The sequence below is a fragment of the Pseudomonas sp. NY15364 genome (assembly GCF_048068235.1).
GTDB lineage: Bacteria > Pseudomonadota > Gammaproteobacteria > Pseudomonadales > Pseudomonadaceae > Aquipseudomonas > Aquipseudomonas mendocina_D.
Window position 1 is genome coordinate 56177 of sequence record NZ_JBLUPX010000003.1, and the last position, 112758, is coordinate 168934.

At 61.8% G+C, this 112758-nt stretch carries 97 protein-coding genes, 1 tRNA gene and 11 pseudogenes (2 of these 109 only partly in view); 52 read left to right on the forward strand and 57 right to left on the reverse strand.

What is annotated here, in order from left to right; genetic code table 11:
- Nucleotides 1–1953 carry the 3' portion of a glucosylglycerol-phosphate synthase gene (gene ggpS, locus ACNFCJ_RS03805; protein WP_416769869.1) on the forward strand. The gene continues 306 nt to the left of window position 1, outside the view, so only the last 1953 of its 2259 coding nucleotides appear in the window; the start codon falls outside the window, past its left edge; the stop codon is at nucleotides 1951–1953.
- A gap of 139 nt (nucleotides 1954–2092) precedes the next feature.
- Here the strand turns inward: ggpS and ACNFCJ_RS03810 are convergent.
- The 9 genes and pseudogenes from ACNFCJ_RS03810 to malE (ACNFCJ_RS03850) all read right to left on the reverse strand — a co-directional run.
- Nucleotides 2093–2338: pseudogene (locus ACNFCJ_RS03810) on the reverse strand (VOC family protein); the annotation flags it as partial.
- A 27-nt stretch (nucleotides 2339–2365) separates the two neighbouring features.
- A pseudogene (locus ACNFCJ_RS03815) lies at nucleotides 2366–2530 on the reverse strand (alpha/beta fold hydrolase); the annotation flags it as partial.
- Nucleotides 2467–2823: a hypothetical protein gene (locus ACNFCJ_RS03820; RefSeq protein WP_416769871.1), complete on the reverse strand. Its 357-nt coding sequence runs from the start codon at nucleotides 2821–2823 to the stop codon at nucleotides 2467–2469. The gene ACNFCJ_RS03820 and the pseudogene ACNFCJ_RS03815, both read right to left, overlap by 64 nt.
- 125 nt (nucleotides 2824–2948) lie before the next feature.
- On the reverse strand, nucleotides 2949–4064 hold the full coding sequence (malK, locus tag ACNFCJ_RS03825) for a maltose/maltodextrin ABC transporter ATP-binding protein MalK (RefSeq protein ID WP_416769873.1): 1116 nt from the start codon (nucleotides 4062–4064) through the stop codon (nucleotides 2949–2951).
- Nucleotides 4065–4422: 358 nt separating this feature from the next.
- Nucleotides 4423–6051, reverse strand: a complete 1629-nt coding sequence (locus tag ACNFCJ_RS03830) for an alpha-glucosidase (RefSeq protein WP_416769875.1) — start codon at nucleotides 6049–6051, stop codon at nucleotides 4423–4425.
- A 262-nt stretch (nucleotides 6052–6313) separates the two neighbouring features.
- On the reverse strand, nucleotides 6314–9058 hold the full coding sequence (malT, locus tag ACNFCJ_RS03835; RefSeq protein ID WP_416769876.1) for an HTH-type transcriptional regulator MalT: 2745 nt from the start codon (nucleotides 9056–9058) through the stop codon (nucleotides 6314–6316).
- A 144-nt stretch (nucleotides 9059–9202) separates the two neighbouring features.
- The gene (malG, locus tag ACNFCJ_RS03840; RefSeq protein ID WP_416769878.1) at nucleotides 9203–10093 is read right to left on the reverse strand and encodes a maltose ABC transporter permease MalG; all 891 of its coding nucleotides are present in this window, start codon (nucleotides 10091–10093) and stop codon (nucleotides 9203–9205) included.
- A gap of 10 nt (nucleotides 10094–10103) precedes the next feature.
- Nucleotides 10104–11636: pseudogene (malF, locus tag ACNFCJ_RS03845) on the reverse strand (maltose ABC transporter permease MalF).
- Nucleotides 11637–11737: 101 nt separating this feature from the next.
- Nucleotides 11738–12925, reverse strand: a complete 1188-nt coding sequence (malE, locus tag ACNFCJ_RS03850) for a maltose/maltodextrin ABC transporter substrate-binding protein MalE (protein WP_125881655.1) — start codon at nucleotides 12923–12925, stop codon at nucleotides 11738–11740.
- A 254-nt stretch (nucleotides 12926–13179) separates the two neighbouring features.
- Between malE (ACNFCJ_RS03850) and ACNFCJ_RS03855 the strand changes: the two genes are divergently transcribed.
- Entirely contained in the window at nucleotides 13180–15243 is a 2064-nt protein-coding gene (locus tag ACNFCJ_RS03855; protein WP_416769880.1) for an alpha-amylase, read from the forward strand.
- 56 nt (nucleotides 15244–15299) lie between these two features.
- Nucleotides 15300–16379 carry a hypothetical protein gene (locus ACNFCJ_RS03860; RefSeq protein WP_416769881.1) on the forward strand — a complete coding sequence of 360 codons (1080 nt, stop codon included), beginning with the start codon at nucleotides 15300–15302 and terminating at the stop codon, nucleotides 16377–16379.
- A gap of 514 nt (nucleotides 16380–16893) precedes the next feature.
- Here the strand turns inward: ACNFCJ_RS03860 and ACNFCJ_RS03865 are convergent.
- From ACNFCJ_RS03865 to ACNFCJ_RS03875, 3 genes and pseudogenes are all read right to left on the reverse strand, one after another.
- Nucleotides 16894–17598 (reverse strand): methyl-accepting chemotaxis protein, encoded by a 705-nt coding sequence (locus ACNFCJ_RS03865; RefSeq protein ID WP_375709500.1) that lies wholly within the window; start codon nucleotides 17596–17598, stop codon nucleotides 16894–16896.
- A 150-nt stretch (nucleotides 17599–17748) separates the two neighbouring features.
- Nucleotides 17749–18933: pseudogene (locus ACNFCJ_RS03870) on the reverse strand (HAMP domain-containing protein); the annotation flags it as partial.
- 58 nt (nucleotides 18934–18991) lie between these two features.
- The gene (locus tag ACNFCJ_RS03875) at nucleotides 18992–20659 is read right to left on the reverse strand and encodes a glucan 1,4-alpha-maltotetraohydrolase domain-containing protein (RefSeq protein ID WP_416769883.1); all 1668 of its coding nucleotides are present in this window, start codon (nucleotides 20657–20659) and stop codon (nucleotides 18992–18994) included.
- Nucleotides 20660–21022: 363 nt separating this feature from the next.
- Here ACNFCJ_RS03875 and ACNFCJ_RS03880 point away from each other — a divergent pair, with 363 nt between their 5' ends.
- The 6 genes and pseudogenes from ACNFCJ_RS03880 (at nucleotide 21023) to arsJ (ending at nucleotide 26956) form a co-directional block, all read left to right on the forward strand.
- Complete coding sequence (locus tag ACNFCJ_RS03880) at nucleotides 21023–22297, forward strand: maltoporin (protein WP_416769884.1); 1275 nt, start codon at nucleotides 21023–21025, stop codon at nucleotides 22295–22297.
- A gap of 125 nt (nucleotides 22298–22422) precedes the next feature.
- Entirely contained in the window at nucleotides 22423–23346 is a 924-nt protein-coding gene (locus tag ACNFCJ_RS03885; RefSeq protein WP_416769886.1) for a MalM family protein, read from the forward strand.
- Between the two features lie 169 nt (nucleotides 23347–23515).
- The gene (malE, locus tag ACNFCJ_RS03890) at nucleotides 23516–24760 is read left to right on the forward strand and encodes a maltose/maltodextrin ABC transporter substrate-binding protein MalE (protein ID WP_416769888.1); all 1245 of its coding nucleotides are present in this window, start codon (nucleotides 23516–23518) and stop codon (nucleotides 24758–24760) included.
- A gap of 350 nt (nucleotides 24761–25110) precedes the next feature.
- Entirely contained in the window at nucleotides 25111–25467 is a 357-nt protein-coding gene (locus tag ACNFCJ_RS03895; RefSeq protein ID WP_125881647.1) for a metalloregulator ArsR/SmtB family transcription factor, read from the forward strand.
- 30 nt (nucleotides 25468–25497) lie between these two features.
- Nucleotides 25498–25716, forward strand: a pseudogene (locus ACNFCJ_RS03900) (glyceraldehyde 3-phosphate dehydrogenase NAD-binding domain-containing protein); the annotation flags it as partial.
- A gap of 56 nt (nucleotides 25717–25772) precedes the next feature.
- A pseudogene (arsJ, locus tag ACNFCJ_RS03905) lies at nucleotides 25773–26956 on the forward strand (organoarsenical effux MFS transporter ArsJ).
- A gap of 4 nt (nucleotides 26957–26960) precedes the next feature.
- Here arsJ and ACNFCJ_RS03910 read toward each other — a convergent pair.
- From ACNFCJ_RS03910 to zwf, 4 genes are all read right to left on the reverse strand, one after another.
- Nucleotides 26961–27824 (reverse strand): aldo/keto reductase, encoded by an 864-nt coding sequence (locus ACNFCJ_RS03910; RefSeq protein WP_416769890.1) that lies wholly within the window; start codon nucleotides 27822–27824, stop codon nucleotides 26961–26963.
- Between the two features lie 141 nt (nucleotides 27825–27965).
- Entirely contained in the window at nucleotides 27966–28637 is a 672-nt protein-coding gene (locus tag ACNFCJ_RS03915) for a bifunctional 4-hydroxy-2-oxoglutarate aldolase/2-dehydro-3-deoxy-phosphogluconate aldolase (RefSeq protein ID WP_125881643.1), read from the reverse strand.
- Between the two features lies 1 nt (nucleotide 28638).
- Nucleotides 28639–29352 (reverse strand): 6-phosphogluconolactonase, encoded by a 714-nt coding sequence (pgl, locus tag ACNFCJ_RS03920; RefSeq protein WP_416769892.1) that lies wholly within the window; start codon nucleotides 29350–29352, stop codon nucleotides 28639–28641.
- Nucleotides 29339–30808, reverse strand: a complete 1470-nt coding sequence (zwf, locus tag ACNFCJ_RS03925; RefSeq protein WP_416769893.1) for a glucose-6-phosphate dehydrogenase — start codon at nucleotides 30806–30808, stop codon at nucleotides 29339–29341. Before zwf ends, pgl begins: the two co-directional genes overlap by 14 nt.
- Before the next feature lie 182 nt (nucleotides 30809–30990).
- Here zwf and ACNFCJ_RS03930 point away from each other — a divergent pair, with 182 nt between their 5' ends.
- The 3 genes from ACNFCJ_RS03930 (at nucleotide 30991) to sugE (ending at nucleotide 33442) form a co-directional block, all read left to right on the forward strand.
- Nucleotides 30991–31851 carry a MurR/RpiR family transcriptional regulator gene (locus ACNFCJ_RS03930; RefSeq protein ID WP_416770096.1) on the forward strand — a complete coding sequence of 287 codons (861 nt, stop codon included), beginning with the start codon at nucleotides 30991–30993 and terminating at the stop codon, nucleotides 31849–31851.
- Nucleotides 31852–32037: 186 nt separating this feature from the next.
- Nucleotides 32038–32985, forward strand: coding sequence for a bile acid:sodium symporter family protein (locus ACNFCJ_RS03935; RefSeq protein WP_179574129.1), 948 nt, complete (start codon nucleotides 32038–32040; stop codon nucleotides 32983–32985).
- A gap of 142 nt (nucleotides 32986–33127) precedes the next feature.
- Nucleotides 33128–33442: a quaternary ammonium compound efflux SMR transporter SugE gene (gene sugE / locus ACNFCJ_RS03940; RefSeq protein WP_017362132.1), complete on the forward strand. Its 315-nt coding sequence runs from the start codon at nucleotides 33128–33130 to the stop codon at nucleotides 33440–33442.
- A 113-nt stretch (nucleotides 33443–33555) separates the two neighbouring features.
- Here sugE and ACNFCJ_RS03945 read toward each other — a convergent pair whose 3' ends face one another.
- A complete protein-coding gene (locus ACNFCJ_RS03945) occupies nucleotides 33556–35430 on the reverse strand; it encodes an MFS transporter (RefSeq protein ID WP_416769895.1) in 1875 nt (624 codons plus the stop codon).
- Nucleotides 35431–35876: 446 nt separating this feature from the next.
- Between ACNFCJ_RS03945 and ACNFCJ_RS03950 the strand changes: the two genes are divergently transcribed.
- Nucleotides 35877–36581, forward strand: coding sequence for a 4'-phosphopantetheinyl transferase family protein (locus ACNFCJ_RS03950; RefSeq protein ID WP_041769532.1), 705 nt, complete (start codon nucleotides 35877–35879; stop codon nucleotides 36579–36581).
- A gap of 266 nt (nucleotides 36582–36847) precedes the next feature.
- Here ACNFCJ_RS03950 and ACNFCJ_RS03955 read toward each other — a convergent pair whose 3' ends face one another.
- Nucleotides 36848–38455, reverse strand: a complete 1608-nt coding sequence (locus tag ACNFCJ_RS03955; protein WP_416769896.1) for an ATP-binding protein — start codon at nucleotides 38453–38455, stop codon at nucleotides 36848–36850.
- A gap of 10 nt (nucleotides 38456–38465) precedes the next feature.
- On the reverse strand, nucleotides 38466–39221 hold the full coding sequence (locus ACNFCJ_RS03960; protein ID WP_106735505.1) for a winged helix-turn-helix domain-containing protein: 756 nt from the start codon (nucleotides 39219–39221) through the stop codon (nucleotides 38466–38468).
- A gap of 762 nt (nucleotides 39222–39983) precedes the next feature.
- Here ACNFCJ_RS03960 and ACNFCJ_RS03965 point away from each other — a divergent pair.
- From ACNFCJ_RS03965 to ACNFCJ_RS03980, 4 genes are all read left to right on the forward strand, one after another.
- Entirely contained in the window at nucleotides 39984–42893 is a 2910-nt protein-coding gene (locus ACNFCJ_RS03965) for a ribonucleoside-diphosphate reductase subunit alpha (protein ID WP_416769897.1), read from the forward strand.
- A 430-nt stretch (nucleotides 42894–43323) separates the two neighbouring features.
- The gene (locus ACNFCJ_RS03970) at nucleotides 43324–44574 is read left to right on the forward strand and encodes a ribonucleotide-diphosphate reductase subunit beta (protein ID WP_416769899.1); all 1251 of its coding nucleotides are present in this window, start codon (nucleotides 43324–43326) and stop codon (nucleotides 44572–44574) included.
- Between the two features lie 115 nt (nucleotides 44575–44689).
- On the forward strand, nucleotides 44690–46018 hold the full coding sequence (locus ACNFCJ_RS03975) for a KAP family P-loop NTPase fold protein (RefSeq protein WP_416769901.1): 1329 nt from the start codon (nucleotides 44690–44692) through the stop codon (nucleotides 46016–46018).
- Between the two features lie 844 nt (nucleotides 46019–46862).
- A complete protein-coding gene (locus ACNFCJ_RS03980; RefSeq protein ID WP_416769903.1) occupies nucleotides 46863–47429 on the forward strand; it encodes an isochorismatase family protein in 567 nt (188 codons plus the stop codon).
- A gap of 42 nt (nucleotides 47430–47471) precedes the next feature.
- On the opposite strand, the gene ACNFCJ_RS03985 is transcribed toward ACNFCJ_RS03980, so the two are convergent.
- Complete coding sequence (locus tag ACNFCJ_RS03985) at nucleotides 47472–47663, reverse strand: DUF1289 domain-containing protein (RefSeq protein ID WP_064495220.1); 192 nt, start codon at nucleotides 47661–47663, stop codon at nucleotides 47472–47474.
- Nucleotides 47647–47982 (reverse strand): hypothetical protein, encoded by a 336-nt coding sequence (locus ACNFCJ_RS03990; protein WP_416770097.1) that lies wholly within the window; start codon nucleotides 47980–47982, stop codon nucleotides 47647–47649. The genes ACNFCJ_RS03985 and ACNFCJ_RS03990 overlap by 17 nt, the downstream gene beginning before the upstream one ends.
- Nucleotides 47983–48197: 215 nt before the next feature.
- Here ACNFCJ_RS03990 and ACNFCJ_RS03995 point away from each other — a divergent pair, with 215 nt between their 5' ends.
- The gene (locus ACNFCJ_RS03995) at nucleotides 48198–48893 is read left to right on the forward strand and encodes a GNAT family N-acetyltransferase (RefSeq protein ID WP_416769905.1); all 696 of its coding nucleotides are present in this window, start codon (nucleotides 48198–48200) and stop codon (nucleotides 48891–48893) included.
- A gap of 250 nt (nucleotides 48894–49143) precedes the next feature.
- Here the strand turns inward: ACNFCJ_RS03995 and ACNFCJ_RS04000 are convergent, their stop codons facing one another.
- Nucleotides 49144–49443 (reverse strand): putative quinol monooxygenase, encoded by a 300-nt coding sequence (locus tag ACNFCJ_RS04000; protein ID WP_416769906.1) that lies wholly within the window; start codon nucleotides 49441–49443, stop codon nucleotides 49144–49146.
- Between the two features lie 290 nt (nucleotides 49444–49733).
- On the opposite strand from ACNFCJ_RS04000, the gene ACNFCJ_RS04005 reads away from it, so the two are divergent.
- Entirely contained in the window at nucleotides 49734–51125 is a 1392-nt protein-coding gene (locus ACNFCJ_RS04005) for an FAD-binding oxidoreductase (protein WP_416769907.1), read from the forward strand.
- A 457-nt stretch (nucleotides 51126–51582) separates the two neighbouring features.
- On the opposite strand, the pseudogene ACNFCJ_RS04010 reads toward ACNFCJ_RS04005, so the two are convergent.
- Nucleotides 51583–51798: pseudogene (locus ACNFCJ_RS04010) on the reverse strand (LysR substrate-binding domain-containing protein); the annotation flags it as partial.
- Here ACNFCJ_RS04010 and ACNFCJ_RS04015 point away from each other — a divergent pair.
- Nucleotides 51792–51992 (forward strand): annotated as a pseudogene (locus ACNFCJ_RS04015) (NAD(P)H dehydrogenase); the annotation flags it as partial. The pseudogenes ACNFCJ_RS04010 and ACNFCJ_RS04015 overlap by 7 nt on opposite strands.
- Nucleotides 51993–52027: 35 nt before the next feature.
- Here the strand turns inward: ACNFCJ_RS04015 and ACNFCJ_RS04020 are convergent.
- The gene (locus ACNFCJ_RS04020; protein WP_416769908.1) at nucleotides 52028–52771 is read right to left on the reverse strand and encodes a class I SAM-dependent DNA methyltransferase; all 744 of its coding nucleotides are present in this window, start codon (nucleotides 52769–52771) and stop codon (nucleotides 52028–52030) included.
- 285 nt (nucleotides 52772–53056) lie between these two features.
- Between ACNFCJ_RS04020 and ACNFCJ_RS04025 the strand changes: the two are divergent.
- The 3 genes and pseudogenes from ACNFCJ_RS04025 to ACNFCJ_RS04035 form a co-directional block, all read left to right on the forward strand.
- Nucleotides 53057–53299, forward strand: a pseudogene (locus tag ACNFCJ_RS04025) (hypothetical protein); the annotation flags it as partial.
- A 214-nt stretch (nucleotides 53300–53513) separates the two neighbouring features.
- Complete coding sequence (locus ACNFCJ_RS04030) at nucleotides 53514–53861, forward strand: cupin domain-containing protein (protein ID WP_416769910.1); 348 nt, start codon at nucleotides 53514–53516, stop codon at nucleotides 53859–53861.
- A 385-nt stretch (nucleotides 53862–54246) separates the two neighbouring features.
- Nucleotides 54247–54462: pseudogene (locus ACNFCJ_RS04035) on the forward strand (HDOD domain-containing protein); the annotation flags it as partial.
- Here ACNFCJ_RS04035 and ACNFCJ_RS04040 read toward each other — a convergent pair.
- Complete coding sequence (locus ACNFCJ_RS04040; protein ID WP_416769912.1) at nucleotides 54455–55168, reverse strand: YecA family protein; 714 nt, start codon at nucleotides 55166–55168, stop codon at nucleotides 54455–54457. The pseudogene ACNFCJ_RS04035 and the gene ACNFCJ_RS04040 sit on opposite strands and share 8 nt — an antisense overlap.
- Nucleotides 55169–55245: 77 nt before the next feature.
- Between ACNFCJ_RS04040 and ACNFCJ_RS04045 the strand changes: the two genes are divergently transcribed.
- On the forward strand, nucleotides 55246–57255 hold the full coding sequence (locus ACNFCJ_RS04045; RefSeq protein ID WP_416769913.1) for a peptidase U32 family protein: 2010 nt from the start codon (nucleotides 55246–55248) through the stop codon (nucleotides 57253–57255).
- A 116-nt stretch (nucleotides 57256–57371) separates the two neighbouring features.
- Here the strand turns inward: ACNFCJ_RS04045 and ACNFCJ_RS04050 are convergent, their stop codons facing one another.
- Complete coding sequence (locus ACNFCJ_RS04050) at nucleotides 57372–57680, reverse strand: putative quinol monooxygenase (protein WP_416769915.1); 309 nt, start codon at nucleotides 57678–57680, stop codon at nucleotides 57372–57374.
- Nucleotides 57681–57830: 150 nt separating this feature from the next.
- On the opposite strand from ACNFCJ_RS04050, the gene ACNFCJ_RS04055 reads away from it, so the two are divergent.
- Nucleotides 57831–58418 carry an NAD(P)H-dependent oxidoreductase gene (locus tag ACNFCJ_RS04055; protein WP_416769916.1) on the forward strand — a complete coding sequence of 196 codons (588 nt, stop codon included), beginning with the start codon at nucleotides 57831–57833 and terminating at the stop codon, nucleotides 58416–58418.
- A 9-nt stretch (nucleotides 58419–58427) separates the two neighbouring features.
- On the opposite strand, the gene ACNFCJ_RS04060 is transcribed toward ACNFCJ_RS04055, so the two are convergent.
- On the reverse strand, nucleotides 58428–59276 hold the full coding sequence (locus ACNFCJ_RS04060; RefSeq protein WP_024309013.1) for a CAP domain-containing protein: 849 nt from the start codon (nucleotides 59274–59276) through the stop codon (nucleotides 58428–58430).
- 267 nt (nucleotides 59277–59543) lie between these two features.
- Here ACNFCJ_RS04060 and ACNFCJ_RS04065 point away from each other — a divergent pair, with 267 nt between their 5' ends.
- A complete protein-coding gene (locus ACNFCJ_RS04065) occupies nucleotides 59544–60524 on the forward strand; it encodes a GGDEF domain-containing protein (RefSeq protein ID WP_416769918.1) in 981 nt (326 codons plus the stop codon).
- On the opposite strand, the gene ACNFCJ_RS04070 is transcribed toward ACNFCJ_RS04065, so the two are convergent.
- On the reverse strand, nucleotides 60525–60965 hold the full coding sequence (locus ACNFCJ_RS04070) for a hypothetical protein (protein ID WP_416769919.1): 441 nt from the start codon (nucleotides 60963–60965) through the stop codon (nucleotides 60525–60527). It lies immediately after the preceding gene.
- A 135-nt stretch (nucleotides 60966–61100) separates the two neighbouring features.
- A complete protein-coding gene (locus tag ACNFCJ_RS04075; protein ID WP_416769921.1) occupies nucleotides 61101–61442 on the reverse strand; it encodes a hypothetical protein in 342 nt (113 codons plus the stop codon).
- A 167-nt stretch (nucleotides 61443–61609) separates the two neighbouring features.
- On the opposite strand from ACNFCJ_RS04075, the gene ACNFCJ_RS04080 reads away from it, so the two are divergent.
- The 3 genes from ACNFCJ_RS04080 to ACNFCJ_RS04090 all read left to right on the forward strand — a co-directional run bounded on the left by ACNFCJ_RS04080 (nucleotide 61610) and on the right by ACNFCJ_RS04090 (nucleotide 64102).
- Entirely contained in the window at nucleotides 61610–61891 is a 282-nt protein-coding gene (locus ACNFCJ_RS04080; protein ID WP_024309017.1) for a peptidylprolyl isomerase, read from the forward strand.
- Nucleotides 61892–61972: 81 nt separating this feature from the next.
- Nucleotides 61973–63502 carry a diguanylate cyclase domain-containing protein gene (locus ACNFCJ_RS04085; protein ID WP_416769922.1) on the forward strand — a complete coding sequence of 510 codons (1530 nt, stop codon included), beginning with the start codon at nucleotides 61973–61975 and terminating at the stop codon, nucleotides 63500–63502.
- 60 nt (nucleotides 63503–63562) lie between these two features.
- Nucleotides 63563–64102: a DUF1003 domain-containing protein gene (locus tag ACNFCJ_RS04090; protein ID WP_416769923.1), complete on the forward strand. Its 540-nt coding sequence runs from the start codon at nucleotides 63563–63565 to the stop codon at nucleotides 64100–64102.
- 10 nt (nucleotides 64103–64112) lie between these two features.
- Here the strand turns inward: ACNFCJ_RS04090 and ACNFCJ_RS04095 are convergent, their stop codons facing one another.
- Nucleotides 64113–65006 (reverse strand): EamA family transporter, encoded by an 894-nt coding sequence (locus ACNFCJ_RS04095; RefSeq protein ID WP_416769925.1) that lies wholly within the window; start codon nucleotides 65004–65006, stop codon nucleotides 64113–64115.
- Between the two features lie 139 nt (nucleotides 65007–65145).
- Between ACNFCJ_RS04095 and ACNFCJ_RS04100 the strand changes: the two genes are divergently transcribed.
- The 4 genes from ACNFCJ_RS04100 to ACNFCJ_RS04115 all read left to right on the forward strand — a co-directional run bounded on the left by ACNFCJ_RS04100 (nucleotide 65146) and on the right by ACNFCJ_RS04115 (nucleotide 67622).
- Entirely contained in the window at nucleotides 65146–65880 is a 735-nt protein-coding gene (locus ACNFCJ_RS04100) for a sulfite exporter TauE/SafE family protein (RefSeq protein WP_416769927.1), read from the forward strand.
- 120 nt (nucleotides 65881–66000) lie between these two features.
- Entirely contained in the window at nucleotides 66001–66702 is a 702-nt protein-coding gene (locus ACNFCJ_RS04105; RefSeq protein ID WP_416769929.1) for a YebC/PmpR family DNA-binding transcriptional regulator, read from the forward strand.
- 41 nt (nucleotides 66703–66743) lie between these two features.
- Nucleotides 66744–67151: an NUDIX hydrolase gene (locus tag ACNFCJ_RS04110; RefSeq protein ID WP_106735489.1), complete on the forward strand. Its 408-nt coding sequence runs from the start codon at nucleotides 66744–66746 to the stop codon at nucleotides 67149–67151.
- 141 nt (nucleotides 67152–67292) lie between these two features.
- Nucleotides 67293–67622 carry a DUF2025 family protein gene (locus ACNFCJ_RS04115; RefSeq protein WP_143507836.1) on the forward strand — a complete coding sequence of 110 codons (330 nt, stop codon included), beginning with the start codon at nucleotides 67293–67295 and terminating at the stop codon, nucleotides 67620–67622.
- Nucleotides 67623–67765: 143 nt separating this feature from the next.
- On the opposite strand, the gene ACNFCJ_RS04120 is transcribed toward ACNFCJ_RS04115, so the two are convergent.
- The 3 genes from ACNFCJ_RS04120 to ACNFCJ_RS04130 are packed head-to-tail and all read right to left on the reverse strand — an operon-like array spanning nucleotide 67766 to nucleotide 70967.
- A complete protein-coding gene (locus tag ACNFCJ_RS04120) occupies nucleotides 67766–68662 on the reverse strand; it encodes an FHA domain-containing protein (RefSeq protein WP_416769931.1) in 897 nt (298 codons plus the stop codon).
- Between the two features lie 15 nt (nucleotides 68663–68677).
- Entirely contained in the window at nucleotides 68678–70162 is a 1485-nt protein-coding gene (locus ACNFCJ_RS04125; RefSeq protein ID WP_416769932.1) for a protein kinase domain-containing protein, read from the reverse strand.
- A gap of 16 nt (nucleotides 70163–70178) precedes the next feature.
- Nucleotides 70179–70967, reverse strand: coding sequence for a PP2C family protein-serine/threonine phosphatase (locus tag ACNFCJ_RS04130; protein WP_416769934.1), 789 nt, complete (start codon nucleotides 70965–70967; stop codon nucleotides 70179–70181).
- A 140-nt stretch (nucleotides 70968–71107) separates the two neighbouring features.
- On the opposite strand from ACNFCJ_RS04130, the gene ACNFCJ_RS04135 reads away from it, so the two are divergent.
- The gene (locus ACNFCJ_RS04135) at nucleotides 71108–71518 is read left to right on the forward strand and encodes a GNAT family N-acetyltransferase (protein WP_416769936.1); all 411 of its coding nucleotides are present in this window, start codon (nucleotides 71108–71110) and stop codon (nucleotides 71516–71518) included.
- A 108-nt stretch (nucleotides 71519–71626) separates the two neighbouring features.
- Entirely contained in the window at nucleotides 71627–72673 is a 1047-nt protein-coding gene (locus ACNFCJ_RS04140) for a GGDEF domain-containing protein (protein WP_179574159.1), read from the forward strand.
- Nucleotides 72674–72677: 4 nt separating this feature from the next.
- Here the strand turns inward: ACNFCJ_RS04140 and ACNFCJ_RS04145 are convergent, their stop codons facing one another.
- From ACNFCJ_RS04145 to ACNFCJ_RS04200, 12 genes are all read right to left on the reverse strand, one after another.
- Nucleotides 72678–73004, reverse strand: coding sequence for a hypothetical protein (locus ACNFCJ_RS04145; protein ID WP_099525594.1), 327 nt, complete (start codon nucleotides 73002–73004; stop codon nucleotides 72678–72680).
- Between the two features lie 799 nt (nucleotides 73005–73803).
- Nucleotides 73804–74361, reverse strand: a complete 558-nt coding sequence (locus ACNFCJ_RS04150) for a recombinase family protein (protein WP_416769939.1) — start codon at nucleotides 74359–74361, stop codon at nucleotides 73804–73806.
- A gap of 181 nt (nucleotides 74362–74542) precedes the next feature.
- Entirely contained in the window at nucleotides 74543–77434 is a 2892-nt protein-coding gene (locus ACNFCJ_RS04155; RefSeq protein WP_416769940.1) for a DUF927 domain-containing protein, read from the reverse strand.
- A complete protein-coding gene (locus tag ACNFCJ_RS04160) occupies nucleotides 77418–77708 on the reverse strand; it encodes a DUF3077 domain-containing protein (protein WP_416769942.1) in 291 nt (96 codons plus the stop codon). The genes ACNFCJ_RS04155 and ACNFCJ_RS04160 overlap by 17 nt, the downstream gene beginning before the upstream one ends.
- Nucleotides 77705–77947: a hypothetical protein gene (locus tag ACNFCJ_RS04165; RefSeq protein WP_416769943.1), complete on the reverse strand. Its 243-nt coding sequence runs from the start codon at nucleotides 77945–77947 to the stop codon at nucleotides 77705–77707. The genes ACNFCJ_RS04160 and ACNFCJ_RS04165 overlap by 4 nt, the downstream gene beginning before the upstream one ends.
- On the reverse strand, nucleotides 77944–78213 hold the full coding sequence (locus ACNFCJ_RS04170; protein ID WP_416769945.1) for a hypothetical protein: 270 nt from the start codon (nucleotides 78211–78213) through the stop codon (nucleotides 77944–77946). Before ACNFCJ_RS04170 ends, ACNFCJ_RS04165 begins: the two co-directional genes overlap by 4 nt.
- 384 nt (nucleotides 78214–78597) lie before the next feature.
- Complete coding sequence (locus tag ACNFCJ_RS04175; protein WP_416769946.1) at nucleotides 78598–78936, reverse strand: hypothetical protein; 339 nt, start codon at nucleotides 78934–78936, stop codon at nucleotides 78598–78600.
- Nucleotides 78933–79568, reverse strand: a complete 636-nt coding sequence (locus tag ACNFCJ_RS04180) for a hypothetical protein (RefSeq protein WP_416769948.1) — start codon at nucleotides 79566–79568, stop codon at nucleotides 78933–78935. Before ACNFCJ_RS04180 ends, ACNFCJ_RS04175 begins: the two co-directional genes overlap by 4 nt.
- Nucleotides 79565–79768, reverse strand: a complete 204-nt coding sequence (locus tag ACNFCJ_RS04185) for a helix-turn-helix transcriptional regulator (protein WP_416770098.1) — start codon at nucleotides 79766–79768, stop codon at nucleotides 79565–79567. Before ACNFCJ_RS04185 ends, ACNFCJ_RS04180 begins: the two co-directional genes overlap by 4 nt.
- 125 nt (nucleotides 79769–79893) lie before the next feature.
- Nucleotides 79894–80178 carry a helix-turn-helix domain-containing protein gene (locus tag ACNFCJ_RS04190; protein ID WP_416769949.1) on the reverse strand — a complete coding sequence of 95 codons (285 nt, stop codon included), beginning with the start codon at nucleotides 80176–80178 and terminating at the stop codon, nucleotides 79894–79896.
- Between the two features lie 110 nt (nucleotides 80179–80288).
- Complete coding sequence (locus tag ACNFCJ_RS04195) at nucleotides 80289–81020, reverse strand: hypothetical protein (protein WP_416769951.1); 732 nt, start codon at nucleotides 81018–81020, stop codon at nucleotides 80289–80291.
- Nucleotides 81021–81318: 298 nt separating this feature from the next.
- Complete coding sequence (locus tag ACNFCJ_RS04200; protein ID WP_416769953.1) at nucleotides 81319–82641, reverse strand: tyrosine-type recombinase/integrase; 1323 nt, start codon at nucleotides 82639–82641, stop codon at nucleotides 81319–81321.
- Between the two features lie 809 nt (nucleotides 82642–83450).
- On the opposite strand from ACNFCJ_RS04200, the gene ACNFCJ_RS04205 reads away from it, so the two are divergent.
- Together ACNFCJ_RS04205 and trfA are read left to right on the forward strand one after the other, a co-directional pair.
- Nucleotides 83451–83795 carry a helix-turn-helix domain-containing protein gene (locus ACNFCJ_RS04205; RefSeq protein WP_416769954.1) on the forward strand — a complete coding sequence of 115 codons (345 nt, stop codon included), beginning with the start codon at nucleotides 83451–83453 and terminating at the stop codon, nucleotides 83793–83795.
- Between the two features lie 3 nt (nucleotides 83796–83798).
- Nucleotides 83799–84764 carry a plasmid replication initiator TrfA gene (trfA, locus tag ACNFCJ_RS04210; protein WP_416769955.1) on the forward strand — a complete coding sequence of 322 codons (966 nt, stop codon included), beginning with the start codon at nucleotides 83799–83801 and terminating at the stop codon, nucleotides 84762–84764.
- Between the two features lie 1134 nt (nucleotides 84765–85898).
- Here trfA and ACNFCJ_RS04215 read toward each other — a convergent pair.
- Together ACNFCJ_RS04215 and ACNFCJ_RS04220 are read right to left on the reverse strand one after the other, a co-directional pair.
- Nucleotides 85899–86219, reverse strand: a complete 321-nt coding sequence (locus ACNFCJ_RS04215) for a hypothetical protein (protein WP_416769957.1) — start codon at nucleotides 86217–86219, stop codon at nucleotides 85899–85901.
- A complete protein-coding gene (locus ACNFCJ_RS04220) occupies nucleotides 86220–86498 on the reverse strand; it encodes a hypothetical protein (RefSeq protein ID WP_416769959.1) in 279 nt (92 codons plus the stop codon). It abuts the gene before it with no gap.
- Nucleotides 86499–86903: 405 nt separating this feature from the next.
- On the opposite strand from ACNFCJ_RS04220, the gene ACNFCJ_RS04225 reads away from it, so the two are divergent.
- Nucleotides 86904–87152, forward strand: coding sequence for a HigA family addiction module antitoxin (locus ACNFCJ_RS04225; protein WP_416769961.1), 249 nt, complete (start codon nucleotides 86904–86906; stop codon nucleotides 87150–87152).
- A 144-nt stretch (nucleotides 87153–87296) separates the two neighbouring features.
- On the opposite strand, the gene ACNFCJ_RS04230 is transcribed toward ACNFCJ_RS04225, so the two are convergent.
- Nucleotides 87297–88277, reverse strand: coding sequence for a hypothetical protein (locus ACNFCJ_RS04230; RefSeq protein ID WP_416769963.1), 981 nt, complete (start codon nucleotides 88275–88277; stop codon nucleotides 87297–87299).
- Between the two features lie 141 nt (nucleotides 88278–88418).
- Between ACNFCJ_RS04230 and ACNFCJ_RS04235 the strand changes: the two genes are divergently transcribed.
- The 4 genes from ACNFCJ_RS04235 (at nucleotide 88419) to ACNFCJ_RS04250 (ending at nucleotide 94426) form a co-directional block, all read left to right on the forward strand.
- Nucleotides 88419–89297, forward strand: coding sequence for a competence protein CoiA family protein (locus ACNFCJ_RS04235; protein ID WP_416769965.1), 879 nt, complete (start codon nucleotides 88419–88421; stop codon nucleotides 89295–89297).
- Nucleotides 89298–89408: 111 nt separating this feature from the next.
- A complete protein-coding gene (locus tag ACNFCJ_RS04240) occupies nucleotides 89409–92858 on the forward strand; it encodes a class I SAM-dependent DNA methyltransferase (RefSeq protein ID WP_416770100.1) in 3450 nt (1149 codons plus the stop codon).
- A gap of 18 nt (nucleotides 92859–92876) precedes the next feature.
- On the forward strand, nucleotides 92877–93620 hold the full coding sequence (locus ACNFCJ_RS04245) for a HipA family kinase (protein ID WP_014821698.1): 744 nt from the start codon (nucleotides 92877–92879) through the stop codon (nucleotides 93618–93620).
- A complete protein-coding gene (locus ACNFCJ_RS04250; RefSeq protein WP_416769967.1) occupies nucleotides 93617–94426 on the forward strand; it encodes a DUF3037 domain-containing protein in 810 nt (269 codons plus the stop codon). The genes ACNFCJ_RS04245 and ACNFCJ_RS04250 overlap by 4 nt, the downstream gene beginning before the upstream one ends.
- Nucleotides 94427–94546: 120 nt before the next feature.
- Here the strand turns inward: ACNFCJ_RS04250 and ACNFCJ_RS04255 are convergent, their stop codons facing one another.
- Together ACNFCJ_RS04255 and ACNFCJ_RS04260 are read right to left on the reverse strand one after the other, a co-directional pair.
- Entirely contained in the window at nucleotides 94547–94813 is a 267-nt protein-coding gene (locus tag ACNFCJ_RS04255) for a type II toxin-antitoxin system RelE family toxin (RefSeq protein ID WP_014821700.1), read from the reverse strand.
- Nucleotides 94797–95024: a CopG family transcriptional regulator gene (locus tag ACNFCJ_RS04260; RefSeq protein WP_041754822.1), complete on the reverse strand. Its 228-nt coding sequence runs from the start codon at nucleotides 95022–95024 to the stop codon at nucleotides 94797–94799. Before ACNFCJ_RS04260 ends, ACNFCJ_RS04255 begins: the two co-directional genes overlap by 17 nt.
- Before the next feature lie 205 nt (nucleotides 95025–95229).
- Here ACNFCJ_RS04260 and ACNFCJ_RS04265 point away from each other — a divergent pair, with 205 nt between their 5' ends.
- Nucleotides 95230–95682 (forward strand): helix-turn-helix transcriptional regulator, encoded by a 453-nt coding sequence (locus ACNFCJ_RS04265; RefSeq protein ID WP_244597223.1) that lies wholly within the window; start codon nucleotides 95230–95232, stop codon nucleotides 95680–95682.
- A 66-nt stretch (nucleotides 95683–95748) separates the two neighbouring features.
- On the opposite strand, the gene ACNFCJ_RS04270 is transcribed toward ACNFCJ_RS04265, so the two are convergent.
- Nucleotides 95749–96000, reverse strand: coding sequence for a hypothetical protein (locus ACNFCJ_RS04270; RefSeq protein WP_416769969.1), 252 nt, complete (start codon nucleotides 95998–96000; stop codon nucleotides 95749–95751).
- Nucleotides 96001–96370: 370 nt separating this feature from the next.
- On the opposite strand from ACNFCJ_RS04270, the gene ACNFCJ_RS04275 reads away from it, so the two are divergent.
- The 6 genes from ACNFCJ_RS04275 to ACNFCJ_RS04300 all read left to right on the forward strand — a co-directional run bounded on the left by ACNFCJ_RS04275 (nucleotide 96371) and on the right by ACNFCJ_RS04300 (nucleotide 103294).
- Nucleotides 96371–96592, forward strand: a complete 222-nt coding sequence (locus ACNFCJ_RS04275) for a hypothetical protein (protein WP_416769971.1) — start codon at nucleotides 96371–96373, stop codon at nucleotides 96590–96592.
- 154 nt (nucleotides 96593–96746) lie between these two features.
- On the forward strand, nucleotides 96747–97517 hold the full coding sequence (locus tag ACNFCJ_RS04280; protein ID WP_416769973.1) for an NERD domain-containing protein: 771 nt from the start codon (nucleotides 96747–96749) through the stop codon (nucleotides 97515–97517).
- Nucleotides 97518–97651: 134 nt separating this feature from the next.
- Nucleotides 97652–101107 (forward strand): hypothetical protein, encoded by a 3456-nt coding sequence (locus ACNFCJ_RS04285; RefSeq protein WP_416769975.1) that lies wholly within the window; start codon nucleotides 97652–97654, stop codon nucleotides 101105–101107.
- On the forward strand, nucleotides 101104–101589 hold the full coding sequence (locus ACNFCJ_RS04290) for a response regulator (RefSeq protein WP_416769977.1): 486 nt from the start codon (nucleotides 101104–101106) through the stop codon (nucleotides 101587–101589). The genes ACNFCJ_RS04285 and ACNFCJ_RS04290 overlap by 4 nt, the downstream gene beginning before the upstream one ends.
- Before the next feature lie 5 nt (nucleotides 101590–101594).
- Nucleotides 101595–102839 carry a hypothetical protein gene (locus tag ACNFCJ_RS04295; protein WP_416769979.1) on the forward strand — a complete coding sequence of 415 codons (1245 nt, stop codon included), beginning with the start codon at nucleotides 101595–101597 and terminating at the stop codon, nucleotides 102837–102839.
- A complete protein-coding gene (locus tag ACNFCJ_RS04300) occupies nucleotides 102839–103294 on the forward strand; it encodes a hypothetical protein (protein WP_416769981.1) in 456 nt (151 codons plus the stop codon). Before ACNFCJ_RS04295 ends, ACNFCJ_RS04300 begins: the two co-directional genes overlap by 1 nt.
- Nucleotides 103295–103614: 320 nt before the next feature.
- Here ACNFCJ_RS04300 and ACNFCJ_RS04305 read toward each other — a convergent pair whose 3' ends face one another.
- From ACNFCJ_RS04305 to ACNFCJ_RS04315, 3 genes are all read right to left on the reverse strand, one after another.
- On the reverse strand, nucleotides 103615–104697 hold the full coding sequence (locus ACNFCJ_RS04305) for a site-specific integrase (protein ID WP_416769983.1): 1083 nt from the start codon (nucleotides 104695–104697) through the stop codon (nucleotides 103615–103617).
- A gap of 113 nt (nucleotides 104698–104810) precedes the next feature.
- Nucleotides 104811–104886: transfer RNA gene (locus ACNFCJ_RS04310), tRNA-Thr, on the reverse strand.
- 55 nt (nucleotides 104887–104941) lie between these two features.
- The gene (locus tag ACNFCJ_RS04315) at nucleotides 104942–105784 is read right to left on the reverse strand and encodes a S1 RNA-binding domain-containing protein (RefSeq protein WP_084342003.1); all 843 of its coding nucleotides are present in this window, start codon (nucleotides 105782–105784) and stop codon (nucleotides 104942–104944) included.
- Nucleotides 105785–106024: 240 nt separating this feature from the next.
- On the opposite strand from ACNFCJ_RS04315, the gene ACNFCJ_RS04320 reads away from it, so the two are divergent.
- Entirely contained in the window at nucleotides 106025–106216 is a 192-nt protein-coding gene (locus tag ACNFCJ_RS04320; RefSeq protein WP_003462311.1) for a hypothetical protein, read from the forward strand.
- Nucleotides 106217–106261: 45 nt separating this feature from the next.
- Here the strand turns inward: ACNFCJ_RS04320 and ACNFCJ_RS04325 are convergent, their stop codons facing one another.
- Nucleotides 106262–107407, reverse strand: coding sequence for a PQQ-dependent sugar dehydrogenase (locus ACNFCJ_RS04325; RefSeq protein ID WP_416769986.1), 1146 nt, complete (start codon nucleotides 107405–107407; stop codon nucleotides 106262–106264).
- 83 nt (nucleotides 107408–107490) lie between these two features.
- On the reverse strand, nucleotides 107491–108192 hold the full coding sequence (locus ACNFCJ_RS04330) for a substrate-binding periplasmic protein (protein ID WP_416770102.1): 702 nt from the start codon (nucleotides 108190–108192) through the stop codon (nucleotides 107491–107493).
- A 171-nt stretch (nucleotides 108193–108363) separates the two neighbouring features.
- Here ACNFCJ_RS04330 and ACNFCJ_RS04335 point away from each other — a divergent pair, with 171 nt between their 5' ends.
- Nucleotides 108364–109341 carry a zinc-dependent alcohol dehydrogenase family protein gene (locus ACNFCJ_RS04335; protein ID WP_416769988.1) on the forward strand — a complete coding sequence of 326 codons (978 nt, stop codon included), beginning with the start codon at nucleotides 108364–108366 and terminating at the stop codon, nucleotides 109339–109341.
- Between the two features lie 414 nt (nucleotides 109342–109755).
- Nucleotides 109756–111941 (forward strand): annotated as a pseudogene (locus tag ACNFCJ_RS04340) (putative bifunctional diguanylate cyclase/phosphodiesterase).
- Nucleotides 111942–112096: 155 nt separating this feature from the next.
- Here ACNFCJ_RS04340 and ACNFCJ_RS04345 read toward each other — a convergent pair.
- A protein-coding gene (locus ACNFCJ_RS04345) for a hydroxypyruvate isomerase family protein (RefSeq protein ID WP_416769989.1) crosses the window boundary here: on the reverse strand, nucleotides 112097–112758 show its 3' portion. Its footprint extends 124 nt past the window's final position; the window shows 662 of its 786 coding nt (coding positions 125–786); its start codon lies off the right edge, out of view; the stop codon is at nucleotides 112097–112099.

The following is a 112758-nucleotide window of genomic DNA, read 5'->3' on the forward strand; positions in this document are numbered from 1 at the left end:
CTGGAGCGCCAGGACGTACCACAGGCGCGCCGCTGCTCCTACTTCTGCACGCCTGAGCAGGCAGCCAACCCGGCGCTACGCGAGATCGCCGATGAACTGGGCTGCGACCTGCTCTACTCCGCCGAGCTGTACCTGGACTTTCTGCCCAAAGGGGTGAACAAAGGCAGCAGCCTGCAGGCCCTGGCCGACTGGCTGGAGCTGAGCCACGACCAGGTGCTGGCCGCTGGCGACACGCTCAATGACCTGTCCATGCTCAGCTCCAGCTTCCATGGCGTGTGCGTCGGTGAATCGGAAACCGCATTGCTGGAAGCCACCAACCACCATTCACGCACCCTGCACGCCGAGCGTCCGGGCTGCGGCGGCATCCTCGAAGCCTTTGCCCACTTCGGTTTCCTCGGCGAACACGGTATCGCCGCCGAACGCCGCCAGGCCGCGCAACCTGGCAAGGCCGAGCTGGTGATGGTCTATCACCGCCTGCCCTATGAGGAATACCGCAACGCCGCCGGCAAGCTGCAGCGTCGCCGCCCCACTTCGCCCAACGGCATCATCCCCACCCTGCTCAGCTTCTTCGGCGACGGCCGCCCTGGTTCCTGGGTCGCCTGGGCCGTGCATGAGGATGGCGACGAACCGTTCGACAGCCACACCACCGTGGACGCCGAGCGCTATCCCAAGCTCACCGCCGCGCGGGTCAAGCTGAGCAAGGAAGAAGTCGACATCTTCTACAAGCGCTTCTCCAAGGAAGCCTTCTGGCCGACTCTGCACACCTTCTGGGAACGCGCCACCTTCAACGAGGACGACTGGCAAGTATTCCTCAAGGTCAACCGTGCCTTCGCCGAACGCACCGCGCTGGAGGCAGCCGAAGGCGCAATCGTCTGGCTGCACGACTACAACCTGTGGATGGTGCCGGCCTACCTGCGCGAGCTGCGCCCGGACCTGCGCATCGCCTTCTTCCACCACACCTACTTCCCCTCGGCCGACGTGTTCAACGTGTTGCCGTGGCGCCGGCAGATCGTCGGCAGCCTGTTGCAGTGCGACTACATCGGCTTCCACATTCCACGCCAGGTGGAGAACTTCGTCGACGTCGCTCGTGGCGTGTTCCCGCTGAAAACCCTGGAGCGGCAGAACTGCGCGCCGCGCTTCATCACTTACGGCTGCGCCGTGGGCCTGGAGCGCATGACCACCGAACTGGACACCGGCACCCGTCAGGTCAAGCTCGGCGCACACCCGGTCGGGCTGGACATAGACCGCGTGCGAGGCGCCCTGGAGGCGCCGAAGATCAAGGAACTGATGGGTCAACTGCGTGAGGAAATGAAAGGCGTGAAGCTGATCCTCTCGGTAGAGCGCCTCGACTACACCAAAGGCATTCTGGAAAAGCTCAACGCTTACGAGCGCCTGCTGGCCGATAACCCCGAGCTGATCGGCAAGGTCACCCTGGTCACCGTGTGCGTACCGGCGGCCAAGGAGATGACCGTCTACAACGAGCTGCAAAGCCAGATCGAGCAGGCGGTCGGCCGTATCAACGGCCGCTTCGCACGCATTGGCTGGACGCCGCTGCAGTTTTTCTTCCGCAGCCTGCCCTTCGAGGAAGTCAGCGCCTGGTACGCCATGGCCGACGTCATGTGGATCACCCCGCTACGTGACGGCCTCAACCTGGTGGCCAAGGAGTTCGTCGCAGCGCAAGGCCTGCTCGGCGGACGTGGCGTGCTGGTGCTATCGGAGTTCGCGGGTGCCGCAGCCGAGCTCAAGGGCGCGCTGCTGACCAACCCGCATGATCCGGCCGACCTGGCGCAGACCTGCTACCTGGCGCTGAACCTGCCGAAAAGCGAGGCCCAGGCGCGCCTGCGCGAGCTGTTCGATATCGTCTGCTACAACGACATTCGCCGCTGGGGCGAGGAGTTCCTGGCGGGCGTGCAAGTACAGGAAGAGCCTGAGCCGCTGACGCTGGTGAGCTAGATAGCTCATCGCGGCTGAAGCCGCTCCTACGGACCAATCAGGCCGTAGGAGCGGCTGGGCGGCACTCCGTTTCAGCCGCGAAGGCGCAGTCTCGTTTCCCCGGATTTCATCCGGGCTACGTTTGCCGAGAACCTCGCCGTCAACCGTGCTGGCTATCGACCATGCAGTTGATCATCCACGACACACCGAAGCGGTCGGTGAGCATGGCGAAGCGCGTCGCCCAGAAGGTGGCCTACAGCTCCATCTGCACCGACCCACCTTCCGACAGCGCCTCATACAGACGCTCGGCCTCCGGCACGTTGTCCACCTGCAGGGAAATCGAGCAACCCTTGATGCCCCCGTGGGGCGGCCCGCATTCGGGAGCGGTGTCGGACGCCATCAGCACCAGGCGCTCCACCCGCTGGGGGTGGCGCACGGTCAGGGTCGTGAGGATCTGGCAACCGTAGGAATTGCCGATGAAGGCGGCCTTGTCGATGGCACAGGCGCTGAGCCACAGGTCGAGCAGCTCGACGCTCAGCACACGCCATGGCGTGCCCGTCGCACTCTCGCCGTAGCCCGGCAGGTCCGGCGCCAGCACGCGGTAGCCATATCGGCCAGCGCCCTGGCCAGCGGCTCCATGTAACGACTGGAGATGACCAGCCCGTGCACCAGCACCACCACCGGTGCATCGGCAGCGCCGACACTGCGGGTGAACAGCCGCCAGGGGCCGGCCTGAACATGATGACCGTCGATGCCCAGGGCGCGACTGGTGTCGCTCAGCGCCGGCGCGCTCGCCAGTTGCCGATAGCGACGCGTGGCTTCGAAGGTGCCGAGCGCGACGGCGATACCGACCAGGGCGCAGATCCAGGTGCGTGATGGCAGATGAGGCATAAGGACTCCGATGACGACGAACCTGTCTCTTTCGAGGTCCGGCGTATCGTCGAAGTGCCACCTATTTTGGGCTCGGCAGCGTAGAGGCAGCCGCCAGCGCCGGCTCGGTACGCCACACGCCGTGATCAGCCGTAGATCGCCGGCTCGCGGTAATGCCGCGGGCAGGCCTGGCCGTCGGCGCGGAACAGGTGGCATTTGTTGGCCATCAGCCCGGCGGCGAAGGTCTCGCCCACCGCCACGCGGCGGTCGCCATCCGCGCGCAGGGTGATGATGTCCTCCACCCCTTCCAGGCTCAGGTAGATCAGGTTGTGGTCGCCCAGGCGCTCGGCCACGCTGATCTGCCCGTAGAAGGCGAAGTCGGCCTGCTCGGCGGCGACGAAGTGCTCCGGGCGCACGCCCAGGGTCAACTCCTCGCCGGGCTCGACGCCGGTGCCGTCGACCAGCACTTGCATGCGGTAGCCGCCGGGCATCTCGATCTCCACCGCCTCGCTGCTGGCGCTGAGCGCGCGCACCTGGAGGAAGTTCATCTGCGGCGAGCCGAGGAAGCCGGCGACGAAGCGGTTGCGCGGGTAGTGGTAGAGCTCCAGCGGCGCACCGACCTGGGCGATGCGCCCGGCCTCGAGCACGACGATCTTGTCGGCCATGGTCATGGCTTCGACCTGGTCGTGGGTGACGTAGATCATGGTGGACTTCAGGCGCTGGTGCAGGCGCGAGATCTCGATGCGCATCTGCACGCGCAGGAAGGCATCGAGGTTCGACAGCGGCTCGTCGAACAGGAACACCTTGGGCTCGCGCACCAGGGTACGGCCGATGGCCACACGCTGACGCTGGCCGCCGGAAAGGTCCTTGGGCTTGCGTTCGAGCAGCGCATCGAGTTGCAGGATGCGCGAAACCTCCTCCACCTTGCTGCGGACATGCGCCTTGCCGATCTTCGCCAGCTTGAGGCCGAAGGCCATGTTCTCCGCCACCGTCATGTGCGGGTAGAGGGCGTAGGACTGGAACACCATGCCCACCGAGCGATCCTTGGGCGGCAGGTCGTTGACCCGCTGACCGTCGATCAGCAGCTCGCCGGAGCTGATCTCCTCCAGCCCGGCGATCAGCCGCAACAGGGTGGACTTGCCGCAGCCGGACGGGCCGACGAAAACCACGAATTCGCCGTCCTCGATGTCCAGGTCGATGTTGCGGGTGATGGCGGTGCCGTCGTAGTGCTTGCAGATGTTGCGCAGGGTAACGCTGGCCATGGGATACCTCTCGAACGGGGCCGGGAACCTATGGATTGGGCCCGGCCGGAAAGCTTAAGAACCTGCAGGAGCCGGACAGGCTCCTGCAAACGCAAGGGGCCTAATGTCGCGACAACCATGAGATGTCGATCGCTGTAGGGTGGGTTAGCGGCGCCAACCGCCGAACGCTCGGACACTCCCAGGGTGGCGCGCCGCGTAACCCACCAAGCGATTGACCGCGTTGCGCCAATGGTGGGTTACGCCGCGTCACTTATGCGCTGATGCCGGTTAATGGCGGTATGCGGCTAACCCACCCTACGGGGGATCGCAGTAGCTGGGTAAGACCGCGATCAACCAACACTTCATGCATGTCGCGGCACTAGCCCAGCAGCCGGGCGAAGCCGAACCCATGGGCCGGCAAGTGTACCCAACTGCCGAGGAACTCGGCCGTGCTGGACGGCACGCCCTCCAGCGGCTCGACCATCAGCGGCAGGTCGTAGCGGCGCTCGCGGTCGCCCAGATTGAACAGGCACAGCCAGGCCTGCTCGCCCAGACGCCGTTCGAACACCAGCAGGTCGTCGTCGTGGTAGCGCACCTGGATATCGCCGTCGATCAGCAGCGGCTGCTCCTGGCGCCAGGCGAGGAAGCGCCGGTAGCTGTTGAGCATCGAGGCCGCGTCGGCCTCCTGCACGTCCACCGCCAGGGCGCGGTGGCGTTCGTCCAGCGGCAGCCAGGGCCGCTCACGGGAGAAGCCGGCGTGGGCGCCGTCGCGGCTCCAGGGCATCGGCGTGCGGCAACCGTCGCGGCCCTTGAACTCGGGCCAGAAGCGGATGCCGTAGGGGTCGACCAGATCCTCGTAAGCCAGCTCGGCCTCCGGCAGGCCCAGCTCCTCGCCCTGGTACAGGCACACGCTGCCGCGCAGCGACAGCAGCAGCGCCATCAGCAGGCGACCGCGCGCCGGGCTCTCTTCGCCGGCCAGGGCCCAGCGGCTCATCACCCGCACCACATCGTGGTTGCCCACTGACCAGCAGGGCCAGCCGTCGCTGAGTTCGCGCTCGATGCTCTCGATGGTGTGGCGGATGAACGCCGGGCTGCACTGGGCGGTGAGCAGGTCGAAGGAATAGGCCATGTGCAGGGTATCGCCGCCGCTAGTGTAGGCGGCCATGGTGCGCAGCGAGTCGTCGCAGCCGATCTCCGCCACCGTGGCGGTGCCGGGGTAGCGCTCCAGCAGCGCGCGCAGGCGGCGCAGGAAGTCGAGGTTCTGAGGCTGGGTCTTGTCGTACAGGTGGCGCTGGTAGGCGTAGGGGTTGTCGGCGCGCACGCCGATGCCGCCCTCGCGGATGTCCGGGTTTGGCGGGTTGCTGCGCAGCGCCTGGTCGTGGAAGTAGAAATTGGCGGCGTCGAGGCGGAAGCCGTCGACGCCCAGCTCCAGCCAGAACTCCATGTCGCCGAGCAACTGCTGCTGCACCGCCTCGCAGTGGAAGTTGAGGTCCGGCTGGCTGGCCAGGAAGTTGTGCAGGTAGTACTGCTTGCGCCGGCCCTCCCAGGTCCAGGCCGAACCGCCGAACACCGACAGCCAGTTGTTCGGCGGCGTGCCGTCCGGGTTGGGGTCGGCCCAGACGAACCAGTCGGCCTTGTCGTTGCTGCGGCTCGAACGGCTCTCGGCGAACCAGGGATGCTGGTCGGAGCAGTGGTTGAGCACCTGATCGATGATGATGCGCAGGCCGCGCTCGTGGGCGGCCGCGACCAGCGTGCGGAAATCGTCGAGGGTGCCGAAGATCGGGTCGACGCCGCGGTAGTCGGAAACGTCGTAGCCGAAATCCTTCATCGGCGAGGTGAAGAACGGCGACAGCCAGATGGCGTCGACGTTGAGGCTGGCGATGTAGTCGAGCTTGGCGATTACGCCGGGCAGGTCGCCGACGCCGTCGTCGTTGCTGTCGAGAAAACTGCGTGGGTAGACCTGGTAGATGACGCCGCCGCGCCACCAGTCCTTGCGAATAACAGCCATACAGCAAGCCTTTTGTTGTTCGTGATGACAGCTCCACTCTAGGCAAGAGGGCAAGGCGTCACATCCTCCCCGCCGGGGTTTTCGACGGCGTAGCTGGTGGCGGGCAAGGGGGAGGAGTTTTGGGGGTGGAGATCGTGCGGGCGAAGCCGGGCCGCAGGGTGCGCTGTGCGCACCAACCCGCGCCTATCGAGGCATCAACATATTCGTCAGACACCCGACCCCGCAGCGGTGCGCACGGCGCACCCTACGGTTGGGTATCCCCCTACTCCCCCTGGATCTTGCTCAACAGGCTGCGCGCCAGCTGCACCGCTTCGCTGCGCTGGGTGATGGCGAGCTTCTGGTAGATGCTGCGGATATGCGTCTTGATGGTGGTCGGGGCGACGTTGAGGTGTTCGGAGATCTGCTCGTTGGACAGCCCGGCGTGAATCAGGCTGAGCACCTGCCATTCGCGCCGGGTCAACGGCGAATGGCGGATCAGCTCGGGCACGTCGGGGCGGTTGATGATGTCCTGAATCACCGCCTCGTCCAGGGTGATGCGGATCGCCCGGCTGAAGTCGCGCTGCTGCTGGGCCAGCTGGATCAGGCGCTCGGCGCGCTGGTGTTCCAGCTCGTCGAGGCGACGCTCGTGCTGCAGTGCCTTGAGCATGGCGATCAGCGGCTTGCCCAGGCGCAGGAAGCTGCCGATGGCGCCGGTACCGCTGGCCAGGGTCAGCGCCTGGTGCAGATGGTCGAGGCTGCTCTGGCGTTCCTCGCGCTGCCAGTAGGCCAGCGCCTGGAGGATATGGTTGCGGTTCTGGTCCATCACCAGCTGGTGGCGCTCGGCATCGAGCTGTAGCTGACGCAGGATCGGCAGCGCGCGGTCGCCCTGGTTCAGCGCCAGGTAGGCGCGCACATGGTTGCGCGCATTGCCCTGGGCGAAGTGGTTGGCCCCCGGCTTGAGCGGCGGCGCGGTGGCAAGCCACTGGCGGATGCTGTCCTTGTCCTGGGTCGAGTCCCAGTAGGTGAGCATCACCGCGTGGGCGTTGGCCTGCCAGTCGATGTGGTAGTCGTGGCCGGCCAGCAGCGTCTTGAGCCGGCCGATGTAGTCGGCACACTGGTTCTGCTGGCCGCGCGCATGGGCAACGCGGGCGAGCAGCACGTAGCACTGCAGGAACCAGTGGTCGCCCACCGTATCGAGTATCTCCAGCCCCTGCAGGGCGCACTGCTCGGCGGCATCGAGGTGGTGCCACTCCAGCAGCACCTGGCCGCGCGCGCGGTTGATGAATTCCATGATCGGGGTGACCGGCAGCTTTTCCTGCTCGATGTACTGCAGCGCCCGCTCCTGCAGGTTGTAGGCCTTTTGCAGGTGGCCCTGGGCGACGGCGATCTCCGACAGCTGGCCGAGGCTCCACAGCACCGGGTGCGAGGCGTTGATCTGCTGCGCGCGGCGCACGTTTTCCTCGTGCTGATGCTGGGCCTTGGCCAGATCGCCCTGGACGAAGTGCGACTCGGCCAGCACCGACAGCGCCGCGACGCGGGAGGTGCGCATGGTCAGCGGCTCGAGCGCCAGTGCCTGGCGGGCGAAGGCCATGGCACGCTGCTGGTCGCCCTGGTTGATCGCCACCTGGGCGCGCACCGCATGGTATTCGGCCTCGATGCGCTGCCACTGCTCGGCACTGAACTGCTCGCGCTGCACCGCCTCGCCGGCCTGCAGCCAGCGTTCGACCTGATCGCTCTGGTACTGGTTCTGCGAGGCCCAGGCCTGCAGCAGGGTGAACAGCGGCGACTCGGCCACGCGGCTCTCCGGCAGCACGGCCAGGCAGCGCTGCAGCAGCTCCAGCCGCCCCTGGCGATAGAAGTGACGGCCGTGGGTCTCGAGAATCTGCGCCACTCGCTGCGGATCATGCGCCAGCAGCGCATGGCGGGCGGCCTCCTCGGCCATCTTCTCCTCGAGCAGCGCCTCGGCGGCGCGCAGGTGCAGTTCGCCCATGCGCTGCGGATGATGGGTGGACAGCTCGTTGCGCAGGAAGCTGGCGAACAGCGGGTGGTAGGCGAACCACTGACGCAACGGGTCCACCGCCTGGATAAACAGGCCGCTGCGTTCGAGGTTTTCCAGCATCTCGCGGCCGTTGCAGCTGTCGGTCAGGCGGTCGGCCAGCGGCGCGCTGAAGCGCTCGAGCAGGCATGTGGACTGCAGAAAATCCTGGGTGGCGCCGTCCAGGCCGTAGAGCACCTGCTCACGGAAATAGTCGCGCACGTAGGGATGGCCGAGTTGCAGCGCCTCGAGAAACAGGTCCATGCCGCGCCCGGTCTGCACCTCCTGCAGGGTCAGCTGCAGCGCGCAGGGCCAGCCGCCGATGCGCCGGTTGAGGCGCTCGACCTGCTCGCGGTTGATGGCGATCGGCAAGCCCAGATCCAGTAGCGCCTGCACTTCGTCCAGCTCGAAGGCCAGGTGGCTGGCGTCCAGCGCCAGCAGCTGACGCTTGACCCGCAGCTCGGCCACGCCCAGGTCCGGCAGGCCGCGGCTGCACACCAACAGGGTCAGCCAGGGCGGCGTGTTGCGCAGGAAGAAGCGCAGCGCGGCGATCACCTCGCGGTTGCGCAGCGCCTCGAACTCGTCGAGCACCAGCAACAGCGGCGGGTGCTCGGCCGGCAGTTCGGCGAGCAGGCGGGTGAGCAGACCGTCGAGGCCGTCGTCGCCCTGCTCGGCGCGATTGACGCACTGCGGACAACCGCCCTCGAGCTGGCGATGCAGGGCATTGAGCAGGTAGCGGCCGAACTGCCGCGGGCTGTTGTCGTTGCCGTCGAGATTGAGCCAGGCCACGGCGCCGGCAAAGGCTGCGGCCCACTGGCTGGCCAGCACGGTCTTGCCGAAGCCGCTGGGCGCCTGCAGCACGGCCAGGCGCACCTGGGGCAGGCGCTGCAGCCACTCGTCGAAGCGCGGCCGTGGCAGCAGGCCGGGATGAATGGACGGCGCGGCCAGCTTGGCCGGTATCAAAGGCAGTGGCGGACGGGCCGCTGTGGTCATGATCCTCTCCCGTTATTTATCGTTGTCCGGGTTTTGGCGAATCTTACATCGGTATCGGGTGGCGGGTTTCAACGCCCTGCGGCTGATCACGCCTAACCCGTAGGGTGTCGCGGGGCCGCCTAGGCCGTGCGCACCAAATCGTGGCTACCCCTTAACGCCCCCCGCGGTCAGCCCACCGACTATCCACTTCTGGCAATAGAGGAATACCAGGGTGATCGGCAGACCGGAGAGCACGGCGGCGGCGGCGAAGTCGCCCCACAGGTAGTTCTGCTCGTACAGGTACTGCTGGGCGCCGACCGACAGGGTCAGCTTGTCCACGTCCAGCAGCAGCACCGAGGCCATGGGGTATTCGGTGATGCTGGTGATGAAGGCGAGGATGAACACCACGGCGAGGATCGGCACGCTCATCGGCAGCAGGATGTGCACGAAGGCCTGCCAGGTGGTGGCGCCGTCGACGATGGCGGCCTCCTCCAGCGAGGCGTCGATGCTTTCGAAGTAGCCCTTGATGGTCCAGATATGCAGGGCCATGCCGCCGAGCGAGGCGACGATCACCGCGCCGTGGCTGTTCACCCCGAGCCAGCCGGCGTGCTTGCCGAGCTGGTCGAACAGGGCGTAGATGGCCACCAGCGACAGCACCGGCGGGAACATCTGGAAGATCAGCATGCCCTTGAGGATCGGCCCCTTGCCGGCGAAGCGCATACGGGCGAAGGCATAGGCGCTGGTGGTCGACAGCAGCAGGATCAGCGCCGAGCTGATGAAGGCGATCTTCACCGAGTTCCACAGCCAGGTCAGCACCGGGAACGGCGGCTGGGTCACCGAGCCATCGGCATGCTGGTAGGGAATGCCAAGGGCCAGCGACCAGTGCTCCAGGGTCGGGTTGTCCGGCATCAGGCTGCCGGTGGCGAAGTTGCCTTCGCGGAAGCTGATCGACACCACCATCAGCAGCGGGAAGACGATCAGCGCGATGAAGCCGAGCAGACCTGCATGGGTCAGCCACAGGCGGTATTTCACGGATTTCGGTTGCACCATCGCCATGGCGGGTTCCTCAGACTTTGACTTTCGACAGTTTCAGGTTGAGCCAGGCCAGCGCGCCCACCACCAGGAAGATCAGCGTGGCGATGGCCGCCGCCAGGGCGAAGTTCTGCCCCGAGTCCTGGAAGGCAATGCGGTAGGTGTAGCTCACCAGCAGATCGGTGGTGCCGGCCGGGGTGGTGGCGCCGATGATGTCCGGGCCGCCGCGGGTCAGCAGGGTGATCAGCACGAAGTTGTTGAAGTTGAAGGCGAAGCTGGCGATCAAAAGCGGCGCCAGCGGCTTGATCAGAAGCGGCAGGGTGATCTTCAGCAGGTTGTCCAGGGGCGTGGCGCCATCCATCGCCGAGGCCTCGTAGAGGTCGCGCGGAATGGCCTGCAGCAGGCCCATGCACAGCAGCAGCATGTAGGGGTAACCCAGCCAGGTGTTGACCATCAGGATCATCGAGCGGGCCAGGGTCGGGTCGCTGAACCAGTCCGGGCGGATGCCGAACAGGCCGTTGAGCAACAGGTTGATCTCACCGAAGTTCTGGTTGAACAGGCCGCGGAACACCAGGATGGAGATAAAGGCCGGCACCGCGTAGGGCAGGATCAGCATCAGCCGGTAGAACGCCTTGCCGCGCACCAGATCCCACTGCAGCAGGCTGGCCAGGACCAGGCCGACGGCCAGGGTGAAGAGCACGGTGAGGCCGGCGAAGGCCACGGTCCAGACGAAGATCTCGAGGAAGGGCCCGCGGATGCTCGGGTCGGTCAGTACCCGGGTGAAGTTGCTGGTGCCGGCGAACACGGTGAAGCCCGGCGCCACCTTGTTGCCGTGGCTGTCGAGGTAGAAGCCGGTGGTATGGTCGGGCTCCAGGCGCTCGTTGCTACGCGTGTTGAGCAGGTCGCCGTTTTCCAGCAGGCGGTACAGCGGCTTGACCGCCGCCACCTCGCGCAGGCCGTACAGACGCAGCAGCTCGCCGTCGCTGCCGCGCAGCACCCACTGCTCCAGCTCGGCGCGGCGCTGGATCACCTCGCGCAGCGCCAGTGCCTCGCCCAGCTCGCCGGGTTCGCGTTCGGCCCTGAGCGCCAGCGGCTCGCCGGCCGCGTCGCCGGTCGCATCCCCAACGAGAGGCGGCGAGACGAACGCGCCGCGCTCGCCCTTGTCGACGCGCAAACGCAGCTCGCCGGCCTCATCGCGGTGCAGGCTGAAGGCGTAGCGCTCGCCGGCCAGGTAGGTCTGGCGCAGGTGATAGCGCTGCACCTACTCGAAGCTCAGCAGATTGCTGCCGCTGTAGTTGGTGAAGCCGATGCCCACGGTGTACAGCAGCGGAAAGATGACGAACACCAGCATGCCCGCCAACGCCGGGTAGATGTAGCGATGGGCGTAGGTGCGGCGGCTGATGAACACGTAGCTGGCGATGCCGGTGACCACCAGGCCGAGCAGGGCGAAGGCCAGTTGCTGCTGGGCATAGAGCGCCAGCACCAGGTACAGCGCCAGGACATTGAACAGGCCCCACAGGCTCCAGCGCAGGCCGGCACGTAGCGACGGCAGGGAAAACAGTTTCATGGGCGTACTGGCCACGGCGGCGGAAAGATTGACGACGGACATCAGGTTTATAGCCTCGGAGCGGAGCCGCCGCGACGCCAGGCGTCGACGGCGGCCGGATTTCACTTGGCGATGCGCTTGGCGGCGTCGTCCAGCGCGGCGTCCACGGTCTGCCGACCGGAGGTGATGTTGCTCAGCGCCGGCGCCATGGCCGACCAGAAGGCGCCCATCTCCGGCACGTTGGGCATCGGCTGGCCGAGCTGGGCGTTGTCGAAGGTGGCCTTGATCAACGGGTCACTGGCCAGCTCGGCCATATAGGCCTTGTTCGGCACGGCGCCGAGCGGCACGTCGGCGCTCACGGTCTTGAGCCCCTCGACCTGCAGCAGGTAGTTCTCGAGGAACTCCACGGCCAGCGCCTGGTTGGGGCTGGCGGCGTTCAGCGCGGCAGCCATCACCCCGCTGAAGGGTCGGCTGGGGGCATCGCCCACGGCGGGGATCGGCGCCACGCCGAAATCGATGCCGCTCTTCTTGGCGTTGGCCCAGGCCCAGGGGCCGCTGATGAACATGGCCGACTCGCCCTTGTTGAAGGCTGCCTCGGCGACGCTGTAGTCGGCGCCCTTGGGCATCACCCCGGCGTCGATCAGCGCCTTGAGGGTCTGCGCGCCCTGCTTGGCGCCGGCGTTGTTGACCCCGGTGCGACTGGTGTCGTAGCCGCCCTCGGCGGCGGCGAAGGCATAGCCGCCGTTGGCGGCCAGCAGCGGCCAGGTGAAGTAGGTGTTGTTGTAGTCCCAGAGGATGGCGCGCTTGCCGGACTTGGCCAGCTCGGCGTTGAGCGCCAGCACCTCGTCGAAGCTGGCCGGCGGGGTCGGCACCAGCGCCTTGTTGTAGAGCAGGCCGATGGCCTCGACCGCCATCGGGTAGCCCCACAGCTTGCCGCCGTAGGTCACCGCCTCCCAGGCGAAGTCCTCGATCTCGCCCTGGACCTTGGCGCTGGGGGTGATCGGCGAGATCAGCCCGCTCTGCGCCCATTCGCCAAGGCGGTCGTGGGCCCAGATGAAGATGTCCGGGCCGTTGCCAGTGGCGGCGGCCTGCTGGAACTTGTCGGTGGCACTGTCCGGATGGGCCACCTCGACGGCGATGCCGGTGTCGGCGGTGAAGCGCTCGCCGACCTTGGCCAGACCCTTGTAACCCTTGTCGCCGTTGATCCAGATGACCAGCTTGCCCTCCTCGATGGCGGCCTGGGCCGGCAGGGAATGGCTCAGGGTGGCGGCGAGGCCGATGGCGACTGCGCTGAGCAGCGTCTTGTTCATGTCTTGTTGTCCTCGTGGCTTCTTGTTTTTGATCCACAACCGCGGCGAGCCGGTGAGCGCTCTGCCAGCCCGGTCATCCTCGACCGAAAGGGCAAGCGCCACATCCTCCCCAGTCGCGCTCTCGAGGGCGTAGAAGCGGGGGCGTAGTCTGCCAGCGCCTCCCTGAAAAAAGTATGCACCCCTGCCCCTTCTGCGCCTGTTGCAGGCGGCGTGGTGCGGGTGTACTGGAGGCTCGCCAGTTGCGGGAGAACCCCATGCGCCGCCCTTCGTTGCCTACTTCGCTCACCACCCTGGCCTGCGCCCTGCTCTGCCAGTTTGCCAGCGCCGAGCCGCAGCTGCAGGCCTGGCTGGATCAACGGCCAGTGCCGCTGCAATGGAATAACTCCGCGCCGCAGCGCTACAGCGTCGAGCTGGAACTGAGCGCCGGCCAGTTGCGTCTGCAGGCGCCCAATGCCAGCGGCAGCGCCCAGCCGCTGGCCTTGTACCAGCGTCAGGACTGGCACGCGGGCAGCTCACTCAGCCTGCAGATCGGCGAGCCCGGCCGCTATCGCCTGCTGTTTCAGGAAGACGCCCAGCCCCATCTGCGCCTGCTGCCGCTGCGCGAGCAGGCGCCGCGCAGCACCTGCCGCACCTGGCAGGGCGAGGCGCTGAGCGTCGCGGTCGGCCAGGTATTCGCCGATGGCGAGGTGCTGCGCGATGCCTACAGCGGCCAGTTGGCCACGGTGGAAAACGGCCGTATCGAGCTGACCCCGGCGGCGCATAGCGACGGCCTGCTCCTGCTCGAGCCAACCGAGCCGGCGCCAGCGCCCGCCCACGACTGGCGCAATGCCACGGTGTATTTCGCTATCACCGACCGCTTCGCCAATGGCGATACCGGCAACGACCGCAGCTACGGGCGCCAGCCCGACGGCGAGCAGGAGATCGGTACCTTCCATGGCGGCGACCTGCGCGGCCTGACCGGCAAGCTCGACTACCTGCAGCAGCTGGGGGTCAACGCACTGTGGATCACCGCGCCCTTCGAGCAGATCCATGGCTGGGTCGGCGGCGGTGACAAGGGCGACTTTCGCCATTACGCCTATCACGGTTACTACGCCCTGGACTTCACCCGCCTGGACGCCAACATGGGGACGGAAGACGAGCTGCGCGAGCTGATCGCCCAGGCTCACGCCCGCGGCATCCGCGTGCTGTTCGACGTGGTGCTCAACCACCCCGGCTATTCGACCCTGGCCGACATGCAGGCGCTCGGCTTCGGCGCGCTGCGCGGCGGCATGCAGCAGTACCTGCCGCCGCGCTGGAGCGACTGGCAGCCGGAGAGCTTCGAGAACCTGCACGCCTACCACAACCTGATCGACTACCAGCACGACGCCTGGCGCCAGTGGTGGGGCAAGGACTGGGTACGCGCCGACATCGCCGACTATGACAGCCCGCCCAGCGTGCTGGTCGACCCGCGCCAAGGCTCGCTGGCCTTCCTCCCCGACTTCAAGACCGAGAGTCAGCAGCCGGTGTCCCTGCCGCCCTTCCTGCTGCGCAAGGCCGACACCCGCGCCGTGCCACGCGAGGGCTACCGGGTGCGCGACTATCTGGTGGAATGGCTGAGCTTCTGGGTGCGCGAATTCGGCGTCGACGGCTTTCGTGCCGATACCGTCAAGCACGTCGAACTGGAGAGCTGGGCGGCGCTGCGCCAGGCAGCCGACAAGGCTCGCGCCGAGTGGTCGGCGGCCAACCCCGATGATCCCATGAGCGGCAGCCCGTTCTGGATGGTCGGCGAGGTGTTCGGCCACGGCCCGCAGGCCAGCGTTTACCAGGACCACGGCTTCGACGCGCTGATCAACTTCGACTTCCAGGGCGAGCTGGCCGCCAGGGGCAGCGAGTGCCTGCGCCAGATCGAGGACGGCTACCGCGACTACGCCGAGCTGCTGGCCAACGACGCGCGGCACAACTTCATGAGCTACGCCTCGTCCCACGACACCTCGCTGTTCTTCGCCGACCAGGGCCATCAACTGGCGCGCCAGCGCGGCCTGGCCGGAGCCCTGCTGCTGGCACCCGGCGCGGTGCAGATCTACTACGGCGACGAAAGCGCGCGCCCGCTCGGGCCCACGGGTTCGGACCCGCACCAGGGCACGCGCTCGTCGATGAACTGGGACGCCCAGCAGCAGGCGCCCATCGCCGAACTGCTGGCGCACTGGCGCCTGCTCGGCCAGTTCCGCGCGCGCCACCCGGCCATCGGCGCCGGCCGCCACCAGCAGCTGTCCACCCAGCCCTACGCCTTCGCTCGCACCCTGGGCAAAGACCGGGTGGTGATAGTGCAAGGGCGATAAGCGCATATGCCAACGCCAACCCGTAGGGTGTGCTGTGCTCACCAACAGGAGCCGATATGACACCCGAACAACAACGCCGCCAAAGCCAACTGGCCTTCGCCGCCAGCCGCGCCGAACTGGAGGTGGGCTCGCTCGCCGGTTGCCCGCTGCCCCTCGAACACCTGCTGACCACCCGCCCCGGCAGCCCCTGGGTACGTCGCCACTTCGCCGGTGGGCTGACCGCCGAGGTCTACCAGCTGGAGGCCAGCGGCCGCCTGTGGACCCTCAAGCGCGCACGCCACCCGTGCAAGGTGCGCAACCCCGACGGCCAGACCTCCTTTCTCAACGAAGTGCAGCGCCGCGGCGAACTGCAGGCGCTCAAGCGCCAGGCGGACTGGCACGAGGCCCTGGCCGGCATCGTCGAGACCCGTTACGCCAGCTACCGCCACGGCCTGCTGCTGTCGCCCTGGATCGCAGGCGAGGCGATCGGCGAATGGGACGAGCGGCGCCTGCTGCAGCTGTTCGATACGCTGCTGGCGCTACTGCAGCTGGGCTTCTTCGAGTGGGACCTGTGCCCGGGCAACCTGCTCGACGACGGCTGCATCCGCTTGTTCGACTTCGGCTATATGTACCGCTTCGACCCGCTGCGCGCGTGCAACAGCAACGGGCTGCTGACCCCGCAGCACCACGGCGCCGAGCGCTTCGAAACGCGCTGCTACTACGCCCACCTGCTGCACCTGGAACGCGAGCGCGGACAGAGCGCCGCGCTGGCCGCGCTGGAACTGGAAAAGCGCATCGCCCTGGAGTGCTACCGGCGCCTGCGCAGCCATCTGGCTGGACGCGGCGCCAGCGCCACGGTACTGGCCTGGCTGCAACGCATCATCGACCAGTGGCAGGACGCGCTGGGCGGCGGCCTCGACGGCCTGTACCTGCGCGAGGCCTGGCGCTCGCACCTGAGCGATCTGGAGGACGACCTCGGCGGCCAGACCTGCACGCCGCTGACCCTGCAGCGCATCGCCTGGCTGCAACGCTGCCTGGACGAATGCGGCGCCCAGCTGCGGCGCCTGGAACTGCTCGAAGGCCGCACCCCGGACGCCTGGCGCGCCGAGCTGGAACAGGCGCTGCAGCAGGCGCATGAGTGGCAGGTTGGTGAATAGGCAGAGCTAGCAGGCCGTTGAAAAACGTAGGCGAGGCAGCCAATGCAAGGCAAAAATAGGCGAAAAAGCGGAGTTTACGAGCTGTAAATGAGCATTTTGATCGGACTCGCGCACGAGCCTGTTTTTAACGCAGCAGTAGCAACGCAGATAGTTTTTCAACAGCCTGCTAGGCGGCCCCGCGCGCCCCCTACAAAGGCCTGCCGTGTTCTCAGGGTGCGCCGCGGAGCACCGCGGCCTCGGCGGCTCTTTCTGCATACCCCATCCAGCGGCGACAACTCGACCGGACCGGGAATAGGCGCCGGCCTGGCAGATCGGCGTTTATCCCTGGTGCGCACGGCGCACCCTAGGGCTCGCCGCACCATATCCGCAGACTTACATATCGGCGTATCGGCACCATCGTAGGGTGCGCCGTGCGCACCGAGCTTGCGCGGTCACTCGCCGAACGCTCTCTCATCCTCCGCCACCCCGCCCCAATCCGCCGGATACACGCCTTCGCGCAGCAGGCACCGATCGCTCAGGTCAGGTAGCGGGCGCACAGCGCCTGCTGCTCGGCCACCATGGCCGCCTGGCGCTCGCTGCTCTCGGTGATACCGACGATGCGCTGCATGTTGTCCTCGGCCACCGCGTGGATGTCGTGCATGCTGCGCGTCACGTCTTCGGCAGCCAGGCGCTGCTGGGCGGTGGCCTGGCTGATCTGCCGCGACATGCCGGCGATGGCGCCGACCTGCTCGTGGATCCGCTGCATCGCCTGATCGGCCTCGCCGACCTGGGCCAGGTTGGCCTGCATGTGCTGGCGGCTCAGCTCCAGCGACTGTACCGCCGCCTGGATGCCCTGCAGCAGACCGTCGATATGCGACTGGATCTCGCCGGTGGAGCTGGCCGTGCGCAAGGCCAGGCTGCGCACCTCGTCGGCGACCACGGCGAAGCCGCGGCCCTGCTCGCCGGCACGCGCCGCCTCGATGGCCGCGTTGAGGGCCAGCAGGTTGGTCTGCTCGGCGATGCTGCGGATCACCGCGAGGATCTGGCCGATGCGCTGCCCGCCGACCTCGACCTCGGCGATCTCGGCCACGCTGCCCTGCAGCTGCTGCGCTAGCGCCCGGGTGCTGCGGATGGTGCCGGCCATGATCTGGCTGCCGCTGTCGACGCAGGCGCCGACGCTGTCGACCCGCCGCGCGGTCTGCTCGGCATGCACCGCCACCTCGGCGAAGCTCGATTCCATCTGGGTCAGGCTGGCGGCCAGCGCACCGATGCTCGAGCGCTGCCGATCCAGGCCCTGGCGCGCCTCGGCGCAGGAATCGGCATTGCCACGGGCGATGGCGTCCTGCTGATCGGCGGCGCGGCCCAGCTGCGCCAGGGCGTCGCGTAGGTTGCCGGCGACCCGATTGACGTCCGCCGCGACCCGGCCGAACTCGTCTGCCCGCTGGTAATCGCAGCGGCCGCGCAGATCGCCCTCGGCCAACCGGTTCAGCGCGCCGGACACCGCTCCCAGCGCCCGGCGCATGGTGCGGCTGAGCCAAACGCCCATGCTCAGGGCGATGCCGAGCGACAGCGCGGCCAGCCACAGCAGGCGATCGAAGCCGCGCCGATAGGTCAGGCGCGCCTGTTCGAGCTGCGCCCGGGCGTCGCGCTCGCTCGCCTCGATCAGTTGCCCGACCTGCTCGCCCACCTGCGCCTGCAACGCCTGCAGCTGGCGCTTGCGCTCCTGGTTAGCCTGCTTGTCGGCGAGCCAGCCGGCGTACTGGGCCAGCGCGCCCTGGCCGTCGAGCAGCAGGTTGCGCTTGATCTCGGCGAACTCGCTCCGATAGGTATGCACATAGTCGGTGCGACTGTCCTGGTGGGGCAGTAGGTCGTCCAGCACCCGCCCCAGCTTGTCATGCAGATTGGGCAGGCGTTCCCTGACCTTGGCCTCGGCCTGCTGCAGGCGCTGCGGCGAGGCGCTGCCGACCGCATCGAAGACCAGTGCCTCGACCTGCTCCAGCGGAATGATGAACTGCTTGAGCGAGTAGGCGACGTAGTCGTCCTTGGTGACCGCCTGCACCCTGAGCAGGTCCTGCTTGAAGCGCGACAGTTGCAGCTGCAGGTTGCGCAGCGTCACCGCAGTGCGCTCGACCCGCGCCAGCACCTGGCGCTGCGCCTCCAGCAGTTCGCGGCTCTGCGCGTCCAGCTGCGGCAGCAACTGCCCCAGCCGCACCAGCTCGGCCTGTTCGGCGCCGTTCCCCAGGGTCCGCATGACGTCCAGGCGGGCGTCGACCCGTTCGGCATGCTGCCCATGCGCGGTGGCGAAGGCCTCGAGTTCCTCGGCGCGTTCGGCGCCGAGGGCATCGGACAGGTTCTGGGTCAGGCCCTGCAGGGCACTGAAGAAGCTCTGGCTGGCCTGCAGCCGCGCGGCGCTGTGGGCGATGCGTTCGCCCGAGCCCTGCAGCTCGCCGATGGCGCTCAGGCTGCTGCCGCCGAGCAGCACCAGCAGCAGGGCCAGCGCCGCGATCAGCAGGTACAGCCGCGGCAGGAAGCCGACCTTGAAGGCGGTCAGCCGGTTTACAAGAGGGGACAACATCGATCTCTCCTGTCGATAGAGACCGGGCCGCCGGGAACGGCGCGGCGGCCCGGCAGACTCAGAAGCCGCCGCTGGTGGTGGCCCCGGCCGTAACCGTCAGGCTATTGTTGCCTCCCGGCTGCCAGGTCTTGACCTGCGCCGGGTCGCTCTCGTTACGGATGATGCATTTCCACTCCAGCTGCTGGCCGGCCGGCAGGGCGATGCTGCCCTTCCAGGTCGGGTAGGCGCTGGTGTCGCTCAGGCGCACGGCGCCGGCCGCGCTCCAGTTGCCCAGCTGGGCGACGTTACCCACCACATAGACGCTGTCGCCCCACTGGGTCACGCCGTTGTCGCAGCGGAAGTTGACGCTGACCAGCTCGCCCTGATCTTCATCGTCACCCTGGCCGCTGCGCCAGATACGGATCGCGCCGTTGTCGGCGTTGAGCGCCTCGGTGAAGTCGCCGCTGGCCACCTGGCCGGGCGAGTCCAGGTTGGAGTCCAGGGCGATCAGCAATTGCTGCTGGCTGCCGCCGACCGTCGCCACCAGGCCGGAATAACCCGAATGGAACTGGATCGCCGAGGCGGCCTTGACCCCGGCGGCGCGGCGGATCTGGATCAGCTGGCGGATGAAGTCGCCATGGCCCCAGTCATACATGTGCGGCCAGTACACCACCGGCGTACCCGGGCTGCTGAGGATGTAGGCATAGGCCTGCTTGAGCCGCGCATCCGGCAGCGGCCAGTGGTGCTGGCCGCCGTGCGGGCCAGGCGAGTAGCCGGTGTCGTGGTTGTCGACGAAGGTCACCGCCACCTCGCGCCAGCGCGCATCGGGGTTGCCGTTGAGGCCGTGGCGCCAGTCGGCGATGCCGCCGTTCTGCATGCGCTCCTTGAGGGCGAAGTCGAACACCGTGCACTTGGCGCGATCGGACCAGTCCTTGAGAATCTGCTGCCAGCTGGCGCCGTTGCGCCAGTCCCAGCTCGGGTACTCGCCCGGCGCCTTCCACAGCTCGCCGAGGCAGAAGCCGTTGTCGTGGGCATCGCTCATCCAGTTGGCGACCCGCTCGCCGGCGTAGCCGCGGACGAAGTCGAAGCGAAAGCCCCCGGCGCCATACTGGCTGCGCAGCCTGGCGAACTCGTCGCGGAACATCGCGTAGTTCTGCGGGTGGCCGGTATTGAGGTCGGCGTCGCCGCCCATGAAGCGGTCGCCGTCGTCGCAGTCGTTGGCGTAGTTGCCCGGGTCATTGCAGTCGTGGCGCCACAGCCCCTGTCCGGCCGGCAGGTTGATCTCTTTGTCCGGGTAGCCGCGGTTCATGTGGTTGGGCACCACGTCGTAGATGGGTTTGACCCCGGCCGCGTTGAGCGCGCTGGCGGCCTGCCTGAGCAGGCTGTCGCTGCCATAGCGGCCGTTCTTGTTGAAGTCGTGCCAGAAGTAGCCTTCGCCACCGCCCGAGGTGCCGTTGCCGGGGTCGCTCCAGCTGGAGAAGTCGCGCCAGGGCACCGGCATCCAGATCGCACTGAAGCCGTCGGCGGCCAGGGTCGGCGCCATGCTGGCCAACGTCGCGTACCAGTTGCTCGAGGTCCGCACGGTATTCCAGTGAAAGCCCTGGAGGATGATTTCGTCGCCGCCGTGGTAGCGCACGCCGCTGGCGGTCTTGCCCGGCGCGTCCGCCGCCCTGACCAGGTTGCCCCAGGGGTAGGCGAGCGGGACCATGGCCAGCACCAGGCCGGCCATTCGCAGGTATCGGTTCATCTTGAAGCTCCGTTCTTGTCATTGTTGTGAGCATCCGACTACGGGGGACAGCCCCCGGATGGACTGATCGGAGCACCGCGCGGGCGACCCGATCACGGCAGCCTGCCGCGCCTGGCCGCGCCGCCAAACCTCCCCCGCGCACTTTCTGCAGGCGTAGGGCGCAGGCGTAGAAATTCCGCCTGCCAGCCATACCCCCGCCGCTTCGCTACGCCCTGCCGCTCCGCCTCGAAAAAAGCGCCCCGGGGAGGATGTCGTGGCGCCTTGCCTTGCCCGACTCTTGCCCGCAGCGCCACCGGGCCGACTGCCTGCCCTGTCGCGCCCAGTCAGTCCGACACCGAATCCAACAAGAAAGAAGGACCCACGATGAATACCAAGCAACCCGCCCAGCTGCTGCGTCCCAGCGCCCTGTTCGCCGCCATGCTGCTGGCCACCCCGGCCCTGGCACTGGACTTCCATGGCTACATGCGTTCCGGCATCGGCGCCACCGCCGGCGGCGGCGACCAGGCCTGCTTCCAGGCGGCCGGCGCACCGGCCAAGTACCGCCTCGGCAACGAATGCGAGACCTATGCCGAGATCGGTCTCGGCCACGAGGTCTGGAAGGAAGGCGAGCAGAGCTTCTATCTCGACAGCATGATCGCCTACAAGTCGGATCAGGCTAACGACTGGGAAGCCACCGACAGCGAAGGCGGAAGTGCCTTCAACAACGGCACCAGCTCGATCCGCCAGTTCAACGTGCAGGCCAAGAACTTCCTGCCGGCCCTGCCCGGCGCCACCCTGTGGGCCGGCAAGCGCTACTACAAGCGCAACGACGTGCACATCAACGATTACTACTACTGGGACGTCTCCGGCCCCGGCGCCGGTATCGAGGACATCGACCTGGGCTTCGCCAAGGCGCACGTGGCCTGGATGCGCAACAACGATGGCGACTACGTCTACGAAGGCACCGGCACCGGTACCAACGTGGCCAACGACACCCTCGACCTGCGCCTGACCGACATCGACTTCAACACCGACGCCAAGCTGGAGCTCGGCTACGACTATGGCAAGGCCAACCTGAGCGACCTCCAGGAGAAGGACCCCGGCTACACCAACCAGAAGGGTCATCTGGTCACCGTACAGCACATCCAGGGCAACTGGTTCGGCGGCTTCAACAAGCTCGCCCTGCAGTACGGCACCGACGGCATCATCGGCAGCACCGGGCGCAACAGCACCGGCAACAGCGACGGCAAGATGTTCCGTCTGGTCAACCAGGGCGTGGTCGGCCTGACCGACAACATCGAGATGATGTACGTGCAGATCTACGAGGATAAGGACTTCGACAACGACTCGGGGCAGACCTGGACCTCGTTCGGCGTGCGCCCGGTGTACAAGTGGACCAACACCATGAGCACCGCGCTGGAGTTCGGCTACGACCATATCGACCCGCAGGCCAAGGGCGAGAAGTCCCGCGACCTGAAGAAAGTCACCCTGGCCCAGCAGTGGTCGGCCGGCCGCAGCTTCTGGGCACGTCCGCAGATCCGTGTGTTCGCCACCTACGCCATGTGGGACGGCGGCAAGTACAACGCCGCCAGCGAATCCATCGATGCCGGCGACGACAACGGCCTCACCTTTGGCGTCCAGGCTGAAGCCTGGTGGTAAGCAGTCGGGCATCCGTTGCATCCGGCTGCCCAGCAATACCGTAACGCTGCTCCTGTGGTCCTTGCCCCGGTTCTGCAATAGGCCGGGGCCTTTTACCAGGCGTGACATAAAAAGAGGAATAACCCATGCCACCGTTCAAGATCGCCAGCCTCGCGCTGCTCACCGTTCTGCTAACCGGCTGCGCCAGCGAGCCGCTGCGCCGCATCGATGCCCTGAGCAGTAGTCTGGCCCCTTTGCAGACCTCCGCCGGCAGCGCCGAACAGGCCCTGGCCGCCGCGTCATCCTGCTGCGCCTCGCTGCGCGAGCTGCCCTACCAGCCGATCCCGGTGAACTTCAGCGGCGAGGTGCGCATCGACACCAGCGCGCCCGCCTTCGCCTTCGACAGCGGCAAGAGTTTTTTCCGCGCCTTCCAGCTGCCGGCCTCGAGCAAGTCGTTCGAGATCCGCCTGTACAGCCAGGCCGGCGACACGGTGCTGGCGCCCAATGCCATGCTGCTCGACAGCCGGTTCCGCGTCACCCGCCTGCTCGGCGCCGAGGATTTCGTCTACGCCCCGGCTTCCGGCTTCAAGGGCGACAGCCTGGACGCGCGCCTGCGCGTCGACCGCCTGTACCCGGACAACCCCGGCAACGAACACTACCTGGTGCTCTACACCAGCGAGGCGCAGATGCGCGGCCAGACCGTCATCGAGCACCCGGCCAAGGCCTTCGCCCGCGCCCTCGGCAACGAGGCGCCGAACATTCCCGACCCGGTGGCCCAGCATGCGCCGGTGGGGGTGATCAAGATGGTGCTGATCGAGGACCAAGTGGCCGGCCAGCAGGCCAACAGCTACGTGCCGCCGTTCAGCATCGGCCGCGAGATGGGCAACCAGCTGCCCAGCGTGCCGGCCCCGGCCGTGCTGCCGGAAACCCAGGCCTACTACCGCCAGGGCATCGACGCCGCGCTGGCGAGCAAGGACCTCGAACGCGCCCTGCGCCTGGCCGACGAAGCGGGCCGGGTCGGCGACGACAGCGCCAAGGCCTACCTGCTCGAACGCATCCAGATCCGCTGAAACGATCGTCCCGGGGTGACCCGGCCGGCGTCAATGCCGTAGCCGTAGGAGCCCCGCCCCGGGGCGAAGCTGTGCTGGCTCCGGGTTGCCGTCCCGCGCATTCGCCGCGGGGCGCGGCTCCTACAGAGGCGGGCAGGCTTGACGACTGACCGCCCAACCAGAGGTCGATATGAGAACAACAATAAGGCTCGCGACACTGATTCTGCTGTGCACCGCCCCCTGGCCAGCCCTGGCCTTCGAGAAGAACGTGCTGACCGTCTGGATCGGCCAGGACAAGGGCTTCAACGGCCTCGCCGAGATCGGCCAGCGCTTCACCGCCGACAGCGGCATGCCGGTCAGGGTCGCCACCCCGGACGACCTCGCCGTCCAGTACGACAAGTTCGCCGCCACCACCAAGGGCCCGGATATCGTCATCTTCGCCCATGATCGCTTCGGCTCGTGGATCAACAACGGCCTGCTCGAGCCGCTCCAGCCCAGCGCAGAGGCCCTGCAGCGCGCCCCCGGCTTCGCCTGGGAAGCGCTGACCGTGGGTACCCAGCGTTTCGGCTATCCCCTGGCCACCGAGGTGGTCAGCCTGCTCTACAACCGCGAGTTGGTTGCCAGCGCGCCGCGCAGCCTCGCCGAGGTCACCGCACTGGACCGGCGCCTGCGCACGCAGGGCAAGCGCGCCATCGCCTGGGACTACAACAACCTGTACTTCTCCTGGCCGATCATCGCCGGTGCCGGCGGCTACAGCCTGCACAAGCAGAGCGGCATCTACGACCTGGCCGATGTCGGCGTCGCCACCCCTGGCGCCATCACCGGCATGCAAGCGCTCAAGCAACTGCTCGACGACGGCGTGCTGGAACCCGGCGACGATTACGCCAGCGCCCTGGACGGCTTCAAGCAGGGCCGCATCGCCATGATCGTCAACGGCCCCTGGGTGTGGAACGAGCTGCGCGACGCCGGACTCGACTTCGCCATCGACTATGTACCGGGCATCGACGACGCGCGCCGGGGCAGGCCCTTCGTCGGCATCCTCGCCGCCGCGATCAACGCCAACAGCCCGCACAAGACGCAGGCACAGCGCTTTGTCGAGAACTACCTGAGCAGCGCCGAGGGCCTGCACAGCCTCAACGCCGACAAACCGCTGGGCGCGGTGGCCAACCACGAGGTCATGGCCGCGCTGCGCCACGACCCGCTGATCGAACACACTTACGAGTCCGCCGCCAGCGGCGAGATCATGCCGGACATCCCGGAGATGAAGCGCTTCTGGGCTCTGTTCAGCTCTCGTCTGGGCGCCATGTTCAAGGGCGAGAAGCCGATCGCCGCCACCCTGGAAGAGATCGCCCAACGCCTGCGCGCCGCCGGCGAGGTGCAGGCCTGGCGCCGTCGCCACTACCCGACTGCCGACTCCGCGGCGGGGCCATCCTGAGCGACCCCACTCTCCAATCCCCTCCAGGGAAATTCGGGCGGCCTCGGCCGCTCTTTTTTTTGGCGATCCCGGGCCGGGTTCAAGGCTGCCGGCTCTGCTGGTGCGTATGGCACAGCCTGCGCTCGTGCGCCGCAATCGCGCTCTATTAGCGGCTGAGCAATGCCTGCGGCTGCCTCCCCAGACGCGCCGGTATGGTGTCACTCGTTGCATCTTCTCTTTCGAATATTCCGGCTTGTCTACCTTCGGCACGGCTGATCCAGCCCACGCCGATTGCGGGGGATATCGGCGGGTTTCAAATATACGGATACCTGCATATGTTATGGCCCGACATTCAACCCGCGGACGCCGTCATGGCCGAACTGCTGACCCCCACCACCGTCTTCAAGTGCCTGGCCGACGACACCCGGGTGCGCCTGATGCTGCTGATCGCCCGCGAGGAGGAGCTGTGCGTCTGCGAACTGACCTGCGCCCTCGGCGAGAACCAGCCCAAGGTCTCGCGCCACCTGGCCCAGCTGCGCAGCGGCGGCCTGCTGGCCGACCGCCGCCAGGGCCAGTGGGTCTACTACCGCCTGCACCCGCACCTGCCGGACTGGGTGATCGCCGTGCTCGACGCCACGCTGGCGGCCAACAGCCACTGGCTGAACCCGGACAGCAAGCGCCTGGCCGCCATGGGCGAGCGCCCGCAACGCAGCGCCGCCTGCTGCTGAATTTCCCACCTGCTGAACGAGGCCAAGGCCATGAGCATCAAAGTCGGTATCAACGGATTCGCCCGCCTGGCCCTGCGCGCCGCCTGGGACTGGCCGGAACTCGAGTTCGTACGGATCAACGACCCGGCCGGCGACGCCGCCACCCACGCCCACCTGCTCAACTTCGACTCGGTGCACGAGGCCGGCAGCGACGGCGACTGCGTGGTAGTCGGCGGCCAACGCATCGCCGTCACCGCGAACAAGGCCATGTTCCTCAACGTTGCGCACAGCCTAGGCGGCCCCGCGACACCCTACTGGATAACCTTATGCACGCCCTCGCCCGGCTCACCCCCGAAGTGCGCCAGTACCTGCTGGTCACCGGCAACTACTGGGCCTTCACCCTCACCGACGGCGCGCTGCGCATGCTGGTGGTGCTGCACTTCCACAGCCTGGGCTATACGCCGCTGGCCATCGCCGCGTTGTTCCTGTTCTACGAGATCTTCGGCGTCGTCACCAACCTGCTGGGCGGCTGGCTCGGTGCACGCATCGGCCTGAACCGCACCATGAACCTGGGGCTGGCGCTGCAGGTGCTCGCCCTGCTGATGCTGACGGTGCCGGCGGCCATGCTCACGGTGCCCTGGGTAATGGGCGCGCAGGCACTGTCCGGCATCGCCAAGGATCTCAACAAGATGAGCGCCAAAAGCGCGATCAAGCTGCTGGTGCCGGACAGCCGGCAAGGCACGCTGTATCGCTGGGTGGCGCTGCTGACCGGCTCGAAGAACGCGCTCAAGGGCGTCGGCTTCTTCCTTGGCGGCGCCCTGCTCGGCCTGCTCGGCTTCGCCGGCGCGGTGCTGGCCATGGCCCTGGCGCTGCTGAAGCAGGACCTGGGCAGGGCCAAGGCCAAGCCCAAGTTCCGCGACCTGCTGTCCAAGAGCCGGGCGATCAATATCCTCTCGGCCGCCCGCCTGTTTCTGTTCGGCGCGCGCGACCTGTGGTTCGTGGTGGCCCTGCCGGTGTACCTGGCCACTGTGTTCGGCTGGGACTTCTGGTGGGTCGGCGGCTTCCTCGCCGTCTGGATCATCGGCTATGGCATCGTCCAGAGCCTGGCCCGGCGATCACCGGCAAGCGCAGCGGCCAGGTGCCGGACGGCCGCGCCGCCTGCGTCTGGGCCGCGCTGCTGGCCGGCCTGCCGGCAGCCATCGCCCTCGGCCTGGACCGCCCCCTGCCGGCACAGACGGTGCTGATCGGCGGCCTGCTGGCGTTCGGCGCGCTGTTCGCGGTCAACTCCTCGCTGCACAGCTACCTGATCGTCAGCTACGCCCAGGAAGACGGCGTGTCGCTGGACGTAGGCTTCTATTACATGTCCAACGCGCTGGGCCGGCTGCTCGGCACCCTGCTCTCGGGCTGGGTGTTCCAGGGCTGGGGCCTGGCGGCCTGCCTGTGGCTGTCGAGCGCCTTCGTGCTGCTGGCGGCGCTGATCTCGCTGGGCCTGCCGCGCCATCGCGCCTAGCGGGTCAGGGCGCGCGCATACCCCGCGCCGCCTCGGCCAGATAGAACCAGGTCGGCGCATCCAGCTGCAGCTCGGCGCCGGCCAGGGCCTCCTCGATGCGCGACTCGCGCAGGCTGCCGAGAATCGGCACCGGGCGTCCCGGCAGGCGCCGCAGCCAGGCCAGGGCAACCTGCAGCGGGGTTGCCTGCAGCGCCGCCGCCACCTCCTCCAGCGCCTGCTGCAGCGCCGGGGCGAAACGGCCTCCGGCCAGAGGCGACCAGGCCAGCACCTGCAGACCGTCGGCCTGCAGCGCCTGCAGACGACCGTCCCACACCGCCTGCTGGGCGGCGAGCGACAGCTCGATCTGGTTGCAGCGCAGCGGCAACTCGCGCCCCAGCACCTGCCAGTGCAGCGGCTCGGCGTTGGACAGGCCGATCCAGCCGACCTTGCCGGCCTCAACCAACGCCTGCAGCGCCCGCGCCACTTCCTCGACCTGCAGCAGCGGATCGGGACGATGCAGCAGGAAGCCGTGCAGCTGCTCGACGCCCAGGCGCTGCAGCGAGGCCTCCACCGCCCGGGTCAGGTAGCGGGCGCTGCTGTCGTAGTGCTTGACCCGCCAGCGCGAAACGTCCTGCGCCGCCGGCACTATGTCGGCCTTGCTGATCAGCTGCAGGCGCTGGCGCAGCGCCGGACGCAGGCGCAGGGCGGCGCCGAAGCGCGCCTCGCACTCGCCCAGGCCGTAGATATCGGCGTGGTCGAAGCCGTTGAGGCCACGCTCGATGCAACGCTCGATAAAGCCGAGCAGCGCCTGCGGCGTGGCCAGTTCGGCACACTCGAGCAGGCGCATCATGCCCAGCAGCAGCGGCTGCTGGAGCGCGAATGTGGTCATAAGGGGATTCCAGGGAATCGGTGGTGCGCTCGGCGCACCCCAGGAAATAGTGGCGGAGCGGGTGCGCCGTGCGCACCAACCGGGTCGGTGGCGGCGCGTGACGATTGACCGTGGCCCGATCTAGCCAGCGCCGCCGCCCTATCAATCCAGCAGCTGCAAGGCCTCGGCGCTGCACTGCCGGATACGCGCCCAGTCGCCCTGCTCGACCCACTCACGCTGGAACATCCAGGTGCCGCCAACGCACATCACGTTGGGCTGGGCCATATAGCGCTGCAGGTTGTCCGGGCCAATGCCGCCGGTGGGGCAGAAACGCACGCCGCCGAACGGGCCGGCCAGCGCCTTGAGCGCGGCGACGCCGCCGCACACCTCGGCCGGGAACAGCTTGAAGCGGCGATAGCCGAGGGCGTAGCCGACCATCAGCTCGGAGGCGCTGCTCACGCCCGGCAGCAGCGGTACCGGGGCGTCCAGGGCGGCCAGCAGCAGCTCGCGGGTGCTGCCCGGGGTGACGATGAACTGGGCGCCGGCCTCGATGGCGGCGGCCAGCATTTGCTCGTCGAGCACGGTGCCGGCACCGACGCACAGCTCGGGGCGCTCGGCGCGCAGGCGACGAATCGCCTCCAGGCCGTGCTCGGAGCGCAGGGTCACCTCCAGCACGCGCAGGCCACCGGCCGCCAGCGCGTCGGCCAGCGGCAGGATGTCCGCCTCGCGGGCGATGGTGATCACCGGCATGATCCGCGCCTGAGCGCAGATGCGGTCGATCTCGGCGATGTGTTCGGCCATGCGCGCGCGCTGGCCTTCGTTGGGGCTGGTCATGTCAGGGGCACCAATAGATTTCGAGAGGGGAATGCAGGAAGGCGCGGATCGGCATGCTCGCCACCTCGCCGGGCGCCAGCGCCTCGGCCAGGGTGGCCAGCTTGGCCTGGCCGTGGATCGCCAGCAGCGGCAGGCGCGCGCCGGCCAGCAGCGGCAGGGTCAGGGTCAGGCGCTGCGCCGGCTGGCTCGGCGCCTGCATCGGCAGCACCCGGCGCGGGCAGTCGGCGCGCAGCGCCTGGTCGAGATTGGGACTGTCCGGGAACAGCGAGGCGGTGTGGCCGTCGTCGCCCATGCCCAGTACCAGCACGTCGATCGGCGGCAATTCGGCAAAGGCCGCATCGGCCAGCTCCGCCGCCTGCTCCAGGCTGCCGGCAACCCGGTACAGGCCGAGGAACTGCGCCTCGGAGGCCGCGCCACGCAGCAGATGACGACGCACCAGCGCCTCGTTGCTGCTGGCGTGGTTGACCGGCACCCAGCGCTCGTCGGCCAGGCTCACCAGCACCTGCGCCCAGGGCAGCGCCTGCTGCGCCAGGGCCTCGAAGAAGGCCACCGGGCTGCGCCCGCCGGACACCACCAGGGTGGCGCTGCTACGGTTGTCGATGGCCTGGCGCAGGGCGTCGGCCACGCGCAGGGCCAGGGCATCGGCATGCGCCTCTGCGCTGACATCGCTACGGGCAATCACACCCGTGGGCAGTTCAAGGTCAGAGATCGCCATACCAGCTCCTCCCGTCACGAGTGATCAGTGCCACCGAGGCCATCGGGCCCCAGCTACCGGCGGTATAGGGTTTCGGCGCCTCGCCGAGCTGCTTCCAGCCGGCGATCAGCTGGTCGCACCACTGCCAGGCGTATTCGATTTCGTCCTTGCGCACGAACAGGTTCTGGTTGCCGCGCATCACTTCCAGCAGCAGACGTTCGTAGGCATCGGGAATCCGCGCGCTGCGGTAGGTATCGGAGAAGCTCAGCTGCAGCGGGCCGCTGCGCAGCTGCATGCCCTTATCCAGGCCCTGATCCTTGGTCAGCACCTGCAGGGCGATGCCCTCGTCCGGCTGCAGGCGGATGATCAGCTTGTTGCCGATCAGCTGGCGCTGCTCAGGGGCGAAGATGTAGTGCGGCGGCGCCTTGAAGTGGATGACGATCTGCGACAGCTTCTGCGGCATGCGCTTGCCGGTGCGCAGATAGAAGGGCACGCCGGCCCAGCGCCAGTTGCGGATGTCGGCACGCAGGGCGACGAAGGTTTCGGTGTCGCTCTGGGTGTTGGAATTCTCTTCCTCCAGATAGCCCGGTACCGGCCGTCCATCGCTGCTGCCAGCGACGTACTGGCCACGCACCACGCGCTGGCCGAGCTGCTCGACGCTGATCGGCTCCAGCGCCTTGAGCACCTTGACCTTCTCATCGCGAATGCTGTCGGCGGACAGGTCGCTGGGCGGGTCCATGGCGATCAGGCAAAGCAGCTGCAGCAGGTGGTTCTGGATCATGTCGCGCAGTTGCCCGGCCTGATCGAAGTAGCCCCAGCGCCCCTCGATACCGACCTTCTCGGCCACGGTGATTTCCACGTGGGAGATGTGGTTCTGGTTCCACTGGGTTTCGAACAGGCTGTTGGCAAAACGCAGGGCAATCAGGTTCTGCACCGTCTCCTTGCCCAAGTAATGGTCGATGCGATAGACGCGGTTCTCCGGGAACACCCGCGCCACCGCGTCGTTGACCGCACGCGAGGATGCCAGGTCGTGGCCGATCGGTTTCTCCAGCACCACCCGCGTGCCCTCGGCCAGCCCGACGGCGGCCAGGTTGGCGCAGATGCCGCCATACACCGATGCCGGGGTGGCGAAGTAGGCGACCAGCTGGTCCTGTGCGCCGGCCAGCTCGGCCAGGGCCAGGTAGTCCTCGGCCTGAAGAAAATCCATGGTCAGGTAGTGCAGGCGCGCCTGGAAACGCGCCAGCGCGCCCTCCTCCAGCTCCTTGGCCGGCACGTACAGGCGCAGGGCCTGCTCGATGGCGGTCAGATGGCGCTGTGGCTCGCCGGCTTCGCGGGCCAAGGCGAGGATGCGGGAGTCGTCGTGCAGTAAACCGGCGCGATCGAGCTGGTAAAGCGCGGGAAACAGCTTGCGCAGAGCCAGATCGCCGAGGGCGCCGAACAGGGCAAAGGTACAGGATTCGAGCTTTATCGCGGCCATGATGTTTGTTCTTCTATCAAGATGCGCTAGAAATACCGGGTAACAGCGGTTAAATCAAGAACAAATGTTGTAATAACAACAACATTTTTCCAAAACCTACGCAGAGGTGGTGACGAGCGGGTGTCACCAGTAGGATAGGCCAGCCTTCTTTACCGCCAATCTGAGGACTTCCCATGGACCGCGTGCGCAATCTGCTGGAACAGATCCAGAGCCGCCTCGACGACCTGAACAAGGCCGAACGCAAGGTCGCCGAGGTGATCCTGCACGATCCGCAGCAGGCCACCCGCTTCAGCATCGCGGCACTGGCCCAGGCCGCCGGGGTCAGCGAGCCGACGGTCAACCGCTTCTGCCGCTCGTTCGGCGCCAACGGCTACCCCGAGCTGAAGATGCAGCTGGCGCAGAGCCTGGCCAGCGGCGCCGCCTACGTCAGCCGCGCGGTGGCCGCCGACGACGGCCCCGAGGCCTACACGCGGAAGATCTTCGGCAGCACCATCGCCTCGCTAGATACCGCCTGCCAGAGCCTCGATGCGCAGCTGGTCAGCCGCGCCGTCGACCTGTTGATCCAGGCGCGGCAGATCCACTTCTTCGGCCTCGGCGCCTCGGCCTCGGTGGCGCTGGACGCGCAGCACAAGTTCTTCCGCTTCAACCTGGCGGTGTCGGCGCATTCCGACGTGCTGATGCAGCGCATGATCGCCTCGGTGGCGCACACCGGCGATCTGTTCGTGATCATTTCCTACACCGGGCGCACCCGCGAACTGGTGGAGGTGGCACGCCTGGCGCGGGAGAACGGCGCCTCAGTGCTCGGCCTGACCGCCGCCGGCTCGCCGCTGGCCAAGGCCAGCACCCTGAGCCTGGACATTCCATTGCCGGAAGACACCGACATCTACATGCCGATGACCTCGCGCATCATCCAGCTCACCGTACTCGACGTACTCGCCACCGGCGTCACCCTGCGCCGCGGCGTCGACTTCCAGCCACACCTGCGCAAGATCAAGGAAAGCCTCAGCGCCAGCCGTTACCCGGCGGATGAAGAGCCGCTGTAAGGCATCTTGCGGGAGCCAGCCTGCTGACGATCCGTCGTATCGGCACGCTCCGAAAAAGCATCGCCGGCAAGCCGGCGCCTAGCGTTCTGCTGCACTGCTGGCTAAATACTGTCGTGGCTCGACCAGGCAAATAGCGACGCTTCTGGTAGGCTTGCCGGCTTTTCCGAACCTGCCAGGAAATCCGTCATGCAAGCTCTGATTGCCCTCAGCCGTTTTATCGGCAACACCTTCGCCATCTGGGTGTTGCTGTTCGCCGTCATGGCCTTCTTCCAGCCCAGCTGGTTCCTGCCGCTGACCGCCTGGATCGTGCCGCTGCTCGGTCTGATCATGTTCGGCATGGGCTTGACGCTCAAGGGCGCGGACTTCCAGGAAGTCGCCCGCCGCCCGCTGGCCGTGCTGCTTGGCGTACTGGCTCAGTTCATCATCATGCCCTGCACCGCCTGGCTGCTGTGCCAGGCGTTCGCGCTGCCGCCGGAAATCGCCGTGGGCGTGATTCTGGTCGGCTGCTGTCCGGGCGGCACCGCCTCCAACGTGATCACCTGGTTCGCCCGTGGCGACCTGGCGCTGTCGGTCTCTATCACCGCCGTCACTACCCTGCTCGCCCCGCTGGTCACCCCGGCGCTGATCTGGATGCTAGCCTCGGAATGGCTGCCAGTGTCGTTCAGCGCCATGTTCATCTCCATCCTCAAGATGGTGCTGCTGCCCATCGCCCTGGGCCTGATCGCCCAGCGCCTGCTCGGCGAACGGGTGAAGACCGCGGTTGAGGTACTGCCGCTGATTTCCGTGGTGAGCATCGTCGCCATCGTCGCTGCGGTCGTCGCCGCCAGCCAGGGCAAGATCGCCGAATCCGGCCTGCTGATCATGGCCGTGGTGATCCTGCACAACGGCATCGGCCTGGGCCTGGGTTACCTGGCCGGGCGCCTGTTCGGCATGTCGCTGGCGCAGCGCAAGACGCTGTCGATCGAAGTCGGCATGCAGAACTCCGGCCTCGGCGCCGCGTTGGCCAGCGCGCACTTCAGCCCACTGGCCGCCGTGCCCAGCGCCCTGTTCAGCGTCTGGCACAACCTGTCCGGCCCATTGCTGGCGACTTTTTACCGCCGCATGGGCCAGAACGCCAAGCACAGCACAGACTGACTCAATACCTCGCACCAATCCGGGGCACCTTGCCCCAGATACGCCAATATGCACAATATTGGCGCACGCGAGGACGACCTCCGCACCCTGAGCTCAGGGTGGCTCATCCGGGGGACGGCCCCTTCAGCCACTGGAGGTGACCATGTCCTGGATCATTCTGTTTCTCGCCGGCCTGTTCGAGGTCGGCTGGGCCATCGGCCTGAAATACACCGAAGGCTTCACCCGCCCCTTGCCAACGGCGCTGACCGTCTGCGCGATGCTGGTCAGCCTCGGCCTGCTCGGTCTGGCCATGAAGGAACTGCCGTTAGGCACCGCCTACGCCATCTGGACCGGCGTAGGGGCGGTGGGCACGGTGATCGCCGGCATCATCCTGTTCGGCGAGTCGATGGCGCTGCTGCGCCTGGCCAGCGTGGCGCTGATCGTCTGCGGGTTGATCGGGCTCAAGTTGAGCCACTGAGAAAGCCGGGATTCAGCCATGTGGGAGGGGCTTTAGCCGCGATGCTGCAAGGATGCAGGAGATAGAGCGAAGCAGGATGCTCGAGCCGAAAGCCCCTCCCACACGCCCCCTCGCTATCGCCAATCCCCACGCAAGGCCGCCACCTGCGCCTGCAACGCCTCGCGCCTGGCCTGCTCTGGCGCAATCGGCGCTCCCGCCACCAGGCACACCCGCGACCACAGGCGCTTGAACAGCCCTTTGTGCGGGGCGCGACTGAAGAAGCTGCCCCACAAGCCTTGCAGCGCCATGGGGATCACCGGCACCGGATTTTCTTCGAGGATGCGCTCGACCCCGGCCTTGAACTCGTCGATCTCGCCATCCCCGGTCAGTTTGCCCTCGGGGAAGATGCACACCAGCTCGCCATTGCGCAGGTACTCGGCGATCTTCTTGAACGCAGCGTCGTAGATCAGCAGATCCTCGTTGCGCCCGGCAATCGGCACGGTGCCGGCGGTGCGGAAGACGAAGTTGAGCACCGGCAGATCGTAGATCTTGTAGTACATGACGAAGCGCACCGGCCGGCGGATGGCGCCACCGATCAGCAGCGCATCGACGAACGATACGTGGTTGCACACCAGCACCGCTGCCCCTTCATCAGGGATCACGTCCAGCCCCTTGTGCTCGACGCGGTACATCGAATGCCCCAGCAGCCAGATGAGAAAACGCATGCTGAATTCGGGGACGATCTTGAAGATGTAGCTGTTGACCGCGATGTTCATCAGCGACACCACCAAGAACAGCTGCGGAATCGACAGCCCGGCGACGCTCAGGAACAGGATCGCGGCAATGGCCGACGCCACCATGAACAGCGCATTGAGGATGTTGTTCGCCGCGATCACCCGCGCGCGCTCATGCTCGGCGGTGCGCGACTGGATCAGCGCGTACAGCGGCACGATGTAGAAGCCGCCGAACAGACCGATGCCGAGGATGCAGCCGAGAATCCACCAGGCCTGGCCATGGCCCAGCAGCGCCAGCCAGTCATGCGGCGCAGCACCTTCGGGGAAACCACCGGAGAACCACCAGAGCAGGATGCCGAACAGGGTCAGGCCGATGGAGCCGAACGGCACCAGGCCAATCTCCACCTTGTGCCCGCTCATGCGCTCGCAGAGCATCGAGCCCAGGCCGATGCCCAGCGAGAACACGGTGAGAATCAGCGTCACCACGCTCTCGTCGCCGTACAACCACTCCTTGGCGTAGGCCGGAATCTGCGTCAGGTAGATCGCGCCGAGAAACCAGAACCAGGAGTTGCCCACCAGCGAGCGCGACACCGCCGGGCGCTGCCCCAGGCCGAGCTTGAGGATGGCCCAGGACTGGCGAAAGATATTCCAGTCCAGCGGCAGCCCCGGCATTGCCGCCGACGCCTTGGGAATGCCCAGGCTGGCCAGATAGCCGAGCAGCGCCACACCGACCACCGAACCGGCGACGATGGGCGCATAGCTGCTGCTGGCCATCATGATGCCGGCGCCAATGGTGCCGGCGAGAATCGCCAGGAAAGTGCCCATTTCCACCAGGGCGTTGCCACCCACCAGCTCCTCTTCCTTCAGGTGCTGCGGCAGGATCGAATACTTGACCGGACCGAATAGCGCCGACTGCGTGCCCATGGCGAACAGCACGGCGAGCATCAGCGGCAGGTTGTCCAGCAGCACACCGGCGGCGCCGGCGAGCATGATGCCGATCTCGGCGAACTTGATCTTGCGGATCAGCGAGTCCTTGGCGAATTTCTCGCCGAACTGCCCGCCGAGGGCGGAGAACAGAAAGAACGGCAGGATGAACAACAAGGCGCAGAGGTTGACCAGCAGATCGCGGTCGGCCCCCGTATTGAGCTTGAAGAGGATGGCGAGAATCAGCGACTGCTTGAAGATGTTGTCGTTGAAGGCGCCGAGCAATTGCGTCACGAAAAACGGCAGGAAGCGCTTCTTGCCGAGCAGGGCGAATTGCGATTGTTGGGTCATCGTCCATGGTCCTCGCGGGAGTCGGTTTTTGCCCGCACAGGCATTTGACTGCAAATCGCCCCACGAAAGCCACAGGGCAAATGCGAACGCCTTGGCGGTTCCCTCCTTCGTGGAAGGGCTTTCGGCTCGGGCATCCTGCTTCGCTCTACCTCCTGCATCCATGCAGTCGTAGCCGCGATGTTTTCGCCGCTGAAGCGCCTCCTACAACGCGCGCGCCACTGAACGCGGCGCAAAAAAAACGGCAGCCCAATCGGGCTACCGTTCTCGAACTCGGAGAAAACGTCAGTGCCCTCGCACTGACTACAACCTCACCTGCACTCCCTGGGGGAATGCCAGCGCAGTCTGACAAAAGCCAGGCACAGCGTCCGTTTAGCTTTGTTAACTGCCTGCAAAGAAATGTAAACGGCGGATGACTGCACGGTCCACGGCGCGGCACAATCGCGCCCATGAATGCCTACCACCCCGCCTGCTGCAGCCCCCTCGACGACCACGACCCGCTCCCGCGCCCGCTTGCAGGCGCGCAGTTGATCAGCACGCGCTTCGACCCTGCCCTGCTCGCCGAAGACGACCTTACCCGCTGCGGCATTCCCCCCGTGCGCGGCGTCGCCAAGCGCCAGGCCGAATACCTGGCCGGACGCCTGTGCGCACGCGAAGCGCTACGCCGCGTGAGCGGCCGGGCCAGCGTACCGGCGGTGGGCGAGGACCGCGCCCCGCAATGGCCACATGGCGTGGTCGGCTCCATCACCCACGGCGACAACTGGGCCGCAGCGCTGGTCGCAGCAGACAGCCGATGGAGAGGCCTGGGCCTGGATGTAGAGCGCCTGTTACCGGCCGAACGCGCCCAGCGTCTGCAGGGCGAAATCCTCACCGCCGCCGAACTGCGGGGCCTGCAGGGCCTGGATGAAGAAAGCCGCGCCGCGCGCATCAGCCTGACCTTCTCGCTCAAGGAAAGCCTGTTCAAGGCGCTGTACCCGCTGACCCTGACGCGCTTCTACTTCCATGACGCCGAGCTGCTGGACATCGATCAGCACAGCGCGCGCCTGCGCCTGCTGATCGACCTGCACCCGGACTGGCGTGAAGGTGCCGAGCTGGATGGCCAGTTCGTGCTGTTCGATAACAAGGTGCTGAGCCTGGTGGCCGTGGCGGCGTGATCAAGCGCCCCGACGTACATTGATAAGCCGGTGCGCGCGGCGCACCCTTCAAAGCCGGCGGCGGTCACGACGTAGCCCGGATTTCATGCTGGCTGGATAGAGCTATCGCGGCTGAAGCCGCTCCCACGGGACCTGTGAGCCTCTGTAGGAGCGGCTTCAGCCGCGATGCTTTTGGCCGCGCTCAATCGCCCCGGATTGCATTCGGGCTACAGCGCAGGCAAAAAATCGGTGCGCACAGCGCACCAGGCCCAACACGCAATCGCGCCCTACTCCCCCTGCCGCCGCGGCCATACCAGGCTGAAACGCGCGCCGCCGAGACTTTCGCTACGCCCGATCTGCGCGCGGCCGCCGTGCCAGTAGATGATCCTACGCACGATCGACAGGCCCAGCCCGTGCCCGCCGGACGCCCGCGTGCGGCTGTCATCGAGACGCAAGAACGGACTGAACAGACGCTCCCAGGCCTCTTCCGGTACGCCCGGCCCGTCGTCTTCGACATCGATGCGGCAACGCTTGTAGCCGACCTGGCAACTGATCGACACCCTGCCTTCGGCATAACGCATGGCGTTGCTCACCAGGTTCTGCAGGGCGCGATGCAGGTAACGCGGCTCGGCTTCGACCCAGCAGGCACCGTCAGACTGCACGCTGAGCACCGCACCGCATTCCACATGCACCTTGTTGCTCAGCGGCGCCAGCTCGTCGATCACCTGGTCGATCAGCGCCCTGAGCTCCACCTGCTGGAAATTCAAAGCCGGCGAACCCTGCTCCAGGCGCGCGTAGGTCAGCATCTCGTCGACCAGCTTGTCGAGGTCCTGGATATCGCTGTCCATGCCATCCATGTACTTGCGTCGGGCACTTTCGTTGGGTGCGTCGGCGATCATCTCCAGGCCGAAGCGCAACCGCGCCACCGGCGTGCGCAACTCGTGGGACACCGCCCGCACCAGCTCACGCTGCGTGCTCAGGGACGTCTGCAGGTGCTCGGCCATGGCGTTGAAGCTGCTGGCCAGGCGCCCCACCGAGTCCGCGCCGCGCGTCGGCACGCGCGCATCCAGGCGGCCGCTGGCGATATGCGTAGCCGCGCTTTCCAGCGCACGCAGGCGCTGCTCCAGCGAGCGCACCAGTAGATAGACGATCAAACCGATCAGGCTCAGGCCCAGCGCGCCGATCAGCACCAGCAACTGCGGCGGATAGGGGTTCATCTGGTACAGCGGGCCGATTTCCAGCACCCAGGGCGTATCGACGATGCCGGAAAACACATAGATGGAGTCACCCCCCTTGCCCAGCGCCATCACCGTATCGCCCTCATCGATACGCCGCCGCTGGTCGAGGTCGATGGTGGCGTCCTCCAGGCGTACCAGTTGCAGGTTGAAGCCGAACTGCTTGGCTGCCTTCAGCTCGGCCAGGCGCTGCGGCTGTTCCTCCACCGGGTAACGGATCAGTTCGTCGATCAGCAGGTAGTTGGTAGCCCGCGCCAGTTGCTCGCTGATCTGCTGAATCTCACCGGTCAGCAGCAACGGCTGCTTGCCGTCGAGCAGGCCATAGACCTTGGCCGAATGCGGGCCAGTCTGCTGCACCAGCACGTGGCCACGCTGCAGGCGGTTGCGCTCGCTGCTCTCCAGCGGCACGTCGCTCAGGGCCTGCAGCTCCAGCGGAATGCCAAGCAGGCGCGACCACACCACCAGGGCGCGCTTGCGCTCCACCTCGTTCATCGGCAGCAGGTTGTCCGCCATCAGGCGGAAGGTGCCGCGCGCCAGGCCTTCGCGGTACTGGTCGCCGCGCACCTCGTTGACCAGATGCAGCGTACCGACGCCCAGCAGCGCCACCAGCACCAGCGCGGCGAGCATGCCGCCATAGATGCGCAGGAAGATGGAATTCATGGCCGCCCGATCAATCACGCAGGATCGGCGGCGCATCACCGAACGGCAGCGCTTCGGCGGCCTCGGCGACGAACAGGTAGCCCTTGCTGCGCACCGTCTTGATCATCCGCGGATGCATCGGGTCATCGCCGATCTTCGGGCGAATGCGCGAAATGCGCACGTCGATGGAGCGGTCCTGGCCGTCGTACTCGATACCGCGCAGGGAATTGAAAATCTCCTCGCGCGACAGGATGCGCCCGGCATTGGCCGCCAGCAGCCAGAGCAGATCGAACTCGGCGCTGGTCAGCTCGATGCCCTGCTCGCCCAGCCAGGCCTCGCGCATGGCGCTGTCGATAGCCAGCGCACCAAACTGAAGACGTCGCGGTTGACCTTCATCACGCTCGCTTTCGCTGCCCTCACGGCGGCGCAGCAGCGCACGAATGCGCGCCAGTAGCACGCGCGGGCGCACCGGCTTGCACACGTAGTCGTCGGCGCCCATCTCCAGGCCCAACACCTGGTCCATGTCGTCGGTACGCGCGGTGAGCATCAGGATCGGCCCCTTATAACCGCTGCGTACCTTGCGGCAGATGCTCAGACCGTCTTCACCCGGCAGCATCAGGTCGAGAATCACCAGGTGCGGCTGTTCGGCGAGAATCCGCGCCGCCGCACGCGCACCATCGGCTTCGATGGACACACGCAGGCCGTTGCCCTCCAGATACTCGCGGGTCAACTGCGCCAAGCGCTGGTCATCCTCGACGATCAGAATCTGCCACGCTTCTTGTTCCACACCCATTCCCCTTCGCATAGCGGCAAGCGCCGCAAACACCGTCGCCATTCTAGGGGCTGAGCGCGTCCCGGTGCGAGCGGCAAACCAGCGCCCAGACCTGGCGCCGGGTTAAGCACAGCACATGCCAAAAGCACTATATATAGTGGTAGTCTGTGCGCCGCCGAACAGCTTCGCCAACTCGCTGAAATCCTTCCTCCAGGGGCGACGAACGGTCATTAGCAGCCAGAGCCAGAGACCATGCGGGCTACGCCGCTGAGACCCACAAGACACCCACATCTTATCCACAGGTTGTTCTTTTCCTAGCGCCTTGCAATGCCTCCAACAGCGCACTATCTTGTATCCCCATCGCGCGGCACCCACCAGATATTGGGTTGACGCAAAAAGCCGGATACAAAAAGAACGAATCGCGCAAGCCCTTTTCACAGGGTTTTCCAGACGTTCCGGCCAATCGTTTCGCCCTAACCCAGGCCTGGCCTGGGTTACAGCCACGCTGCAACGCTCGACGTTGCGCGTGAGCCGGTCAGACAGCGGTCTTGTCTGCCAGTCGACCACTATATGTAGTAGGCGGGGTGTGGTAATGCCCCGCTGTGACTTATGCGCCAGGACGGCACTTGAAGTCGTGCCTAACCTGCCCGCTCTTGCGACACCCCGTACCCGGCCCCGCTGCCGCGTGCGGTTCAGTTGTTAATGGAATGAACGGCGGACAGGGCACGGTTTCTAATCGTGACGTCCAACCAAAAATTACAGAACACGGAGATCTCCATGCATACCGACACTACTCGCGAGAACCCGCAGGCTGTGGCGCCGCAGGCCGCTGAATCCTCTCAGGATCTGGCTGCCACCGCGCCCGGCCAACTGCGTGTGATCAAGCGCAACGGCACCGTCGTCCCTTACACCGATGACAAGATCACCGTCGCCATCACCAAGGCCTTCCTCGCAGTAGAAGGCGGCACCGCAGCCGCTTCGTCGCGCATCCACGACACCGTCGCGCGCCTGACCGAGCAGGTCACCGCTACCTTCAAGCGTCGCATGCCGTCCGGCGGCACCATCCACATCGAAGAAATCCAGGACCAGGTCGAACTGGCCCTGATGCGCGCCGGCGAGCAGAAAGTCGCCCGCGACTACGTGATCTACCGCGAAGCCCAGGCCAACAAGCGCAAGAGTGCCAATGCCGGCAGCGACATCGCCCAGCCGCACCCGAGCATCCGCATCACCACCGCCGGCGGTGAACTGCAGCCGCTGGATATGGGCCGCCTGCAGACCATCATCCGTGAAGCCTGTGAAGGCCTGGCCGAAGTCGATGGTTCGCTGATCGAGCGCGAAACCCTGAAGAACCTGTACGACGGCGTGGCCGAGAAGGACGTCAACACCGCCCTGGTGATGACTGCCCGTACCCTGGTCGAGCGTGAGCCGAACTACAGCTACGTCACCGCCCGCCTGCTGATGGACAACATCCGCGCCGAGGCCCTGAGCTTCCTCAACATCACTGCCAGCGCCACTCACCACGAGATGGCCGACCTGTACGCCAAGGCCCTGCCGGCCTACGTGGAAAAAGGCGCCGAGTACGAGCTGCTCGACCCGAAACTCAAAGAGTACGACCTGGAGAAACTGGGCAAGGCGCTCAACCACGAGCGTGACCAGCAGTTCACCTACCTCGGCCTGCAGACCCTGTACGACCGCTACTTCATTCACAAGGACGGCATCCGCTTCGAACTGCCGCAGGTGTTCTTCATGCGCGTGGCCATGGGCCTGGCCATCGAAGAGCCGAAGAACCGCGAAGACCGCGCCATCGAGTTCTACAACCTGCTGTCGTCGTTCGACTACATGGCGTCGACCCCGACCCTGTTCAACGCCGGCACCCTGCGTCCGCAGCTGTCCTCCTGCTACCTGACCACCGTGCCGGACGACCTGTCGGGCATCTACGGCGCCATCCACGACAACGCCATGCTGTCGAAATTCGCTGGCGGTCTGGGCAACGACTGGACGCCGGTGCGCGCGCTGGGCTCCTACATCAAGGGCACCAACGGCAAATCCCAGGGCGTCGTGCCCTTCCTCAAAGTAGTCAACGACACCGCCGTAGCGGTCAACCAGGGCGGCAAGCGCAAGGGCGCGGTCTGCGCCTACCTGGAAACCTGGCACATGGACATCGAGGAATTCCTCGAGCTGCGCAAGAACACCGGTGACGATCGTCGTCGTACCCACGACATGAACACCGCCAACTGGATTCCGGATCTGTTCATGAAGCGCGTCTTCGAAGACGGCAAGTGGACCCTGTTCAGCCCGTCCGAAGTACCGGATCTGCACGACCTGACCGGCAAGGCCTTCGAAGAGCGCTACGAGTACTACGAAGCCCTGATCGAGTACGGCAAGATCAAGCTGTACAAGACCATCCAGGCCAAAGACCTGTGGCGCAAGATGCTCTCGATGCTGTTCGAGACCGGCCACCCATGGCTGACCTTCAAGGACCCGTGCAACCTGCGCAGCCCGCAGCAGCACGTGGGCGTGGTCCACAGCTCCAACCTGTGCACCGAGATCACCCTGAACACCAACAAGGACGAGATCGCTGTCTGCAACCTGGGCTCGGTCAACCTGGTCAACCACATCAATGACGGCAAGCTGGACATCGAGAAACTCGGCCGCACCGTGAAGACTGCTGTGCGCATGCTCGATAACGTCATCGACATCAACTACTACAGCGTCGACCAGGCACGTAACTCCAACTTCAAGCACCGTCCGGTCGGCCTCGGCCTGATGGGCTTCCAGGACGCCCTGTACCTGCAGCACATCGCCTACGGCTCCGACGCTGCCGTCGAGTTCGCCGACAAGTCGATGGAAGCCATCAGCTACTACGCCATCCAGGCCTCCTGTGACCTGGCCGAAGAGCGTGGCAGCTACAGTACCTTCGAAGGTTCGCTGTGGAGCAAAGGCATCCTGCCGCTGGATTCGCAGCAGATCCTCATCGAAGCCCGTGGCCAGAAGTACATCGACGTCGACCTGTCCGAATCGCTGGACTGGGCGCCGATCCGCGAGCGCGTGAAGAAAGGTATTCGTAACTCGAACATCATGGCCATCGCGCCGACCGCGACCATCTCCAACATCATTGGCGTGTCGCAGTCCATCGAGCCGACCTACCAGAACCTGTACGTGAAATCGAACCTCTCCGGCGAATTCACCGTGATCAACCCCTACCTGGTGCGCGACCTGAAAAATCGTGGCCTGTGGGACCCGGTCATGGTCAACGACCTGAAGTACTACGACGGCTCCGTGCAGCAGATCGAGCGCATCCCGCAGGATCTGAAAGACCTTTACGCCACCGCCTTCGAAGTGGAAACCAAGTGGATCGTCGACGCCGCCAGCCGTCGCCAGAAGTGGATCGACCAGGCTCAGTCGCTGAACCTGTACATCGCCGGCGCCTCGGGCAAGAAGCTGGACGTGACCTACCGCATGGCCTGGTACCGTGGCCTGAAAACCACCTACTACCTCCGTGCCCTGGCCGCCACCAGCACCGAGAAGTCCACCATCAACACCGGCAAGCTCAACGCAGTTTCCGCTGGTGGTGACGAAGGCTTCTCGGCCAAGGCCCAGGCTCCTGCCCAGCAGGCAGCTCCGGTTCCGGCGCCCGTACCAAAGGCCTGTGCCATCGACGAACCCGACTGCGAAGCCTGTCAGTAAGGCTTTCGCGTGGATCTGAGCGGCGCCCGCGTCGTTGCCTGGTAGGCCGGCCCCCATCACGTACTGAAGTACGCTCAGGGGCTCCGACCTACCAGGCGCCTAGCGCTCACTCGCTCAGCTACACGCTCGAAGGTTGGATGAAAAGCTAGAGCAACACAGTGATCGAACCAGGGAAAGGGAAGGCTTTTCGTAGGAGCGGCTTCAGCCGCGAAAATCGCGGATAAATCCGCTCCTACAGAGCCCTCCTCCCCACCAAATTCCCGCCCCTCCTCCCCCGGGTCGAGGGGCAACGGTCAGCCAGCAATCCACCGCCTGCTGACCAGCGGTACCCGTTTACCCTTGCGCGCATCACGCAACGGAACATAATTCAAATTATCTGTATATCCATACAGGCCGGTTTATTCGCCGGCCCTCACGCAGGAGCCAAGCCATGCTGAGCTGGGATGAATTCGACAAGGAAGACGGCGCAGAAGCAGCCGCCGCAAGCAACGCCAACGCACAGAGCGCCGGCACCAATTTCGACAAGCTCGACAGCGAAGCTGCCGGCTCGGTCGAGCAGGCCCGCGCCGTCGACGCCAACGACTCCGACGCCGTCGCCCGCGCCAAGAAAGCCCTGAACGACCTCGACATCCAGGAAGGCCTGGACGACCTCGAAGGCGCCTCCGCACGCGTACAGGTCGGCGACAAGCAGATGATCAACGCCCGCGCCGACCTCAACCAGCTCGTACCCTTCAAGTACGACTGGGCCTGGCAGAAGTATCTGGATGGTTGCGCCAACCACTGGATGCCGCAGGAAGTGAACATGAACGCCGACATCGCCCTGTGGAAATCCGCAGACGGTCTCAGCGAAGACGAGCGCCGTATCGTCATGCGCAACCTCGGCTTCTTCTCCACTGCCGACAGCCTGGTTGCCAACAACCTGGTCCTGGCCGTGTACCGCCTGATCACCAACCCCGAGTGCCGCCAGTACATCCTGCGCCAGGCCTTCGAGGAAGCGATCCACACCCACGCGTACCAGTACTGCATCGAGTCGCTGGGCATGGATGAAGGCGAGATCTTCAACATGTACCACGAGATCCCGAGCGTCGCGAAGAAGGCCTCCTGGGGCCTGAAGTACACCCGCTCGATCTCCGACCCGAACTTCAACACCGGCACCCCGGAAACCGACCGCCAGTTCCTGCGCAACCTGATCGCCTACTACTGCGTACTGGAAGGCATCTTCTTCTACTGCGGCTTCACCCAGATCCTCTCCATGGGCCGCCGCAACAAGATGACCGGCACCGCCGAGCAGTTCCAGTACATCCTGCGTGACGAGTCCATGCACCTGAACTTCGGCATCGACGTGATCAACCAGATCAAGATCGAGAACCCACACCTGTGGGATGCCCAGATGAAGGACGAAGCGACCCAGATGATCCTGCAGGGCACCCAACTGGAGATCGAATACGCGCGTGACACCATGCCGCGCGGCGTACTGGGCATGAACGCCGCGATGATGGAGGACTACCTCAAATTCATCGCCAACCGCCGCCTGACCCAGATCGGCCTGAAGGAAGAGTACCCAGGTACTACCAACCCCTTCCCGTGGATGAGCGAGATCATGGACCTGAAGAAGGAGAAGAACTTCTTCGAGACGCGAGTGATCGAGTATCAGACTGGTGGGGCGTTGAGCTGGGATTGATACCGGTGACTCACTAAAGAGATTAAGAGCGTTTTACCTGAAATGGATGTTTGGGGTAGCGCTTTAAGACTAAAAGCCCCGCCTCTATTGCGGGGCTTTTTATTTGGAGAACTCCATGCTTATCAAGCCAAAAGAAATCGACCAAAAAGAAATTACCGGTTTCACTAAAGACATAGATATTTTCCAAAGAAAACCCTTAGGCGACACCCTAGCCAATCTACTGGAAAGCACAGATGAAAATATAATCATCGGTATAGACAGTCAGTGGGGCGAAGGAAAAAGCATGTTCGCAAAAATGTTCTCCGCCCATTTAAAAAACACAAGAGAAACTCTATCAATATATTTCGACGCTTTTGAAAACGACTACCAAAAAGACCCGTTCCTGGCTATTGCAAGCGAAGTAGTTGACCTTATAAACACCCATTCCCCAGAACTAAAAAAAGAGTTCAAGTCATCCGCAATAAGAGCATCGAAAGCTATTGCAAGAGGCGCCCTTAGAATAGGAATAAAAACCTTAACCGCCGGCGTTCTCGATGGCTCAATAATCGATGAGCTAGGAACCGCAGACGATATAGGAAGCGAAATATCTCAAGGCCTAGATCAAATACTAATAGAGCGTCTAGACGAAGCGAAAGCGGACAAAAATTCCTTAGAAAATTTCAGATCCACGCTGGAGAGTCATATTTCAAAAATAGGCAATGGTAGACCTGTAGTTTTCATAATTGACGAGCTCGACCGGTGCAGGCCAGATTTCAGCCTAGAACTAATTGAGCAAATCAAACATCTATTCACGGTCAAAAACCTAAAATTCATCTTAATAACAAATAAAAAACAAACCCAGGCAATAATCAAAAAAAGGTATGGAGCAGAAATAGATGCACATCTATACCTTCAGAAATTTATAGACTTATGGATTTCGTTACCAAGAATTGAAACCGAATACCAGAGCCACACCTCAACCTACTTAAAATACCTAATAAATAAGATAGCGACACCCGAAGAAAAAATCAGTAACGACACAACAATTGAAACATTGAAAGAAATATTCATAGCAAACAAAACTAGCTTTCGAGGAATACAAAAAACCCTCAGCTATTTCGCGATACTTCACAACTCATCACCCACAACAAAATACTATGAATACTACCAAGTAATGATGGCCATTGGCTGCTATAGCAAAGCTGAAAAACCAGAATTAATGCACGCCATCTATCTCAAAGAGAGCGAAGAAAAAATAAAATCACTACTATTTCCCACCCCTCCGATAGGTAGTCGCGAATACAGACGCCTATTCACAACACTTATTGTGAAATACTTAATATCACCCCCAGACATCCAGAATGAGATGATAAGAAATCAAGAAATCCAAACAGACTTTGGAAGAGCAATCGCTGATGATTGCATGGAAAAAATAAACAATACCTTGAGTCTTATCTCTCAGTAGAGAAAAATGGGACAGATTTATCTTCTGTGTCGCACTCTTCTACTGGTTTCGCCCTTACGGCGAGTCACTTTCTCTTTGCTCGCGCGAAAGAGAAAGTAACCAAAGAGAAAGCGCGCCCGGCATCCGGGTTTCGCTGCGCGAAACTCCCCTCGCTCCGGCGCTGCTCCGAGGGTCGTCGCGAAGGGCCATCCCTGGCCCATCACTCCTCGCTTGGCATCCATGCCAAACGCCCCTCTCCACAGCACCTCCACTCGGCCTCCTGACGGGATTCAGGGACCGCGGTGTTTGAACGTGGTGTGGAAGGCAGAGCAAAAAAGCACAAGCAGAGCTTAAAGCGAGGGCATTGCGGCCAAGCCGCAATGCCCTCGCTCTGTTTGGTGCTGGATCGCCGATCTCACAGACGACGCTAAACGCCCCGTCAGGAGGCCGAGCGGAATCGTTGTGTAAGGGGTTGAGCGGCATGGATGCCGCGAGAGCCGCGATGGGCCAGGGATGGCCCTTCGCGGCGTGCCCCTGGAGCAATGATGGAACGAGGGAACCCGACGAAGTCGGGCCGGATGCCAGGGGCAAAGACCTTTTGCTTACTTTTGGGGCGTTTGCCAAAAGTGAGCCGCCGTAAGGGCGGAACCGGTATTCAAGTCACCACATCAGCGGCGGATTCACTCCGTAGCAAGTAGCCGGACAACCGCAATGGTGGAAGCGTCATCCACCCTACGCCTGCAGGCGACGCTAAACCTCATAGGCTGGCTACCACGCCGAAACGTTGGAGCTATCGAGCTGCCATGGTTGTTGATAGAAAAACACTGCAGCACACTGCGCTTTCATCGTAAGGAGACGACGCAAAATGCCGGACATACCCAGCCCAATCCCCTTGATCATCCTCGACGTTCAGGACGCCATCGATCAGCCCGTCTGGAATGACAAAAGTCACCCCGGTTACCTGGCCGTCATCCAACGTCTCCTGCAATTCTGGCGCTCGAATGGCTGGCCCGTCCTCCATGTGAAACACGATGAAAAGACGCCCACCTCCAGCAATTACCTTCACGGCCCCTGGAATGGCATCAAACAGGAAGTCGCGCCGATAGAGGGCAAGGCCGTCATCATCAAGCATGAAAACTGCGCGTTCATAGGCACCCAGTTGGATGCCGCGCTGAAGGGAATGAACGCAAATCGCATCGTGCTGACGGGTGTGGTGATTCACAACAGCATGGATGCCACCATCCGCGCAGGCAAAGCGCTCGGGTACAGCATCATCCTCCCGTCAGATGCCACGACTGCCGTACCTGTAACAGGGCCAGGTGGAACCCGCTGGGAAGCCTCGACCGTATACGAGCTGACCCTGGCCATACTGGGCGCCGAATATGCTGAGGTCATGTCATCAGAAGATGTGATTGCACAGTTTAGTAAGTAGCCCGGACAACCGCTGATGGTGGATGAAAAAGCGTCATGCACCCTACTGACCTTTACCTTTCTTCTTGGCAATCGCCTTCATCCGCGCTGCAGCCTTCTGCACGGTTGCCATCTTCTCGGGCCTTTTCATGCCTCGCCATTTGCGGATTTCCTCGCGCGTGCGCCCGCAACTGACGCACAGCTCACTGTTGAGCTGGCACAGCGACACGCAGGGGTTCTCAATGTCCTTGGCCACGTTTGCCTCTTGCCGGCTGCTCGACCGAAAACGCGACATAGGTGGCGATGCTGGCAACGCTGATGCCCACTTCATCGAAAGCGGCCTGCGTCAGTTCAAGCATTCGCGCCTTGTCCGAACTGGCGAGTGCGCGTGCCCTGCTCGCCTCGCTGTCGAACATCCAGGTCACGCGCAGGCTCTGCGGAAACTGCTCATAGTCCACATCATGAGTCAGCCACTGAAAGCCGACGATTTCGCTCTTCGCCGTTTCACAGGCAAGGGTCAGGGTGCGAATCAGCTCGCGCTCGATGCCTGAGTATTTTCGTTTCGACGATGACATAAGGTTCTTCTGGGTCTGGGTTCGCTGCGCCGCCATGTTACCCGAGACGCTCAACGGCCAGAGGGAACAGATGGATCGAGGTTGAACAATGGCATCCGCGACGCAGGGCAACACCCGCAACCCATGCCGAGTACGGCAGCGATCATGGCGTCCGAGCAACCCCACCCGCGGGTTACAATCCACGGCCCACGCATTCTCCAGCGGACCATATACCGATGTTCACCCTTGCCCACCTCAGCAGCCCGCCGCCCGAGTCACTGAAGAGCCAAGTGCAGCAGATGGTGGTGGACTACTTCGCCGATGTCAGCGCGGTGCCGCTGCTACCGAGCAATCCGTTGTATCAGCTGTACCAGTACGTGATCGGCTATGAGCTGCATCTGCACCTGCAGACCATGAACGGCGACGCCGAAGGCCCGGTGCAGTTGCTACTGGCGCTGGACGCTGAAGACCCGGCCCGTGTGCTGGGGTTTGCCCTGTATCTGCCGAGCCCGGACGATGCTGCCGCCTGCACCCTCGCCTATCTGGCGGTAGATGCCGCACACCGCCGTCAAGGCATCGGTCGCGCACTGCTGCAACGCGTGCTGGAGCGACGCCCGCACCTGGAGCTGGCCTGTGTGGCAGACAAGGTGCCGCTGTTCGAGGCCCTGGGCTTGCAGGCGCTGGCCGCTCAAGGTGCGCTGGTGGTGATGAACAGCCGCGACTACCGCTCCACCGGCATGGTCGCGGTCGCCGACCTGGCGCCGGTGTTTGCCTCCACCGAGGTCAGGCAGATTCACGCCTACCTGCTCAAGCAGCACGGCCAGCGCGCCATGCAACAGGCGGAAAAGCAGCGTGACGCGCATCTCGACACGCTCGCCCTTCAGGCTCAGCAACTGGTCGACGAGCGCCTGCCCTCGCGCGCCTTGCATTGAGGCGATGCCCTGCGCTAGCCGTGGGGTTTCACGAAACGCCGATTGCAATCACCTGTGGCGGTCAGCCGACACCACGCATGCACACGCGTAGTTGGCGGACGTTGAACGCCCGCCAACGCGGATAAAGCGTTACGACAAGGCTCTCGCCCGGTCGGCACAGACCACCAGGCGGCCCATCTAGAGGCGTGGGAGCGACCATCAGCGAACCAACGGGCATCCCCCTGCATCAAGCAATGGCCATGGGTCCGACTCAGTTGGATACCTGCTCGAGGAATATCAGCTGCAATGGCTCGCTGAGCAGTTCATCAGCGGTGGCGGCAAACGCCTGAAAATAGGGCGTCGCAAAATGCGCATCCAGGGCCGCCTGATCCTTGAAGGCTTCACGCATGTAGAAGGCGCCCGGCTCATCACGCATTTCGAACAGCACGTAATCAAGATTGCCCGGCTCGGCCCGCGTGGGTGCTATCAGGCTCAGCAAGCCTTCTTTCAGTTCCTGTTGTTTACCGGGTTTGGCCTTGAGTACGGCAAGGGATACCAATGGTTTGCTCATGGTGTTAACTCGTTCGATGGGTTGGCTTGCGCACCCGGCGAGGGCAGTGAACAGCAGCACGCACAGCCAAAGACTCGGGTGTTTGATCATGGGTTTCATCTCACTCTTTGTGGAGTGGGGTCATCCTTGTCCATTCAATCGAAAAGAAACACCGACAGAACGCGCTAATACTTTCTTCGACCTATTGAAAATGAAGCATCCTGAATGGCCCACTGGCGATTGCCACCTGAACACGCCACAACGCACCATCAGCCAAGCCATTCGTTCTCCGCTGCGAACAAGGAAGCTCCATGCGCATCGCCCTCGTCCTTCTGCTGCTGCTGTGCCATTGCGTGCACGCCACCGAGACCGTCAACGACGTCACCGGCATGAACCCCATCCAAGTGGCGCAGGTACTGGCGCCCACCGAACTGGAGCAGATCGTCACAGCCGTTAGCGGGCATGCCGGCCCCATCGCCATTGGCGGCGGGCGCTACAGCATGGGCGGGCAGACCGCCACCGAAAAGGCCCTGCAACTGGACATGCGCCGGTTCAACCAGGTGCTGGAATTTTCCGCCGAACGCCGGGAGATTCGTGTGCAGGCCGGCATCACCTGGCGCGAGATACTGGAGTACATCGACCCGCACGGCCTGTCGCCGCAGATCATGCAGTCCTACGCCAACTTCACCGTCGGTGGCGCCCTCAGCGTCAACGCTCATGGCCGATACGTCGGCCAGGGGCCGTTGGTGCTCGGCGTGCGTTCGTTGCGCCTGGTGCTGGCTGACGGTCAGGTGGTGGATGCCAGCCCGACGCACAACAGCGAGCTGTTCCATGGCGCCATAGGCGGTTACGGCGGGCTCGGCGTGATCGTCGAGGCCACCCTGCCGTTGGTGGAGAACAGCAAGCTGGTGCGTCAGACGCAGCTCATGCCGCTTGGAGACTATGCGCAGTTCTTCGCCAGCCAGGTACGCGGCAACCCGGACATGGTGATGCACAACGGCATTCTCTATACCGACGATTACGACAGCGTACGCGCCGTGTCCTACCTGCGTACGGATGCGCCGCTGACCGTCACCGAACGCCTGGTACCGCTGGACCGCGACTACAAGGCCATGCGCGCCGCGCTGGCAGTGGCCAGCAGCAATGGCGGCGCAAAGGTCCGTGAAAGCGTCGTCGACCCGCTGCTGCTGAAACGACCGCAAGTGCAATGGCGCAACCATGAGGCCAGCCTGGATGTGCGCGAACTGCAGCCAATTTCCGGCACCGACTACAGCTATGTGCTGCAGGAATATTTCGTGCCCGAAGCCCAGTTGGAGCCTTTTGTCGCGGGCATGAGAGACGTGCTCAAAGCGCACAAGGTCAAGGTCGCCAATATCTCCATCCGCCATGCCAAGGCCGACCCGGGTACGCTGCTGGCCTGGGCCCGCGAAGACACCTTCGCGCTGGTGATCTACTACCGCCAGGGCGTCTCACCCAGCGAGCGCGCCGCCGTAGGCGACTGGACACGACAACTGATCGATCTCGCCATCGCCCACCAGGGCAGCTACTACCTGCCCTATCAAATCCACGCCAGCCGGGAGCAATTCCTCGCCGCCTATCCCCGCGCCGAGGAATTCTTCGCGCTGAAAAAACGCGTCGACCCAAGCAACAAATTCCGCAATAAGCTGTGGGATGCCTATTACCTTCAGCCCAGTGGCCACTGATTGAAATCGCGGTCCAACGCTCAGGAGTTCTGCTGTCTGGCATTAACCAGGTCACAGGGCGACTCCCATGCAGCCGCATGGGAGACAGCTGGAAAGCCCGGAATCAGAGCCTGCCAAGCCAGTACTGCGGACGGCGGCGGTAATGGGTAACGGCCAGAACCTGAAAGCCGTCTGGCCTTGGCCGGTAAATGATCGATAGCGGAAAACGCCGAAGGGGGAACGCTGCGAATATCTGGCTCAAGTTCAACCTGCCAGGCTTTGGGAGACTCGCCAATCAATGTAGCCAAGGCCTGAAACTTGTTGATCAATGCCCACCTAATCCAGGAACCTTCGATTCGTAGTAACCGACTGACTCCAGAAATTCGGCTTCCGCTGCCGGGTGGAAAAAATACTTCATCGAATCAGGGCTCTGGCCTTCTTCATTACCTCGTCACCCGGCACCGCCTGAATAAAGTCGTCACAGCGAACACAACCCACCCGGCACCGCCATGATCCACTCCCGCACCGCGAGAATGGTCGGGTCATTTATACGGCTCTCCGGGTACACCAGAAAGAACGGTTTGCCCTCCAGTTCCGGGCCGAAAGGCTGCACCAATCGTCCCTCTCTCAGCTCATCCTCGATCAGTTGCCGACTCATAAGCGCCACGCCCTGGGCGCCAACGGCCGCCGAACCATCTGGAGCCGAATCTGATCACCGCGCTCGGCTTCATCGGCATCACCCGCGTACACCAGATTGCCATCGAAGGCCAGGAAGTCGGCGGTGAACTGCTCGCCGAATCCGTCAAGCAGGCCTTGGCCAAGGTCGATGCGCTGGTGGCCGAGCTGCAGCGTTCATTGCACACCGAGCGCGTCGAGGAGCCAGCCTGAGGCAATGGCCAGGCCGAGGATGACGCTGCCTCGCCTCAGCGCTTGGTGCAGGCAAACAGCGCGTTGCCGGAGCTGCCATCCCACGGCGCCAGCCGCTGATAGTCGTGCTCCAGCACCTGCACCTCGAAGTACGGCGCCAGCAGGCTCTGCAGCTCGGTGAAGTTCACCGCCACCATCGGGTGTTCGTCGTGCCAGACCTCGGTCTGTTCGGCGAAGGTACGTTCGATACGCAGCCTTAGCGCCTGCTGTTCGCCTTCACCGCGGTAGTACCAGCCGGAGCTGAAGCGGAACTGCCCTTCGGCATGCCGTGCGCTGTGGGTAACGAACGAGGCGTTATCGATGCGCTGCTTGTCCACCGCGTTGAAGCAGAACACCCCGCCAACCGCCAGGGCGCCGTACACGCTGACGATACAAGCCTTGAGCCGTTCGATGCTGGCGCTGTAATGGATGGAATAGAGAAAGCAGGTGATCAGGTCCAGCGGCTCGTCGACCTGAAAACCGCACATGTCCTGCCGGGCAAAGCGTGCCTCGGGGCAGCGCTGGGCGGCGCGATCGAGCATCGGCTGGTTGATGTCCAGGCCGCTGCTGGAGTAGCCGGCATCGAGAAAATGGCGCACATGCGGGCCGGTGCCACAGGCCAGATCGAGGTGGCGCTTGCCGCCGTTGCCGAACAGTTGTTGCAGGCGGTGCACGCAATGACTCTGGGCGGCGTAGTCGATGTCCGCGCACATCAGATCGTAGTAACCCGACAGGTCGGTATAGAGGGCATTGCCAGACATGATGACAGGGGCGCAAGGACGAAGGGCGCGCATCATAGCTCAGGCAGCGAATGGGCAAAATCACTATCGCTGCCGTCGCTATGCCAGCGGTCTGGTCGAGCCCGACGCTCACCATGAACTGGCCCCAGCGACGCTCATGAAACAGCTGGAGGCTTTGTATTCCGTGGATTTCACCAGCTATCAGCGGCATCGATGTTCACCATCATGCCAATGAAGTTCTCTGAAAAAATCCAGTGCGTAACATCTGCTCCATACCCAACCACAACACCGCTGGAGCAAAACATCATGAAACGCCAACTCATCCTCAGCTTTGCTTTCTCCGTACTGGCAGCCAACGTATTCGCCGCCTCCTCCGCCCAACCCCTAGTCGCCGAAGGTGGCTCTGATCGCCTGATCGAAAGCCGCATTGCTGAAGGTGGTTCCGATCGTCTGATCGAAAGCCGCATCGCCGAAGGTGGTTCCGACCGCCTCATCCAGAACCGCGTCGCTGAAGGTGGCTCTGACCGTCTGATCGAAAGCCGCACCGCCTGATACCTTCCTGATGAACTGATCGAGAACGTCGTATGACTCGATGGAACGCGCAACCCCACAAGGCCGGCCTGATAAGCCGGCCTTGGTTTTTTCAGGAATAGAAAGCCCCGCGCACTGCGGGAATGAGCAACACCGTGTCGACTCCAGACAATCGACAGCCCCGTCCCTGCTCTATGGTGAACGCCACTTTGATCACTCACCGGAGCGCCCCATGGCCCACAAACCGATCACCGTTCTGCGCGATACCCAGCCGATGCCCGTCGTCGATGCCTGCAAGTGGGAGCGCATTGAAGGTGACCCGCACACCGTCAACCTCAACGCCTACACCTCCGAAGACGGCAGCAAGATCATGGGCACCTGGATCTGCACGCCCGGCAAATGGCGCGTGGAGTACGTGAAGTGGGAGTACTGCCACTTCCAGGAAGGCTACTGCATCATCACCCCGGACGGCCTGGAGCCGATCCACCTCAAGGCCGGCGACATCTTCGTGGTCGAGCCTGGTATGAAAGGCACCTGGGAAGTGGTGGAAACGGTGCGCAAGTACTTCGTGTTCGCCTGACGCTGAGCTGACAGCGGCACACGGGCTTGAAAGCGCAGAAACTTGGCCTGTCCACAACGGTCAGTGCTGCGCCGCCGACCTGGCGGTTCCCTCATCACGGACGGCCCAAAAGGACTTTCAGCAAGTAATCATCATGAACCGACTCAACTGCCGCTGCTCTCCCTCGCCTGCGCCCTGCCGCTGCCGCTGCCGACGGTTAATCGCGTCCGACCGTTGCTTATGTGAACAGCATTACCCCTCGGGGCGGGTATTTCAGACTGGTACCCCCCATGGAAAAGGCTCTAAATAGCAACTATGGGACTGGCTGAGGCGTTAAGCACAGCTGTGCTCAGAGAGCTATTTCTCATCCAACGCAACTGCAGCGTTCTTCCCTATCGGAGTTGCCATGGATATAGAAAGTCTGTTCGCTCGACTGCACACCCTGCCCAGCATTCCGAAGGTCGCGCAGGAGCTGATTCAACAGTTCGACAACCCGTCTTCGAGCCTGGAAAGCGTGGCGCGCAATATCGAGCGCGACCCGGTCATCGCTGCCAAGGTACTGCGCCTGGCCAACTCGCCGCGTTTTCGCGCAGGCCCGTGCCCGGGGTCACGACTCAGCGCATGCAGCACTGCTTGTACTTCTTGCCACTGCCGCAGGTGCAGGGGTCGTTACGCCCGACTTTAGCCTCCTCGCGGCGCACCGGCAGCAGCGGGTCCAGGTTCTCCTGCCAATACTGGAAAAGTTCGACGGCGGCGGGTTCGAGCAGCGCCGTGCTGGCGTCGTATTCGGCATCGGACATGGCCTTGAGCGCCGCGCTGCCGCTTTCATCGCCATGCAGGGTGATCAGCTTCAGCGCTGCCGCCACCGACTCCGGCAGCGATGCATCGAGCCAGCCGGCCACTGCAGCGCCGCGCAGGTAACCCGCGCACCACTCCGAGACGATCAGCTTCTCACCCTTGCCGTTGTTGTCGGCCAGGAAGATCGCTTCGTAGTCGTCCGGCTCTTCGGCGAGCATGTAGGCAGCCTCGCTCATCAGCTCGACGGCCAGCTTCATGAAACGTTCGCCATCCTTGTCGCTCGGCCATTGTGGCGGCTGATCGGCCCAGATCGCCGAGTACCACACGGCCGGCGCGACCTGGCGCGGCGCGGAGACGATAGCGGCGAAGAAGCCGTCCAGCTCGCTGGCCGAGAGGATCGAGTCATCGTTGCCGTACTTGAGCAGCCACTGATCGAGCTTCTCCAAACCTCTGTTGTCCATCGCCACGCCTCCGCCTGAAAAAGGCCGGTACTGTACCTGCATCGGCGCGTATTGCCAGCCGTCCGGCATCTGGCGAGTGCCCAGCGGGCCACAGCCCGGTACAATGCGCGCCTTGCCCGTGTGCCAGCCTGATAAAAGAAACCACCATGTCCCTGCCCAAACACCACCTGGAACTGCTCAGCCCTGCGCGTGACGTCGAAATCGCCCGCGAGGCCATTCTGCATGGCGCCGACGCCGTCTACATTGGCGGCCCGAGCTTCGGCGCGCGGCATAACGCCTGCAATGAAGTGAGCGATATCGCCAGGCTGGTAGAATTCGCCCGGCGCTACCATGCACGGGTGTTCACCACGCTCAACACCATCTTCCACGACGATGAACTGGAACAGGTTCGTATGCTGATCCACCAGCTCTACGACGCCGGTGTCGATGCGCTGATCGTGCAGGACATGGGGGTGATGGAGCTGGATATTCCGCCCATCGAGCTGCATGCCAGCACCCAGACCGACATCCGTACCCTTGAGCGGGCCAAGTTTCTCGACCAGGCCGGCTTCTCCCAACTGGTACTGGCGCGCGAGCTGAATCTGCAGGAAATCCGCCAGATTGCCGATGCCACGGACGCAGCCATCGAGTTCTTCATCCATGGCGCGCTGTGCGTGGCCTTCTCCGGCCAGTGCAACATCTCCCACGCGCAAACCGGGCGCAGCGCCAACCGCGGCGACTGCTCGCAGGCCTGCCGCCTGCCCTACACCCTCAAGGATGAAAAAGGCGGCGTGATCGCCTACGAAAAACACCTGCTGTCGATGAAGGACAACAACCAGAGCGCCAACCTGCGCGCCCTGGTCGAGGCCGGCGTGCGCTCGTTCAAGATCGAGGGCCGCTACAAGGATGTGGCCTACGTGAAGAACATCACCGCCCACTACCGCCGCGAACTCGATGCCATTCTCGAAGACCGCCCGGACCTGGCCCGCGCCTCCAGCGGCCGTACCGCGCACTTCTTCGTGCCCGACCCGGACAAGACCTTCCACCGTGGCAGCACCGACTACTTCGTCACCGAGCGCAAGGTGGACATCGGCGCCTTCGACTCGCCGACCTTCACCGGCCTGCCGGTTGGCCATGTCGAGAAGGTGAACAAGCGCGACCTGATCGCCGTCACCCATGAGCCGCTGTCCAACGGCGATGGTCTCAACGTGCTGGTCAAGCGCGAGGTGGTGGGTTTCCGCGCCAACATCTGCGAACTCAAGGGCGAGTTCGAAGAGGACGGCGAGAAGCGCTATCGCTACCGCGTCGAGCCCAACGAGATGCCCGAAGGGCTGCTGCGCCTGCGCCCCAATCACCCGCTGAGCCGCAACCTCGACCACAACTGGCAACAGGCGCTGCAGCGCACCAGCGCCGAACGCCGCATCGGTGTGAGCTGGAAGGCCGTGCTGCGCGAGGATGCCCTGACGCTCACCGCCACCAGCGAAGAAGGCATCAGTGTCGAGGTCGCCCTGCCGGGCCCGTTCGGCGCGGCCAACAAACCGGAACAGGCGCTGGACGGCCTGCGCGACCTGCTCACTCAGCTCGGCACCACCATCTACCACGCCCAGAGCGTGACACTGGATGCGCCGCAGGCCTTCTTCGTGCCCAACTCGCAGCTCAAGGCGCTACGCCGCGAGGCCATCGAGGCGCTGACCGAAGCGCGCGTCGCCGCTCACCCACGCGGCAGCCGCAAGGCCGAAACCGACCCGGCACCGGTGTACCCGGAATCGCACCTGAGCTTCCTCTACAACGTCTACAACCAGAAAGCGCGCGACTTCTACCATCGCCATGGCGTGCAACTGATCGATGCGGCCTACGAGGCCCACGAGGAAACCGGCGAAGTGCCGGTGATGATCACCAAGCACTGCCTGCGTTTTTCCTTCAATCTGTGCCCGAAACAGGCCAAGGGTGTGACCGGCGTACGCACCAAGGTGGCACCGATGCAGTTGGTGCACGGCGATGAAGTGCTGACCCTGAAGTTCGACTGCAAGCCGTGCGAGATGCACGTGATCGGCAAGATGAAGGGCCACATCCTCGACCTGCCGCAGCCGGGCAGCGCCGCCGCCCAGGTGGTCGGCCACATCAGCCCGGACGACCTGCTCAAGACCATCCGCCAGAAGCCGGGCTATAGCCACTGAGCCCAGCCTCGCCTGTTATCGGTAGCCCGGATGCAATCCGGGGGCATGCGCCTGTATGTCCCGGATTGCATCCGGGCTACAACAACCATCGCCAGCAAGCTCCTACGGATCGCGAATCAGGCCCGCGCTGTACTCCCCGGGCTGAGCATCTCGATCTCGCGAATCTCGAAATCACGACGCAGGTAGTCCATGCGCTGGTTATGGAACTCGCGCATGTGCGGCAGGGCCGTGTGCTCGGCCAGCGCCTCTCGTGATGCCCACACCTCGTAGAAGATGAACAGGGTCGGGTCCTGGGCGTCACGCAGCATGTGATATTCGATGCAGCCGGGTTCGGCGCGGCTGGGCTCGACGTAAGCACGGAACAGTTTCTCGAAGGCTTCGGCCTGCTCGGGTCGGGTATGGGCGTGGAGGATGAAGGCATGCATATGGGAAGGCTCCTGATAACGTACTGCCTTACCATAAAGCACGTCTCAAATTGAAATTCATGACTTTCAGTCAATAATGATTTGACCGTTTCGGGGTGTTTCGCACGCGCGGGGCTGGATAACCTGCCGCCACTTTTTTGGAGAACCCCGATGAAAAAGATCCTTCTGCTCAACGGCGGCAAACAGTTCGCCCACTCCCAAGGCCAGTACAACGCCACTCTGCACGACGCCGCAGTGGCCTTCCTCGACCGCGCCGGCTTCGATATCAAGACCACCTTCATCGACGGCGGCTACGACATCGACGAAGAAGTGCAGAAAATCCTCTGGGCCGACGTGGTGATCTACCAGATGCCCGGCTGGTGGATGGGCGCACCCTGGACGGTGAAGAAGTACCTCGACGAGGTGTTCACCGCCGGTCACGGCAGCCTCTACGCCAACGACGGTCGCACGCGCTCCGATGCCTCGCAGAAGTACGGCAGCGGCGGGCTGATCCAGGGCAAGCGATACATGCTGTCGCTGACCTGGAACGCCCCGCTACAGGCCTTCGAGGACCCGAGCGACTTCTTCGAAGGCAAGGGCGTGGACGCGGTGTACTTCCCTTTCCACAAGGCCAACGAATTCCTCGGCATGAGCGCCCTGCCCACCTTCATCTGCAACGACGTGATGAAGGTGCCGGACATCGAGCGCGACGTGGCGCGCTACGAGCAGCACCTGGCCCGGGTGTTCGGCGTCGCCTGAAGCCGCGGCTCATTGCCCGCCGAACAGCGCCGTCCAGTAGATGCCGGCGTCGCTCTGTGGGTCGTTGGCGTAAGCAGCGCCCAGCTCGCTGAACTCAGGGTTCATGATATTGGCGCAGTGCCCGGGGCTGGCCAGCCAGCCCTCGACTACTTTGGCGGAGGTATCCAGCGCGGCGGCGATGTTCTCGCCAATCTTGCTCCCGCCGTACCCCGCCAACTCGGCGCGATCTCCCGGTGTCAGGCCGTCACGCCCCTGATGGGCGAAGAAATTACCATTGGCCATGGCCCGACTGTGGCTCTCGGCAGCGCTGCCCAGTGCAGCGTTCCACACCAGCGGCGCCGTGGCGGCAAACGCCTGGTCACCGCACTGACGCGCCTCGGCGCGGGCAGAATTGATCAGCAGCAGCAGACTTTCCCCCTCGGTCTGCCAGGTTTGCAGGCGGCCGCTCAGCAGCGGCCGGGCAAGTACGATGCGCCAGTCTCGATCCTGCTGACTGACGCCGATATCGATGAATTGCGGGTCGAGCAGCACGCGGCAGAAACTTTCGCTCAACGCCTGCATCGCCGCCTGCGCATTGCGTGGGCCGGACAGGGTGATGGCCTGGACATTGACCAGCGGATAACCGGCGGCGCTCAGTGAGTCCTGCAGATCCGCGGTGCCATTGGCAGGGAGGATCAGGCGCGGGTCGTTGGTCAATGGTGGCAGAGGTTCGGAAGCCTGCACGCCACAGCGTTGCACCTCGCTGCGATAGGTGTTGATGGTCTCGATCAGCGCCAGGTCCTCAGCGGCCTGAGCCACGCCCCAAAACCCCATCAGCAGCAGCGCCAGCAGGCAGCGTTGCCATCTCCGCTTGTCCATTGTTGTTGTCATACAGCCCTCTCCCAACTAACGTCGTGATTCTGACGTACTTCCCGGCGCATCATCATCGCCGGTTTCCTCGTCCCTTCGAATGCCCGCAAACACTGGACCCGCTGGCTATCGGCAGGGTTCCTGCATGATACAGCCTGCCGCCATCGCGCCACCTACGCACTTGCCCGAATCCGCTCGAGAACACTGATGCCCGGTTACTTCGCCAAGAACGAGCAACATCGACGCCTGGTCCTCAAAGCCTTGCTATAGATCACCTTGAGCGGTGGTTTGTTCTTCTCGGTGGTCAATCTGCTGCACGATAACTGGCTGCTGGCGGGCCTCGAGATCGGTTACGCCGCCGTATCGCTGTACCTGCTGACCATCATCGACCGAACCCGCAACCTGCAGCTATTGACCGCGGTTTACCTGCTGCCGTTCTTCAGCATCATGATCGTGGCGCTGGCTCAGACCCACACCAGCTTCGCGGTGTTCGCCTGGATCCAGTCGATTCCGATCATCTGCTACCTGCTGCTGGGGTTGCGCCTGGGCATGTACGGCTCGGTGCTGTTCGTCGGCATCGGCCTGTTCGTCTTCAGCCGACGCTTTTCTTCCGAGAGCCTGCTGCAAAACGTCGAGATCATCGCCAATCTCGGCCTGGCCAGCCTGGCGGTGATGATTTTCGCCCACATCTACGAGCGCAGCCACATTCTCAATGAAACGCGGTTGACCGAACAGGCCACCACCGATGCACTGACCGGCCTGCCGAACCGGCTGAAAATGGCAGAGGTGTTCGAGCGCGAACGCGCCCATGCGTTGCGCAACGGTACCCCGCTGTCGCTGGTATTTCTCGATATCGATCACTTCAAGCAGATCAACGACCGCTTCGGTCACGAGGTCGGCGACCGTACCCTGATTCACTTTGCCACGGTGCTGGCGCAGCGGCTGCGCATCAATGATCTGTTCTGTCGCCTCGGCGGCGAGGAGTTTGCCGTATTGCTGCCTGGCAGCGCGGCGGAGCAGGCCCGCGACATCGCCGAGAGCCTGCGCGAGCGCCTGGCAGCGGAGCCGTTGAGGTTCGATGACATCGCTCTGCCCATGACCTTGAGTGCCGGTGTGGCAAGCTTCAGGGCGGACGGCCAGTCCCTGGATGAACTGATGCTGGCGGCAGACAGGCGTACCTACGCCGCCAAGCGTGCCGGACGCAACCGCGTTATCACCCGGGAAGACGTGGGCGGCAGTGAAGCGGTTCCGGGCTGATCAGGCGTAGACGCTGAGCCCGCCTTTTTCCTGCAGCCACTGGCGGTAGGTTTCCAGCGAGTCGGTCTGCTTGTCACCATTGTGACCGGCGATGCGAACGCTGCCGTCCAGGCCGGCATCGACCATTTTCTGAACCTGTTGCAGCAGCTTGGCGGCATCGTCACGATCGAGCTGCGTCACGTCGGGCAACTGGATCACCGAGGGTGCAGCCGCCTGATTGCCGGCACTGCGCTGCACAGCATTGCTGGCCGTCGCCGCGCCGCCATTCATCGCACGCAGCAGTCCGCCCTCACTGCGCGCGACCACCTGCTTGGCGAAACGCCGAAGATCGCCCAGCGGGTCCTGGCTGTCGGTTTCGCCACCGGCAGTGCTGGAGCGATTGGCGAGCTGGCTGCCGTAGTAGCTGAGCATGGCTGGCGTGCTGTTGTTGATGCTGGTCATATGGCCTCCCGCCAAAAGCATTCGCCACAGGCAAAGCAGATTTCGGGCCAGCCGTTGCAGGCCGCTTATTACAGGGGCCTTGAAGATGCGAACGGCAACGCCTTGCCAGCCGCGGCAAGACGTTGCCCAGCGCCATCAACCCAACAGGTCGACCATCACCGCATTGCTGTAGACCAGGCAAGCATCCTCGCGGCTATAGCCAACCAGGTGAAACTGGCCGCGGCGCTCTTCGCCGCCCAGATAAACCCGCCACTTGCATTCGCTCAGCGGGCCGAAACCGTCCGGCATCACCAGCGCCAGCGTCTGCATGTCAGCATCGATCATCGTGTCTCGGCAGCCGCTGCGTTGCAGCTCCTCTTCGGCCTGTTCCAGACGCAGGTGCTCAGCCTCGCTGACATGAAACTGCAGCGTGCCGATCGGGATGGATTTACTGTCATTGTCGGCTTTGCGCCAACCGTCGATGCTCAGCGTATTCATCTGCCGTCTCCTCAGTCGAACCTGAGTTCAGGGCCACCGCCCGCTTACACAAGGTGGGACAAGCGAAGCGACGATACGACTCCTGAGCAGCGGACGAACGGCTTGGCGTTTGCTTGGCGGGATGATTGCGCTAGGCTCTGCACCTCAATTCGATAGGAGGTACTCCCATGGCCCGCGCCACTGCCCGCCACATCCTGGTTGCCAGCGAAGACAAGTGCAACGAACTGAAAGCCGCCATCGAGGGCGGTGCCGATTTCGCCCAACTGGCCCGCGACAACTCCTCCTGCCCGTCCGGCCGTAGCGGCGGTGATCTGGGTTCCTTCGGCCCGGGCCAGATGGTCAAGGAATTCGATACCGTGGTGTTCAGCGCGCCGGTCGGAGTGGTGCAAGGCCCGGTCAAGACTCAGTTCGGTTATCACCTGCTGGAAGTCACCAGCCGCCAGGACTGATTCTCTCGCAATGGAAAAACCACCCGCCGGTGGTTTTTCCGTTGCCCACGCTGTTCAGTCCCACGGCAGGGCTCTGGCTTTATGAAACGCGGTACTCGCCTCACCTTCATCCTGCTGGTGTTCATATGCCTGTCGCTGGCATTGCTGACGGCCTGGCAGATCTGGTTTTCCCGCGAGCGTGCCCTGCATGAGCTGAACGTGGCCAATCTCAACCTGGCGCGTGCCCTGGACAATTACAGCGAAGGGGTGATTCGCCAATCCGAGCTGGTATTGGTGGAGCTGGCAGAACGCCTGGAGCAGGAAGGCAAGGGTCGGGCACATCTTGATCGCCTGCAGCAGGTCGTGCAGGAACAGAGCCGGGTGTTCAAGCTGGCCAGCACCATCATCATCTACAACGCCAAGGGTGACCGCCTGCTGGTATCGCGGGGCGATATCAATGCGCGCCCGAACGCCGCCGATCGTGCGTTCTTCATCCATCATCGCGACAATCCCTCGCCCGAGACGTTCATCGGCCCGACCATCAAGAGCCGCCTGGCGCACGGGTGGATATTCACCGTCAGCCGGCGCCTGAACGATACCGACGGCAATTTCTCCGGCGTGGTGGCCATCACGTTGAGCGTGGAGCATTTCCTCCAGCTGTTCGGCAGCCTCGATCTGGGCCAGCAAGGCACAATGAGCCTCTCAACCAGCGATGGCACCCTACTGGTTCGCCAACCTTTCCGTGAACAGGATGTGGGCCTGGATTGGTCGAACTCGCCGATCTTTCAGATAGTACGCGCACAGCAACAGGCCACGACCACACAGGTCTCCAGCATCGATGGCATCGAGCGCCTGTACGCGTTCCGCCATAACAGCAACCTCCCCCTGATCACCGTGGTCGCGCTGGGCCGCGATGAGGCGCTAACGGCCTGGCGCCGTGATGCACGACTGTTCGCCACGGTGGTTCTGATCCTGCTGCTCGCCGTCGCCATCATCGGCCAGCGGCTACTTGTCGACATGCACCGTCGCTCGCGCGCCGAGCGCCAACTGCTCAGCGCCCGGGAAGAACTGCTCGACGCCAATGCCCGCCTGGAAATACTGGCTTCGCAGGACGCCCTGACCGGCCTGGCCAACCGCCGCAGCTTCGACCAGGCGCTGGAAGTGGAAATTCGCCGTGCGCAGCGCCAGGGTTCAGACCTTACCCTGATGCTGCTCGATATCGACCACTTCAAGCGCTACAACGATCACTACGGCCACCTGGCCGGCGACGAATGCCTGCGCAGCGTCGCCGACCTGCTCCAGCGCTGCATGCGTCGCCCCGGCGACCTGGCGGCACGCTACGGCGGCGAAGAGCTAGCCGTGATTCTGCCGAACACCAGTAGCGAGGGCGCCGAAACCATCGCTCTCGCGTTCATGGCAAACCTGCAGGACAGCGCACTGCCGCATGAGAACAGTCCATTCCAGAGAATTACGGTGAGTATCGGCCTGGCCAGCCTGAGCCCCGGCCACCAGGACAGCGCCACAAGCGCCCTGAGCCTGATCGACGCAGCGGATCAGGCGCTGTATCGGGCCAAGGCCAAGGGTCGTAACCGCCTGGAAAGCGCCATGGTTCAACGCTCAGCGGACAGGTGACAAGTCGGCCGAAGCGGTTCAGCATCCTCGGCAAATGTCTGCCATAGATGATCGACCACAATGAGCAATGACACCTCGCACCCTCTGCAACAACTCGCCCAGACCCTGCTGGGAAAACCCCTGCATGAACTCGAGCCGGAAGAAACCCATGTGCTCGAACAAATTCGCCAGCGCCGCCCCATCGCCCGTGATGCCGCCGATGCCTCGGATGAAGAGTCGAGCTTCGGCGAGCGGCTGTCGGACAAGGTCGCCGCGGTCGGCGGCTCCTGGACCTTCATCATCTGCTTCTCGCTGACCATGCTCGGCTGGATGCTGATCAATACCGACGTGCTGTCGCACTTCGGCATGGCCTTCGACCCCTACCCCTACATCTTCCTCAACCTGATGCTCTCGACCCTGGCGGCGATCCAGGCACCTATCATCATGATGAGCCAGAACCGCCAGGCGGCGAAGGATCGCCTCGCTGCGCGACTGGACTTCGAAGTGAACCTGCGTGCGGAGCTGGAAATCATGCGCCTGCATGAAAAGGTCGATCAGAAGATCCAGCAGCGCCTGGATGAGATCCTCGCGCGCCTGCCGGAAAAACGCGCCGAGCCCTGATCCAGGAGCTTCAAACAGCCCCCGGCGCGCGCTGGCGCCAGCTGTCGAGCAGGCGCCCGCCCCAGACATTGATCAACAGCCCGGCCATCACCAATGCCGCGCCGAGCATCTGCAGACCGCCAAGACGCTCGCCCAGCAGCAGCGCCGCGGAACTGATGCCCACCACCGGCACCAGTAGCGAGAACGGCGCCACCTGGCTGGCCGGGTAGCGCGACAGCAACCGGCTCCACAGGCCATAACCGAGAATGGTGGCGCCGAATGCCAGGTAGGCCAACACCAGCAGCGAATCCAGGCTGAGCGTGCGCAGCGACTGACTGATCAACTCCGGCCCCTCCAGCCACAATGACAGAGCTAGAAACGGCAACGGCGGAATCAGGCTGCCCCAGACCACCAGGCCGACCAGGTTGACCTTGCCCAGCTTGCGCGTCACCACATTACCCAGCGCCCACATCGAGGCCGCCGCGATGGTCAGCGCAAAACCGGCCAGAGTCATCGCCTGCCCACCCTGCAGACCGATCAGTACCAGGCCGCTGGCCGCCACCAGCAAGCCGAACAGGTTGCTGCCACGCAACCGCTCGCCGAGAAACAGCGCGGCGAAGAACAGGGTGAAGAACGCCTGCGACTGCAGCACCAGCGAGGCCAGGCCCGCCGGCATGCCGACGTACATGGCATAGAAGAGAAAGGCGAACTGCCCCAGCGAGATGGTCATGCCATAGGCCAGCATCCAGCGCAGCGGTACCTGCGGCCGGCGCACGAAGAGAATCGCCGGAAAGGCCGCGAGCAGAAAACGCAGGGCGCCCATCAGCATCGGCGGCATGCCATGCAGGCCGACCTTGATCACCACGAAGTTCAGCCCCCAGACGACGATAACCAGCAGCGCCAGCAGCAGATCCTTGGGTGTCATGGGTACGAGCCTCGCCTTGAATGAGCAGGCATTAGAGCAGCCTCGCCCAAACGCAGACAGACACAGAGGCCGTGGAAAAAAGCCACACAGCCACAAGCGGCTGCTACCCTGCGCGCTTCAGTGCCGTTACGCCAAGCCCATGACCCTGCACGATTTCCTTCTGTTCGCCCTGCCGGCGGTATTTCTCACCGGCCTGTCCAAAGGCGGTTTCGGTGGCGCCCTGGGCGGCATCGCCGTGCCGCTGCTGGCCTTGGCCACCTCGCCGAAACAGGCCGTGGCGGTGATGCTGCCGATTCTCTGCCTGGCCGACGTGGTCGGGCTGAAGGCCTACTGGGGCAAGTGGGATAGGGCCAACCTCAAAGTCATGCTACCGGGTGCCGTGATCGGTATCGGCATCGGCTCGCTGACCTTCGGCTTATTCGATGAGCGTGCCATCGGCCTGCTGATCGGCACCATCGCCATTGCCTTCGTCGGCCTTGGCCTGCTGGCTGGCAACCAGGCACCACGTCCACTGCACAAAGGCCGTGGCACATTGCTGTCGAGCCTGGCCGGCTTCACCAGCTTCGTCGCCCACGCCGGTGGCCCGCCGGTGATGATGCACCTGCTGCCGCAGCAACTGGACAAGGTGCGCTTCGTCGCCACCATCAACCTGTTCTTCCTGCTGACCAACGCCGCCAAGTTGTTCCCCTACGCGGCGCTGGGTCAGTTCACCCAGGACAATCTGCTGCTCAGTCTGATGCTCGCCCCCATCGTGCCGCTTGGCGTCTGGAGCGGCTTGTGGCTGCAATCACGCGTCAACCACCTGTGGTTCTACCGCATCGCCCGTCTGGGCATTCTGCTGGCGGGCGTGCAGTTGATCTGGCGCTACCTCTGAGTCCGCCGACTGAAATTGCAGGTGCCGATAGCCGCGCAAGGCACTAGAATCCTCAGCCTATCCGATCGTCACGCCCAGATTCGCGCGACGCCGTCTCACCTATCGGCCAGGAGACCCCAGATGGGCGCCCAGTGGAAAGCCAAACCCAAAGAAGCCGCCGCCAATGCCCGAGGCAAGATCTTCGGCAAGCTGGTGAAGGAAATCATGATCGCCGCGCGCAACGGCGCCGACCCAGACATGAACCCCAAGCTGCGCCTGGCCGTGCATCAGGCCAAGAAAGCCTCGATGCCCAAGGACACCCTGGAGCGTGCAATCAAGAAAGGTGCGGGCCTGTCCGGTGAAGTAATCAACTACGAGCGCACCCAGTACGAGGGCTTCGCCCCGCATCAGGTGCCGGTGATCGTCGAGTGCCTGACCGACAACGTCAACCGCACCGTCGCCGAGATTCGCGTGCTGTTCCGCAAGGGCCAGCTCGGCGCTTCCGGCTCGGTCAGCTGGGACTTCGACCACGTTGGCCTGATCGAAGCCACTACCGAAGAAGGCGCTGACCCGGAACTGGCGGCCATCGAAGCCGGCGCCCAGGACTTCGTGCCCGATGACGAGGGCTCGACCCTGTTCATCACCGACCCGACCGACCTCGACGCCGTGTGCAAGGCACTGCCGGAACAGGGTTTCACCGTCAACTCGGCCAAGCTCGGCTACCGCCCGAAAAACCCGGTAAGCAGTCTGACGCCGGAGCAGATGGAAGAAGTCGAAGCCTTCCTCGAAGCCATCGACGGCCATGACGACGTGCAGAACGTCTATGTCGGCCTCGCTGGCTGATGTTCGCTGGGCGCCCGAATTGGGCGCCCAACGCTGCTCCCATGCCAACCACCCTGCAAATTGCCGCCGCCTGCCTGTTCGACGAACAAGGCCGCCTGCTGCTCGTGCGCAAGCGCAACACCCGATTCTTCATGCTGCCTGGCGGTAAACGCGAACCGGGCGAAGATGCGCTGTCTGCGCTTCAGCGTGAGCTGCTCGAAGAGTTGGAGCTGCAACTACAGGCCGGCGCACTGCAACCACTCGGTCAGTTCCAGGCGCCCGCCGCCAACGAAGCCGATACCTGGGTGCAGGCAGACATCTTTCGCGCCGCCCTCCCCCATGCCGTTCAGCCCGCCGCCGAGCTGGAGGAACTGCGCTGGCTCGATACTTCCCTGCCCCTTCCTGACGACCTGGCGCCACTTCTGCGCGATCAGGTGCTGCCGACCCTGAAACGGCTGCCGTCAGTGTAAGAGCGTTGCTCGCGGCATCAAAACCGCTCGCGGCAGTTTCTTGATCCACGACAACGCGGGTGACAACACCAGCGATTAGGCTGCGCCGATAAACAAAACCATTCGCCTTGCCTGCAAACCCCACAGGAAACGAGGTTTGCCATGAGTATCACGTCCGCCCAAATCTGCGAGGCTGCCGACCAGTTGCAGGGTTTCGTCGGCTTCAACGCCAAGACCGAGCAGTACCTGCTGCGATTCTCCGAAGACAGCTTCGGTCTCGACGTACCGGCCGAAACCATCACGCCTACCTGCGAATACGTCTGGCACGCTGACGAGGGCGAACTGATGCGCCTGGATCGCCAACGTCTGGCCTGGCTGCAGGAGCAACGCATCGATGATCGAGTGAATCTCGGTGAGCCGCTGCGCGTCTACCTGCGCCGCAGCGATTTGCCGGAGATCCGTGCGGAGCGGCGACGCCTGACGCCGGCCTGAGATTCAGCGTGTTTCGAGGCATTCGGTGCGCACCAACCCACCGGGACCACAACGGCGGGGTACCCCCGCCCTACGCCACGAGCGCTACCCCGTAGGGCGGGTGCAACCCGCCATGCCGGCTCTATCGGGTGACGCGCGCCGCCTCAGCCCAATAGCCGCATGGCGACAGCACCGAGGCCTACGCCGATCAGCAGCAGTACGATCCCACCCAGCCACAGCTTGGCCGCAGGTGGCGCGACAACAGGTACAGGCCGGGCTTGAGCCGCACGCAGGGGGTTGGCCGCCGCCGTCGCAGTCTTGGCGCTGACGCGTGCTGCCTGCGGCACCGGGGCGATCTGCGTAGCGCCGCCGCCAGCTGCCTTGGCAGCCAAAGCTGGCGGCAGGTCCGCCACGCGCATGAACTGGGTGGCATCCTCGTCGGGTGCATCACTCACGCTGACCTTCGGCCCGATCACCAATAGCGTCACCGTGCCCATCTTCAATTGATCACCCGGTTGCAGCACGGCGGTCCTGACCTTCTGCTGGTTGACCAGCACGCCGTTGGCCGAGGCGAGGTCCTTGACCTCCAGCACGTCGTCCTTGAGAAAGAACTCGCAATGCCGGCGCGACAATTCCAGATCGCTGAAGCACAGCTCACACTTGCTCGAACGGCCGAAGGTCATAGAGCCGTGGAGATGAAACTTGCGCCCCTGGTGTTCGCCTTGAATCACCTGCAGAAACCAGCGCGGCGCGGCAGCCTCGGGTCTGGCCGCACTTTTCGCCGGGTCGACCAGCTGCAGTTCGACGGCGCCCAGGCGCAGGCGATCACCGTCGCGCAACTGAAAGCGTGTACCGACGCGCTGGTCGTTGACCCAGGTGGCGCCCTGACCGGCATCGCTCAGGTAGTAGTAGCCGTGATCCTGGCGGATCTCGGCGTGGAAGCTGGCGATTCCGGCATCGCCAAGCACCAGCTGGTTACGGCTGTCCTGACCGATGGTCAGGCGTTCGTCGGTCAGCCAGACCGGCGCTTGGCGGTTATCCAGGAACTGCAGTCTGAGCATCGTGGTCGCCTCGGGTCAGTCGAATAGATTGTTCAGCAAGCGCTTGATCGGGTTCTGCTGGACCGGCGGCGCGCTGCGCGGCCGACTCGCCGCCTGGCTGCTGCGCACGCGCTGCTGGTGACCGTCGTAAAGCGCCAGCAGGCGTTCGTTGTCGGGCTCGGCCTCCAGCCCCTGCTTGATCTGCTCAAGCGCCAGGTTGTATTCGCGCCGTGCATAGGCCGCCTCGCTCTGTTCGATGAAACGCTGCGCCACCCGGTTGATGCCAGCCAGGGCCAGCAGGTTGTCCGGTTCCCAGCCAAGCACCTGGCGGAAGTAATGCACCGCGCTGTCGTCCTCCGGCAGGATCAGCAAGCCCTCGCCGAGGCGTTGCTCGGCCAGGTCGAGATACTGCTGGATACGTGCCTGCAGCACGCGCTGCAGACCGTCGTTGGCCTGCTGGTTGCCCTCGTCCAGGGCCAGCGTCTGGCGAAAATAGTAGTCGGCGTTGTCTTGCGCCGGGGTCAGCAGGTGCCCCTCGCTCAGCCGCGTCTCAGCGAGCACGAGCAGCCCGGCGATGCGCTGCTGCAGTTGCCAGTAGTAGCCGCCCGCGCTGCCCATACCGAGCAACAACAGGCCGAGCACGGCCCAGGGCAGCCAGCGCCGCCGGGGTGGACGAGGCGGCAGGCTGACGCCCGGGCTAAGACGGGTCTGGTCCTGATCGGCGTTCTGCAGCTCATCGAGGCTGGCCAGCAGCACGTGGCAGTCGGCGAAGCGATCTTCCGGGTCCTTGGCCAGCATGCGGTCGAGTAGCCATTGCAGCTCGCTCAGCGACTCCGGAAGCGGCGGCGCCTCTAGCTGCAATTGATTCATCAGGGTCTGGGTGTAGTTAGTGCCGCGAAAGGGGTTATGCCCGCTGAGCATCTCCAGTAGGATCACGCCCAGGCTGTAGATGTCGCTGCGCGCGTCCAGCGCCTGACACTGCGCCTGCTCGGGGCTGCTGTAGGCCGGACTGCCAACGGCGATGCCCGACTGGGTCAGTTCGCTGTCGAGCTGCAGCTCCTTGGCCACGCCAAAATCGCTGAGCACCGCAGTGCCATCGTCGCGAAACAGGATGTTGCCCGGTTTGATGTCGCGGTGCACCAGGCCCTTGTCGTGCACCAGCGCCAGGGCGCTGGCGATCTGCCGGACGATGCGCAGCGCACGCGCCGGCTCCAGAGTCTGGCCCTTGTACTGAGCCAGATCGCCGCCTGCCAGGTACTCCATGGCGAGGAAATGGCGGCCATCGTCGAGTTGGTCGATGCGGTAAATGGTAATGATCGACGGATGCTGCAGGGACGCGACGGTATGGCCTTCCTTGATGAAGCGCTGAGTGAAGGCTGCGTCCTCGCGATGCAACAGCACCTTGAGCGCCACCTGGCGCTGCAGCGCCTGCTCGGTAGCCAGATAGACCTCGGCCATGCCGCCTTTGCCGAGGCGGTGGTGAATGCTGTAACCGGGTACGCTGATGGTGGGCTGACTCATGCGGCTCGACTGGCGCTCAGGGTTTAAGGGATTTGAACAGCTTGCGCAGCAGGCCGAGGGACGACGCTTCATGGGGTTCGGCAGCCGGGCCAAGGCCCAGGACGATACAGCTGATATTGTCTCTGCCGCCATGGCTATTGGCCAGCCCCACCAGTTGCTCGACCATCATTTCGAGCGTGGCCGCCTCAGCGCAACAGCGCTGGATGGCAGCGTCGTCCAGTTCGCTGGTCAGCCCGTCGCTACACAGCAGCAGCAATTCGTCCGGCGCCAGTCGGACGCGCAGCAGGCCGACATCAGGTGCATCTCCAACCTGCCCCAGGCACTGCACGATCACGTTACGGCGTGGGTGCTCACGCGCCTCCTCGGTGCTCATCTGGCCAGCATCGACCATGACCTGAACCCAGCTGTGGTCGTGACTGAGCTGCTCGATATGTTCACTGCCGATGCGATAGGCGCGGCTGTCACCAACCCAGGCCAGCTCGAACTCATCCCCGTCCAGGCGCACGGCAACCAGCGTACTGCCCATACCCGCCCCGCCCGCAACAGGTTGCGCCGCCGCGGTGATAGCCAGGTGGGCTGCATGCACCGCTGCAAATAGCTCCTCGCCCTGTTGCAAGGCGCCAACCAGCTCCTCCAGCGCCAAGGCACTGGCCACCTCGCCACGCTCGTGCCCACCCATGCCATCGGCCAGCGCCCACAGCCCCAGATCGGGACGGCAGACCAGAGCATCCTCGTTATGCGTGCGTACCTGGCCGGCAACGCTTTGCGCAGCGAACACCACGGATACAGGGGAGGACTGAGACACGCGGCGAATCCTTGAGCAAAATGCGATTCCCCATGATGCGGCGACGCGAACGGGCTGTCACCGCCCGCAAGGCCGTAAATGCGCAACCGTTAACCAAAATGCGATGATTAAATAAGCCGCCAGATCCGCCACCTGAACCCATGACCTCACCGCGTTTTCGCCGCTTGCCCCTCCAGTTGCGACCTCTGGTCGACAAGTTCTACCGTGACCACCGCTCGCCGATGCGCAGCCAGGCGGGGGATGAACTGTGGGTGGTGGAAAACGCCAGCGAGATCGTCGCAACCCTGAGTCTTCGTGCTGTAGCGGGAGGACAGTGGCTGACTGGCCTGTTCGTCGCCCCCGCGCTGCGGCGCCAAGGCGTGGCAGCAGCATTGCTCAGTCACAGCCTGGCGCTACATCCCGAGCCAGTCTGGCTGTTCTGTCACCCCGAGCTGCACACCTTCTATCAGCGCCAGGGCTTCGAGAGCTGTCAGAGCCTGCCGACCGAGTTAGCCCAACGGCTGGCCCGCTACCAACGCGGAAAATCGCTTGTCGCGCTGCGTATCCACTGAGCAACCTGTCGCCAAGGGCAAAAATACTGGCACTTTGCTCAGGAATGCCCCTTGCCATTAGCGGTCAAAGCTCTGCATGCTTGTTCCATAACAACGAAAAGAAACGCTATGGCTACCCAGACTGCTCGTTTGCTGAAGCGCCTGCGCAATGACTTCCAGCTGTCGATCATCACCCTGATGGGGCTGTTCGGGGTCATCGGCATCTCGCCCTATGCCGTCTACCGCCTGCTGCACGGCAACTACCTGGTCGGCATCGCCGACACCGTTATCGTCTTTTCCACCCTGTTCGCCGTGCTCTACGCCTGGGTCACCCGCGACACGGTCAAACCCGGTATCTACCTGGCCGCCGTGTTCTCGGTCGGCGCCACGCTGATCGCCATCAACCTGGGGGTCAACGGCCTGTTCTGGATCTACCCACTCATTCTCTTCAACTTCTTCATGGTCACGCCTGGCAAGGCGCTGTTGGCAACCTCCGTGGTGCTGATCAGCCTGGTCAGCCACGCCCTTCTGGTACCCGGCAGCGTGTTCGAAAGCCATTACCAGATGGTGTCGTTCCTGGTCACCTGCATGATGGCCAGTGTGCTCAGTTTCATCTTCGCCTTCCGCACCCGCACCCAGCGCGACCAGCTGCAATCGCTGGCCATTCATGACCCACTGACTGGCGCACGCAACCGCCGGGCGATGAATGAAGAACTGAAGATCGCCATGGCCAGCCATCGCCGCCACAGCGGCAGCTACGGCCTGCTGGTGATGGATCTGGACCATTTCAAGCAGATCAACGACAGCTTCGGCCACCACGTCGGCGATCAGGTGCTGGTGGCCTTCGTCGAACTGATCAAACGCTGCTCACGCAAGGAAGATCGCTTGTTCCGCTTTGGTGGCGAGGAGTTTCTCCTGCTGCTGCCCAACACCGAGGCCGAAGGCCTGCGCGCCGCTGCGCAAAACCTGCTGAGCAGAGTCGCCAATGAGCTGGAGAGCCCGGGCGGCGCGGTGACCGTCTCCATCGGCGGCGCCATTCTGCACAGTGGTGAACACTGGGAAGGCTGGTTGCAGCGCGCCGATGAATGCCTGTATCGAGCCAAGAGCGAGGGGCGCAATCGCGCGGTGATCGCCGATGCGCCGGGCGATCAGAACAAGGCTGCCGCCAACCCCTGATAGATCAGCGACTGCGCTGTTGCTGATAACTGCCACTGCCCGGTTGACGTTCGATGATCAGCCCGCCCGGATATTCGGTGCTCTGGCGAATACCACCACGGGTTTCGCTGGAATAGCTGCCATAGCTGCTTTCCTGACGCACGCTGCCCTGCGGCAGACGCTGCCCGCCATAGAGGTTGTGCTGCTCATAACTCGACGAACCCGAAACGCTGCCGCTGGCACCGGGGCTGACGTAGCTCTTGGGGATGACGCGAATAGTCTGCGGCTGATCAGCGAACGCAGCACCGGCCAACATCGTAGTCAGGATCAACACAAGCGAACGAATGAACATGAGTACCTCCCATCTGAGCGGGGCCAAGCATCGCCCGCCTGAACCCCGAAACCATCATCACACCGGCTTTGACAACAACACGAGGGAATTTTCATGCCTGAAACGACAAAGGGTCAGCCGAAGCTGACCCTTTGCTGGACATGGTGCGGAGATAGGAATCGAACATAGCCACTCAAGGCCACGTGAAAACAGGCCTTTAGCGTTTCGATATTGCTGATATACCCCCAAACGTACCCCTAAAGCCGAAAGCACCCATGCTTTTCACCCACTAGCATATGGCCGAGCAAAGCCCACCCCCTCCATTTTTCCCGGCGTTGCGCACGCGTTCCCATTCGTCGTTCTAGACCATGGCGCCATGATGTTTTTGACTCCCCCCCCTATTGTTTTTCTGCCGCGCGGGTGCACATGCCTCCATTCGTCGTTCGGGAGTCTGGAGCACCGAAGGATTGGCACCCCCCTACCCATGGCAGTCATGGGTAGCTGTACAGCACGGCGCATGTATTCCCATCGCTGGCGGCACTACCCCTAGCGGGGCGCAGGGGTACGCCAACCCGTAACCCTCGAATAACTGGTGTTCCCGGTGTTCTTGGTGTTCCGCAACGGCTGCAGCCCAGCAACGGCGGGGCTTGTGGCCATGGAACACAATTGCGAGGAAGGTGGAACACTTGGTGTTCTGAACACCAATGGTGTTCCGTGATCAGAGGCGCCAGATGGAACACCACACCATGTGTTAGGTGCTGGCCAGCAGGAGGAAGGGCGGAGACATAGTGCCCGAACCAAGCGGCTCGGGCGGCTGGCGTCACTTGTTCCAATGACGCTTGACTGTCGGCAGGCTAAGCCCCAGCTCGGCAGCCGCCTGGCTTTGGCTCATACCCTTGGCCTTGCAGGCTTGCACGGCCTTGGTGGTCTCTACTGCCTCGGGGCGGCCGGCTTTCTTGTCGGTACGGGCCAAGCCTTCCTTGGTGCGCTCCTTGATCCGGTCGCGCTCGAAGGCAGCCACGGCCGCCAAGACGGTGAGCTGCAGCTTACCGGCTGCACTGGTCAGGTCTACGCCGTCTAGGTCTAGGCTGCGCACATGGATGGAGCGAGCGGCTAGCACCTCGATGGTGGACAGCACGTCCTGTACGTCACGGCCGAGGCGATCCAGCTTGAGCACCACCAGCACGTCGCCAGCTTCCATACGATCCGCCATCTTGGAGAACTCTGGACGCTGCAGGGCAGGAACACCACCGGATACCTGTTCAGCGAACCAGCGGTGCGGCTGCACATCGAAGCCCTTCTGCTGTAGAGCCAGCAACTGGTTGTCGGTGGATTGCTCTAGAGTCGAGACGCGGCCGTAGGCAAAGATGCGATTCATGGTGTGCCCTGCTGGTATCGCTTAAGGTGGGATCATTATCTATCGGTATCAACAAATAGTAAACCCGTATTTGTTGATACCAGTTAGGCAGGGTGTTTTGCTGGTATCAATAAACGGTCGTTTTACGATACCGGGCAGAGCAAGGGAAAGCGCCGGCCAGGGCGAACCTTGGCCGGCAATATCAGGCAGCAGCTAGGGTTTCCTCTTCATCGGCAAACAGCCTGGCACCGTCCACCACATAGGCGCGCCCCTTGGGCATGCCAGGTAGCGCGATGGACTGGGCGGCCTTGCCATCCTTGCCGGGCTGCAATATCTCCCGTTCCACCAGCACCCGGTTGACGTTGCGCAGGTTCATACCCTTGAACACCTCATCACGCCAGGCGGTAGGCAGCAGGTAGTAGGTGGACGTGGTGTAGAGCATATCGCCGCAACCGTGGTCGATGGTGCGCCGGAAGCCGAGGCGGTCAATTGTGCGTGGAGAGTTCTCATCAATCTTGGCCTCGATCTTATCCCAGCGGGTAAAGCGCCCTTCGCCATAGCGCTCGATGGTCAGGCGCAGGCGCTGCACGATGGCGTCACCTTCCAGATTCCCGGCGCCACCCCGCTCGGCCAGCCAGGCGCCCAGGCAGACCTTGGCCGCGTGGGTGGCCGTACCGTCTGGCCAACCCGTGACGCCCAGCGCCGTGGCCAGCTCCCCGGCTGCAGCAGCAAGCCCGAACCGCGCAGCCGCTCGCTGAGCCTGGCCGCTGGCGCTGGCTGGCAATGCCTCGGCAGTGAAGCGCTCCACCGTGCTACGCACCATGGCCGCATAAGCTCGCAGCTTGTGCGGCTCGCAGAGGGCCGACAGGAAGGCCAGGGCCGGCGAACCGTAGAACTTGCCTACCCGCGCCTTGAGCGCGTCCGACAGCGCGGCGGCATCGTCGAAGCCATGCAGCGCCTCGAACAGCCCAAGCCCCTTGCTGGCGTCAGCCGGCACAGCCAGCAAGCGCACCTCCATGCCGGCTTTCAGTTCCTTGTGCGCCTCGGCCATGTGCTGCGCTAGCGTCTTCTCCCCAGTGGAGAGGAATAGCAAGCGCCACTCCTGCACCTGGCGCCCGGCCTGGCCGCGATCATTGGCGCGCGCCTTGCCAGTGCCATTGCCCAGCATGTACACCGTTTCGCCGATGATCCTCGGGTCACACATGCCAATTTCATCGAGCACCAGCAACCCGTCAGAGTGTGCGGCGGCGATGCTCTCCAGGGCGTTGTCAGTCGAGCGCCACGAACGCACCAAGCGCGGGCCACCCCACACCGACGCGGCCACCTGCAGATGCGTGGTCTTGCCGCCTGAGCTGTCGCCGTAGAGGTGGAAGCCGCCCGACTCGGCGCCCAGCAGGTGCAGCAACGGGCCGGCGAAGGCCACGCACACCACGAACGCCAGGCGGTTGTTGCCCACGCACAGCGCGCCAATCTGCTGCTGCCATTGCTCCAGGGTGCCGGCCTGGCTGATCGGCGGGAGCTGGGCGCCGGCCTCGTAGAAGTGCAGGTGCTCAACGCTCTGGCCTATCTGGCGATCCGGCACCAGGTAGGCATCGCCATGCCAGCCCAGGCGCGTGACTAAGCGGGCACGCTCGGTGCTGTCATAGCCCTGTAGGTAGCTCTGCAGGTCATTGCGGGAGTTGCGGGCCGTACGCAGCGGTGCCAAGCGTAGACCCATATCTACCAGCGGCCCCAGCACATCCTTGCCGAAGTCCCCGGCCATGCTGCGCTGGGGAATGTTCAGCCGCTTGCTGGCGCCGTCCGGGTCGTCGAACTCCACCAGCAACCCCCAACCGTGGCCCTTTTCATCGCGGGTACGTGCCAGGATTTCCAGGCGAGAACACACCGGCCGCGCCTCGCCATCCTCGCCGGCATAGAACACGCCATCGGCAGTGACACGAAAGCCGGCCGGCGTCGGTGCGGGCTTCTCGGAGGGTGCCGGCTTGCTGCTGGCGCTGGCCTTGGTGCGCTTGCTCGGAGCTGCTGGCGCCAGGGTGAACAGTTCCCCGGTGCGTTCCAGCTCAGCCAGGTGCGCCGCCGTCCAGCCCTTGGCCAGTGCATCGGCTGCATCGTCACCATCGCCCCATTCGCCACCAGGGGCGAAGGTCGGGCGTTCACCGTCGAGGCCGGGGCGCCGGCTGAACACCGTCAGCGCCAGCAGGCGCACAGAGGCGGCCCCGAGTTGGCGCAGGTGATCGGCCAGTGCGTCCATGCACTTGAGGCCGGGCGCGTCATTGTCCGGCCACAGCAACACATCACGGCCGGCCAGCACGGTGAAGTCCGCCTTCTGCCAAGAGTTGGTGCCGTTGGGCCAGCAGGTAGCGACGTAACCGGGCAGCAGCTCGGCGGCAGCGTCTGCCGCTTTCTCGCCTTCGCACAGCACCACCGGGGCAGCCGCTCGGGCGGCCAGCTCATCGAGGCGCAGCAGCGGGCGCGGCTCGGGCAGCCCCTGCCAGCGCCAGGACAGCGAGCCATTGCCCGAGTGCTTGCACCAGGTCAGTGGAGCGAACACCTTGCGCGGCGTGCCGCTTTCATCCGGCCCCAGGTCGAAGCGATACAGCACCATCAACGGTTGGCCATCGGCGTCACGGTAGATCCACACCTTCGACGGCTTGCCGTGCTGGCGGTGCGTCTGCAGTACCTTGCGCATGGCTTCATCAGGAATCGGCAGCACCGGCACCCACTCGGGCGCCTTGGGCTTGTTGCTGGCCGGCGCGCTGGCGCTGACAGTGCCGGGCGTAACGCCCAGGAAGTCCGCCAGCTTGTTGCAAGCGTCCACATCGGTGCCGCCGTCCAAATAGCGCACCAGGTCAATCAGGTCGCCATCGTCTCCGGTGGCAAAGTCGCGCCAGACCCCCTTGGCCATATTCACCTTGAGTGAGCCGGCATGCTTGTCGGCCCGCGTTGGGTTGGGTGCTGTGTATTCCTTGCCGCCGTCCACCCGCTTGCCACCGGGCAACCAGTGCGACAGCACCCGGTCGATGGCCTGCAGGGCAGCGCGTTTCACCTCGGCAAAGGTCGGGTGTTGGCGTTTGTCGTCAGGCGTCTTGGCCATGCGGCTCCCCCTGCTCGTGAGCCTGGCCGCCGACTGTGGCGGCATCTATCAGAGCCTTTGCCTGCTCGGCCAGGTACTGGATAACGAAAGCCCCCTCAGAGGCTGACAGCATTTCATGACCCATTGCGCCACTCAGGGTTTCGATGAAGTCCACCAGACAGGACGCATGCTCAAGAGCATCCGTGACCGGAACACCAGCATTGACCGACATCAGCGGGGCGCCAGCGCGGCCGGCGAAGCCTTCTTGGCGAGTAACAGCGGTGAGGCGATTCATTGGCCACCCCCTACCTGTTCCTTCTGCGCTTTGTCGGCGGCAAACAGCTTGTCAGCCGTCTCGCCTAATGCGTCTTCCCACTCTTCGGTGATGCCCTGCCCAATGCGGGCCAGCCCGGCTATGGTGCGGTCTTCAGACTTCGCCATGGCGGTGAACAGCGCGTGCAGGTTGCGGAGCACATAGGCCGCCGTGTTCAGGTCATTAGCCGCGTGCCAGAGCGTTGGTTTTTCGATACTCATTGCGCACCCCCTTGCACGTTCAGGGTGCGGGCCTTCAGGGCAGTGGCGATCTCTTCGCAGGCATCGGCCCAGGCGTCACCCTCCAAGTTCTCCAGCCAGTCGCAGGCATCGGCCCGGGATTCAAGTGAGCGCTGGATGGCGCGGTGGTGGTTGTAGCGGTTGAGCCGAACGGCAAGGGAGGAAGTGCTACGCAGTGCAGCAAGGGCCATCGCCCGATGAGCGGCGGCGCGTGCTTTGGACGGATTGAGGGCGTGCGGGTGCTTCATAGGTGGTGCTCCTAACGTAGTGTCGGAGCTACCGCGAATCGCCGCGACGCGATTATGGGCGGTAGCCGTGCGCGGGTTCGCGGACCGGGACGTTAGGCACCCGGCACACCCGAAGGTGTCCCACGCACGGCCACCATAGAGCGGCATTGCGAGCACAAAAAAAGCGCCTGCAATGGTCTTGGGGGCGCTTGTGCGCCTAACGTTGATCGGGCCGCGACGCCCGGCCGCTGGATTGACAGCGACGGACGCAGAGTAGCGCGGGCATTGACGCTGCGCAAGCAGCAAGGCGCGACTAGGTTGCACGGCTGCAGGACGCGGCATAGAGTTGGCTGGCATAGTGATTCACCTCAAACGCCCTCGGTTGCAGCCGGGGGCGTTGTCGTTTCAGTGGACGGTGTCGGAGTGGGCTGGCTGGCGCCGTAACTCAATACAGGTGTAATGCGCCCCGCGCCGGGACTTGCTGAGCATCAGCGCAACCTTCTCGGGCCAGCCATCAACAAGGGCCAGCACCTCGGGCGTGCTCAAATGCTCGGTATCCTCGGGCGGCTGAACAGCGAGCAATTGCCAGTCCGGCGCTTCCCAAAGCAGCAGCACCACGCGGGCACCACCTCCTAGCGCATCCGTCAGGGCCGAGTAGAGTCGGCGCAGTTCAGGCGCGCCCAGCTCCGTACTTTTCACGAACTCGACAATAGCGGTATGGGGGAAAACATGCGGTCTGCTCATGCGGCTTTTCCCTCCACCAGCGCCAGCAACGGCGGCTCACTGCCACCGCCGCGCAGCCAGTGCGCAATGCGGCTATCCTCGGCGGTCTCATAGGCGTATTCGGCCTGCAGGTAGCGACGGCGGGCTTCGATGCTGGCCTGTAGCTGTTGTTCGGCAGCTGCTGGCGCTGCTGCCTCATGAGCGATGCCCTGCCCAATAGCGATAGCCGCCTCACAAGCGCGTCGCTCGGCTGCTAAATCACTCTCGACATAGGTCGCCCAGGTTTCAGGGTCATTGGCATAGAGAGCATCGGCGGCGACCAGCCAGCACGTTACCCACTCTGCCAAGCCATCGGCTGTCAGCGCGTTACGCTGGCGCGCGGGCATGGCGAATAGGCCGGCGCCAGCCACCTTGCCGAGTTCGCGCCGGATGGTGTGGCTACCCAGCATTTCCGGCAGTTCCCACGGGTGCGGCTCAAGCGGGAGCGCCAGCCCGTCCGGGTTGAAGAAATAGGCCTGACGCTCACGGGCGTTCCAGCTAACACCGGCGAGGGTACGCTGGCGCCAGTTGCGCTCACCCGTGCGGTAGAGGCTAAAGCCTATGCGGTACAGGTCGAAGAACGGGCCACGGAAGGGCACACGGACAGTTCTCATGCGGCGGCCTCCCGTGCTTCGATTCGCGCCCGTACCCATGCCTGTACCTCGGCCAATACGAACCCCACCGGGGCGCCACGGGCTGCGCTATCGCTCAGAGGGACAGGGCGTGGAAAGGTCGGGTCATCCTTGATGCGCTTGTACACCGTCGCACGCTGCAGGCCGGTCATAGCCAGCAAATCCGGCATCCTAACAAGCATGGTAGCGGGGTCGAAAACTGGCGGCGTGCTGGCGCTCTGTTGCAGGTGATGCACGTTGCTGGCTGCACTCAGGGCCGGGCCGACAGGGGAAGGGCTGGGCTTGGTCGCTCGGGGCTTGCGCTGGGTCATGCTGCCACCCCCTGCGCTGCCGTGCTGGTGCGCTGGCGGCTGGCCAACCAGGCGTCTAGATCGGCGCGCCGGTAGCGAATACGCGCACCAACACGGATATAGGGTAGAGCGTGGCGGCCAGTGCTGCGCCAGGTGGCCAGGGTTTTGACCGATAGCCCCAGCTCTTCGGCGGCCTGCTCGGGCGGCAGGAGGGCGCCAGGGGTAAGGGTGGCAACGTCACCAGGGTGCTGGCGCACAGCATCTGCCAGCGGGTGAGGTGTAGCGGCGGGTATCTTTTCCATTTCTATCTCCATGCGTGCATAGCTGCAACGGCATGGAGGCTGATGGCGCGACAGTCACCTGAGAAGAACGCACCACAAGGAATCGTCTGATGCACCTTACGGTGCATCACTTATTTCTGTGCATCGTACTGGGGCTTGATCCATCCCTGTATGGTTCTTAATGCTGCCTCTGTATAGACGGGCCGACCACTGCCATCCATATACGCTATGGGCCGCTTGAAGGGGCGACCAGGCAGCTCATGGCAATCCCATAGGTGTTGATATATCGCCTTTGAAAGCTCGGCCTTTGACTTTAAGCGTCCGCTATTCAAGCGCGCATGGCGTGTTGCATAGGCTTGTGCTGCCTGTTTTTCCCAACCGCCCGCCGTTCGCCCTGCAGTTCCTTTGCTCGACCTGCTTTCATCCGTATTGCGGCGCCTATCCCGCTCCAGCGCAGCGAGAAAGGCCAGGCGGTAGCAAAGCCGCCACAAATACTCATCTGGTTTGTCCATCTGGAAATGAGGGTCGCTGAACATCATTAAGATCAGCACCGCGTCAGCTAGGGCAATGCCGCGCTGATCGTAGACATAGCCATCTCGGTAGAACTCCACGGCGTGGGTGGCATCGCTAAGCGTATCCAGCCGATCCGTATACCCGTGATCGCGCAGAGCGGGGATAACTGACTTCAGCAATACCGGACAAGGCCCATTCTCAATAATGAGCCGGCGCACATCTTCAGGCCATGGACGGGCATTCAACTCGGCCAAGCGCGCAAGCACACGATCTCTAAAACCATCAAGCGTCTCAGCATCAGGCAGAAGCTCAATTGATTCCCCAGCCCTGCCTTTTGTATTCCTTTTCATGGCTCCCCCCATGCCCCAGTTTGTGCGCTATGCCCAGCGCCAGCGCTTGCTTGTGTTCTATCGTCCAGCTCGCCCGCATTGGCCACCAGGGCAGCGCTGGGCTTGTGTCGTGTTCCGTTCGGTGGGGCGCTGGCGCCCTTGGTCACGGAACACAATTGGTGTTCTGAACACCACGTGTTCCACCCTCTGCGCAATTGTGTTCCATCGCCGAAAGCCCCGCCGTTACTGGCTTCCAGCCATTGAGGAACACCAAGAACACCGGGAACACCAGTTTTTCGAGGGGTACGGGTTCGCATACTCAAACCGCCTTGCCGAAGTTGACCGGCACCACGTTGCCCACCCCTTCCCAACGGTGGGCGAAGTCGTAGGGGGGGACGTGCTGTTGCCGGTTAGCATCAAGGTAGTCCGCCCACCACTGGCACATAAGCCGGCGCTCCTGCAGGTGCTCGGCCTTGTGGATGTAAGCACCCCGCACCGTGTCGCGCTCCTGATGGCTCATCTGCCGTTCGACAGCATCCCGCGACCATAGCCCCGACTCCACCAGGGCAGAACAGGCCATGGTGCGGAAACCATGCCCGCATATATCGGCCTTGGTGTCGTAACCCATCCGGCGTAGAGCCTTGTTGATGGTGTTTTCGCTCATGGGCTTCCAGTGGTGGTGGTCGCCAACGAACACCAGGTCAAAGCGGCCTGTCAGTTGCCGTACCTGATCGAGCACGGCCAGCGCCTGGCGGCTCAGTGGCACCAGATGGGGCGTGCTCATCTTGGCGCCACGGCTGGAGAACTTCACCCCCTCGATGGCCTCACGCTGCCCCGGTATTTCCCACATAGCCCGGCCGATATCGACCTCCCCCCAGCGAGCGAAACGCAGTTCACTGGAGCGGATGAACACCAGCAAAGCGAGCTGAGTCGCCAGGCGAGTAAGCGGCCGGCCGGTGTCGGCATCAAGTTTTTGCAACAGCTCGGGCAGACGATCCAGCGGCAAGGCTGGGCGGTGTTCGGTCTTGCGGGTTGCGGCGCTGCCCTGCAGGTCAATCGCTGGGTTCGTATCAATCTGCCCGTGTTGCACTGCCAGGCGCATGATTCCCGTCATGTACTGGCGCAGCCGGCCGGCTGTTTCCAAGGTGTCGCGCTGTTCAACCGCCTTGAGTGGCGCCAGCAGGTCGCGGGTTTTCAGATCGGCGATAGGGCGATCACCCAGGCCGGGCAGCAAGTAGGTTTCAATCCGGCGCCACACCGTTGCAGCATGCCCAGGCGACCACTTGCGGGCGCATGCCTCATGCCAAGCCGCTGCCATAGCGCGAAAGGTGTTGGCGCGGGCGTTTGCTTCGCTGATCTTGGTGGCCTTGGCGACTGCCATAGGGTCTTGCCCATTGGCCAGCAGCTCCAGGGCAGCAGCACGGCGAGCACGGGCGGCCTTCAGGGTAAGAGCTGGGTAGTTACCGAAGGTTGCCAGCCCCTCCCGACCATCCGGGCGCCGGTACTTGAGGCGCCAGGTCTTCACCCCCGAGGGCTTCACCAGCAGGAACAGCCCCTGACCATCAAAGAGCTTGTAGTCCTTGTCACGGGGCTTGGCAGCCTCGCACTTGGGGTCTGACAACGGGGTAACGGCGCGGGCCATAAGGGTACGTTTCCATATCGAACCAACGTACCCCGAAACATACCCCTAAAAGCTGGATATGTGTAGAGACAAGAGTAGATAGCCAGAAACAACAAAGCCGGCTCAAGTGGCCGGCTTTGCTGGGTTTTGTAGACTTCTATAGACAGATAGAGTCAATCATTTGGTGCCGGAGATAGGAATCGAACCTACGGCCTTCGCGTTACGAGTGCACCAACAGGCCTTCCCAAACCATTGATTTAAAACAATAAATCCACGATCAATCACTTATAAATCAGTGGCTTACATAATTTTCAGTAGCACCAATTAGAAGCAGTTATAGGCAGTCCTACCGGTAAGAACATGCCCTCAGATGGACAAGATTTGGACAAGATTCCCGTCATGACAAGCGATTTTGCTTGCGTTGACAGTGCATAGTTAGGGCCAATTATAATTGGCCAACTGAAAGCCTCGCAGAGTGGCGCGAACTCGAGAAATCCGTCATGGGGAGCGGGCCTAGAGACTTTCAGAGCGAGCATGACGGTTGAGTTTGCCACTGAAACCGTGTGGATAAGGCAAACAAAAGCGACTTGAGATTTAGCGCGGGCTAGCCCCCGTGGAGAAGAGCCAAGGCAGAGTATCGAGAAACCTCTGCTGCCTGGGCTGAGAGTAAGGTGTTGTTCAACCTCTCTCAGCTACGCCGGTCTCTTCGTAAAAAACACGAACAGCCGTGAACCATCCCGCGTTCGAAGGGAAGGCAGAAACCGGATCACACACCTCTCTCAGATGCGATCAGCAGTAGTGCTGCGGTCGCTGTTAGAGGTGTAACGATCATGGCATTAGCCGAGCTTTCCCTTATCAGCTTCTTGACCCCTATCTACCCGCCAACACTGACCGTTCGACAAGTGAGTGAAATCACCAGCGAGAACGAGCAAACGATTCGCAACGCGATCAGTCAGGGCAAATACCCGATCCCGTCTTTCAAGCTCGGCAGTAAGCGACTCTTTCGCCTGCTTGATGTTGCGACCTACATCGACGGCTTATGCGCCATAGACCCAAGCAACCCGATCAACCGTCGCCGTAAACGGGGGCGACCAACAAAAGTACAGCAGCAGGCCATGATGCTGAGCGGCACGCCGATTACCGGATCAGCTCTTAACAACATCAATCAGGGGTAAATCATGCCCCTTGATCAGCCAGCACAGCCCCCGCGTGCGCGCATAGCAACACTGAGCCAAGGCATTCGGTTGCTCGAGCAAAAATGCTCTGCCCAGAACGCACCTAACCCGACAGCACAAAAACATTGTGTGCGTGAGAAATCAGCTCCCCTATTCCTACCCGGGCTGGAGGATTTCATGCGGGCAATGCCAAATCACATCGCTCGCTCGAGCTTATTCGCGCCATTAGCACGCGGAAGAAAAATACAACACAAGAACACTGTGCTCGTAAGCCGAAGAGATGCGGTCATCAAGTACTCAGGCGAGCAGCTAGATGAAGCCAAATCTGATGTTTGGCTACACGCAATGCACGAAGCAATTAAGCACGGTCCACTAGGTGAGACCATAACCCTCAATAGGGCTGCGTTTTTACGCGCAATTGGCCGGGATACTGGCTCAACGCAATACGCCTGGTTACACCAGGCAATGTTGGAACTCAGTTTTGGAATGATCACCATCGAGGCGACGAAAGCAGGGGTCAACAAGCTACAGATAGGCCGAACAAGAGCATTGCACTTGATCGAGGGGTTCGATTACGACGATGAACTAGAGGCGTATACGTACCGGATTGATCCTCGATGGGGTGAGCTGTATAGCAACAGAGAATTCGCCCTGATCCATTGGGACAAGCGCTTACAAATTTCTCAAGGTCAAGATATGGCCAAAGCGATTCAGCGGTTAGTCGCAACGTCGGCAGACATAGAACAACGTTATTCACTCGACTGGCTCAAAGCAAAACTGCTGTACACCAGCCCCACCCGAAAATTCAGGGGTGCACTACTGTCAGCCCTGGAAGAGCTTGAGCGGCTCGAAATCATTGCTGACGCTCGCCTGGAACATAGCACCAAGGGAAAAGAGCAGGCCCGCTGGCAAAAGTTCGTGCACAGGTCGAAAAGTCATCGGCATAGCGTTCCACCTGTATCGGCATAGCATTCCGGTTTATCGGCGTTGCGTTCCGCCTTATCGGCATAGCATTCCGCTTCATTAACCAAGAGCATCGGGAGACTAAGACAGCAGAGAGGCCAAACGCCTTCTACCTTCTCTTTATCTTTAATCTACCCCGCCCTTGCTGACGTAAGCCAAAAGCCCTGGAGTGGGCCACGCCTTGTCAAAAACAACGCAGCGCCCTTATGGTCTGTGTAGAAGCCCGTCTAAGCGGCGCAGGCCGATAAAGCTGGCCTGCCCTGGCCTACGGCCACCCTGCGGGCGCTAAGACCCGGATAAATCACGCTCGGCCAAAAAACCGGCCGACCGCTCAACCGGGCGCGTGTGCGCGCTAAGCCTTGCATCATCGAATTCAGACGGGACGTCGACAAAAGATGTTTATCAGGTCATGAAACCCGCCACCACCTGTAGAACTGAACCACTGAACGAAAGCACTCAGAGAAGCCGCAAGCGAACGCCCTGGCGTACTGGGCGTCGATGCACTGGAGGACGGTTACACGGCAAAGGTAGCAATGACCAAACCGGCCCGCCCATGAGTAGTCACCGTGTAGCGTAAAAACCAAGGAATTGAGCCAATGAATCCCGTACTAGCTAACATACCCGCCTCAGAACGCCCAGAAACGCCCTGCGCGAGCTGCCAACAAGGCATCTGGTACACAGGTTGCGGGCAGCCCCCTGAAGACGTTCTGGCGGCCTTCTGCAGCGCCCTAGGTCGGCAGGTATATACCAGCCATGACAATGACCGAACGGTGCAGACTTGTTCTGCCTATGAGCCAGACGATAAATAGCTCAGTACAGGTGATCTGCAGCCCCCCCTTCAACAGCCGGAGTCTTTCCCCCAATTAGCCCTGTATCCGCCCCTGATAAGAGGCGGCTATCAGTGCAGTGACTGCGAAGCAGGCGCGGTGCTGGTGGACGCCAAACAAGAGAAGCGCGTTAGTGGTGCCCAAACGCTCATCCAGACGTGGCGACCTCCGAATCGCTGCACGTCCTACGGATACCAAGCCTCTTAGTTGGCACAGCGCAAGAGCTGCTTCGCGCCCTCATGCCACTGCATTCGACCTGTGCGTTTCACTTGCGGGCAAATCAGTACGGGGGCGACCTCACTTGCTGTGGGCATCAGCCCATATCCCAAATCATGATGCCTAGCTCAGCATCGGGCGGGCATTGGTCGATGCGCTCCTGGAGCATTTCGGGCGTGAAGTGGATCGAGTATCGGGGTTTTCTATTCGCAGGCAGGATGGGCAGCAGGTCACGCGCCAGCCCCCTGTACAGGCCTGGGAAATAGTCAGAGCGCGTCTGCGTGAGTTTTCCGGCTTTCATCAAGTCGTCTAACACGTCGCCCCAACGGTGCAGGGAGCCTTCCCACGTAGCCAGGGTATTTTCCGCGTTGCGCTCTTCTTCGTCCGGGTTCCGGTAGACCGTTATCCAAAAACTCATTCAACCCTCCACTTGGGGAACCTGCTGCCGCAATGGTGGCGACAGGTGGCCGAATTCACGCACTTCATTAAGCAAGTTGGAAAAGTAGCGCTTGCTCATTTTCATGCCGTCCTGCTCAAAAGCGGCGAGGATTTCTTCTTGCGGCACACCTGCTGCTACCAGTTCCAGAATCTGCTTTAGATTTCGTTGGAAATAGTCGCGCTTGTGACCGAAATACTGGCCGGTTTCCAGTTGTGCCCGATGCCTTTCTAGTAATGCCCGAAGGTGGGGATTTGTCATAACCGAACCCTTATTACTGCTATGTATAAGACATACATTAACACCATAAAAGAACAGAAAAGACTTACATCCGCACATTAATGCAACACAACAGCACCAAATAAGCCACACACAAGCCACACAGAAGCCCCTAAGGAGCAACACAAATGCACAGAAAAGGAACTAGTGCTATTTCTACAAATAGGCACGTGATGGAATGTATACATTCCCGCGCCAAAGGAGATCCTTTGAAACCCTGAAAAGCGCCTCTACGAGTCGAACAGACAGTGGCTGCGTACAATTCCAATTATCATCGAGAGGCAAAAATGAGCACCCCACTTGCCCCTCGTCTTCAACCCCCGACAAACCCAGCAACACCGCAAGACGGCCAGCCACACCGATAACTGCTGCAAAAGGAGTTCGCGAATGCCGATGCACAACCCGCCCCACCCTGGCGAAGCGTTACGCGAAGACGTGCTGCCGGCCTTGGGTATGACCGAAGCAGAATTCGCTAAACACCTCGGATATCCTGTCGAGCGACTTGCTGCCGTACTGAACAGCTGCAGCCCGATCAGCGCCGGTCTTGCTCAATGCCTGGAGCAGGCCGGGCTGGGTATGGCTCGTACCTGGCTTGCAGAACAGGCAGCTTACGACCTCTGGCACTCGCATCAGTAGCGCCTACATCTACTCGGCATAAACCGCAGCAGTTTCATTTTCGCGTGGCGAAAATCTCTAGCCAGGCCCAAATTTTCGCCACGCGAAAAAATACATTGCGACAAACTGCGCTCAATTAGGCCAGCTTTGCGATGCCATAGGCGGTCACCCCAAAGGCGGGCCGATATACACGCCCGACAATCTGGCCCGGTCAAAACTGAATACGTGCGCATGTGGACTTTCACCGCACCGACCAACGAGAGGCATCAGGTGATCGGGCTTTCCTTCTGCCAGTAAAACCCGGCCACCACAGAATGGGCAGTCACTGGAAAAGCGCACGAACCTTGTCCAGGGTCTCTTCGCGTCATCACGGTACATTTCGAGTTCGGCAGAGTCCTCCTTGAGTGCAAGAAGTGGAGCTGCTGCTTTCACGACCCGATTGTCCACCAATTCGACCCACGGCTGATGGACACCGCGCCATATGAACCAAGCAAGAAAGACCACTAAAACACTGCTGGCTAGCTGACGTAGCGTAAGCGCCTGATCAATCGTGGAAAGGCTCCATATCGAAGCCAATACCCAAAGCAGCAGAGAGCCCATACCGAACAGAACGGTGATAAACATCATCAAGCCACGCCAACTCCGATTCTCCAGCACACCCTTGCGGAAAATCAGCCGTAAAAATAATGCCGGCTGAACCTCACCATTTTCCGTCCTGGTGTAGATGATCTGCCGATGCGCCGGCCCTACCAACGGGCCGCCATCACTGGCTTCTACCGGCCGAGTTGCGAGCCAATAGATCCGCTGGTTGCCTGCTCCGCCCTTCGCTTCACTGCTGGCAATCACCGGCAAATGCTTCAAGCCCATTTGCTCCGCACGCCGCCGAATCGAGTTCATTCGGGCGTCCAGGAATGCTTCCAAATTGGCGGTTGATAGCCAGCGCGCAGGATCGCGGCCGGCTGCCTTCATCTTCGGGTCGCAGATTTCCAGTAAGGTCGCGCGATCAAAAGTCTGTGGGTCATGGTTCCCCTTTTCCAGTGCGTTAATGCTGGCCTCCAGCAAAACCCGGATCACCTTATAGGCTTTTACATCGGGAGCAGGCGACTGCCGCAGCTCTTCATCCAGACAACGCATCACGTCCAGCACAATCCCTCCAGAGGCCCCGTAAATAAAGGGGCCCAAGCATCTCCATAAACCCTCCCGAACCCTTTATGCAGGGTTCGGGGGAGGTTTTAACCTGCTCGAATCATGACTCTTGAAGCCGTCTTAACACCAGAGGCTTAGCCCATGAGCATGTTCGTTGCACTCGATACAGACGGCCAGCTGATCACTATTGAAAACGCCATACGCGGACTGGCCTGCAATTGCAGCTGTGTATGTTGCGGTGAGCCGGTAGTCGCTCGCAAAGGTCCGATTCGTGAGCATCACTTCTCCCATCACTCAAACAAGGAAAGCTGCTTCATCCAGCGCGAAAGCCTACTGCACCTTTACGCCAAGCAAGTCATCCGCACTCACCTCGGCCTGCAACTGCCGCCAATGCCAGGCACTTGGCCGGAGAGCGAAGATCAAACCAGCTGGTGGGATTTCGAACGGGTGGATGAGGAAGTCCCGCAGCCGGGATTCCAACCAGACCTGGTTGCCCACCTTAGAGACGGCAGCCAGCTATTCATTGAAATCGCAGTCACCTCGTTTATTGGCGAGGAAAAGCTGGAGCGGATCAAAAACGTCGGCATTGATACCGTCGAAATAGACCTGCGCGAGCTGCTCTACAGCAAGCTGCCTATTCCCTCGGAAGAGGTCACAGCCCATATCCTGAAGCAGACGCACAACAAATCGTGGATCTACCCCGAACCGCCACCAATGCCATTGCTACCAGCAATCGATTGGCAATCCATTCCGGCCAAGCCCCTTGCAGCGGAACCCCTAGTCAAATGCATCGAGCACCGCTATACGATCATGGGCATGTGGGTGTCTGCCCGGATACTGCCCACAGGTTCAGTGGCAGTACGCTCATGGTCATTCAACCCGCAGATCACTGATCTGCTCAAATCCTGGCGTAACGAGCTGGGCGGCGAGTACAACCCCAAGTTCAGAAACTGGATCTACTACCCACGATCCTGTGAAGAAGTGCTAAACCGCCTGCAGCAAATGGACGAGCAGCACTGAGCAAAGTGGCATCGCAAACTGCGCTCAACTACGCAGCTCTGCGGTGCCATACCCTAGACCTAACCTCTCCGTTAGAATCCAAGCCTTTCTCGTAGTCGGAGCAATACCGTGATGGAACACTTGGACACCTTCCTGTCCCGCTGGCAAAAGGCTGGTGGCACTGAGCGCGCCAACTACCAGTTGTTCCTCACCGAGCTGTGCAGCCTGCTCGGCCTGCCACTGCCGGAACCGGCCGGCGACGACACCCGCGACAACGCCTATGTGTTCGAGCGCCGCGTGGTCATCAACCAGCCGGATGGCAGCAGCAACAACGGCTTCATCGACCTCTACAAGCGCGGCAGCTTCGTGCTGGAGGCCAAGCAAACCGGCAAGACCCTGGACAGCTCCGGTTGGGACAAGGCCATGCTCAAGGCCCACAACCAGGCCGACCAGTACGCCCGCGCCCTGCCCGCCGAAGAAGGTCGCCCGCCGTTCATCCTGGTCGTGGATGTTGGCCGCAACATCGAGCTGTATGCCGAGTTCAGTCGTTCCGGTGCCACCTACACGCCCTACCCGGATTCACGCAGCCACCGCATTCGCCTGGAAGACCTGCGCAAGGAAGAAGTTCGCGAGCGTCTGAGCGCCGTTTGGCTTGACCCGCTCAGCCTCGACCCTGCCCGCCGCTCGGCCAAGGTCACCCGCGAAATTGCCGATCAGCTGGCCAAGCTTGCGAAGTCGCTGGAGGCCGATGGCCATCCGCCGCAACTGGTCGCCAGCTTCCTCATGCGCGCCCTGTTCACCATGTTCGCCGAGGACGTGGGCCTGCTCCCCGAACGTGGTTTTACCGAGCTGCTGCAACGCCTGAAGAACAAGCCGGACACCTTCGCGCCGATGCTCGAACACCTCTGGCAGACCATGAACAGCGGCGGCTTCTCGCCGATTCTGGAAAGCACCCTGCTCAAGTTCAACGGCGGTCTGTTCGCCGAAGCCCAGGCCATTGCTCTTGACCGCGACCAGATGGAGCTGCTGCTCAAGGCCTCCGAGGCCGACTGGCGCTATGTCGAACCGGCCATCTTCGGCACCCTGCTGGAACGCGCGCTCAACCCTCGCGAGCGCCACAAGCTCGGCGCCCACTACACGCCCCGCGCCTATGTCGAGCGCCTGGTACTGCCCACCGTCATCGAGCCGTTGCGCGCCGAGTGGAAGGAAGTGCAGGTTGCCGCGCTCACCTATGAAGGCCAGGGCAAGCACAAGGAGGCCGTCGCCGAGATCCGCGCTTTTCACCGCCATCTGTGCGAGGTACGCGTACTCGATCCAGCCTGCGGCAGTGGCAACTTCCTCTACGTCACCCTGGAGCACATGAAGCGCTTGGAAGGCGAAGTGCTCAACCTGCTGCACGACTTGGGCGAATCCCAGGGGCTGCTGGAACTGGAAGGCGTCACCGTCGACCCGCACCAGTTCCTCGGCCTGGAAATCAACCCGCGCGCCGCACGCATCGCCGAAATGGTGCTGTGGATCGGTTACCTGCAATGGCACTTCCGCACCCACGGCAAAGTAAACCCGCCTGAGCCGGTGCTACGTGACTTCCACAATATCGAGCACCGCGATGCGCTGATTGCCTATGACGCGGTGGAGTTGCTGCGCGACGAGAGCGGCAAGCCCATCACCCGTTGGGACGGCATCACTACCAAGACCAGCCCGATTACCGGCGAACAGGTGCCGGATGAATCGGCGCAGGTCGAGCAGTACATCTATCGCAATCCGCGCAAGGCCGAGTGGCCGCAAGCGGACTACATAGTTGGTAATCCGCCGTTTATAGGTGCCAAACGAATGCGCGCCGCACTGGGCGACGGTTACTCGGATGCCGTTCGCCACACTTGGCCAGAGGTGCCTGAGTCAGCGGACTTCGTCATGTACTGGTGGCATATCGCAGCAAATATAGTGCGGGCAGACACAGCACGTCGCTTCGGCTTTATCACCACCAATAGCATCAAGCAAACCTTCAACCGCCGCGTTGTTCAAGAGCATTTGGAGGGCAAAAAACCCTTGTTACTCGCCTTTGCCATTCCCGATCACCCTTGGGTGGATTCAGCGGACGGTGCTCAAGTGCGCATTGCGATGACCGTTGGCTCTGCGGGCAATGAAGAAGGGCGATTGCTTAAAGTGTATGACGAGCGATTTAGCGCTCAAGATGAGATTGAGGTTGACCTACAAGAGCAGCGCGGGCCGGTTTACGCAGACTTGAAGCTTGGAGTGAATGTTGCTGGGGCCACCTCTCTTTCAGCCAACCTCAATATCAGCTCACCGGGCGTGAAGCTTCATGGCTCAGGCTTCATCATTACCCAAGAGGTAGCTAAGCGTTTGGGACTTGGCACCGTCCCTGGACTGGAAAAGCATATCCGCGCTTATCGGAATGGCCGCGATCTCGCTCAGTCACCGCGCGGGGTGATGGTGATTGACCTATTTGGGGTGACTGCTGATGAAGCCCGCGAGCGCTTTCCTGCGGTTTATCAACACGCGTTGAACAATGTGAAACCCGAACGCGATCAAAATAATCGTGCCACTTATCGCGAAAACTGGTGGCTATTTGGTGAGTCTCGACGTGATTGGCGTGCTGCCGCAGCGGGCCTCTCACGCTATACCGCCACTGTAGTCACAACCAAACATCGTATTTTTCAGTTCCTCAGCGCTGACATGCTACCCGATGACGCCTTGATCAATATTGCCAGCGATGACCCATTCCACCTTGGCATACTCTCAAGCCGCGCTCATGTTACATGGGCATTGGCTACCGGCAGCTATCTCGGCGTAGGTAATGATTCGCGCTACATCAAAACTCGCTGCTTCGAAACCTTTCCCTTCCCGGACGCCACGCCGGAGCAACAAGCACAAATCCGCGACCTGGCCGAACGCCTCGACGCGCATCGTAAACGCCAACAGGCCCAGCACCCTGAGCTGACCCTGACCGGCATGTACAACGTGCTGGAAAAGCTGCGTGCCAGCGAGCCGCTGACCGCCAAAGACAAGACCATCCACGAGCAAGGCCTGATTTCCGTACTGCGCGAGCTGCACGACGAACTGGATCGAGTCGTCTTCGCCGCCTATGGCTGGGATGATTTGGCCGAGCAACTGGTGGGCAAACCCGGCGCCACCACGCCGCTGCCGGACAAATCCGAAGCGCAGGCCGAAGCCGAGGAAGAACTGCTGCGCCGCCTGGTAGCCCTCAACGCCGAGCGCGCTGCCGAGGAAGCTCGCGGCCTGGTGCGCTGGCTGCGCCCCGAGTACCAGAACCCGAGCGCCGCCGTCGCGCCGGAGCAACGCGAAGCCGAGCTGGACGACACAACGGATTTCGAATCCACCCCTGCCGCCGCAGCCGCCAGCGGCAAGCTCACCTGGCCCAAGCAAATGCGCGAACAGGTTGCTGCCGTGCGCCACGCACTCAGCCAGAGCCCACTACCAGCCGACGCCCTCGCCGCCCAGTTCAAACGCTCACCCAAGGTCGCTGTTCAGGCCGTACTGGATGCCCTGGAAGAGCTGGGCATGGTGCAGCAAGACGCAGACCAGTATCGTCTGGCCAGCTGATGCATAAGGGAGTCGGCAATGGCCGAGGGTAATTACATAGAAGCTGTGGAGATCATCCGGCGACTGGAGGGCGGCATGACACGCCCCTTCCTATGCCGAGCCAGCAACGGTAAACACTATGTGGCCAAGGGCTTGGAGCTACCACCCGCCGAACGCATTGCCGAGCTGCTGTGCGCCCGCCTGGCCGCTGACTTCGGCTTGCCCATCCCCGAGCACGGCTATATCTACATTGACCCCGCCCTGCTGCGCTACAACCCAGAAGCACGCAGCGACCTGGGGCCTGGTGACAGCTTCGCCTTGGCCTATGTCGCGGACGCTGCAGACCTGCTCTATTCGCAAGCACTGCAGGTTCCTGTCGACCTGCAAAAAGCTGTTTTCACCTTTGATTACTGGGTTGGCAACGGTGATCGTCAGCTAGGGCCGCTGGGCGGCCGCCCCAATCTGCTGATGTGCAGCACAGACAATCAGTTGCAGCTGATCGACCACAACCAGGCGTTTCACTGGCCGCAGGATGCCCAAGAGTTTGCTGAAAGCCATGTGTTTGGCCCAAGCAATCGGGCATGGCACCTGGATCTGGTCGACAAAGTTGAATACAGCCAGCGGATGCACGAAACTGCCAAACGCTTTCGTGACCTATGCTCAGACATACCCGATGAATGGTGTGAATCTATCGGCGAACAGGGACTCGACATTCTGCTCGAAGAAATCGAAAGTAACCTGATGCGCTGCAATTCGGACGAGTTCTGGAGCGTCCTGCAATGAAATACGCCTGTCTTTACAGCATCGTGCGCTTCGCGCCTTTTGCCGAAACCGAAGAGTTTGCCAATGTCGGCATCGTTCTCTCGGCCCCGGCTATCGGCCGCATGGAGTACAGGCTCGCCCGTAAAAACCTGAAACGGGTCAATCATTTCTTCGAGTGCAACAACCTGTTCGCCAAGGCCATGGAAATAGCCCAGAACGAACTGGACGCCGTGCAAGCGATGACGAAAGAAGCTCAGGAATCGCAGATCGTTAACCACTTCCGCTTCCTGACAGAGCCCAAGGAATCGCTGATTCGCTTCAGCGCCATGCGCTCGATCCTGGTGGAAAACTTTGACGCGACCCTTGATGAGCTGTTTGGCCGCTATATCGACCGCCAAGGCATGGCGCGTGATCGTCGTGAGGAAGTCATGGTGCGTGAAATTCGCACCCTGTTCACGGAAGCTTCTATCCGTAGCTTCCGCGATGACACCCTGACTGGTGATCTAACCAAGCTTCACCTACCTCTGGTTCACCGCAATGAAGTCGTTGCCGCCATCAAGCCTTTAGCTTTTGATCAGGCCGAACCAAGCGCAATCCTCGACCACTGCGATCAGTGGCTGATGAAGTTCGCGCGTGCTGAGCGGGAAGGGGTTATTCAGCTGGAAAACGTGCTCATACCTGTTGCGGCCCCGGCAGAGAGCGATTCGCCCCGCCACCGCAGAGCGGTGCAGATAGCCAAGGACAGCATCCAGGAACGCGGCCTGCAGCTGGTCGACTATCAGAACACCCAGAAAATCGCTGCCTTCGCGCAGCGCTACGCTCAATAGCCCAGGCAGCTTTCCTGCTCAGCACAAGGCCCGGTAAATCCGGGCCTTGTGCTTTTATTCTTGCGTTACACCATGCGCCAAAGAAGCTCTTCAATTGCACGCAAGCGGGTTACGCTGGTTTCAGCGGTAAATTTCTCGGCGGTTGCCAAGCTGTAGGACGAGTATCCGCAAGGCCCCGTCCTGAATCTCGCAGATCACCCGGAAGTCTCCTACGCGATACCGCCACAAGCCACCCAATGGGCCTGTAAGCGCCTTGCCAGTGGTTCTCGGGTCATCCCGGCTGGACACCCGCTCATCCATAAAGTCAAGAATGCGCTTCGCTGACTGTTTGTCGAGCTTACGCAACTGTGTTTTGGCCGTGTCGGTGTAATCAATCGTCCAAGCCAAGGTCTTTCCTTACGTCCGCAGCAGAGTGAACGGCCTCTGTTTTTTTACGGACACGCTCCAGGACTTCAGCCGCGAGGTAGTAGTCCTCAAGGTCAGCCAGGCCGTTATCGATGATTTCACGCAGATAATACGCCTTGGTACGCCCAGTGCTGGCCGCCAGAAAATCTAGGCGCTGCTCAACTTCGGGTGCCAATCTGATGGAAGTGGCCATGTCTAATAACCCCATGCGATACGTGTATTCACATTATCACAAATCTACGCACTGGCACTCAAGCAAGGGAAGACACGATGCTTAGCGTATGCTTCTTCCGAATTCTGAGGGCTCCCCACGTCTTGCCTGGCCGACGCAGCTAGCCTGTAGCCCAAGAGCTACATCTTTCGGCACTTCACCCGTTTCTGACGCCCAGGGGCTACAAATGACTTCTCTCCACGATGTTTCCGAGATGCTGAAAGAGGCTCGCAGAGGCGCGAAGCTTAGCCAGCAAGCGCTGGCCAGCCGTGCTGGTGTCGCGCGTACCACGGTGGCGCGCATGGAAACACTGGCCAAAGGTGATATGAGCGTGTCGGTGCTGGTTCGGCTGCTCGCAGCAGCTGGCTATGAACTGAAGCTGGTTAAGGCAGGACACCAACGCACGATTGAAGGCATCCTCAACGAGCAGCGGTCAGGGCAAGGAGTAACAGCCATGGCTATTCAAGCGTTTGACGTGTCGGCACATCTGATCGACGCAGAAACCATTCGGGCTTACCTGAGCGCTGCCCTAGAAGACCCTAATCCAGACGCCTTTCTGTTGGCGCTGAGTAACGTGGCTAAGGCTCGCGGCGTGATCCAGCTAGCCGCCGCAGCCGGGGTCGAGCCTGGCTCTCATTGATCGTGCGGCTTCACAGCAGTGGCTTGGGTAGGTCATCGGTCACGGCTAGCCATCCTGGGTCTAGTCCTATTTCGATAGTTCGATTGCTTTCTGGTCGTAATTTTCTCTGACACGGCCGATAGTGGCCATGTCATCGACGGTGAGCGAGCGGGCCAAAAGGATCATTGCGTGCCGTTCTTTAATCCATTCGTCGATCTGCTTTTGGTCGGGGGCTTCCCTCTTCTCTTCTGCGTATATGCACGCTGACAAGTGGCTTGCAATGATGTGTAGTGACTGCTTGGCAGAGTCGCATGCAGCCCATTTTTCGGCTTCGGTCATGGTGTGTCTCCCTGTTTTTCTTTGGCTCTAGCGTACGATTTTGCCCGTTTTCTCTATCGTCCCCCTGTTGAGCAACGTGAACAGTCTGCCGTCTACGGTACGTGGGTAAATTTCCCAATTTTTTACCCACGTTCTTCCGGTTGTGAGTAAAGAATCAAATTCCGTACCCGTGACATACTGGCGTGACTAGCCGCACGGATAGCCGTCCTCAGTCCATGGACAGTGGACGTACCGCTCACAGCCTCGGTGAGTGCCAAATCAGGTAAAGGTCATCACCCGCTGCGGATTTTCGCCACGCGAAAAATCATGACCATAAAGTCACGCCCTCATTTTCGCGACGCGAAAATCTAGACCAGCGAGGAATATCGCCATGAGCAGCGAGCTGCTGACACCCTATGACCCTGCCAAATACCTGACCGATGATGAGGATATAGCGGTGTTTCTGGCCGACGCGGAAGAAACCGGCGATGCAAGCTACATCGCGCGGGCACGAGAAGTGGCGGAGCGAGCCAAGGCGATGAATCAAGCGAGAAACGAAGCCTGCAGCGATAGTGACTGTGCCGACCTCAGCAAAAATCAACGCGGCGCCTGAAGCTCAAGCCTGAACGGGGGCTTAGAACCGAGTGAGCCGAATAGCCGGAATATTCGGCTCACACAATGAGCCGATTGTCGCCATTGAATAGGTTCGTCCATTTACGCTGACTTTCGGTACTATCCGGTTAACTCAGGATTACCAAGGACAGGAAATGGACTTCACCCCCATCATCGCTCAGGTCTGGGGCATGCTGGCCTGGTTTATCCCAGCCGCACTGCTGATCGGCCTGCTCAAGTCCCCATGGGCAAAGGGTCATATGGGCGAACTCCTGGTGCGGCTGTTCGCCCATTGGCAGCTGGACAAGCAGACCTATCGCCGCCTGCACAACGTCACCCTGAACACGCCGGACGGCACCACGCAGGTCGACCACGTATTCCTCTCGCCCTACGGCATCTTCGTGCTGGAAACGAAGAACATGAGCGGCTGGATCTTTGGCAGCGAGAAGCAAGCGCAGTGGACGCAGAAACTCTACAAACACACCTTCAAATTCCAGAACCCACTGCGGCAGAACTACAAGCACCTCAAAGCCCTGGAAGCCACCCTTGGCGTTAACCCAGAGCACCTGCACTCGGTCATCACCTTCGTCGGTGGTAGCACCTTCAAAACCGAAGTGCCGGCCAATGTGACCCAGGGCATTGGCTTTATCCGCTATATCAAGTCATTCCAGCAGCCGGTATTCAGCGAGGCTGAAGTCGACGCCATGCTGCACGCCCTGCAAACCGGACGCCGCGCGCCAACCCTCGCCACCCATCGCGAGCACGTGCAAAACCTCAAGCGCCGTAGCGATCCGACAGCCGAACGACAATGCCCGAAATGTGGCAGTGCGCTGCTGATTCGCACGGTGAAATCAGGAGCGAAAGCGGGGCAGCAGTTTTGGGGATGCTCGGCGTTTCCTAAGTGCCGAACCATGCAGAGCCTTTGAGGGAGCGTAGAAAGACTACCTCGAAGTCCCCGAATAGAAAATAAATCAGCCCCCTTCTTTCGTCCCGTTTCAACCAGAGTCCTCGGTTGTTAGAAAACGCGGGGGGGGGCAGTAATAAATGCCAAGGAAAAATAATGAATATTGATGGGCAGCATAAAAAAATTTATTTAGCGTGCCAGCACAAATTTAGAGGATTGGTTGCAGAATTCAAATCTAAAAAATTCGAAAAAAATGTACGCAATGATCATTCATTCATATTCAGGCGCGGCTATAGAGAATTAATGCTAGAGGCGAGATCAACATTACACCCGTCGTTATTCTCTGAGTATCTTAAATGGTGTAGCTTCCATGTAAAGCATCAACTTCCAGAATTGAAACGTTACCCCACAGGATATGACGAACTACAGGGTGTTTCATGGAAAAACCCAAAAGTATCCCTAGAGCGTGAAATTCTTTGGATTGCCGCAAGAGTTAAAGAAGATCACTCCTCTATTAACTTATTTAGATTAGTTGCCCAAGAAATTGAGAAGCTAGTAGTAGAGAATGAATTGAACCAAGCAATAAACTTACTAAAAGACCTAGAGCTGATGCAGGGTGCCAGCTTTTGGTCAGTCCAGCTTCGCATTGCATTAGAAGGGATGGCGGGGGGGCTAGAGGGGCAGAAAAAATATACGGCAGAAGTACGGTCGATCTATAGAAATGGGCTCCTGAACTTTATTGCATACAATACAAGCGTAAGAAACGAAGATCGCGTTAGTATACAAAAGTACATGGAGGACATTCGACAAAGAATCTCAGACCACAGCAAATATGACGAATCAATTAAGCGCTATATGCGACACCGCTTGATGAATGAGTGGCCAGCTGAGAACAGCGAAATATCTGACGTCTTAAGAGTGGAACAAAGCCACTCACTGGTTGATGTTTATGAGACGTTTGTGAGTTTGGTGCAGCATGCTTTGTCGTGCGCGCACAATGACGAGCTCAAATCAGCAACTAAGCTCGCACTACAGCAATTGAGCTGCATTGATGACTATCGAATTACAAAAGTCTGCATCGCGTTCGATCTACCAGTAAACTGCTCATTTAATGCACGCAACAGTAGTATAGTTGATGCCTTATGCACTTCGGATTTCCCTACCGCACTTTTAATGGCCAGGAACCCACAGAGCCATAATGATGATGCAGTTGATGCCTGGGCATATATTTATTCGGGTGTGGCTTTAAGCCTCAGAGGAAGGGCAGCAAGAGCAACACTGCTTAAACATGTGCACCATCTGATTGCTCAATTTCTTAGGCAAGACAATGATTCTGCTACGGCATATTCAGGGCTTCTTAAACTTACTACAAATCTAGGTGGCTTGCCGTTTGCTGCAGCTATACGCACATTTATCGGGATGATATATAGAACATTTCCAGATGAAGAGTGGCGACCTTGGTTAGTTTCTTTGAATTGCCCAGCTCTGGGCTTTGAAGATGATGTCATTTTAGAGAACCCACAGACACCTGGGGGGGAGTGTTGGGGGCTGTTAAAAGACCATCATGCGCGCACCAATGTCGCTAGTGGAGCTGCAGTAGAAATATTCCGCGCTTGCGGACTAATTAGAGCAAACGAAATGGATGTTGCAATACAACTCCTTTCTAATATGCGCCAAGCGTTTCCAGAAATACTTCCTGCGATTACTCTGCCGCTTCTACTACATGCACTTTACTCTGCTGGAATGCGCCAAAGTGCCATTGAGCTTATTGCAGACGAAGGCTCACGCTGTACTAGCCGGAAAAACTTACTACCTGTAGAGGCTACTATAGGAGGTTACAGCCATGAAGATTACAACAGAGTTACTCACTTGCTCGCACCATCTATTGCTTTGCATATGCTTTGGGATGCTACCGAAGACGATGAGGTAGGCTCTCGACTGCGATTTAAAATTGGCCAGGTTATTCGACGAATCGACGTCAGAGAGCCTGCAAAGCTATTTGACCAAAAACACCTACTCCCGACTCATCAGCTCGTATACTTCTTAAGAGATTTATGCATCCCTAATTTAGTTGACCAAGCTCGAGTAGCTAAAACTACAGCTGAGATTTTACAACAAAGACAAAAAACTTGTGCCGTACTCAGAGATCTCGACCCAGATAATGATTCTGAGTACTTAGATGAAATACATGAAATATCCAACAGACAGCTAATGAGTGATGGCCAGTGGATTGTTGATCGAACAAGAATCCATGTTGATACCGACGCCTTAACTCGCTGGGCAACTAGAGAACTATCAGAAGAGTTCTATAGATATAGAGATCTTGCTGAGGTTGTAACGCCCATGGAATTTGATGATGTTATGCGGGATATTCTAATTGAGAACCAGATCCCTGTTCAGTTCTCTGAGTTTGGTGAGGCTGACGCGGTCTTGTACTCAATGCTTGTTAGGATCGGATCAGAATTCTTAAACAACTCTCTTTTCGGGCTCGATTATTACCTCAGTAAACGAATCCGACATCAGTCCTTCGTAGGTCTTATACGCGGACCGCTTGAGTTGCAAGGACTTATAACAACCAAAGACTCAGCTGGCGCAAACTATAATAAAAACGTGATGCTTCTCGAGAGGTTCAATGAGTGCAGCAAAGACACTCTTAATGGACTTAGCAAGGCGTTTGAGAATTTCTCGGCCTCATTCGACGCTGCACTCATTGAAACGAAAGACAAAATAATACAAATCCGCTCAAAAGAACATCCACATGGATTAGTTACATTTGACCTAAATCCACAAATAGTACCTGTCGCCAGAGTTGTACTGAGCGATAGCAACATGACCGGCTTTGTAAGAAGCTCAGTAAGCTTAATGTGGGCGCTTCTTGACAAGTCCCTAGGCGATGTCAGGGATTACATATCAAACGAACTTAAGTCCAAGCTTTCCTCCATATTCGATGAGTTACGCGCCAACCTAAAAAGCCTTGTAGAGGGGCGCGCGGAGTATCTAGAGCTTGACCGCTTGATTGGGGAGAGTTCAGTGCAAGTTCAGCTGGCCCTAGATGACGCAAGCAGCTGGTTCTCTAAGACGAATGACCAAGATGCATTTAGACGAACTTTTAAAATTGAGCAAGCTGTTAATATATCAATTGAGGCCGCTAGAAAATGCCTGAGGGATTTCAATCCTGAGATAAACATAGCACAATCAGCAACAGACATCATGGTCATGCCTAGCACTCTTGTTTTCTTACACGATGTCCTTTTTATATCGCTAGACAACGCACGATTTCATTCCGGCCTAAAAACTCCTGAGATCACTATTAAAGTTGATCCTGACCTAGAGAACGAGCGCTTTGTTATAAATGTTTTGTGCTCTGCAAAGCAGAGTGCACGAGCTGAGGCGGAGCGAAAGCTATCAGCAATAAGAGAGAATATAGATAAGGGAGAGTTTGACTCAAAAACTAAAATTGAAGGCGGCAGCGGACTGTATAAAATAGCTGCTGTGGTAAAGCAGTCATCAAAAGGACATCTTTCATTTGGCTTCACTCCTGATGGCGACTTTGAGATCACTGTCGTTTATAACTTTTTAGGGGAATCAGTTCAGCCCGAGGAGGCCATATGAGTGATCGCCATCTGAGCATACTTATTGTGGAGGATGAGGTTCCAAAAAGCACTCAAATTGAGTTGTTTTTGCGCGGATTATGCATCCCAATGAATATAAGATCCGCAAGATCAGTGAACTCAGCACTGGATAGCCTAGATGATGAGGTACCAGATCTACTCCTTCTGGATATGTCTTTACCGACCCTTGATGTTGATATATCAAATAAGGAGAGCGGGGGTCGCCCTCAGGGCTTTGGCGGCATTGAGGTGCTTAGACATATGAAGTACTCATCCATCTCTTGTCCAACCATTGTGATCACCGGGTATGAGGCATTTCCTAGAGAAGGTGGAGGGCTAGATATTACTCAGCTTAGATTGGAGCTCGAGGAGGAGTTCCCTAACATCTTGCATGATGTGCTCCATTATAACTCTACATATGAGACTTGGAAATCAGAACTCAAGATGGCTTTTGAGAGATTCAAGTCTGACAAGGAAAGTTAATAGCCGTGCGAATTTTAATTGCTGATGACTGTAAATCTAGATATAAAAAACTTCTCATACAGCTTGAGGAACTGGGAATCCCCAAAGAACAAGTTGATCTTGTCGGGAGTGCTGATGAAGCCCAGTGCGCGCTTGAGAGAGAGCGATATGATCTTCTAGTGCTTGATATTCTACTACCTCTTTGGGCTACCGATGATGATGTTTCCCATGAGAACTCGCTTCAAATTCTCTTTCGAATCAATAACGACGAAACTATTATTAAGCCTGGAAAAGTTATAGGAATTACTGCGGACATAAATGCCGCCGGTGTAGCGAGCGAGACTTTTGCAAAAAGCACTTGGTCCATCATCCCTTATTCACAGACAGATGATGAGTGGCAGCATCGAATACTGAATTGCGTACGATATATTCGACAGGAGACTGATACTCGCACATGTGCTTGTGACAATGCAGAGCGCGTAGACTTGGCTTTGATTTGTGCTCTTGAGTCGCCCGAGTTTGAAGAGCTTATGAAATTACCTTGGAACTGGTCTCCTGCTCGACCAATACATGATCATTTATTTGTTCGCGATGGTTGGTTTTTTTCTAAAGGCACTAAAATCACTGTCGCGGCTGCATATGCCACCAGAATGGGCATGGTGGAGTCCGCTCTAAAGAGTTTTATTATAATATCCAAGCTAAACCCTAAGGCCATAGGGATGACAGGCATATGTGCTGGCGTGCCTGGCCAGGTGACAATTGGAGATGTTTTATTTGCCGACCCAGCTTGGGATTTCCAAAATGGCAAACATGTGCGAGACGGCGATGTATTTAAATTCATTATTTCACCTCATCACCTCCCCGCTTCGTATGGAATACGTACTTTAGTAGAACTAATTCGCTCTGACTCTGCATTCCTCAAAAGTTTGCCTTTGATTTACGGAGAAACGTGCAAATACACCACTAAAGTAAAAATCGGCCCTGTTGCATCAGGCTCTGCTGTTCTTGCTGACGGGCGAACCATCCAGGGCATTAAAGAGCAGCAGCAGCGAGAGCTTATTGGTGTTGAAATGGAGATATATGGACTTTATGCGGCCAGCTATACCTCGAGCCCTGCACCTAGATACTTTGCATTGAAAGGAGTTTGTGATTATGCCGATCCTGATAAAGATAATGAAGCACAGCGCTATGCTGCCTTTGCAAGCGTACGAGTGCTTCAGAAATTATTCGAAGAATATGGTACCCGCTGCATTGGCATTGGAGGCGCATAATGGATTCTGACGTTAAGATCCAGCGGTCTATGGAACATGCTTGGCGCTATTTTGAATTGCATGCACAGCAACGAATGACTGTGTTTAACTTCTACCTAGCTATTTCCGGGTTGATTGCTGCGGGCATTGGTATTTGTTTGCAGCAGGGCGTTGGTTTTTCTGCATTAATATCAATGTTAGGGGTGGCTTTAAGTTTGGTTTCATTCTTGTTTTGGAAGCTTGATCAGCGCGTTACTGAAATGATAAAGAAATCTGAGGTCGCCCTTCGAGTTATTGAGAAAGAAAGCATTATCTCTGTTGCAGCATTATTCTCTAACGACTCAGACAGTAATGCCTCCAGCGGCCTATTTTCTGTTTGGAGCTATGGCAGGTGTTTCAGAGTTGCTTTTATGACTGTGGGCTTGATCGGTGCTGCATTTACAGTACTTCCTCACTTCATTAGTCTCTCAAGCTAGGAAAATTCTGAAAATACACGCTTTACGAAACGGCGGGCCTGTAAATCGTATGGTTACAGTGGCTGTTAGAAACTGCCGTGTAAACGCCTCATATTCATCGCAGCCATCAGAATCTACGCGGATATTTCTCGGTAGATAATCAAAAACTGACCGTTTCGCAGTACAAAAGACGGTACGCTAACGGTACAGTGCCCAGCTCTTACAGATTTCGCTCAATTACGCTTAACCCGCTCTACTACGCTACTTTCAACTGACTGTACCTACGCTAAGCTGCGTGCGATTTCACTGGGCTTGCAGTGTTTCTAGGCAACTCATAATCCTTAAGCAAGCTTCTTTGCCAGATCCTCTGCTCGAGGGTGGTAGTAACGCATCAGCATGCGTGTGTCCTTATGGCCTGTAATCTTGGTCAGCTCATGAAGCGGGAAAATGTCGGCCAGCCTTGATGTAGCCTCATGGCGCAAATCATGGAAGCGAAGGTCTGTCAGATACCGAGCGTCAGGCCCCTCACCCACATCCTCGCACTCGCTCAGGTAGATCGAGCGCGCCCGTTTGAGGGCGCGATCAAAAGCCTGAGTGACAGTGTCTTCGCGAACATCAAAGACCTTTCCTACCGCAGTACCCGTATCCCTACGAACAGACTCCAGCGCCGCAACGGCCTTGGATGAGAGCGGAACATCACGCGAACTGCCATTTTTCGTACTGGGCAGGTGAGCCACCCTCCGCTTAAGGTCGACATGCTCCCAACGTAGCGACACAATTTCGCCACGACGCATAGCTGTCTCAATAGCTAGGCGAACAATCGCCGGCAGAATGTCCGACCCTGTAGCGGCCAGAATCCTTTCGACCTCATCCCCCAAGCGACGCTCGGCGCCAGAGGCATCAGCAGGAGAAGACGCCTCGGTGGAGATACGCCGAGTCCTGGCATTGCTGACCTGGGGTTTACGAATCAACTCAACAGGATTGAGTAGACCTTCCATACCCCATTCCTTACGAGCAATGGTAAACACGTGCGACAGCACGGCCAGGCGACGCAATACCGTGGCTGACTTATGGGTTTTCAACCACTCATCCCGCAGCTTGGCCACGTCAGCGCTGCGCACCGCAGCTAGCGACCTGCGGGCTAAGTCGGTGCCCTTCCAGACCACAATTACTGAGCGCTCCTGGACAGCACCCTTTTTGAATGCAGATATCTCCCGCTCGTAACGCTCAAGAGCCTCCGAAAGCGATGTAGCTTCAGCCTCAACACGACTGACGAAGACCCCGCGATCAATCTCGGACTCGACTTGGCGCGCCCAGGCCTCAGCCTCAGCACGGGTGGAAAAGGTTTTAACTTGCGCAGGAAAGCCCTTGCGATTGATACGAGCCTGCCACTGCAGCTCGCCACGTTTACGGAAAGACGCCATCGACTGCCCTCTAGATCAGATGGACAGAATAAAGCCAGATGGACAGGATTTGGACAAAAAATCGAAAAGAGGCCAACAAAAAAGGCCAGCATCGCTTCAGGCCTTGATTTTTATGGTGCCGGAGACAGGAATCGAACCTGCGACCTTCGCGTTACGAGTGCGCTGCTCTACCGACTGAGCTACACCGGCGGGAAAACGTCGGCATTATGCGAGTTGCCACGCTCGCGCTCAAGTCGCTGGAGCATCAGCTGTCGAGTAGTTCGATGCGGTCGTCGTGGATGCGGATCAGCCCCTGCTTGTAGAGACCGCCGATGGCCTTCTTGAAGTTGCCCTTGCTGACCCGAAAATGCTCGGAGATCAGCTCTGGCGGGCTCTTGTCACCCAGCGCCAACACGCCACCCTGCGCACGCAGGCGTTCGATGATCTGCTCGGCCAGGCCACTGGCGGCTTCATGACCGATGGGCTGCAGGCTCAGGCTGATCTTGCCGTCGGCGCGCAGCTCTTTGATGTAGCCCTTCTCGCGCATGCCGCTGCGGATGAACTTGAACAGCTCGTTCTTGTGGATCAGGCCCCAGTGCTTGCCGTCGATGATGGCCTTGAAGCCGAGATCAGTACGCTCGACCACCAATAGGTCGACTTCCTGGCCGACCTGGTAGTTGGCCGGCACCTTGTCCAGGTGGCGATCCAGGCGCGCGGTGGCGGTGAGGCGGCGGGTGCGTTTGTCCAGATAGAGGTAGATCACGCAGTAGTCGCCGATCTGCAGCGGGCGCTTCTCTTCGGAATGCGGCAGCAGCAGGTCCTTGGGCAGGCCCCAGTCGAAGAACAGGCCGACGCGGTTGATGTCCACCACCTTGAGGCTGGCGAACTCACCGAGCTGGATCTTCGGTTTCAGGGTAGTGGCGATCAGCTTGTCTTCGCTGTCGAGGTAGAGGAACACGTTGAGCCAGTCCTCGACTTCGCTCGGCGTGTCCTTGGGAATGTAGCGCTTGGGCAGGAGGATTTCGCCGTCCGCACCACCGTCCAGGTACAGACCGAAGTCGGTGTGCTTGACCACCTGCAAAGAATTCATCCGCCCAATCAAGGCCATCGCGTTTCACCTCACCAAAACAGCCGGCCATTCTACCCGAGTTAATCCTCGACCGGGCTGACGGTGTGGCGAATCGACGGCCGCTCGACTGGTGGCGTAAGTAACTGGGAAACAAGCCATAAATTGTCGCGAAAAGCCGCCCATGCGCGGCGTTATGGTATTCATCATGGCGATTAACCAAGCAGAAAGAGACTGCTTGAGGCATAATGGCCGGCCGCCCATCTGAAAGAGATCAAGGTCATGGCCACCCTGCGCGTGAAGTCCTCCTCCAGCAAAGTCAGCAAACCCGCCCCTGCCGTGGAAACCCGCGAGTCCATCGAGGCGCAGATTGCTGCCTTCCTGCAGGGCGGCGGCGAGATCCAGCAGATCGCCAAGGGCGTCAGCGGCCAGACTTACGGCGGCACTCGCCAGATCACCATCAGCAAGAAGTGATCGCCTCGGGTGCGCGATGCGCACCCAGCCTCTCCCCCTCCTGCTTTACTCGCTCGCCAGCCCCAGGCGCAGCAACTGCCCTTTCGGCGCATCCGTCAGCACATAGATATAGCCGTCCGGCCCCTGCCGTACGTCGCGTACCCGTGCGTTCAGCGACTCCAGCAACCGCTCCTCATGGGTGATATTGTCGCCGTCGAGCTGCAGGCGAATCAGCGCCTGACCGGAGAGCGCGCCGATGAACAGGCTGTGCTGCCAGGCCGGGAAACGCTCGGCATCGTAGAACGCCATGCCGCTGATGGCCGGTGACTTTTCCCAGACATGATGCGGCGGTTCGGTGCCCTCCACGGTTTTGCCCTTGGCCTCGGGAATCGCCAGCATCGAATAGTTGATGCCATGGGTCGCCAGCGGCCAGCCGTAGTTCTTACCGGCCTCGGGAATGTTGATTTCGTCGCCACCACGTGGGCCGTGTTCATGGGTCCACAAGCGGCCACTCCAGGGATTGAGTGCCGCGCCCTGCTGATTGCGATGGCCGTAGGACCAGATTTCCTCGCGCGCGCCGTCACGGCTGGTGAAGGGGTTGTCCTCAGGAATGCGCCCGTCCGGGAAGATCCGCACCAGCTTGCCTTGCAGCTTGTCGAGGTCCTGCGCGGTAGGGCGATTGTTGTTGTCGCCCAGGGCGATGAACAGGTGGCCGTCACGGTCGAACACCAGCCGCGAGCCGAAGTGCGTGCCGCTGGACAGCTTGGGTTGCTGGCGGAAGATCACCTCGAAGCCTTCCAACGCCAAGGCATCGGCCGACAGCTTGCCGCGCCCTACGGCCGTACCTGCGGCGCCGTCGCCCTCCTCGGCGTAGGACAGATAGACCAGGCGATCCTTGGCGAAGTCCGGCGACAACACCACGTCGAGCAAGCCACCCTGGCCAACGGCGAACACCTTGGGCACGCCGCGCAGTGGTTCGGACACTTCGCCCTCGGCACTTACCCGACGCAAGGCGCCTGGCCGCTCGCTCACCAGATACCCCTGCCCCTCCGGTAGACAGGCGACGGCCCAGGGGTTGGCCAGACCTTCAGCGACGGTGTGAACGCTCAGCGGCCCCAGCTCGGAGCTCAGTTGCCGATCTTCGGCGAAGCTGTACTGGTAACCGAACAGGGCGACCAGACCGAGGGCTGCGAGGGGTTTCAGGCGCGGCATCGTGGCGTCTCCAGGCATCAGACAAGCGGCCATAGTGCAACAGCCCCCGAGCCGTGGCAGCCCCGTAAAAGTTTCCTCAGGTTTCAGTCCGTCAGGTAACGCTGCTCGATACGCTGGTATTCGCCGGAGTCACGCAGCAGGCGTAGCCCCTCGTCGAAGCGCCGACGTTGTTCATCCCGGCGAAAGCCGACGCGGTATGACGTCGGCGGAAATATCTCGAACCAGGCCAGTGGCTGGGTGACGTCGACCTGGTCGTTCACCTCGCGATCCAGGTAGCGGATGATGCGCTTGTCGCCCACCACCACATCGGTACGGCCGCTGTAGAGCAGGCGGTTGCGATTGATCTGCAGCGCCTCCTCGCGGTAGCGCGGGTTGTTCATGGCCATGCGCTCGAACTCGGGGCCCATGAGCAGTCGTGCACGCTGGAAGGCACTGACCGCGTACTGGCCGAGGTCGGAAATCTGCTCGATGTGATAACCGCGTTTGGCCAATGCCACTGCCACGTTCTGATAATGGATGTAGACGTCCGAATAGAAGGCCTGCACGCCACTGCGCTCATGAGTGGTGGTGATGGCGTCGATCTCACCACGGCGCAGCATCAGGTGCAGACGTTCCATGGGCGCGTAATAGGCGGTCAACTCAAAACCGGCATTGCGCGCAGCACGCTCCACCAGCTCATATTCCAGGCCGCGCGGCTCACCTTCGTAGACATAAGGCGGCTTGTGCGTACCAAAGCCGACATGCAGCACCTCGGCCGCAACCGTTGCGCTCAGGCACGCCAGCATCAATCCCAGCCACCATCTGACCATCGTCTACCTCGTTATCGGACCCGCCAGAGCATAGACGCCTGACCACCGTCATAACCAGAGTGGATGCCGGCTGATTCATTCCGCTTTGCCCTATCGAGGCTAGACTGGCTGCACGCATTTTGCGCCTGCCTTCAGGAGACCAAGACCATGCTCAAAGCCGAATACCAACAGCGCGGCCCGGTACCGCAAGACGTGATCAGCGCAGTGCCACTGCAACTGCCGGAGCCCGCTGCCGGGCAGGTGCGGGTCAAGGTATTGGCTGCACCGATCAACCCGTCCGACGTACTGACCCTGACCGGCGCCTACGGCATGCTGCCGCCACTGCCGGCCGTGGGCGGTAACGAAGGCGTCGGCAAGATCGAGGCACTTGGTGAAGGCGTCAGCAACTTCAAGGTCGACCAGACCGTGTTGCTGCCGGTCGGCTGCGGTACCTGGGTCACGGCCCTGAACGCCCCGGCAGAGAAACTCATCCCGCTGCCGGATGCCGACCCGCTGCAACTGGCCATGCTTACCGTCAACCCGCCAACCGCCTCGCTGCTGCTCAGCGAGTTCGTCGACCTCAAGCCAGGCGACTGGGTGATCCAGAACGCCGCCAACTCGGGTGTCGGCAGCTACCTGATTCAGCTGGCCAAGCTGCGCGGTTTCAAGACCATCAACGTGGTGCGCCGTGATTCGGCCATTGCCGCTGTCGAGGCCGAGGGCGGTGACCTGGTGCTGGTGGATGGCCCGGACCTGGCCAAGCGCGTGCGCGCAGCCACTGGCGGCGCTGAAGTCCGCCTGGGTATCGACGCGGTCGGTGGCGTCAGCACCGACAACCTGGCAGCAGCCCTGGCCAACGGCGGCGTGCTGGTGAACTACGGCATGATGAGTGGACAGGCCTGCCAGGTATCGCCGGCCTCGTTCGTGTTCCGTGACGTGACCCTGCGCGGTTTCTGGCTGGCCAAGTGGTTCCAGCAGGCCAGCCAGGCGCAGCAGATGAAGGTGTTCGGCGAATTGGTGCAGTTGATCGCCAGCGGCAAGCTGAAGACGCGCGTTGCGGCCACCTACGATCTGGCACACATCAAGGAAGCCGTGGCTGCAGCCGCCAGCGGCGAGCGCGACGGCAAGATTTTGCTGGTGCCCTGATGCCGCGGGTGATTGGTGCGGGCAGCGCACCCTGACTCCGACGTTCAAACGGTGCGCCTACCTCCTGAGGGCGCGCCGTTCACCGGCCCACCGTGATAACGCGGCCCGCTTCTCATGCACATCAATGCGCCCTGCACCCGCTGCCTTGGCGCCATCCTCCTGGGCCTGAACCCGGCTTACGGATATCCATGTCCTTGGCGCAACACGCCTGCAGCCACGCCCTCGTTCTATGCAAGCCAATGTCGGCAGACGCCACTCAAGCTGATAGCCGGCAGACATAAGGCAGAGGGCTTTATTCCGTGCTAGAACAATGGAGCCGGTCATCTTTTGACCAATGCCCGACTGACTGGCAATGTAAGTCTGTAATTCATCGAATTGGACGCTCACACCGCCGCGAGGCGGGGGGAGATGGCTATGGAAGGACTCTCGATCCGCTTTCTTGTCGATATGCCCGAACAGGGACGGCTCCTGCTCGATTGCCAACACGATCCCTGGCTCGTGGCCCTTTCGTACGTCATCGCCAGCGTCGGCAGCCTGAGTACACTGACCATCGCCCGCCATCTCGACCAGGTGCAAAGACGCAGCATGCGTCTGATCTGGGGCCTGCTCGGCGGGCTGTGCCTGGCGGGTGCCATCTGGTCCATGCACTTCATCGGCATGCTGGCGTTCCAGGCGCCTGTCGCCATTCGCTACGACCTTGCCACCACGGTGCTGTCGCTGTTGGTGGCCCTGGCCGCTGCCCTTCTCGCCGTTTATTACATGGTCATGCCGCGCCCCGGCCTGAGCCGACAGTTGCTGGCCGCCAGCATCATCGGCCTGGGTATCAGCGCCATGCACTACAGCGGTATGGCGGCGATCCGCTCGGATGCTCAGGCCTACTACCACGGCGGCCTGTTCACCCTGTCCATCGTCATCGCCATCAGCGCCAGCTTCGCCGCGCTGCTGCTCAACCGCTATGTACGCCATGGCTCGCCGCGTCGACAGCGCTGGATGAAATATTCGGCAGCGCTGGTGATGGGCGCGGCCATTGCCTCGATGCACTACACCGGCATGAGCGCGCTCAACCTGGTGGTGCCGGACGGCACTGCACTGCACTGCAATTGCGCAGCGCCGACAATAGCGTGCAACTGGTGCTGATCGTCGCCTCCATCACCCTGCTGATTCTCGGCCTGAGCCTGGCCGCAGCCTGGGCTGGACGCAAGCTCGACGACAAGGAGCGCGACCTGCAGCGGGTCAACACCTTGCTGGTGCAGCTCGATCAGGCCAAGGCCTCGCTTGAGCAAGTGGCGCATATCGACCCACTGACCGAGCTGCTCAACCGCCGTGGCTTCAACCGGGTTTTCGCTGCCACCCTGGAGGAGCACGCGGTGACCGGCCGCAGCCTGGCGGTGATGTTTCTCGATGTCGATCACTTCAAGCGCATCAACGACAGCCTTGGCCACGATGCCGGCGACGAACTGCTACGCGTGGTGGCACAGCGCATTCGCAGCGCGTTGCGTGAGCGCGACATCATCGCGCGCTTCGGCGGCGACGAGTTCTGCGTGGTCGCCAGCCTCGACAGCACTGCCGACCCACGCGCCCTGGCTGCGCGCATGCTGGAGCACATGAAGGAGCCAATTGGCCTGGCCGGGCGCAAGATCGTGATGACCACCAGCGTCGGCATCAGCCTGTTCCCACAGGACGGCAGCAGCACCGACGAACTGCTCAAACATGCCGATCTGGCGCTGTATCAGTCCAAAGGCAGCGGCCGCAATGTGGTGCACTTCTTCAACCCGCACCTGAAGCAGAAAGCCTCGTACGAGCTGCAACTTGAAGAAGACCTGCGCCAGGCGTTGCAACAGGATGACGGGCTGATTCTCTACTACCAGCCGATCATCGATCTGCGCAGCGGCGAGCTGAGCAAGCTCGAAGCCCTGGTGCGCTGGCATCACCCGCAGCACGGCCTGCTCACACCGGAGCGCTTCATCGCCATTGCCGAGGCCAACGGCTTCATCGACCTGCTCGACAATTGGGTGCTGCGCCGCGCCTGCCTGGACCTCAACAGCCTCGATCACATGGGCTATCCAGGGCTGAAGATCGCGGTCAACTGTTCGGCCCTGAACCTGGCCAACGACCAGTTACCTGGACGCATCGAGCAGTTGTTGAACGCAACCCGCTGCCCCGCGCACTGCCTGGAGCTGGAGGTAACCGAGAGCGCTCTGCTGAGCAACATCAACCGCGCCATCGGCCTGCTGGAAGACATCCGCGCGCTGGGCGTCAGCCTGTCCATCGACGACTTCGGCACCGGCTATTCCTCGCTCGCCTACCTGCGCCGCTTACCGCTGGATACGCTGAAGGTCGACCGCTCCTTCATCCAGGACGTCGCCCACTCCAATCAGGACCGCGAGATCGTCCACGCCATCATCGCCATGGCCCACGCCCTGCACCTGAAGGTCGTCGCCGAAGGCGTGGAAACCGCCGAACAGTTGGCGTTCCTGCAGGAGCGCGACTGCGACCAGGTGCAGGGCTATCTGTTCAGCAAACCGGTACCGCTGGATGAAATTGTCGCCCTATTCCCACCGCATTACCGGCCGCTGGAGCGGGTCGGCACGCGGTTCTAGGATCCTGAGCAAACATCCGGTGCGCACAGCGCACCCTACCCAAATGCCGATACGCCGATACGCCGATACGCCGTAGGGTGTGCCATGCGCACCGAGCCAAACACCCATCACCGGTCCAGCCACCCACCATGTGAATCGCGCTGCGCACAGCGCCCCTAGGTGCGCTGCTGCCACTGCGCCAACCAGCCGAGGCTGGCCTGCGTGCCCACCTCGCCCGGTTTGTACTCGGCGCCCAGCCAGCCGCTGTAACCGCTGTCACGCAACGCACCGAGCAGCGCCGGAAAGGCCAATTCCCCCGTCCCCGGCGCACCGCGCCCCGGCATATCGGCGAACTGCACATGGCCGATGCGTCCAGCCAGCAGGCGCATGCCTGCCGCCACGTCGACTCCCTGGCGCGCCATGTGGTAGAGGTCGTACTGCGCGGCCAGATTCGGGTGATCCACCGCGCGCAGCAGCGCATCCAGATCCTCAGGTGTATTGATCAGGAAACCTGGCATGTCGATGGGGTTGATCGCCTCCACCAGCACGCGAATTCCCAGCGCCGCGAAAGCCTCGGCGCTCTTGCGCAGGTTGGCGGCCAGGCAATCCAGCGCCTGCTCGCGGCTCACGCCTTCAGCCAGGCGGCCGGGCAGCACGTTGATGCAGGCCGGGCGCGCCATGGCGGCGTAGGTCAGCGCCTCCTGCAGCGCGGTGTCGAACTCCACCTGCCGCGCCGGCACGCTTGCCAGGCCGGGCCCCCCCGTCATCAGATCGCCCGCCGGTACGTTGATCAGCACCAACGGCAGCGCGGTCAACTCCAGCACCTCTTTCAGCGCGA

Coding starts and splice junctions, on each gene's coding strand:
- ACNFCJ_RS03820 (WP_416769871.1), bottom strand. CDS start 2,823: ATGCCTCATCTGCCATCACGCACCTGGATCTGCGCCCTGGTCGGTATC.
- malK (WP_416769873.1), bottom strand. CDS start 4,064: ATGGCCAGCGTTACCCTGCGCAACATCTGCAAGCACTACGACGGCACC.
- ACNFCJ_RS03830 (WP_416769875.1), bottom strand. CDS start 6,051: ATGGCTGTTATTCGCAAGGACTGGTGGCGCGGCGGCGTCATCTACCAG.
- malT (WP_416769876.1), bottom strand. CDS start 9,058: ATGACCACAGCGGCCCGTCCGCCACTGCCTTTGATACCGGCCAAGCTG.
- malG (WP_416769878.1), bottom strand. CDS start 10,093: ATGGCGATGGTGCAACCGAAATCCGTGAAATACCGCCTGTGGCTGACC.
- malE (WP_125881655.1), bottom strand. CDS start 12,925: ATGAACAAGACGCTGCTCAGCGCAGTCGCCATCGGCCTCGCCGCCACC.
- ACNFCJ_RS03855 (WP_416769880.1), top strand. CDS start 13,180: ATGCGCCGCCCTTCGTTGCCTACTTCGCTCACCACCCTGGCCTGCGCC.
- ACNFCJ_RS03860 (WP_416769881.1), top strand. CDS start 15,300: ATGACACCCGAACAACAACGCCGCCAAAGCCAACTGGCCTTCGCCGCC.
- ACNFCJ_RS03865 (WP_375709500.1), bottom strand. CDS start 17,598: ATGGAATCGAGCTTCGCCGAGGTGGCGGTGCATGCCGAGCAGACCGCG.
- ACNFCJ_RS03875 (WP_416769883.1), bottom strand. CDS start 20,659: ATGAACCGATACCTGCGAATGGCCGGCCTGGTGCTGGCCATGGTCCCG.
- ACNFCJ_RS03880 (WP_416769884.1), top strand. CDS start 21,023: ATGAATACCAAGCAACCCGCCCAGCTGCTGCGTCCCAGCGCCCTGTTC.
- ACNFCJ_RS03885 (WP_416769886.1), top strand. CDS start 22,423: ATGCCACCGTTCAAGATCGCCAGCCTCGCGCTGCTCACCGTTCTGCTA.
- malE (WP_416769888.1), top strand. CDS start 23,516: ATGAGAACAACAATAAGGCTCGCGACACTGATTCTGCTGTGCACCGCC.
- ACNFCJ_RS03895 (WP_125881647.1), top strand. CDS start 25,111: ATGGCCGAACTGCTGACCCCCACCACCGTCTTCAAGTGCCTGGCCGAC.
- ACNFCJ_RS03910 (WP_416769890.1), bottom strand. CDS start 27,824: ATGACCACATTCGCGCTCCAGCAGCCGCTGCTGCTGGGCATGATGCGC.
- ACNFCJ_RS03915 (WP_125881643.1), bottom strand. CDS start 28,637: ATGACCAGCCCCAACGAAGGCCAGCGCGCGCGCATGGCCGAACACATC.
- pgl (WP_416769892.1), bottom strand. CDS start 29,352: ATGGCGATCTCTGACCTTGAACTGCCCACGGGTGTGATTGCCCGTAGC.
- zwf (WP_416769893.1), bottom strand. CDS start 30,808: ATGGCCGCGATAAAGCTCGAATCCTGTACCTTTGCCCTGTTCGGCGCC.
- ACNFCJ_RS03935 (WP_179574129.1), top strand. CDS start 32,038: ATGCAAGCTCTGATTGCCCTCAGCCGTTTTATCGGCAACACCTTCGCC.
- sugE (WP_017362132.1), top strand. CDS start 33,128: ATGTCCTGGATCATTCTGTTTCTCGCCGGCCTGTTCGAGGTCGGCTGG.
- ACNFCJ_RS03945 (WP_416769895.1), bottom strand. CDS start 35,430: ATGACCCAACAATCGCAATTCGCCCTGCTCGGCAAGAAGCGCTTCCTG.
- ACNFCJ_RS03950 (WP_041769532.1), top strand. CDS start 35,877: ATGAATGCCTACCACCCCGCCTGCTGCAGCCCCCTCGACGACCACGAC.
- ACNFCJ_RS03955 (WP_416769896.1), bottom strand. CDS start 38,455: ATGAATTCCATCTTCCTGCGCATCTATGGCGGCATGCTCGCCGCGCTG.
- ACNFCJ_RS03965 (WP_416769897.1), top strand. CDS start 39,984: ATGCATACCGACACTACTCGCGAGAACCCGCAGGCTGTGGCGCCGCAG.
- ACNFCJ_RS03970 (WP_416769899.1), top strand. CDS start 43,324: ATGCTGAGCTGGGATGAATTCGACAAGGAAGACGGCGCAGAAGCAGCC.
- ACNFCJ_RS03975 (WP_416769901.1), top strand. CDS start 44,690: ATGCTTATCAAGCCAAAAGAAATCGACCAAAAAGAAATTACCGGTTTC.
- ACNFCJ_RS03980 (WP_416769903.1), top strand. CDS start 46,863: ATGCCGGACATACCCAGCCCAATCCCCTTGATCATCCTCGACGTTCAG.
- ACNFCJ_RS03990 (WP_416770097.1), bottom strand. CDS start 47,982: ATGTCATCGTCGAAACGAAAATACTCAGGCATCGAGCGCGAGCTGATT.
- ACNFCJ_RS03995 (WP_416769905.1), top strand. CDS start 48,198: ATGTTCACCCTTGCCCACCTCAGCAGCCCGCCGCCCGAGTCACTGAAG.
- ACNFCJ_RS04000 (WP_416769906.1), bottom strand. CDS start 49,443: ATGAGCAAACCATTGGTATCCCTTGCCGTACTCAAGGCCAAACCCGGT.
- ACNFCJ_RS04005 (WP_416769907.1), top strand. CDS start 49,734: ATGCGCATCGCCCTCGTCCTTCTGCTGCTGCTGTGCCATTGCGTGCAC.
- ACNFCJ_RS04020 (WP_416769908.1), bottom strand. CDS start 52,771: ATGTCTGGCAATGCCCTCTATACCGACCTGTCGGGTTACTACGATCTG.
- ACNFCJ_RS04030 (WP_416769910.1), top strand. CDS start 53,514: ATGGCCCACAAACCGATCACCGTTCTGCGCGATACCCAGCCGATGCCC.
- ACNFCJ_RS04040 (WP_416769912.1), bottom strand. CDS start 55,168: ATGCCGGACGGCTGGCAATACGCGCCGATGCAGGTACAGTACCGGCCT.
- ACNFCJ_RS04045 (WP_416769913.1), top strand. CDS start 55,246: ATGTCCCTGCCCAAACACCACCTGGAACTGCTCAGCCCTGCGCGTGAC.
- ACNFCJ_RS04050 (WP_416769915.1), bottom strand. CDS start 57,680: ATGCATGCCTTCATCCTCCACGCCCATACCCGACCCGAGCAGGCCGAA.
- ACNFCJ_RS04055 (WP_416769916.1), top strand. CDS start 57,831: ATGAAAAAGATCCTTCTGCTCAACGGCGGCAAACAGTTCGCCCACTCC.
- ACNFCJ_RS04060 (WP_024309013.1), bottom strand. CDS start 59,276: ATGGACAAGCGGAGATGGCAACGCTGCCTGCTGGCGCTGCTGCTGATG.
- ACNFCJ_RS04070 (WP_416769919.1), bottom strand. CDS start 60,965: ATGACCAGCATCAACAACAGCACGCCAGCCATGCTCAGCTACTACGGC.
- ACNFCJ_RS04075 (WP_416769921.1), bottom strand. CDS start 61,442: ATGAATACGCTGAGCATCGACGGTTGGCGCAAAGCCGACAATGACAGT.
- ACNFCJ_RS04080 (WP_024309017.1), top strand. CDS start 61,610: ATGGCCCGCGCCACTGCCCGCCACATCCTGGTTGCCAGCGAAGACAAG.
- ACNFCJ_RS04085 (WP_416769922.1), top strand. CDS start 61,973: ATGAAACGCGGTACTCGCCTCACCTTCATCCTGCTGGTGTTCATATGC.
- ACNFCJ_RS04090 (WP_416769923.1), top strand. CDS start 63,563: ATGAGCAATGACACCTCGCACCCTCTGCAACAACTCGCCCAGACCCTG.
- ACNFCJ_RS04095 (WP_416769925.1), bottom strand. CDS start 65,006: ATGACACCCAAGGATCTGCTGCTGGCGCTGCTGGTTATCGTCGTCTGG.
- ACNFCJ_RS04100 (WP_416769927.1), top strand. CDS start 65,146: ATGACCCTGCACGATTTCCTTCTGTTCGCCCTGCCGGCGGTATTTCTC.
- ACNFCJ_RS04105 (WP_416769929.1), top strand. CDS start 66,001: ATGGGCGCCCAGTGGAAAGCCAAACCCAAAGAAGCCGCCGCCAATGCC.
- ACNFCJ_RS04110 (WP_106735489.1), top strand. CDS start 66,744: ATGCCAACCACCCTGCAAATTGCCGCCGCCTGCCTGTTCGACGAACAA.
- ACNFCJ_RS04115 (WP_143507836.1), top strand. CDS start 67,293: ATGAGTATCACGTCCGCCCAAATCTGCGAGGCTGCCGACCAGTTGCAG.
- ACNFCJ_RS04120 (WP_416769931.1), bottom strand. CDS start 68,662: ATGCTCAGACTGCAGTTCCTGGATAACCGCCAAGCGCCGGTCTGGCTG.
- ACNFCJ_RS04125 (WP_416769932.1), bottom strand. CDS start 70,162: ATGAGTCAGCCCACCATCAGCGTACCCGGTTACAGCATTCACCACCGC.
- ACNFCJ_RS04135 (WP_416769936.1), top strand. CDS start 71,108: ATGACCTCACCGCGTTTTCGCCGCTTGCCCCTCCAGTTGCGACCTCTG.
- ACNFCJ_RS04140 (WP_179574159.1), top strand. CDS start 71,627: ATGGCTACCCAGACTGCTCGTTTGCTGAAGCGCCTGCGCAATGACTTC.
- ACNFCJ_RS04145 (WP_099525594.1), bottom strand. CDS start 73,004: ATGTTCATTCGTTCGCTTGTGTTGATCCTGACTACGATGTTGGCCGGT.
- ACNFCJ_RS04150 (WP_416769939.1), bottom strand. CDS start 74,361: ATGAATCGCATCTTTGCCTACGGCCGCGTCTCGACTCTAGAGCAATCC.
- ACNFCJ_RS04155 (WP_416769940.1), bottom strand. CDS start 77,434: ATGGCCAAGACGCCTGACGACAAACGCCAACACCCGACCTTTGCCGAG.
- ACNFCJ_RS04160 (WP_416769942.1), bottom strand. CDS start 77,708: ATGAATCGCCTCACCGCTGTTACTCGCCAAGAAGGCTTCGCCGGCCGC.
- ACNFCJ_RS04165 (WP_416769943.1), bottom strand. CDS start 77,947: ATGAGTATCGAAAAACCAACGCTCTGGCACGCGGCTAATGACCTGAAC.
- ACNFCJ_RS04170 (WP_416769945.1), bottom strand. CDS start 78,213: ATGAAGCACCCGCACGCCCTCAATCCGTCCAAAGCACGCGCCGCCGCT.
- ACNFCJ_RS04175 (WP_416769946.1), bottom strand. CDS start 78,936: ATGAGCAGACCGCATGTTTTCCCCCATACCGCTATTGTCGAGTTCGTG.
- ACNFCJ_RS04180 (WP_416769948.1), bottom strand. CDS start 79,568: ATGAGAACTGTCCGTGTGCCCTTCCGTGGCCCGTTCTTCGACCTGTAC.
- ACNFCJ_RS04185 (WP_416770098.1), bottom strand. CDS start 79,768: ATGCTTGTTAGGATGCCGGATTTGCTGGCTATGACCGGCCTGCAGCGT.
- ACNFCJ_RS04190 (WP_416769949.1), bottom strand. CDS start 80,178: ATGGAAAAGATACCCGCCGCTACACCTCACCCGCTGGCAGATGCTGTG.
- ACNFCJ_RS04195 (WP_416769951.1), bottom strand. CDS start 81,020: ATGAAAAGGAATACAAAAGGCAGGGCTGGGGAATCAATTGAGCTTCTG.
- ACNFCJ_RS04200 (WP_416769953.1), bottom strand. CDS start 82,641: ATGGCCCGCGCCGTTACCCCGTTGTCAGACCCCAAGTGCGAGGCTGCC.
- ACNFCJ_RS04205 (WP_416769954.1), top strand. CDS start 83,451: ATGGCATTAGCCGAGCTTTCCCTTATCAGCTTCTTGACCCCTATCTAC.
- trfA (WP_416769955.1), top strand. CDS start 83,799: ATGCCCCTTGATCAGCCAGCACAGCCCCCGCGTGCGCGCATAGCAACA.
- ACNFCJ_RS04215 (WP_416769957.1), bottom strand. CDS start 86,219: ATGAGTTTTTGGATAACGGTCTACCGGAACCCGGACGAAGAAGAGCGC.
- ACNFCJ_RS04220 (WP_416769959.1), bottom strand. CDS start 86,498: ATGACAAATCCCCACCTTCGGGCATTACTAGAAAGGCATCGGGCACAA.
- ACNFCJ_RS04225 (WP_416769961.1), top strand. CDS start 86,904: ATGCCGATGCACAACCCGCCCCACCCTGGCGAAGCGTTACGCGAAGAC.
- ACNFCJ_RS04235 (WP_416769965.1), top strand. CDS start 88,419: ATGAGCATGTTCGTTGCACTCGATACAGACGGCCAGCTGATCACTATT.
- ACNFCJ_RS04240 (WP_416770100.1), top strand. CDS start 89,409: ATGGAACACTTGGACACCTTCCTGTCCCGCTGGCAAAAGGCTGGTGGC.
- ACNFCJ_RS04245 (WP_014821698.1), top strand. CDS start 92,877: ATGGCCGAGGGTAATTACATAGAAGCTGTGGAGATCATCCGGCGACTG.
- ACNFCJ_RS04250 (WP_416769967.1), top strand. CDS start 93,617: ATGAAATACGCCTGTCTTTACAGCATCGTGCGCTTCGCGCCTTTTGCC.
- ACNFCJ_RS04260 (WP_041754822.1), bottom strand. CDS start 95,024: ATGGCCACTTCCATCAGATTGGCACCCGAAGTTGAGCAGCGCCTAGAT.
- ACNFCJ_RS04265 (WP_244597223.1), top strand. CDS start 95,230: ATGACTTCTCTCCACGATGTTTCCGAGATGCTGAAAGAGGCTCGCAGA.
- ACNFCJ_RS04270 (WP_416769969.1), bottom strand. CDS start 96,000: ATGACCGAAGCCGAAAAATGGGCTGCATGCGACTCTGCCAAGCAGTCA.
- ACNFCJ_RS04275 (WP_416769971.1), top strand. CDS start 96,371: ATGAGCAGCGAGCTGCTGACACCCTATGACCCTGCCAAATACCTGACC.
- ACNFCJ_RS04280 (WP_416769973.1), top strand. CDS start 96,747: ATGGACTTCACCCCCATCATCGCTCAGGTCTGGGGCATGCTGGCCTGG.
- ACNFCJ_RS04285 (WP_416769975.1), top strand. CDS start 97,652: ATGAATATTGATGGGCAGCATAAAAAAATTTATTTAGCGTGCCAGCAC.
- ACNFCJ_RS04290 (WP_416769977.1), top strand. CDS start 101,104: ATGAGTGATCGCCATCTGAGCATACTTATTGTGGAGGATGAGGTTCCA.
- ACNFCJ_RS04300 (WP_416769981.1), top strand. CDS start 102,839: ATGGATTCTGACGTTAAGATCCAGCGGTCTATGGAACATGCTTGGCGC.
- ACNFCJ_RS04305 (WP_416769983.1), bottom strand. CDS start 104,697: ATGGCGTCTTTCCGTAAACGTGGCGAGCTGCAGTGGCAGGCTCGTATC.
- ACNFCJ_RS04315 (WP_084342003.1), bottom strand. CDS start 105,784: ATGGCCTTGATTGGGCGGATGAATTCTTTGCAGGTGGTCAAGCACACC.
- ACNFCJ_RS04320 (WP_003462311.1), top strand. CDS start 106,025: ATGGCCACCCTGCGCGTGAAGTCCTCCTCCAGCAAAGTCAGCAAACCC.
- ACNFCJ_RS04325 (WP_416769986.1), bottom strand. CDS start 107,407: ATGCCGCGCCTGAAACCCCTCGCAGCCCTCGGTCTGGTCGCCCTGTTC.
- ACNFCJ_RS04330 (WP_416770102.1), bottom strand. CDS start 108,192: ATGCTGGCGTGCCTGAGCGCAACGGTTGCGGCCGAGGTGCTGCATGTC.
- ACNFCJ_RS04335 (WP_416769988.1), top strand. CDS start 108,364: ATGCTCAAAGCCGAATACCAACAGCGCGGCCCGGTACCGCAAGACGTG.